This window comes from Streptomyces sp. NPDC002926 (genome assembly GCF_053591755.1).
Genome location: NZ_JBSFUK010000002.1, coordinates 1 through 114,354 on the forward strand (window position 1 = coordinate 1; position 114,354 = coordinate 114,354).

The following is a 114,354-nucleotide window of genomic DNA, read 5'->3' on the forward strand; positions in this document are numbered from 1 at the left end:
GGAACCTCGAACCTGCCGAAACAGGCCGGGGTATCAACATATCTGGCGTTGACTTTTGGCACGCTGTTGAGTTCTCAAGGAACGGACGCTTCCTTTGTACTCACCCACGGACACTGTCCGAGGCTTTCCTCCGGGCGCTTCCCTTCGGTCTTGCGTTTCCGACTCTATCAGACTCTTTCGTGTCCGATTCCCCGTCGGAGCGGGGTTTCGCTTTCCAGCCTTTCGGCTTTCCGGCGGTTCCGACTCTATCAGATCCTTTCGGGCCTGATTCCCAGTCAGCGGGATTTGTCTTTCCGGCTGTTGGGCCGTTCCGACGCCCAAACCCTAGCGGATTCCTCAGGCGACTCATAATCGAGTCTTCGAAATGAATTTCGGCATGCCAAAATTCATTCCCGGCGGGAGATCGTGCTGAGTTTGGTTGCCGCAGTTGCGGCGGGAGTGGCTGTCGCAGAACCGTTCCGGCTCCGTGACAACTCGAAAAATCTTACGCGCCGGTGAAGGGTGCGTCAACTCCGACCCACCCGCCGTTCACCTCGGTCCTAGTCCAGGTCGGTGAGGCGGCCGCCGGCGTCCGGCTGGGCATGCTCCACGCGGCGCAGGACACGGATCAGGAGCTCGCCGAGCACACCCCGCTCGTCCGCCGAGAGGTCCTGGAGCAGGTCCTCCTCGAAGTGCGTCGCCATGCGCATCGCCTCGAGCCACTTCGTACGGCCCTCGTCCGTCAGTTCCACGATGACCCGCACCCGGTTGTTCTCGTCGCGGTCGCGCGTGACCAGGCCGTCGGCCGCCATGCGGTCGATGCGGTGGGTCATCGCGGCCGGAGTGAGACCGAGCCGCTTGGCGAGCTCGCCCGGGCCCGTCCGGTACGGGGAGCCCGCGAGCACCAGGGTCTTCAGGACTTCCCACTCGGCGTTGCTGATGCCGAGCGTGGCGACCTGGCGGCCGTACGCCACGTTCATCCTGCGGTTGAGCCGGCCGAGTGCCGAGACGACCTTCTCGACCTGGGGATCCAGGTCGCCGAACTCTCGCTGGTAGGCGGCGATCTGCTCGTCGAGGCTGGGCTCCTGGAGATCGGAGCCGGACGACTCGGGGCCCTCAGGGGTCGCGGTAGGCATGGGCCGAAGTATCGCATGGAGCCCGTTGGCGTCGAAGTCCTTCCATGTGTATTGTTGACGTTCTAACTTTAGTATTGAAGTCTTCGAGCTTCAGTCCTTCGAGACCATGAGTGGGTGAGTGTGACCAGGGCGGCGGGCGCAGCGATGCGCCGGATTCAGGCGGGGAACGCGCTGAGCGCGTTCGGACTCGGCTTCACGGTTCCGTATCTGTACGTCTACGTGGCACAGGTGCGGGATCTGGGCGCGGCGACGGCCGGTGCCGTCCTCGCGGTCTTCGCGATGGCCGCGCTCGTCGCCCTGCCCTTCACCGGGCGGATCATCGACCGGCGCGGACCGCTGCCCGTACTGATGGGGGCCGCGCTGCTGGCCTCCGCCGGCTCGGCGAGCATGGGGCTGGCGAACAGCGTGCCGACCGTCGTGCTCTCCGCCGCCCTTCTGGGCGCCGGTACGGCCGTGATGCAGCCGGCGCTGGCGACGATGATCGTGTGGTGCTCGAACCCCTCGTCCCGTACGCGCGCCTTCGCCATGCAGTTCTTTCTGCAGAACCTGGGGCTCGGCATCGGCGGCTTGATCGGCGGGCACATCGTCGACGAGAGCCGGCCGGGCAGCTTCACCCTGCTGTTCGGCATCGAGGCCGTGATGTTCCTGGTGCTCGCGGGGATCGTGCTCAGTGTGCGGCTGCCGCGCTCGTTCTCGATCCAGGAGCCGCGGCCCGAGAACACCGAGGCCAAGGCCAGGGGCGGGATACGGGCGCTGCTCGGCCACCGTGCCATGGTGCAGCTGTGCGTGCTCGGGTTTGTCCTCTTCTTCGCCTGCTACGGACAGTTCGAGTCGGGCCTCGCCGCGTACGGCACCGAGGCTGCCGGGATCGAGCCCGCGACCCTGGGGACGGCGCTGGCCGCCAACACCGCGGTGATCGTGGTCGCGCAGTTCGTGGTGCTGAAGTTCGTTGAGCGGCGCAGGCGCAGCCTGGTGATCGCTGCCGTCGGACTGATCTGGGCCATCGCCTGGATCGCGGCGGGATACGCGGGGCTCGGGCAGGGCAGCCAGGCGGTGGCGACGGCCGCGTTCATCTCCGCGTACGGCCTGTTCGGGCTCGGTGAGGCGATGCTGTCGCCGACGGTCGCGCCGCTGGTCGCCGATCTGGCACCGGAGTCGATGGTCGGGCAGTACAACGCCGCTTTCGCGCTGGTCAAGCAGCTCGCTCTGGCGGTCGGTCCGGCCGTGGGCGGGCCGATGGGAGCCGCGCTGCACGGGCCGTACATCGTGACCTTCGTGCTCTTCTCACTCGGCATCACCGTGCTGGCACTGCGGCTGGGCAAGCAGCTCACGCCCGCCCAGAACCGGCCCCATCTCGCCTCGAAGTCGCGCGTGGTGGCTCAGCACAGGCCGTCCGAGCAGCTGGAGGCGGCGGCCGCCTAGCCGAACGGTCGGCCCAGGCCGTCCACCGGCTAGGCGGGAAGGGCGAACTCGCACCAGACCGCTTTGCCGCCGCCCGGAGTGCGGCGGCTTCCCCACGACGAGGCGATCGTCGCGACGATGGAAATCCCGCGGCCCGCCTCGTCCTCCGTTTCCGCGCGGCGGCGGCGCGGCAGATGGTCGTCGCCGTCCGTCACCTCGATGATCAGGCGGCGGTCGGTGCGGCGGAGTCTGAGACGCATGGGCGGGGTGCCGTGCTGGAGGGAGTTGGCGACCAGTTCGCTGGCGGCCAGTACGCCCAGATCATGGAGCTCGGACGAGAAGCGCCAGGAGGCCAGCACTCCGGAGGCGAAGGCGCGGGCGCGCGGGGCCGCCTCGACGCCGCCGAGCAGTTCGAGGGCGGCGTTGTGGAAGAGCTCGGCCGCCGGACCCGTACGCGTGGGGTGCTGGACGACCAGTACGGCCACGTCGTCGTCGTGTTCGGCGGTGACTCCCAGGGAGCGGATCAGCCGGTCGCAGACGACCTGCGGGGTGCCGGTCGCCCCTGAGAGCGCGCGCTCGAGCGCGGCGACGCCCTCGTCGATGTCCTCGCCGCGCCGCTCGATCAGACCGTCCGTATAGAGGACGGCGCTGGAGCCGGGCGGCAGGGCGATGGTGCCCGAGGTGTGCAGCCAGCCGCCGGTGCCGAGCGGGGGGCCTGTTGGATCCTCGGCGCGGCGCACCGTGCCGTCCTCGTCGCGGACCATGACCGGGAGGTGGCCCGCCGAGGCGTAGACGAGCCGTCCTTCGTTGGGGTCGTGGACGGCGTAGACGCAGGTGGCGATCTGGCTGGCGTCGATCTCGGCGGCGAGGCCGTCGAGCAGCTGGAGCACCTCGTGCGGAGGCAGGTCGAGGCGCGCGTACGCCCGTACGGCGGTGCGGAGCTGTCCCATCACGGCGGCCGCGCGCACACCGCGGCCCATGACGTCGCCGATGACGAGCGCGGTGCGGCCGGCCCCGAGGGTGATCACGTCGTACCAGTCGCCGCCGACCGCGGCGTCCGTACCGCCCGGCTGGTATGTGGCGGCGATGCACAGATCGTCGGGCTGTTCCAGCTCCTGCGGGAGCAGGGACCGTTGGAGGGTGACGGCGGTCTCGCGGTGGCGCCGCTCGCTGGCGCGCAGCCGTTCGGCGGCTTCCGCGTGGTCGGTGACGTCGGCGGCGAAGACGAGAACTCCCCCGCCGTCCTTGAGGTTCTCGGCGGGCAGGCAGCTGACGGTGTACGAGCCTCCGCCGCGGACCTTGCGGGACTTGACCGTACGGGGCGTGCCGCTGCGCAGCACCTGGTCCATGAGCGGGAGCAGGCCCAGTTCGGTGAGCTCGGGGCAGGTGTCGGCGGCGGTCGCGCCGACCGGGCGGGGGCCGAAGGCCGCGGCGTAGGCGTCGTTGACGTACGCGATGCGGTGCTCGGGCCCGTACACGAGGACGACCAGGGCGGGAAGACGGCCGAGGATCTCCTGGACGGAGAAGTCCTCGAGGGCGGGGACGTCGGGCAGGGGCTCCGGCTGCTGCTCGTACTCGCCGCGGGCCGCCGGAACCGAGCCTTCCCCTCGCTGTACCGGGGAGACCGCGTGGTCGGTCCCCCGCGCTTCGGCGCGACGCTGCGTACCGGGGAGCCGCTGGCTCCAACGCGTGAAGTTCACTGACTTTCTAGCCTCAATGGTTGTCGCCAAGGGTCACTCTGTGCAGGTGTGAGCCCACCTATGGTCACACGTCCAGTGTGACCGACCGGACTGACAGTCGTCGCTGTCCCAGCCTCGACTAGGTCCCTCCGGGGCCGCTGTGCGGCCCGTTCCTCGGTGCGCCATGGGGGCCGTGTCCCGGGCGTCTGCCGCCCGCGGCGAGTTCGAATTCGGCACGCGGGTGTTCCAGCGAGCCGAGGGAGACGATCTCGCGCTTGAAGAGCCCGGAGAGGGTCCACTCGGCGAGCACGCGGGCCTTGCGGTTGAGGGTGGGAACCCGGCTGAGGTGGTAGGCGCGGTGCATCAGCCAGGCGGGATAGCCCTTGAGCTTACGGCCGTAGACATGGGCGACGCCCCTGTGGAGGCCGAGGGAGGCGACGGATCCGACGTACTTGTGTACGTATTCCTTGAGGGGTTCGCCGCGCAGCGACGCGACGATGTTCTCGGCGAGCACCGAGGTCTGGCGCACCGCGTGCTGGGCGTTGGGCGCGCACTCCTTGCCGGGCTCGTCGGAAGTGAGGTCGGGGACGGCCGCGGCGTCACCGGCCGACCAGGCGTGCTCGACACCGGCGACGGAGAGCCGGGCGGTGCAGTTGAGGCGGCCGTGCTCATTGAGCGGCAGGTCGGTGGCGGCGAGGACGGGCGCCGGCTTGACGCCCGCCGTCCACACCACGGTGCGCGTAGGGAAGCGGCTGCCGTCGCTGAGGACGGCCACGCGGTCCTCGCAGGAGTCCAGCCGGGTCTCGAGGCGTACGTCGATATTGCGCGCACGCAGCTCGCGGATGGCGTACTTGCCCATCGCCTCGCCGACCTCGGGGAGGATGCGGTTGCTGGCCTCGACGAGGATCCATTTCAGGTCCTCGGGCTTGACGTTGTGGTAGTAGCGCGTGGCGTACCGGGCCATGTCCTCCAGCTCGCCGAGAGCTTCGACGCCGGCATAGCCGCCGCCGACGAAGACGAAGGTGAGGGCGGCGTCGCGGATCGCCGGGTCGCGGGTGGAGGACGCGATGTCCATCTGCTCGATGACGTGGTTGCGCAGGCCGATGGCTTCCTCGACGGTCTTGAAGCCGATGCCGTAGTCGGCGAGACCGGGGATCGGGAGGGTCCGGGAGATGGAGCCGGGTGCGAGGACGAGTTCGTCGTACGCGATCTGCACGGGGCCCGTGCCCTCTTCGGCGGTGGCGAGAGTGGTGACGGTCGCGGTGCGCTTGGCGTGGTCGACGGCCTTCGCCTCACCGATGAGGATCCTGCATCTGCCGAGCACGAGGCGGAGAGGGACCACCACATGGCGTGGGGAGATGGAACCGGCGGCCGCTTCCGGGAGGAAGGGCTGATACGTCATATAGGGGTCGGGCGCGACCACCAGGATCTCCGCCTCGCCACGGTCCAGCTCCTGCTTGAGTTTCTTCTGGAGGCGCAGCGCTGTATACAACCCGACGTAGCCGCCGCCGATGACGAGAATGCGCGTGCCCGGCGGGGGGCCGGGGGTCGTCCCCCGGAAATTAGCAGCCTTCACCATCCCATGACGCAACGGCCTCAGGCGTTTGTCCACAGCACCGGCAAATTGTGTGACCGGAGGCCTTCGGCGGCCCGGCGGGGGCCAACCACCTGATGTTGGGGAAGGTTCGCAGGTCAGGGGGTGCAAGGGGGGTGGCGCAGGGGGGCGTAATAGGGAATCTTCCGGCCCTTGCTCCGATCGGGGGGCGCTCCGTGCGGAACTACCCCCTTCTGAATTGACCCTGGCTCAACTATGTTCATACCTCGTCGGGGTGTCCGGTCGTGGCACGCCCGGCAGACAGGGCGGGGAAGTCTCCGGGGGGAGACACCATGACCGGGGGAACGTGTATGACCATTCAAGATTCGCATTGGCAGGCTGCTGTCTCACCGGCTTCGGTCGCGGACGGGCACAGTGGCGACGGCGGTATGACACGAGTGGGATCGGGCGGGGCCAGCCGCTCGGCGCCGCTTCGTGTGGACGCACAGCGCAATCTCGAGCATGTACTGCGGGCGGCTCGCGAGGTGTTCGGCGAGCTGGGCTACGGGGCGCCGATGGAGGACGTGGCGCGCCGGGCCAGAGTCGGAGTCGGGACTGTTTACCGGCGCTTCCCGAGCAAGGACGTACTGGTGCGCCGGATAGCCGAGGAGGAGACCTCCCGGCTGACCGAGCAGGCGCGTACGGCTCTGGGGCAGGAGGAGGAGCCGTGGTCCGCGCTCTCCCGGTTCCTGCGTACATCGGTGGCATCAGGTGCGGGCCGGCTGCTGCCGCCGCAGGTGCTGCGGGTGGGCGTGGACGCCGAGGAGCCGGTGGCCGTCGCACCGGGCGAGGCACGGGTACCGCACCAGCGGGTCGGCGCACAGGCCGAGCTGCGGGTGGTCGGGCCGCCTCCGGTGGCGGCCGAGGAGCACGACGACACGGCCGCCACGGAACTGCTGGATGTCGTGGGGCAACTGGTCGACCGGGCGCGGGCGGCGGGTGAGCTGCGTGGCGATGTAACCGTGGCGGACGTCCTGCTCGTGATAGCCACGGCCGCTCCGGCGCTGCCGGACGCGGCGCAGCAGGCGGCGGCCTCGACCCGGCTGCTGGACATTCTGCTGGAGGGGTTGCGGTCGCGGTCGGTCTGATCGGCGCCGATCTGCTTCGGCCGATACGTCATCAACTGACTCCCGCATGCTGTCAGTTGAGCCTTCATCGAACGCGTGATGGACGGTGCCCGGATTCGGAAAGTTCCCCGGATGAGTGGTTGCCGGACATAAGGGTTCGATGAACGGCCGCCCTGTGGCACTCTTGCCCGGTGTTGGGGTCCGAGGGTGCTTATGGGGGCTTCCGCGATGAGCGGTGACGGTCGGGACGAGTCACGCGGCGGTACGGGCGGTTCGGATTCGACCGGTCTGCCCTCTCGGCAGGTGCCGAGCCAGGCCGGGCCCGGTGGGTCTTCGGGGGCGCCCGGTCCTGGCAGGCCTGCCGGGACCGGAAGGCCTTCCGGTCCCGCCGGAGCGCCCGGCGTTGCCGCGGGTGGCCCGCAGGAGTGCACCGTACCGGCGCAGCGCGAGGGCGCCGGGCTCGAATCCGTACCGCGGCCTCCCCGCGAACTACCGCTGTCCGACGCCGAGTTGATCCGGCGTATGCGCGAGGGCGACGACAGCGCCTATGCGGAACTGTTCCACCGCCACTCCAGCGCCGTCCGCCGGTACGCGCGCACCTGCTGCCGGGACGCGCACACCGCCGACGATCTGACGGCCGAGGTGTTCGCGCGGACGCTGCAGGCGGTGCGCGCGGGTGCCGGGCCCGAGCAGGCCATACGGGCGTATCTGCTCACGACGGTCCGGCGGGTGGCCGCGGCCTGGACGAAAACGGCACGCCGGGAGCAACTGGTCGATGACTTCGCGGTGTTCGCCGCAGAGGCCGCCGGTGGCTCCGCCGCGCTGAGCGACGGCACCCTCGATCCCGGCGCCGATGTGCGGGCGATGCACGAGGCCGAGCAGTCGCTGGCCCTGCAGGCCTTCCGCTCGCTGCCCGAGCGCTGGCAGGCGGTGCTCTGGCACACCACCGTCGAGGAGGAGTCGCCGAGTGAGGTCGCGCCGCTCTTCGGGCTGACCGCCAATGCCACGGCGGTACTGGCCGGCCGGGCGCGCGAGGGTCTCAAGCAGGCGTATCTGCAGGCCCATGTGAGTTCCGCTCTCACCTCGGGCGGCGACTGCGCCCGGTACGCCGACCGGCTGGGGGCGTACTCCCGCGGGGGTCTGCGGACACGGGCCCAGCTCGGACTGCGCAAGCACTTGGAGGAGTGCGCCAAATGCCGGCTCGCGGCGGGCGAGCTGGCGCATGTCAACGCCGGTATTCCGGCGCTTCTTCCGGTCGCGGTCATCGGCTGGTTCGCCACCGGGTACTCGCTCAAGGCCGCCGGGATCGTGGCCGGCGGTGCCGCGGCGGGGGCGGGAGCGGGAGCTGTCACCGCCGGCACAGGCAGTGCGGGTGCCTCGGGGGGCGCGGGTGCCTCCGGGGGCGCGGGTGGTGGGGCCGCGGCGTCGGAAGGGCTCGGCGCCCCGGCGAAGGCGGGTATCGCGGCGACGGTGGCCGTAGCGGCGGTCACCGGACTGGTGTTGGCCCTTGCCGGTGGTCCGACACCCGCCCCGAAGCCCGAGGCGAAGCCCCCGGCCGCGGAGCCCGTCGTACCGCTGAGGCCCACCCCGTTACCGAAGCGGAAGCCCCCGGCCCCGGCCGTGGCCGAGCAGTCCGCGCCGCCGGACAGGCGGTCCCCGAAACCGGCACCTCCCTTGCCCACGACGAAGTCCACGACGAGGCCGAACCCGAAGCTGCCGCCGATTCCTTCCGAGCCCGGGGACCCGGAGCCGCCCGCTCCCACGCCCGCACCGAGGCCCAGGCCCACTCCGCCGCCCCCGCCCCCGCGGGTGTACCAGGTCAACCAGCTGGAGTACGGCGTATTCGGCGACCACGCCGCGCCCGAGGTGCGGCTCGGCGAGAGCAGCTGGCTCTGGCAGCGGTGGGGCATGTCGATCGGCGGCACGCGTTACGGACACGGGGTGACCGTGCATGCCGAGTCCTCCGTCACCATCGACCTCAACCGCCGGTGCAGCGCCTATGACGCGGTGGTCGGCATCGACGATCTGACCCTGGGCCGGGGGGCGGTGCGCTTCTCGGTGTACGGCGACGGCGGGCGGCTGTGGCGGTCCCCGGTGATGCGCGGCGGGGACGCGGCCGTACCGGTGCATCTGCCGATCACCGGGCAGAGGACGATCCGGCTGGTCGTGCATCCGCACACGCCGTTGGACTCGGTGGCGCTCGGGGACTGGGCCCGCTCGCAGATCAGCTGCCGCTGACCAATTCCGGCTCCCGCGGCCCCCGAACGGTCACCGCGGCACGACCGGACACCCGGGCGAGGACCCCGGGCGCGGCCGGCCGGACTGGACCGGGCACACCGAAACACCCACCCACAGACGCCCATCCGAAGCGACCACCCAACACAAGGCCAGGCACCCCGAACCCGCTCAGCCGGCGGCGGCGGCCCGTCCTCTACGACCGCAGCGTCGGCCTCGGCGGGACCCCTCCCGCCACCGCCCTCTGGCGTGGCGCCGCGGCGCCCGTCCAGCACGTGCCCCTCCGCGAGAGCAGCCTCCGCAGCCACAGCTCCGTCGAGATCAGGTCGGCCAGCCCGTCCAGCGGCACGGATTCGCCCTCCGATGCCGCGCGCAGGGCCTTGCGGACCACCCGGGCCTCGACCAGGCCCGCGTCCGCCAGCAATGGCGCGTCGAATAGGGAGATCAGGTGCGGGAGGGACACCCGCAGGCCCTTCCGCGCCGCCGCCGTCGACGAGGCGTGGGTCGTCGCGCCCCAGCCCGCCGGCAGCTCGTGGATGCCCGCGCCCGCCAGCACCGCGCGGAGGATCGCCGCGCGGGCGCCCGGCCTGACCCGCAGCGATTCGGGGAGGTCGCGGCAGGCCCGTACGACCTGATTGTCGAGGAACGGGGCGTGCAGCCGCTGGCTGCGGACCTCCGCCGCCTGCTCCAGGATCCGCTGGTCCGACGCGTGACGGGTCAGCGCCGCACGTGCCCGGGCCTCCCCGGGGCGCTGCACGGACGTCGGCCGCGTCGCCCCCTCCATCAGACGAACCGATACTTCGGCAAGCGCCTCGCCCGTCAGCCAGCGCGCCGCAGGACCCGGTCTCGACCAGGTCAGGGCGGCGAGGGACGCGCCCAGCGGACCGTTCGAGGGGGCGCGGCCGGCCCGGTTCGCCTCCAGCAGCCGGTCCGCCGCCGTCTCCAGGCCGGTGCGGTACGGCGTACGGGCGAGACGCCGCGCCGCCCGGTACACCGTCAGCGGGATGAACAGCGACTGCGGCGAACCCTCGGCCCGCGCCAACGCCGTGACCGGACGCACCAGATGACGCCGCCGCCGGTCCAGCAGCAGGTCCGCGAGGCGCGCCGGATGCGCGTCCAGCACCTGCCGCGCGCCGGCCCCCGTGAAGTGGTCCGCGCTGCCCGCGGACAGCCGGCCGCGGTGGCGTTCCGCGGCGATCAGCGACGGAGCCGGCTCGTCCGTCAAAGGCCCGGCGTCCAGGCCGGCGTACGGCAGCCCCTCCTCCTCCGCCGCGACCACCACATGGTGCAGCCGCGGGTTGGAGGCGATTGCCCGCGCCCGTTCCAGTTCTTCCTCGCGGCCGCCCGTGGCCAGGTCGTTGAAGGTGACCGCCAGCAGCCGCTCGCCCGCGCCCGTCCCATGGCCGAGGACCGTGCCCGGTACGCCGGGCAGCCCCGCGGCCAGCAGCGCCAGCGTGCCGGACGCGCTGCCGCCCGACAGGTCCGCGCCGATCCCCGGCGCCGGCCCGGACCGGCCGTTCCGCGCGGCCCGCCGCTCCGCCGGGCCCATCCCCGGCACGGGGCCGGGATCCGGCGGCAGCGTCTCGGGCGCGTGCCGTGGCGCGGTGAGTCTGGCCCGTACCGCCTCGATCAGTGCGTCGCGTACCCCGTCGATGGCACGCTCCGCCTCGATCTGCGGCCCGGCGACGGCGAGGGACGCCACCGGCTCGTACCCGGTGATCTCGCGCGAGCCCTCGCGCAGAATCAGCGCGTGCCCCGGCGGGATGCGCTTCACCCCGTCGTACGGAGTCGAGTCGCGCAGCGCCTCCGGTGTCTCCGGACAGGCGAGCAGCGCCGCCAAGTGCCCGATGTCCAGCTGTGCTTCGATGAGGTCGGCGAGCGGGAGCGCGGCGGTGGCGTACGCGGTGCCGCTCGCCCACGGCGTGTAGAAGACGGGTCTCGCCCCGGCCAGGTCTCCGGCGATCGTGATCCGGCGGCCGACCTGTACGACGGCGGTGTAGCTGCCGGCCCAGGCGGTCAGATGCCGCAGTGCCCCGCCGCGCGCCGCGAAGAGACCCACTTTCAGCTCCTCGTTACTGGCCGCGCAGCAACCGAGGACGGCGAGCTTGGTGAAGGAGTCGACAGTGACGACGCGCACCTCGTCGGGTCGCCAGTCACCGACCGCCCAGAGCGGATCCGGGTCTCCCCACAGGAGTTGGGCACCGACGGGGTGGACGGTACGGCTGTCGTCGGACGTGCCGACGGCCCCGGCCGTACCGAAGTTTGCGGCAATACTGCTCCAGCCCACCAACCACCGCATGCCGCCTCCACAGGCTGTGGACAAACCCAGACCCACCGGACCTCGGACCACCGGGCCATAACCGCTCGGGCCTCAGCCGTTCGGGAACATGCTGCCACGAAGGCGGCGCACAGGAGGGGCTCCGGGTAGCGCGCGCAAAAAGTGAACGCGCCCCTGGCATTGGCGATTTGACGACGGTCGGGAAGGGAAGCGGCGAGCGACCAGCGCTCACATGGGGACAAAACAGACAGGCGGGACCGACTGCATTCAGCCATTCTCCGTGCCGCACATGTGTGCCCCACCCGTGCATACGACAGTCCGGGAGGCGCTGTTCGCCCCCCGGACCCGTCCGCCGCCCGCGGGGATTGAGGCGGCGGTGTCCCCCAGCCCACTGGTTCCGATACGCAGTGGGCCGACCCACGCAGCACTCATGGAAGCGCTCCCCCACCAGCGGGGCCAGAGCGCACGGACGGGCGCACAGCCACACGCCCGGAGCACGACGACGAGGCGCCATCCGCCGATCGTCTGCTCCAACGCACAACAATCTCGCCATACGGAAGACCGCCTCTTAACGGTCGGGATGCGGCGAACTACGCTGTGTTTACTGATGTTCTCCCCAGGGGCGCATATTCCGAAGGGTTCGGCCAGGAGCTTTTGCAGCCGGTATCCCAGAGCTGTCGGGAGCTGCCCACCAGGGGAGGACACAGCACGAATGCCGTGCGCCCAGGCAGCGACGCGGCGGCCGTCTGTGTGTCGAGGGGTGGCGCATGTCCAGGGAGCAACGCGGGCCGAACGACAAACTCGGCACCGTTCTCGCCCTCGCGGGAATCAGCAACGCCGGCCTCGCCCGGCGGGTCAACGACCTCGGCGCGCAGCGCGGTCTGACCCTTCGCTACGACAAGACGTCCGTGGCGAGGTGGGTGTCGAAGGGCATGGTGCCGCAGGGTGCCGCGCCCCATCTCATCGCGGCCGCCATCGGCGCCAAGCTCGGGCGTCCGGTGCCGCTGCACGAGATCGGTCTTGCGGACGCCGATCCGGCCCCCGAGGTCGGGCTGGCCTTCCCGCGGGATGTGGGCGAGGCGGTGAAATCAGCCACCGAGCTCTACCGCCTCGATCTGGCGGGCCGGCGGGCGGGCAGCGGCGGCATCTGGCAGTCGCTGGCCGGTTCTTTCGCAGTGAGCGCTTACGCGACGCCCGCGTCCCGCTGGCTGATAACGCCCGCGGACTCCTCGGTGGAGCGGTCCGTATCGGTGGACACCGCCGAAGACACTCCCGCCCGCGTGGGTCACAGCGATGTGGCCAAGCTGCGGGAGGCGGCGGAGGACGCGCGGCGCTGGGACTCCAAGTACGGCGGCGGGGACTGGCGTTCGTCGATGGTGCCGGAGTGTCTGCGGGTGGACGCGGCTCCGCTGCTCCTCGGCTCGTATTCGGACGAAGTGGGCCGGGCGCTGTTCGGCGCGGCCGCCGAGCTGACCCGGCTGGCCGGGTGGATGGCCTTCGACACCGGGCAGCAGGAGGCGGCGCAGCGGTACTACATCCAGGCGCTGCGACTGGCCCGCGCGGCCGCGGATGTTCCGTTGGGCGGCTATGTGCTGGCTTCGATGTCGCTGCAGGCGACGTACCGGGGATTCGCGGACGAAGGTGTGGATCTCGCACAGGCGGCGCTCGAGCGCAATCGCGGCCTCGCCACCGCCCGCACGATGAGCTTCTTCCGGCTGGTGGAGGCGCGGGCGCACGCGAAGGCGAGCGACGCGGTGGCGGCGGGAGGTGCGCTGAAGGCGGCGGAGGGCTGGCTGGAGCGCTCACGGGCGGGCGATGCCGACCCGACGTGGCTGGGCTTCTACTCGTACGACCGGTTCGCCGCGGACGCCGCGGAGTGCTACCGCGATCTGAAGGCGCCGCGCCAGGTGCGCCGCTTCACCGAGCAGGCGCTGTCGCGGCCGACGGAGGAGTTCGTACGGTCCCACGGGCTGCGGCTCGTCGTGTCGGCGGTGGCCGAGCTGGAGTCCGGGAATCTGGACGCGGCGTGCGCGGCGGGCACGCGCGCGGTGGAGGTCGCGGGGCGGATCTCCTCGGCGCGGACCACGGAGTACGTACGCGATCTGCTGCACCGTCTCGAGCCGTACGGCGATGAGCCGCGGGTCGTGGAGCTGCGGGAGCGGGCCAGGCCGCTGCTGGTCGCTCCGGCATAGGGCACAAACCTCGTGGTTCAGCTGGTTTAAGGCCGTTGTCAGTGGGCCAGTGCACTATCGGGGTGGGAGGTGACGCGGTGACGGCGTCCGGGCAGGGCTTCGGGCAGGCACACGGGCATGATCACGGACAGGTCCACGGGCAGGGCTTCGACTGTGACGTGCTGGTGATCGGCGGCGGGATCGTCGGCCTGTCGACGGCGTATGCGCTGACGCGCGCGGCTCCCGGGACCCGGGTGACGGTCCTGGAGAAGGAACCGGGCCCGGCCAGGCACCAGACCGGGCGGAACAGCGGGGTGATCCACAGCGGGATCTACTACCGGCCTGGATCGCTGAAGGCACGGTTCGCGGTGCGCGGCGCGGCGGAGATGGTGAAGTTCTGCGCGGAGTACGGCATCGACCACAAGGTCAGCGGAAAGCTGATCGTCGCGACGGGGCGGGACGAGCTGCCGCGGCTGCACGCCCTGGTCCAGCGCGGCCGCGAGAACGGCATTCCGGTACGGGAGCTGGGCCCGGCGCAGATCACGGAGTACGAGCCCGAGGCGCGCGGTCTCGCGGCGATCCATGTCGGGACGACCGGGGTCTGCGATTTCGGGGCCGTGGCGGCACAGCTCGCGGCGGCGTCCAACGCGGACATCCGGTACGACGAGCAGGTCGTCGCCGTCGACCGCCGCGCCTGGGGCGTCGCGGTGCGCACGGCATCGGGGGCAGTGGTCCGGGCGAGGGTGCTGGTGAACTGCGCGGGGCTGCACTGCGACCGGGTGGCACTGCTGGCGGGCGACGAGCCGGGCATGCGGATCGTCCCCTTCCGGGGTGAGTACTACGAGCTGGCCCGCCCCGATCTCGTACGCGGACTGATCTACCCGGTGCCGGACCCGGCGTTTCCCTTCCTCGGGGTCCATCTGACCCGCGGCGTCGAAGGCGCCGTCCATGTCGGCCCGAACGCGGTACCGGCGCTGGCCCGCGAGGGCTACAGCTGGTCGGCGGTCCGCCCGCTGGAACTGGCGGGGACGCTCGGCTGGCCCGGTTCGTGGCGGATAGCCCGCAGGCACTGGCGGTACGGCGCGGGTGAGCTGCACCGGTCGCTGTCGAAGCGCGCGTTCGCGACGGCGGTACGGCGGCTGCTGCCGGCGGTGACGGAGGACGATCTGCGTCCGGCCGCGTCGGGCGTACGGGCGCAGGCGGTCCTGCGGGACGGGACGCTGGCCGACGACTTCCTGATCCGCGAGGCACCACGGACGGTGCATGTGCTGAACGCGCCGTCCCCGGCGGCGACGGCCTCCCTGCCCATCGGCAGAGAGGTGGCACGCAGAGCCCTGACGGCGTTGGCGGACGGCCGCCTGGTCGGATCGGGGAGGTGACGGGGGCTCCGGCCCCGCCCGCACGGGACGGAGGGCCCGCGCCCAGCCCCGGGCCCGAGCCCCGGCTCCCGGCTCCCGGCTCCCGGCTCCCGGCTCCCGGCGAAGGTCACCCCCACCCCCGCCGTAGAATCAGGCCATTGTGTCTGAGTTCCGAAACCGCGCTCCCGACGACGCCCCCCGGCCCCCCATCCGTGCCAAGGGCAGGCCCCGCTTCCCCGGTGGGCCCGCTGCCGATCCCGCCGGGTCGCATCATGAGCGGCGCATTCGCAGTTTCCAGCCGCGCCGAAGCCGCGTCACCGTCGGGCAGGCCGATGCGCTGGAAAGGCTGTGGCCGGTCTGGGGCATGGACATCGACGGGCTGCGCGTCCTCGACCTCGACGAGATGTTCGGCCATCTGCCCGTCGTCCTCGAGATCGGGTTCGGGATGGGCGAGGCCACCGCGCTGATGGCCGCCGAGGACCCCGGCACCGGGATTCTCGCCGTGGATGTGCACACCCCCGGGCAGGGCAATCTGCTCGGTCTCGCGGAGCGGCACGGACTGTCCAACATCCGGGTCGCCAACGGTGACGCGATCATCCTGCTCCGGGAGATGCTCGCGCCCCGCTCGCTCGACGGGCTGCGCGTCTACTTCCCCGACCCCTGGCCCAAGAAGCGCCACCACAAGCGGCGGCTGATCCAGCCCGAGTTCCTCACCCTCGCCGCGCGGTGCCTGAAGCCCGGCGCGGTTCTCCACTGCGCGACCGACTGGGAGCCGTACGCCGAGCAGATGCTCGAGGTGCTCTCCGCCCACCCGGACTTCGAGAACACCCAGGAGGACGGCGGCTACGCCCCCCGTCCTTCGTTCCGCCCGCTGACCCGCTTTGAGGGACAGGGCCTGGACAAGGGCCACATGGTGCACGACCTGCTGTTCCGCCGCCGCATGGGCAGTGCGGTGCGGGACGCGTAACCCTCAGTAGTGCCCCGGGCACCATCGCGAGTGTCAGTCTCTCTCGTTAGGGTCGATGGGTGTCCGACTCGTCGCCGCAGCACTTCCCACCGCATCCGGCGGTCCCGGCGTTCGATCAGCAGCCGCTGTTCGACGCCGTGCCGGAGCGTTCCCGGTGGCGTTACAAGCCGCGCCGCGTCTCCCGGCTCTGGCACAGCAAGGCGGTCAGGGCCGGAGTGCTGATCACGCTCCTCGCCCTCTCCGGCCTGGTGATCCTCGCGCTCGTACGCGAACAGACCGGAACCGAGGGCTTCCTCGTCGGCCTGGGCCTCGCCACCCTGCCCGTCCCGCTCCTGATGGCGGCCTTCCGCTGGCTGGACCGCGTCGAACCGGGTCCCTGGAAGAATCTGCTCTTCGCCTTCGCCTGGGGCGCCTTCGCCGCCGCTCTCGTCGCGATCATCGCGAACTCCTTCGCGACCCGCTGGATAGCCACCGCCACCGCGGATCCGGCGAGCGCCGACACCCTCGGCGCGACGGTGATAGCCCCGATCGTCGAGGAGAGCGCGAAAGCCGCCGCCGTCCTGCTCATCTTCATCTTCCGCAGACGGGACTTCACCGGGATAGTCGACGGCGTCGTCGTGGCCGGCTTCACCGCGACCGGCTTCGCCTTCACCGAGAACATCCTCTATCTGGGCAGCGCCTTCGGCGAGGACCAGGAAATAGGCACCTCGGGCCTCTCCTCGATGACCGCGGCGACCTTCTTCGTACGCGTCGTGATGTCGCCGTTCGCGCATCCGCTGTTCACCGTGCTGACAGGCATCGGCTTCGGGATCGCCGCGCTCGCCGCGCAGCGCCAGAGGATCCGCCGCGTCGCGCTGCCGCTGCTCGGTCTCGTCCTCGCCATGGGCATGCACGCCCTGTGGAACGGCTCGTCGTCACTGTTCGGCCCGCTGGGCTTCTACGGCGTGTACGGGGCCTTCATGGTGCCCGCCTTCGGCCTGCTGACCTGGCTGACGATCTGGACGCGGCAGCGTGAGCTGCGCACGATATCCGCCGAGCTGCCCGCGTACGCCGCGGCCGGCTGGCTGGCGGCGGACGAACCGCACGCGCTCTCCTCGATGCGGGCACGCACGATGGCGCGCGACGTCGCGCGGCGGATGCACGGACCGGCCGCGGCGCATGCCGTATCGGAGTACGAGACGTTCGCGACGTCCCTGGCCTTTCTGCGCCACCGGGCCCACCGCGGCGCGGCGGGCCCGGACTTCGTGGCGCGCGAGCAGGAGCTGCTGCACCACCTGTGGCAGCGCAAGGATCTGGCCGCGCCCGCGCTGACGTACGCGGCACGGGCGACGGGCCGGGCGTGGGTGCCGCCGCCGTACCGCGACTACGGCGGCTACAACCCGTACCGCTCCTAGGCAGCCCTAGGCGGACGCCGCCGTCAGCTCGGCCAGCTCCTCGGCCGTCAGCTCCAGGTCGGCGACGGCCAGCAGGGCGGGCAGCTGCTCGACCGTTCGGGCCGACGCGATCGGCGCGGCGACGGTCGGCTGCGCGGCCAGCCAGGCGAGCGCGACGGTCGCGATCTCGGCGCCGCGCGCCTCGGCGACCTTGTCCAGCGCGGCGAGCACGGCCACGCCCCGGTCGGTCTTCAGATGCTTGGCCGCTCCCTCGGCACGGGGGCTGAGCACCGTCGCATCCGGCCGGTACTTGCCGGTGAGGAAGCCGGACGCGAGCGCGTAGTACGGGACGGCGGCGAGACCGGCGCGGGCGGCCGTCTCCTGGCGCTCGCCCTCGTACGTCTCACGCGAGACGAGGTTGTAGTGCGGCTGCAGCACGGAATAGCGGGCCAGTCCCTCGCGCTCCGAGAAGTCCAGGGACGCCTGGAGCCGCTCGACGCTGAGGTTGGAGGTGCCGATGGCGCGGACCTTGCCCTCCTTCACCAGCTCGTCGAGGGCGGTGATGATCTCCTCGACGGGGACGGCCGGGTCGTCGAAGTGCGTGTAGTACAGGTCGATGTAGTCGGTGCGCAGCCGACGCAGCGACTCCTCGGCCGCGGCCTTGATCGTGGTGCCGGAGAGGCCCCTGTACCGGGGGTGCGCGCCGACCTTGGTGGCGACGACGATCTCGGAGCGGTTGCCGCGCCCGGCGAGCCAGTTGCCGATGACGGTCTCGGACTCGCCGCCCTCGTTGCCCGGCACCCATGCGGAGTAGGAGTCGGCGGTGTCGATGAAGTTGCCGCCCGCGGCGGCGTACGCGTCGAGCACGGCGAAGGACTGCGTCTCGTCGGCGGTCCAGCCGAAGACATTGCCGCCGAGGGACAGCGGAAAGACAGCCAGGCCCGAGGAGCCGAGGGTGCGGAGAGAAGTCATACGTAGATCAACAGCCGGACCGCGCCGCGCTATTCCGGGGTGCCGGAACCCGGGACCCCCGAACACCGAAGACCGGAACACCGAAAGCCGGAACACCGGGCCCCCGCTACGCGGAAACGCGGCCGCACGGACCGGCAGCCCTGGCGCCGGGGGGTGGGCGCCAGGGCTGCCGGGAACCGCAGCGCGTGATCAGACGGTGAGGCCCTTGCCCTGGAGCCAGGCCATCGGGTCGATGCCCGAGCCGCCGGGGGTGTGGACCTCGAGGTGCAGATGCGGGCCCGTGACATTGCCGGTCGCGCCCACGCGGCCGATCGTCTCGCCCGTCGTCACCTTCTGGCCCGCGCTGACGGACATCGACGACTGGTGGCAGTACCAGACCTCCGTACCGTCGTCGAGCTCCAGGACCGTGCGGTAGCCGTACGAGCCGGACCAGCCCGCAGACTTGACGGTGCCGCCGTGCACCGCCTTGACCGGCGTGCCCGTCGGGGCGGCGAAGTCCAGGCCGGTGTGGTAGCCCGAGGACCACATGGAGCCGGCCTCGCCGAAGGTGGAAGTGATCGTGTACGCGGAGGTGGGCAGCGCGAAGCTCTTGGCCAGGTTGGCGAGCCGCTCCTCCTCCGCCTTGGCCTTGGCGGCCTCGGCCTTGCGCTTGGCGGCCTCGGCCTTGGCCTCCGCCGCCGTCTGCTGCTGCGTCGCCTCCGCCGCGGCCTTCTCGGCGGCGACCTTCTCCGCGGCCGACTTCGCCTCGGCGTCCGCGTCGGCCTGCTGCTGCTCGGCCTGCTGGAGGATGCGGGCGCGCAGGGCCTCACCCGCGCCGCCCACGCCCGATTCCGTGTCTGCCCCGGCGCCGTCGTCCGCGGCGAGGGTCATCGTCGTGAGCGGCGAGGCGTTCACGTTCCCCGACTGCGCGTCGGCGTCGTCGGACATGAAGGAGCCCACGCCCGGCAGTGACTTGGCGTCAGGCAGTTTGTCCGCGATCGAGTCGGGAAGGTCCGGCAGCGATATGGAGACCGGCGGCTTGTCCTGCGCACTGGCCATGCCGCCCGCGCCGACCGCCGCGATCACACCGACGCCGAGCACCGTGGAGCTGCGGGCGAGTCCGCCGCGCTGCTTCATGACACGGTGCCGGCCGCGCACCGGACGGACGGAGTCCTCGGTGGGGTTCCATTCCTCCCATGCCCGCTCCGCTACTTCTTCGCCGAAGAAGTCGGATTGAAAGGGGGTTTCGGGGGCAGGGGCAGGTTTGTTGGACGCCACGGAGGCGTGCTCCTTTCCTTCCTTCTCGCCTACCGGGTTAGCTGACGGGTTCGGAGCAGGAAGGTCTCCTACGAGCGCTTCGACCGCGAAAAGAGCGGCAAAGTATGCCCGATTCACCCCAATTGGTGGTTCCCCGGTTCCCTTGCGGAATTCGGCGCGTGCGCACGGTGCCGTCTCTAGCGACGACTGGGACAACCGCGCTGCGTTATCGAACGTTAATAGACACCAGGGCCCGATTCCAAGCTGTTCCGACTGATCATTAACTTCATCGGCCAGGACTTACCGGGACACAAGCGGCCGGAATCGGGCGACTTGGCCGATGCGCGGACCACACCGCACTTCTGACGGTGCTTCACCTGTTATGCGGAGGGGTGTCCTTCGACTACACACGGTCGCGGCCCGACTCCTCCCGCTCCTCCTTGACCACAGGTACGGTCCCCCGACGCTCCGGTTGCCCGTCCGCCGGGCGGCTGACCGCCAGCAGCGCCATGTCGTCGTTGGTGCCGCCGCCCGTGTACCGGCGTACATCGTCGAGGAGCGCGTCCAGCAGCTCCTCGGGCCCGGAAAAGTGCCGGCCGCCGAGCCGCTCGCCGGGGTCGTAGAAGACATCGTCCGCGTTACGCGCCTCGGACAGCCCGTCGGTGTAGAGGAGCAGCGTGGCCCCGGCCGGGAACGGATACTCGTCCGCCAGATCCGGCAGGGTCCCCAGATCGCCCATCCCCAGCGGCAGCGCGTGCTCAGTCGGCTGCAGCCTGTCCACATCGCCGTCGGGGTACAGCACCAGCGGTTCCGGATGGCCACGGTTCACCACCCGTACCCCGGCCGCACCGCGCGGAACCTCGGCGAGTACGGCGGTGGTGAAGCCCTCGAACACGTCGAGACTGTCCCGCCGCGTGCCCTCGCGAGTGAGCGCCCGCTCCAGGCGTGCGGCGACACCCTCGAGTGATCTCTCCTGCTCGGCGGCCTCCCGGAACGCCCCGATGACCACGGCCACGGCCTCGACCGCCTCCATCCCCTTGCCCCGGACGTCGCCCACGACCAGCCGTACACCGTGCGGAGTGTCCTGTACGGCGAAGAGGTCGCCGCCGACGAGCGCGTCCTTGTGCGCCGCCTCGTACCGCGCGGCGATCCGCAGCCCACCGATCCGGTCGACGGGGGTGGGCAGCACGGCGCGCTGCGCGTTTTCCGCGATGACGCGGGCGGAGGCGAGTCGCTGCCCGCTGAGCCGTACGACCCGGTTGATGAAGAGCGCCAGGCCGGCGACGGTGATCACGGTGAACAGCTCGGTGTTCGCCGAGGTCTGGCTCAGAGTCCCGTTGTAGATGTGCAGACCCACCACACCGGCGACGGCGGCCACCCCGGTCAGCAGAGTGGCGAGCCAGGAGAAGAACGGTGCGGCGATCAGCGGAGCGGCGGCGAAGAGCGGGGACGCGGTGTACTCGGACGGGGTGAGGAGATCGAAGACCAGACCGCCGATGATCATCAGCGAGGGCAGTGCGAGGACAAGTCGATGAGCGCTGGTGCCGCCGTCCTGCTCTCGCTGCCCCACCAGTGATCTCCTTGACCAGTCCATCCACGGCTGCGGACGGTACCGCGCTCTCCCCAGGCTGGCCGTAGCCGCGCCGTGCTGCGACTCTCCGTCCGCCAACCGGGCGACGGCGACGGCGATCGGCCGGGTACGACGACGCGTGGCCCGGCGCTCTGCTGCCGGGTACGACAATGGCCCGGCACTCTGATCGAGTGCCGGGCCACTGGCTGCAGTAGCGGGGACAGGATTTGAACCTGCGACCTCTGGGTTATGAGCCCAGCGAGCTACCGAGCTGCTCCACCCCGCGTCGGTAAACACAACCCTACGCCATCCGGAGCAAGATCAACTCCATTTTCCGGGTCCGCCTGCTCAGAAGTCTCCGTGAGGCCTCTCCGGAGCCCCCGGACGGCCGCGGCCCAGGCTGCGCAGCGCCCTCGTCGCCGGCCGTTGATCCAGTCGTCGGGTCCGGTCAAGCGGGGGCAGCAGCCGGGCCGCACGCATCTGGAGGTAGCGCGTCTCCGGGACGCTGAGGGTGCGCTGGGCCGCCAACTGGTAGGCGGCCCGGGCGCCTTCGATGTCCCCTGCCTTCTCCAGCAGGTGCGCGCGTACGGCGTCGAGCCGGTGGTGGCCCGCCAACCGGTCCTCCAGCCCGGCGACTTCGGCCAGCCCCGCCTCGGGTCCGTGCACCATGGCGACGGCCACGGCACGGCCCAACTCGGCCATGGGCGCGGGCGCGTGGGGCCTTCCATGCCCAAGGCCACGGGGGAGTACGAGGAGGTCGTACAGAGCGAGAATCTGCGGCCAGTCGGTGTCCTCGGCACGAGCGGCCTCGTCGTGCAGCGCCGCGATCGCCGCCTGCAGCTGGTAGGCCCCGGCCGGCCCCTGGGACAGGGCCTTCTCCACCAGCGCGCTGCCCTCGGTGATCGCGTTCCGGTCCCAGCGGCTGCGGTCCTGCTCGTCGAGCGGAACGAGTTCGCCGTGCGGTCCGGTGCGGGCCGCGCTGCGCGCGTCGGTGAGGAGCATCAGCGCCAGCAGCCCGGTCACCGCACCCTCCTGCGGCAGGAGCCGGCGTACGGCCCGGGTCAGCCGGATCGCTTCGGCGGCGAGATCGGCGCGGTGCAGATCGCTGCCGGAGGTCGCCGTATAGCCCTCGTTGAAGATCAGGTAGAGCACCTGCAGCACAGCCTCGAGCCGCTGATCGCGGTCCTCGGGCCCCGGCTGCCGGAACGGCACTCCCTTGACCTTCTGCTTGGCCCGGCTGATGCGCTGCGCCATGGTCGCCTCCGGGACGAGATGCGCACGGGCGATCTCGGCCGTGGTCAGACCGCCGACGGCACGCAGGGTGAGCGCGACCTGCGCGGCCGGCGTGAGCTCGGGGTGACAGCACAGGAAGAGCAGGGTGAGGGTGTCGTCGTCGGACGGTGCGCGGCTCTCTCCGGGTGCGGGCGCCGTGAAGGCGTCTCGTGGCGTGAGCGCCGCGGCCGTCTCCTCACGCCGGCGCCGCGCCTCGTCGCTGCGCAGCGCTTCCGTGAGCCGGCGCGACGCGACCTTGATCAGCCAGCCTCGCGGATTGTCGGGCCGCCCGGCCTCGGGCCACTGCTGCGCGGCCGCGAGCAGCGCCTCCTGTACGGACTCCTCGGCCAGGTCGAAATGCCCGTACCGGCGCACCAGCGCACCGAGAACCTGCGGCGCGTGCAGGCGCAGCAGGTCCTCGATGTCGGTCGTACGTCTCACACATCGCCTCCGCCGTCCTGGATGGGCCGGATGACCACCGGATAGGGGGGAGCCCCCTCGGGCCCCGGGCAGGTCGCGATGCGCGCGGCGATCTCGGTGACCCGCTCCAGGCTCTCGCAGTCGAGAACCCAGTACCCGGCGAGCAGCTCCTTGGTCTCCCCGTACGGACCGTCCGTGATCACGGGTCGCCCGTCCTTGCCGGCACTGACGAAGCGGGTCTGCGCGGGCTCGGCCAGGCCGTGGCCGTCGACGAACTCACCGGACTCGGAGAGGTCGTTGTTGACCTCGCCCATGAAAGCGAACATCGCCTGCAGTTCCTTCTCGCTCCAGGCCGGGCTGTGCTCCGAAGCCTGGCCGCGCATGGCCTCGTAGTCGGCCTGCGAGCCCTGGACCATCACCAGATACTTCATGGTTTCGCTCCCTCGGATGCGTTGCCGCCCCTTGTGGGCAACTCTCACAGGGGACGTCGCGGCCGACGACGGATTCTCGACACCTCGCGGAGAAATTTTCCGGAACAACCCGTCAGGACCACTCACCGGGAACATCCTCCGGGGTGTCCGAGCGGTCCGGCCCGTGGGAGACATCCCGCGATCCGCCCATTCGGCCCGGCCGGAGGTATCCCTCGGCGGGCCCGGCGGGGGATCAGAGGCGGCAGCCCGGAGCGGCCGCCGCACCGACGCAGGATGAGCAGCCCGTCGGAACCCGCCCCGTGACGCCCGCGCGGCAACCGCGGCAGGAACGACGGGTGAACGCCGGACCACCGGAGGCGGCTCTCTCACCCGTTCCGGGTGATGTCCACTCGCCACCTCGGCCGGAACCACCAGCACCCGAAACGGGACGGCTGAACGATCGCCCGACCCGACTCCACTCACCGTCGCCCGGCTCCTCCCGCCTGGCGATCATGAACATGCGCGGTGAAGATTGACGGGTCGGTCCAAGTGCCGTCGGCACACGTGGCGGCTGAACAGGTCGGCACGTTACATACGGTTGGCAGGACAAGGCAGCCGACAGCCAGATGGTGGTCGCATGCCCCGGAGCACAACCTCCGCAGCGCCGGACAGCGGCGGAGCCCCCCGTATCGCCCGGACACCCGCAGTACACACGGCCGGACTCGGCATCACGCCGTCGCAGCCGGATGCGACCGGCGACCCGCTGCTGGCCGCGAAGTTCTCCGTGCCCTCCGTTCCGGAGTCCTTCGTGCGCCGCAGGCGCCTGCTGGACCGCCTCACCGACGGAACGGCGGGACCACTGACCCTGATCACGGGCCCGGCCGGCGCCGGTAAGACCATTCTCGCCGCCTCGTGGACGGCCCGTGCGACGGCACCCCACCCGGTCGTGTGGCTGACTCTCGAGGACGACGACAGTGCGCCGGGCGTGTTCTGGACGTACGTCCTCGAAGCCTTCCGTCACCACCGCGTGACGCTGCCGGACACTGTCGGCGCCCCCACGCACGCCGACACCGTCGACCGTTCCCTGCTGGTCAGGCTGGCTTCCGCGCTGGCCGGGCTGGACCAACCGGTGGTTCTCGTGCTCGACGGCCTTGACCGGGTGCGCGACCGCGAGGTGGCCTCGGGCCTGACATTCATCCTGAGCCACGCGGGACCGCAGCTGCGTCTGGTGCTGATCAGCCGGGTCGATCCGCTGCTCCCTCTGCACCGCTACCGCGCCGAGGACAGCATCTGCGAGATCCGCAGCGCCGACCTGGCGTTCACCCGGCACGAGACCGCGACGCTGCTGCGGCGGCACGGACTGGCCTCGCCGGCGGAGACCGTCGAGGCCCTCACCCGGCGCAGCGAGGGCTGGGCCGCCGGACTGCGGCTGTGTGCCCTGGCCATGCAGCGGACCGACGACCCGACCGGCTTCGCCAGGTCGTTCGCCCTTTCGCAGAGTGCCGTCGCCGACTATCTGCTTGCCGAAGTCGTCGAGGCCCAGCCCGCTGACACCCAGGACCTGCTGGTACGTACGAGCATCCTGAACCGGGTGCACCCACAGCTGGCGAATCTGCTGACCGGACGCGAGGACGCCGAGGGGATCCTGGCCGGGCTCACCCGCGACAACACCTTCGTCGAACCCATCGGTGACACGCCCTGGTGCCGCTTCCACCCGCTGTTCGCCGAGGTTCTCCACGCCTGTCTGCGCAGCCACCAGCCCGGCCTCGAACCGCAGCTGCACCGCCGCGCGGCACGCTGGTTCGCCGACGCCGGCCTGGTCTCGGAGGCCATGGAACACGCGGCCGCGGCGGGGGACTGGGAGTACGCCGCCGCCCTGATCGTCGATCACCTGGCCCTCGGCGGCTCACTCACCGGCCCGGACACACACCGGCTGGAGCGGCTCTTCGCCGGCATGCCGGCCGACCTCCCGGGAGCCGCCCCCTGGCTTCGCCATCTGCTCGAACAGCGGCCGGAACTCACCAGCACCCAACCGTGGGTCACCGAGCGCACGGCATCCGCCGACAGCACGCCGGCCCTGGAGGGCGGCCCGGCGGACGTCGTTCTCGTCGAGTCGCTCAGCGACCGCGAACGCGACGTACTGCGCCTTGCCGCGGAGATGATGTCGACCGAGGAGATCGCCACGGAGCTGTATGTGTCCGTCAATACGGTGAAGACACATCTGAGGAGCATCTACCGCAAGCTTGCCGTTTCCCGGCGGAGCGACGCGGTCCGCCGTGCGCGGGAGTTCCACCTGCTCTGACGGCGGCACCCGGCGTCGGGACGCATGATCGGGATGCAGTCTCGGCATGCGGGCCGGCATGCAGGCCCGGGAGCCGGGCTCACCTCATCCGGGTGATGCCGCACCGGCCGCACATCGGCCAGCATGCAAAGGAGACGATTCTCCAGGACCATGGGAAGTGCGGGCCATGCGTTACGAGTTCCGCGTCACCGGCCGCCTGTCCACGCCGGTCTCAGAGGCCTTCCCCGAACTGGCGGAAGTGCCCGCCCCACAGCAGACACTGCTCTTCGGCCCCGTCACCGACGAGGCGCATCTGTACGGACTACTCATGCGCTTCCAGGACATGGGCCTGCGCGTGGTCGAGATGCGTCGGCTGCCGGACTGACCGGTCCGGAGAGGCAAGGAGGCCTCGATGAGAGCGACGACCCCGGACGCACATCCGACCCCGCAGGAGCGGGCTGCCCGCGGCAAGGCGGCCCGCGACCGGGTGCCACGCTCCAGCCATGCCCTGTTCGAACCTCCCGCGAACCGGACAGACCCGGTCGAGATCGTCGAGCGCCAGTCCGCCGCCCGCGTGCCGGAACTCGTACCCATCCGGTACGCCCGGATGATGGAATCACCGTTCCGGTTCTACCGGGGCGCGGCCGCGATCATGGCCTCCGACCTGGGCGCCGCGCCCCACACCGGGATCGTCGCGCAGCTCTGCGGAGACGCTCACCTGCTGAACTTCCGGCTGCTCGCCTCCGCCGAACGGCATCTGGTCTTCGACATCAACGACTTCGACGAAACCCTGCCCGGCCCGTGGGAGTGGGACGTCAAACGGCTTGCGGCGAGCCTTGCGATCGCCGGCCGCGAAAACGATTTCTCGCGGAAGCAGCGCGAAACCGTCGTACGGGGCAGCGTCGGGGCCTACCGGGACGCGATGCGCGGCTTCGCCGGGATGACCAACCTGGATGTCTGGTACACCCAGGCCGACGCCGACCAGATCCGTGAACTCCTGCCGAAGGAGCTGGGCAAGGGCGCCCGCGAACGGGTCTCCCACGCGCTGTCCTCCGCACGCACCCGCGACAACGTGCAGGCGTACAAAAAGCTCACGAAGATCATCCACGGCGAACGGCGGATCGCGGCCGACCCGCCGCTGATCGTCCCACTGGGCGACCTGCTCCCCGACGTCGAGCGCCATGAGCTCGAGCAGCAGCTCCGGACACTCGTCAAGGGATACGGCCGCAGCCTCCCGTCCGACCGGCGTCATCTGCTGGAACAGTTCCGGCTGGTCGACGTCGCGCGCAAAGTGGTCGGCGTCGGCAGCGTCGGCACCCGCTGCTGGGTGCTGCTCATGCTCGGCAAGGACGACGAGGACCCGCTGCTGCTGCAGGCCAAAGAGGCCGACCAGTCCGTACTCGCCCCGTACGCCGGTGCCGGCGAGTACGAGAACCAGGGGCAGCGTGTCGTATCCGGCCAGCGGCTCATGCAGGCGGCCGGTGACATCTTCCTCGGCTGGCAGCGGGTCATGGGCATCGACGGCCTGCAGCGCGACTTCTACGTCCGCCAGCTGCACGACTGGAAGGGCATCGCGGTACCGCATCTCATGCCCCCGGACCAGCTCGAATACTTCGGCGGCATGTGCGGCACCACATTGGCCCGCGCCCACGCCCGCTCGGGCGACCGCATCGCCATCGCCTCGTACCTCGGCAGCAACGACACCTTCGACCGGGCACTCGCGGAGTTCGCCGAGCTCTACGCCGACCAGAACGAGCGCGACTTCCAGGCACTGACCGACGCCGCGCGCGCTGGACGGGTCACTGCCGAGACTGCCTGACCGGCGGCCCGGGGGCCGATCACACGATTCACCCGTGACGGGTGAGGCCGCGTGCCGGGAAACGAGGAGGCTGGAAGGGAGCGGACCCCGGAGTCCGACGGTGAGTGGCAGGAGGAGAGCGATGGATGGCGATCTGGTCCTGGCGTACGACTATCCCGTGCTGGGCGCCTTCTGGACGGTGATGTGGATTTTCCTCTGGATCATGTGGCTGATGCTGCTCTTCCGGATCATCGTCGACATCTTCCGTGACCACGAGATGAGTGGATGGGCGAAGACGGCATGGCTGATCTTCGTCCTCATCATCCCCTTCCTCGGGGTCCTGGTGTACGTGATCGTCCGGGGCAAGGAAATGGGCACCCGCGAACTCCGCCAAGCACAGGCGCAGCAAGCCGCCATGGACTCCTACATCCGGGAGACGGCCGGCGGAGCCGGCAGCGGGGTGGACCAGCTGGCCAAACTCTCCGAGCTCAAGGCCAAGGGCGACATATCCGAGGCGGAATTCCAGCAGGCCAAGGAAAAGCTCCTGCACTGAGCCCGCGCACCGCACCAGGTGCCGTGGGATTCCCGGCGGGTCGCCCTGCCGGCAGCGCGGGGATGGTGAAGAACCGGGTCGGACGTGAAACGGCCGACCCGCCGGAATCCGAAGCCGCCGCACCGGGAGGTGCGGGAGTGGGTGGATGCGCACAGACGGCCGGCCAACGCCATCGCCTGCGCGATCCTCATCCGCCTGTTCCCGTCCAGAACGGCCGTCGATGGCTCGAACGGAGAACAACAGGGAGTAGAGGAAACACCATGTCGCAGACAACTCATCCGCGGTCAACCCACGAACGCTCCGAGGCATCCCTGGCGACTGCCGGCGGGCTCGTGGTGTTCGCCGCAGTAATGCTGATCATCGGCGGTGTCCTCGACGTCTTCCGAGGCATCATGGCCATCGCCAACGACGACATCTTCGTCACGACACCGCGCTACGTCTTCAGATTCGATCTGACCGGGTGGGGCTGGCTCCATCTGATCCTCGGAGTGGTGGCCATCATCGTGGGCATCAGCCTGTTCAAGGCCCCGCTCTGGGCGCGGATCATCGGCATCGCCATTGCGGCACTGCTCATCATCACCAACTTCCTGTCCCTGCCGTACTACCCGTTCTGGTCGATCATCGCGATCGCGCTGTACGCGTTCATCATCTGGGCGCTGTGCGTGGTCCGGCAGGACACCATGACGGGGTGACGGCGCCTCCGCTCACATCCCCCCGAACGGCAAGGCGCAGGTCGCGTACCGCTCGTGGGGCACAGCAAGGTCGGCGAGGTCCGCACCTGGAAAGGCGCGGACCTCCACGATGTGCTGCTGCCCGACGATGTGACGCTGCTCGACCTGGGCGTGACGGACCCGGGCTCCTCAACTGCCGCCCTATCACGGGGCCACCGGCCTTGTGCGCGCCACCCTCGGAGGGGCCCGTCGCGCTCCATGACGTTGCCCGTATCGCACTTCCCGAGTGCGACGCGGCACCCGGGCCGAGCACCGCCGTGCGTTCCTCGTCGGCGGGGACGCTTTCATGTGCAGGGCGTACTGGCGCGGCAACAGATCCCGCCGAACCTGCCCCCGCGCAGCGAACCCACCGATACATTCACCTTCCCCCCACACCACATCAGATCCACTCGAGGGGACAGGCGCATGAGCCACCAGTACCCGGGCCCGCAGCAGCCGTATCAGGGAGGCCCTGCGCCCTACCAGCCCCCGCTGCCCCCCAAGAAGGGCATGTCCGCCTGGGCGATCGTCGGCATCACCCTCGGGAGCATCTTCGCGTTCCTCATCGTCATCGGCATCGCAGTCGGCGGCGGAAGTGACACCAGCGACAAGCCGTCCGACACCCCCGCGGCAGCGCCAGAGAAGCCGGCCGAGGAGAAGGCATCCGACCCCAAGCCCGCCGCGAAGAAGCAGGCCGCCAGGGAGCCCGCGAAAGAGCTGTCACAGGCGGACAAGTTCAAGGCGTTCATCGCCAAGAACGGCACGGCTCCAGAAAGGGCGGCCGTCAAGCACGTCACCAAGGTCCAGGGTGCGGACAAGCAGAACGACATGTTCGACTCGGCCGACATCTACACCGACTTCAGCGGCGGCTTGATGGGACCACACCAGGGCGAGGGCAAGCTGATCGCGTCCGCGTTCGCCGACTGGAAGTCCTCCGAGAACGGCCTGGTAACCGTGTACGACAAGAACGGCGAGCTGCTGTCCAACGGCAACTTCTGATCACCGTGACCGAGGCAAGCCTGCTCCGACCGTCACGCCTCACCCTGGCGCGTCCGGCCGGCCCGGTGGACAGGGGCAGCCCGGTGCCACGTTGACCGGTCCGCCCGGCCCGATGCGGCCCGAGGGTCGGGCGGACCGGCCCGGTGCAGAGTCCACCGTCCCGGACCACAGGGCGGGCAAGCAGGACAGTCGTGCGAGGACGGGGACAGCCGGCAGCCCCTTTCTGCGTCCAGGGTCAGGCGAGCGGCGTGGACAGATGCGCGGGCGGCGGTGGCGTCTATGCGGCGCCCAGGTCGAAGTCGGCGACGGTCAGCTTGTGTCCGGCGTCGTGCGTCGTGCGTCGTGACCGCGATCCGCAGGTGATCGATGCGCAGGTCGATGTCCGCGTGATGCCCGATGCGACGCTCCCGGTCCCGCGATGTGCACGATCATCGCGCCGCCCGCGTGCCAACGGATCTCCAAGGTGCATGTGATCTCGTCCCCGACGCGCGCCCACTCCGGCAACGTGACCGTTCGCGCCTCGATCTCCTGCCCGGTCAGCGGCTTCGGTGCCGCACATCCCCTCTCGGTCACAGGTGCCGGCACCTCGGCGAGGTCCCGGCCGACCGGGCATCATGCCATGGCCGCAGGGCCCGCTCGAGGGTGGCCAACTCCCCGGCCATGCCCGTGGATCGTGTCTCCACTGCGATCTCCGCAGCGGTGCGTGCGAGCTCCAGAGCTCGGTCAGGTTCCCGTGCTGCGTCAGTGGCATGGCCGGAGAGGTACACACCGCGGTCGCGGCGGCCCGTCTCCGGGGCGATCGTCAAGACCTGCGACCGGAGCGAGTCCGCCTCGCGGCCGAGACCGAGCCGGCCGTAGCAGGTGGCCCGCTGCACCTCGCGGTAACCGGGCATCCGTCGGCAGGCGTTGCCCACGGGAGCTCGTCGTCGACGCGGCCGAGGAGCGGCCGCGCGCCTGGTCGAGCAGGTGGTCCACAGTGAGACTGGCGCCGTGGACCTGCTGCTGGCCACGGACAGGGCCCTCGGTCCGATCGTGTGCCTCGTCGACGACTGGGACCGGCTCACCCGGGACGCCTCGCAGAGCGAGGTCATGCGGTACCGCGCCGGGCAGGCCGTCGGTTACTGCGTGACGGCCGAGAGTGAGAACGACGACCCCGCTGAGAAGGCACGCGGGCGACTACGTACACCCCATTGATCCCCGCCCCGACCGGAGCACCTCGCCAGGAATCCCGGCCGGAGCGGAGTGCAGGACCGAGCACATGCACGAGAGAGAGGACACCACTCATGGGCACACTCAGCAATGGTCGCGGCACGGTCTCGTTCGAGAACTCGCACGCCCCCGGGCTGGACTGGCGCAAGGCGAGCAGGACCGACCTTGACCCGATCCTGAAGGACTGCGTCATCGTCGCCGAGGCGCCGGACGCCAAGGACCACCCGCACCACAGCATCCCGGACGGCACCCGCATGGTCGCCCTCTCCGACGACAAGGACCCGGACAGCCCCGTCCTGTACTTCAGCCGCGCCGAGATCCGGAAGTTCATCGAGGGCGCGAAGGACGGCGAGTTCGACGACCTCATGGCCACCGACGAGGAGATGGAGCAGGCCGCCGCCGCGGTCGTCTGACCATGGACGCGAAGCAGGCAGGACGGCGTTCGCAGGCATCGAGCAGTTCCGCCACACCCCGTGCCGGGAATACCGGAGTCGGCAGACCGTCCCGCTGATCTGTCAGGGCGTGGTCATCGTCTCCCGCGAGAAGTGCGGAGGCGCCACCCGGAAGGGACGTCTCGAACAGAGCGCGCCGGCCACCGGCTACAGCCGGCAGGACCCCGACGCGCTCATGTGCCGCAAGGACGGGGCACCCCCGCCGAGCGACAAGCCTGGCCTGCTGTCCTCCGGCACTCTCGATCCGCAACGCCGCCAGTACCCGTAACGCAATACGTAACGCAATGCGCCCCTCTCACCTTCGGGTGGGAGGGGCGCACTCGTGCGTCCGGGGTCAGGCGTCGGGCCGCTTGTTGTACGCCGCGAGCGTCGCCTTGTTCGTCGACCCGTCCTGAAAGACCAGCTCCCACGGCCCGGTGTTCACGTCGAACTCCTTACCGAACCCGACCCACTTGCCCGTCATCCGGCGGCCGGTCGGCTCGACGAGCAGCTGAATCGCCCCGTGGTAGCGGGCGCCCCGGTAGTAGCCATCGGTCTCGGTCTGTTCGGTCCAGGTGCCAGTGGCGACGTGGCCGTCTATCTCCAGATCCATCGTCAGCGGTGAGTCGCTGGAGCCGGGCAGGCTCCGCGCGGACAGCCGGTTGCCGTGCTGCAGCAGCACCACGTAGTGCTGCCCAGTGAAAGCCGAGTCACGGCCGCTGGAGAAGTACTCGTAGCGGGACAGCCAGACGCCCGAGTAGTTGCGGTGGCTGCCATGGGGTTCGGGCTGCGGCGCGGCCGCCGCGGGCGTGATGCCGTTCATGGAGGATTCGACGTCGTGGCCGCCGTGCCCGTCGTCTGACACACGCGCGATGGGGACGGTGCCGCTGAAGCCGAGGGACTCTATGGGCAGGCCGGTGACGTACTCCAGGGCGCGGGCGTACACGGGGCGGGGCGCGGTGGTCGCGCCGGATTCCCAGCGCTGTACGAGCCGCTTGTTGGCGTCGTTGGGCTGGCCCGCGCGGGTGCCGGCATCTCGCACGGCGCGGGCAAAATCGTCTTGGGACATGAGCAGGCCCATGCGGACTGCTCGCAGTGCGCTGTTCGGTGTGGCCATGGGAGAACGGTAGACCCAACCCGCCCTGAATGACACCGAAATGACGCCCCGTATGTCGCCGCTTTGACGCCTGCACTGACGCCGCGCAACTCTCTGTGGCCGCGCCATCTTGAATGCGTGACGACTACAGGCAGCGGCAAGGATCACCCCGGTCTCGCCATCAGCGTGTACCGCGTCGACCCCAAGACGAACGCGCGAACGCCCGTCAAGACGTGCGCACTTCCGGCAGCCGAGGAGCTGCCGTTCTCCATGGCCTACCCGCCGTGCGCCTGCCCGCGCTGCAGCAACGCGAGGACCCGATGAGCCCGATGTGGGACGACCAGCCCGAGCACGGAACCGGCGTCTGCTCCGCGTGCGGCCAGCACACCGACAACGGGCTCATCCACTGGGTGCCCCGCATGTCCGGCCCCGACGTCCGCATCGTCGTACACGCCGTACCCGCCGAATGCCAGCCGCCTGCAGCTACACACCACCGACTCCCGTCCGCGCCGGTGCACCCCTGACCCGGCGCGGGCGGGGCTGCCCTCACCCGAGGGCGAGTCCCCAAAGAAGGAGTTGCTCGATGGTCACAGCAGTTGAAAGCCGGTTACGGACCCGCGATCCGCAGGTCATCCTCAACAGCGTCCAGCCGCACATCCGCCACCTCACCATCAACGTGGCCGACGGCGGCACCCTCTGGGAGCGGGAGGTCGCACTGCTGCTCCGCGACAACACGATGGTCCGGAATATGGCGGAGCGCATTCTCGGCAACGCCGTGATGTACGCAATCGCCGCCATGGAACACCCGGACGTCCACCTCGGCGTGGGCAAGCTCGTCGACATCGGCGTGCACCAGCTCATCCTCGACACTCCGGTGTACTTCGCCCTGTGCGACGTCTACAACGGCGGCGCCTACAAGCACCACGCCCCGTTCATCCAGCGCCGCAGCGACGGCCTGTGCCTGAGCACCGCCGACTTCCTTGCCGCCGACGGCTGGGACGTCGACGAAGAGCTCTGGGCCATCGACGGCGCCAACTGCTCGCCCTGCGACAACAAGGTCCCCGACAGTCACTGACCGCCCTAGTCTGGCCCCTGCCCTCTTCCCTCGAGGAGGGCAGGGGCCTCACCCGTTGAAGGGAGCTTCGTGCCCGCACGACACGACATCGCAGCCGAGACCGAACTCTGGGACACCTACGCCGGCAGCGCCTTCAAGGAGGACATGGAGCCGGTCTTCAACTGGACGCAGTACTCCGGCCATGGCCCCGGCCCCGAGCTCCTGGGCGCGCCGGAGAACGTGCTGGAACTCGGCTGCGGCACGGGCCGCGCCCTGGCCTACCTCGCCCAGCGCGGCGTCAAGGCCACGGGCGTGGATCTCTCGCCGGTCATGATGAAGAAGACGACGGAGCGATGGGGACCTTCGGGGGCGGAGTTCGTCTGCTCCGAGGTCCTCGACCACCTGCGCGAGAGCACCGAGACCTACGACGCGATCTACTCCATCTTCGGCGCCGTCTGGTTCACCGACCCGGCCAAGCTATTGCCGCTCATCGCCCCGCGCCTCAAGCCTGGCGGCGTCCTCGCCTTCTCTCACCCGCCGGCCATCCCTGGCGCCTACGGCCCGCAGGGCATGTACAAGGGCGGCTTCGCCGGGAAGGCGATGTTCACCTACCGCTACAGCTACACGCCCAAGCGTTGGACCAGCATGCTTGAGAAGGCCGGCTTCCGAGACGTCGAGGCGCGCGTGCTGGATGCTCCGGAGCCGGGCCACATCGGCACACTCCTGGTCCGCGCCCACGGATAGCGCCCGCCCCACCACCGCCCCGGTCTGCCTGCGTCCCCCGTCGCGGACAGGCCGGGGCTCTTTCATGTCTTGATCGTTTGCCGCTCGGGCCAGCAGCGGGCCAGCAATCGCCCGAAGTTGCCCCCGAAACAAGATCAGCCCCAGATCAGATGGTCTCTGACCTGGGGCTGAGGCGTAGGCCGTGTGGGACTCGAACCCACAACCAACGGATTAAAAGTCCGCTGCTCTGCCAATTGAGCTAACGGCCCTCGGCAATGCATCCCCGAGCATAGCCGGACAGGACCGGTGAGCCGATCGGGTATCGGTTCACCGGCCCCGTCAAGACCCCGCCGCAGGTCACCGACGCGACGTCTCGCGGGCGATCGTCCGGGGGTGATTGCGGTTCAGGAACCAGTGGCGGGCAGAGGCCAGCCACCAGGCCGCGGCGAAGCCCAGGACGACCAGGACCGCGACCGGGGCGTAGTTGAACGTCTCCCAGGTGACCGGGGAGACCTGCGGAAGCATGAAGAGCACGGTGATCACCGCGACCCAGATCACCGCCACGACGCCGATCGGGCGGGACCAGCGGCCCAGGTGCCAGGGGCCTGGTTCGAAGCTGTCGCCGCGGAACAGCCGCAGCAGGGTGGGGATGACGTACGCGATGTAGAGGCCGATGACCGCGATTGAGGTCACAGCGGCGTACGCGGTGACGTTGATCAGATACGGCAGACCGAGGACGAGCGCGCCGAGGGCCGCGAGCCAGACCGCGGCGACGGGCGTCCGGGTACGGGGGCTGACCGTGTGCCAGACCCGCGAGAACGGCAGGGCACCGTCCCTGGAGAAGGCGTAGATCATGCGGCTGTTCGCAGTGACCGACGCCATACCGCAGAAGAGCTGGGCGCCGACGACGACCAGGAGCAGGAGCTTCCCGGCGGTCGCACCGAGAGCGTCCAGCAGGATCTGGGCCGGCGGCGCTCCTGTCGGAGAGGCCAGGGCTCCTTCGTACGACTGGATGGCGAAGGTGAACCCGAGCAGCAGGACGAAGCCCGCGATCCACGAGGTCCAGATGGACTGGACGATGCCGCGCGGGCCGGCGGTCGCGGCGTCGTGGGTCTCCTCGGTCATATGGGCCGAGGCGTCGTAGCCGGTGAAGGTGTACTGGGCCATCAGCAGCCCGATGAGGACGACATAGAGACCGCTGCCCCAGCCGGTGTTGTTCACGAACTTCGTGAACACGAAGGACGCCGACTGGTGGGAGTCGGGTGCGAAGGTGAGCGCGCCGACGATCAACGCGACGCCCAGCACATGCCACCAGACGCTGACGTTGTTGAGGATCGCGACGATGCGTACGCCGAAGGTGTTGAGGAGGCCGTGCAGCACCAGGATCGCGGCGAACAGCAGGATCGTCCGGCCCGGCGTGACCTCGAAGCCGAACTGGAGATTGAGGTACGCGCCGAGGAAGGACGCCGCGCCGAAGTCGATGCCCGCAGTGACGGCGACCTGGCCGAGGACGTTGAACCAGCCCGTGAACCAGGCCCAGGCGGCCGCGCTGCGCGGCGGTGCCAGTCGGTGGGCCCAGAAGTACAGGCCCGCGGAGGTCGGGTACGCCGAGCAGATCTCGGCCATCGCCAGGCCGACGAACAGGGTCATCAGGCCGACGGCGACCCAGCCCCAGGTGATCACGGCCGGGCCGCCGGTGTTCATGCCGAAGAGGTAGAGGGTGAGACAGCCGGAGAGGACCGAGATGATGGTGAAGGAGACGGCGTAGTTGGAGAACGCCGACATCCGGCGGGCGAGGACCTGGGTGTAGCCGAGCTGGGCCAGGCGCTCCTCGTCGGAGCCCGCGGAGGGCGGTGCGGGGTCGGCGACGACGGTCGGTGCGGAAGAGCCGACGGAGGCCGGTGCGGAGGACAGTGCGGAGGCCGGTGCGGAGTCGGGGATGACGGTCGCGGCAGCCGGTGCGGAAGAGCCCGCGGAGGCCGGTGCGGAGTCGGCGGCGGCAGTCGGTACGGCGCCCGGCTGGGAGCCGGAGACCGCCGTGGGTGCCGCGTCGGGAACGGATGCTGGTCGCGGGGGAGGATCCCCCACAGTGGGGTTGTCTGTCATGCCCCCAGCAATTCCCTTGCCGGGGGCAGCACATGCGCCACCCGTGGCCTAAAACAGCGCCCTGTAGTTCTGCCAGCCCGTGCCGATCGTGACCGTGGCCCCGAACGAGCCCCTTCCGTCGCCCTGATTGCGCAGCAACTTGCCGTTCGTGTCACGGGAGATGAGGTCGCAGAGGCTGTCGCCCGTGACATCACCGACGGCGATGATCTCCTTGCGGCCGGCACCCCAGTCACTGAAGACCAGTTTCCGCGGCTTGAACCTGCCCGCCCCCGTACCGTCGTAGCGCCACACCTCGCCGCCCGGGTCCCGCGCGAGCAGATCGCCGTGCCCGTCCCCGGTCAGATCGTCCGCGCCGATGATCGTCCAGCCCTTCCAGCCGGAACCGACCTTCACGGCAGGCGCGAAGCCGGCGTTCGTACTGCCCCGGTAGAGGAAGAGGAAGCCCGTGGAGGCCTGCCGTACGAGCAGATCGGGGCGGCCGTCCCCGGTGAGGTCGCCTGAGGCGGCGAAGGCGTCAAATCCGTTCCAGCCCTTGCCCATCAGATGGTGCGGCACCCTCGGGTCGATGGGGTTGCTGTCACCGCCCGCACGGTAGAGGTTGCCGTCGGGCGTGCGGATCAGGAGATTGCTGCGCGGGTCGCCGGTGTTCGCTCCGTACGGGATGAGACGCGTACGCGGGTCCCAGCCGGTGGTCGCCCAGGAGCGGGCGCCGCCCCGCAGATGATGTACGGCCGCCTTGCCCGTCGTCGTCATCGAGTAGAACTCGCCGTAGCCGTCGGTGTTCGTGTCCCGGAAGGCCGAGGCTCCGTTGACCAGCCGTACGGCTCCCGGCGTCCATGACTCCCGGCCCGTGCCGTCGGCCGGCTGCGCCACCACCTCCCACTGGTACGCGCCACTGACCCTGTCCTTCGGATCCCGGTTGCGGGCATCCCAGTCGGCACGTACCAGCGCGCCGGTCCGTGCCGTGCCGGTCTCGTTCACCAGTACCCGCTTGCGCCAGTCCTTGACCGTGAAGGTCCGGCTCGCGGACGGGCGGGTCAGCAGCCACTTCGCCCTCCAGGGCCACCGCCGGTCGTCGGCAGTCGCCGGTGCGGACACGTCGAGCACATAGAACTCGCCCCGCGGCACGGTCACCGGCTTGATGTGGATACGTCCCTCCGTATCCGTGTACGCGACATGGCCGCCGTACTTGTCGACGCTCCAGGTGCCCGCCCCTGGCGCCGCCTTGTCTGCGAGCGTCGTGGTGACCGGCCTCTCACGGGCGCCGCCATGGCAGTCGGTCATCGTCAACGTCCCGGTCGCGTCGTCCTGTTGGACCAGGAATCCGTCACCCAGCTTCGCGGACCTGGAGTACGGGACCGGGATGATCTGGGGAAAGCCGGTGCCGGAGTCCCAGATCCAGGAGCTCGCGGCACCGTCACAGCGCCAGTAGAACCAGCGGCCGACTTTCTGCAGCTCGTCAGGCGTGCAGCTCAGGCCGGTGTCCTGGTCGTATGGGGCATCGGCCCCGTTGGCCAGGTCGTACCACCGGAGCCTCCCCGGATTGCTGCCGGGCGTCCACATGGTCCTGCCCCAGATGGCGACGGCACTGATCGGACGCGTGGTGAGGACCCGGGGCGCGGCGTCGTCGAAGGTGGCGATGTACTGCTTGCCCGTGCTCGGCTCGTCGACCGCGAAGAACCGCCCCTCCGCGGCCACCATCCGCTGGTCGGCGCCGAGCTGCCCGAGGGTGATGACGGTGGTCGGCGTTCCGTCGCCGGTGACGGTGTGATTGGCCGCGGTCGGATTGGTGTAGGCGAACCGGCCGTCCCCGAGCGCCCACAGCGGCGGGCGGAACTCCGGGTGGCTGTTCCACACATCGGGGTTGACCGTGCGCCGCGGCCCGGCCTGCGGTGTGCCCGTGACGGCGAGGTCGTACGCGTACAGCGCACGCTCGGCCTTCGGGTCGATCCGGGCCACCACACCGAGCTGCCCGCCGCCGAGCGCGATGCGCTCCGGGACGGCGGGCCTGCCCTGATAGGTGCCGAGGTCGATGACGACCTCTTCCGGCTCGGCCGCGGCCGCGGCACCGGGCGAGAGACCGAGGCCGCCGGCCAGGAGCGCGGCGGCGGCCCCGAGCACGAGCATGCGCCTGCGTGCGGCGCCTGCTCGTGTGGTGCGTTCTCTGGTGCGTCCAGTGGTACGGGTCATGCCCAACCCCCTGCTGCGCGGCCCATCGTCCTGGAAGCTATGACCACCCGGACTACCCACTGGTTGTATCGATGTGAACCGGCAGTTCACTGAGTAGATCCCCGGCCGTCTCCGCTGTTGCGATGGCCCGCTCAGGAAGGGAGTTGACCGGCTCGAACCGGTTCAAAGCGACAGGGCCCGCACAACACCGAAGTGTCGTACGGGCCCTGTCGGCAGGTCGGGCTCAGTGAGCCGTCAGCCGGTCAGCTGCGATCAGCCGTTGCGCTTCCAGCGCGGCTTGTCGTCACGGCGCCCGAAGGAGCCGGTGTTCGTGCCGGTGCCGGTGGTGCCGCCACGGTGGTCGTCACGACGGCCCTGCGGGCGGTCGGTGCTGCCACCGGAGCGGAAGCCGCCCGAGGGGCGGTCGTCGCGGCGGTCGCGGTTGAACGGGCGGTCGCTGCCACGGTGGCCGCCGGTGGGGCGGTCATCGCGACGGAAGCCACCCGAGGGGCGGTCGTCACGGTTGAAGCCACCCGAGGGGCGGTCGTCACGGCGCTCGCCGCCGCCGGAGCGGAAGCCAGTCGACGGACGGTCGTTGTCCCGGCGGAAACCACCGGACGGACGGTCATCGCGACGGAAACCACCCGACGGACGGTCATCGCGACGCTCGAACGAACGGCCACCACGGTCGTCACGACGGTCACCGCCACCGGAACGGAAGCCACCCGACGGACGGTCGTTGTCCCGGCGGAAACCACCGGACGGACGGTCATCGCGACGGAAACCACCCGACGGACGGTCGTCACGACGCTCGAACGAACGGCCACCACGGTCGTCACGACGGTCACCGCCACCGGAACGGAAGCCACCCGACGGACGGTCGTTGTCCCGGCGGTCGTCACGGCGGAAGCCGCCACGGTCGCCGCCACGGCGGTCGAAGTTGCCCCGGTCGTCACGACGCTCCGCCGGCTCCGGCACGGCCGCCGCAGCAACCGCGGCCTCGACCTCTGCCTCGGCGGCCTCGGTCACCTGGGCGACCGCCGTCTCCGGGTCGTCGCCGCGCTCGCGCGCCGCGCGCGCCACCAGGCGGTCGGCCTCCTCGCGGAGTTCGACTGCACGGCGCTGGATGCGCTCCAGCTGCTTGGTCAGGTCGACGACCTCGCGCTCCGCCTGCTTGGCGGCGTTGTTCGCGGAGTCGGCCTGGACCTCGGTCAGTGAACGGGCGCCGGTGATCTCGGCGACCTCCGGCTCGAACACGCCCGCTCCGGCCACGATGTGGCGCGAGGCGTCGACGCCCGCGTCCTCCATCAGACGGAAGATCTGGCGGCGCTGGTGCGGCAGGGACAGCGAGACGACAGTTCCGGACTTGCCGGCGCGGGCGGTACGGCCCGAGCGGTGCAGGTAGTCCTTGTGGTCGCCGGCCGGGTCCACGTTCAGGACCAGGTCGATGCCGTCGACGTGGATGCCGCGGGCGGCGACGTCGGTGGCGACGAGCGCGTTGACGTAGCCCTTCTTGAAGTCCTCGAGGACGCGGGTACGCGCGCCCTGGGTCATGCCGCCGTGCAGCGCGTCCGCCTTCACACCCGACTCGACGAGCTGCTCGGCGATACGGTCGGCGCCCAGCTGGGTGCGTACGAAGATGATGGTGCGGCCCTTGCGGGCGGCGATCGCCGCGGTGACCGGCGCCTTGTCCTTGGGCTTCACGACGAGCACGTGGTGCGTCATGGTCGTGACGTTGCCCTGGGCGCTGTCGACCTCGTGGCTGACCGGGTCGACGAGGTAGCGGCGGACGAGCGTGCCGATCTCGTTCTCCATGGTGGCGGAGAAGAGCATCCGCTGGCCGCCGGCCGGGATCTGGTCGAACAGCTCGGTGACCTCGGGCAGGAAGCCCAGGTCGGACATCTGGTCGGCCTCGTCGAGGACGGCGACCTGGACGTTCTCGAGCGAGCAGGCACCGCGGTTGATGATGTCGCGCAGTCGGCCCGGGGTGGCGACGAGGACGTCGACGCCGCGCTCGAGCGCGTAGATCTGGTTGCCCATCGACGTACCGCCGCAGACGACCTTCATCTTCAGGCCGAGTACGTCGCCGTACGGCTGCAGCGCGTCCGCGACCTGCATCGCGAGCTCACGGGTCGGGGTGAGGATGACCGCGCGGGGCTTCTTCTTCTCGGTGTGGCCGCCGGCCAGCGTGGCCAGGGTCGGCAGACCGAAGGAGAGGGTCTTGCCGGAGCCGGTGCGGCCGCGGCCCAGGATGTCCTTGCCGGCCAGGGCGTCCGGGATGGTCGCCGCCTGGATCGGGAAGGGGGCGGTGACACCGTTCTGCGCGAGCTTGCGGACGATGCCCTCGGGCAGTCCCAGGTCGCTGAACGTGGTCTGCGGCTCCTCGGGAGCCTCAACCGTCTCCGAGACGACCTCGAGCTCGACCTCGATCTCGGTTGCGATCTCGGTGATCTCGGTCTCGGTGGGGACGGCGGTGGCCGCTACGGCCTCCGCGGTCTCGTCGTTCTCGGGCATGACGGCGTGATCAGTACTGAAAGTGGACATGCGAAATGCGAAACCTTCCGGAGTCTCGGCACGCGCCCAAACTCCGTGATTTCGCAATTCGACCGCCTCAATGCGGTCAGCCACGGCTAGGGAGAGTACGCGCCACGCGGCGCTCTTCTTTGTCGGCGCCGGGCAATGGGATCAAACGATCTACCACCATACGCACCCTCCCCCGGGAATGGCAAACCTGACCTCCTGTGACCCCCGTTACATGGGTCCGACCTGCGGGGATGCCGCCGGTTCCGCGCACATTCCCCGCTCGTCCACCATCCTCATCGCCCCAGCACGCACCTCTGGCGCGGACGAGGGTGGCGGGGGATCGGTCGGCTCGGTGGGCTGCGGCGTGGGACTCTCCGGCGGCGGTTCCGACGGGGTCGGCTGCGGCGGCGGCTGTTCGGACGGAACCGGTCCACCGCCGGTCGGCTTGGGATCCCGCGGCGGCTGCGGCCCCTGCCCGCCCCGCGGCGGCTGAGCCGTGGGCGCCACGGAGCCGTTCGGACTCGCCGAGGTCTTGGCCCCCTTCCCGCCCTTCGCGTCCGGCCCGCCGTGCGTGCCGCGGACCTGCCGACCGCCCGGTGCCCCGCTCCCGCCGTCCGGCTCGGCCACCACCCCGTGCCGGCCTGTCGAGGAATGGGGCGCCGGCTTCCGGCCTTCGTCGTCGCTCACGCTCATACAGCCTGACGAGGCCGCGACGGCCAGCGAGGCGGCGATCCAGACTGCCAGCCGGCCGGGGAAGGACAAGTGGACGGACGAATGACGCACGGGGGAGCACCTCCGGGGCACGGGACATGCGTTTCCCTGCCCAACTCCCTCTGCCCCACAAGGACACGCCCCCGCACGCCCCTTACGCCACCAGCCCGCGCGCCAACTCCGCGCCCAGGAACACCGATCCGAGCCCGACCAGCAGTGACGCGACCACATTCGCCGCCGCCAGGAATTTCCAGCCACGCTCGGCGAGCCGGAGCGTCTCGTACGAAAACGTCGAGTACGTCGTCAGCGCGCCGCACAGCCCCGTTCCCAGGAGCGCGTACGTCCCCGAGGACACGGCCGCGCCCGAGACCGCCCCCAGCACCAGACTCCCGGCCGCGTTGACCACGAAAGTCCCCCACGGGAATACCGAGTCGTGCCGCGCCTGCACCGCACGGTCCGTCAGATACCGCAGCGGCGCGCCGATTGCCGCGCCCACCGCCACCAGCAGCCAGTTCACGGTGTGACCACCCGCCGGGTCACTGCCCATCGGGTCACCGAGGCCGCCAGCCACACCGCGCCGAGCGCCCCGATCAGCGTCCCGGCCGCGTACCCGAGCGCTGTGTCCGCCTCCTCACGCTCCAGCAGGTCCGAGAAGTCCAGGGCGTATGTGGAGAAGGTCGTGAACCCGCCGAGCACCCCCACCCCGAGGAACGGCCGCACCAGCGGATGTGCCGCCCGGCCGCCCTCGCTGACCAGCACCATGAGCACCCCGATCAGCGCGCAGCCCAGCACATTGACCCAGAAGACCGCCCACGGGAACGATCCCTCGGCGGCGGGCCACAGCACCGTGGCCGCGTACCGTGCCAGGGTCCCCGCCACGCCGCCGGCGGAGATCGCCGCGAGCACCGGCCACTTGTGCCCGCCCGCGGTCTCCGCGCGCTGGGCCGGCACATGCAGATCGACATCCGGATCGATCGCCTCCGGGACGTCCGGAGCTTCCGGGGGATCAGGCACCTCGGGGACCTCCGGAAGGCCGGGCGGACTCATCCGTACCCCAGCGCATGCAGCCGCTCGTCGTCGATCCCGAAGTGATGGGCGATCTCGTGCACCACGGTGATCTCGGTCTCCGCGACCACGTCCTCGCGGGTCTCGCACATCCGCAGCGCCGGCCCGCGGTAGATGGTGATCCGGTCCGGCAGCACGCCCGCGTACCACTCACCGCGATCGGTGAGCGGAGTCCCCTCGTAGAGCCCGAGCAGCTCGGGATCGTCGACAGCCGGTTCGTCCTCGACGAACACCGCGACGTTGTCCATCAGCCGCGTCAGCTCCGGCGGGATCCTGTCCAGCGCCTCGGCGACCAGTTCCTCGAACTCCTCGCGCGTCATCTCCAGCACGTGGCCATTGTCACGTACGCCGTGCGAGCGCACCGTGCGACCCGGCATGGCCGCCCACCATCCTGGGCATACGGGACCAATGGCCCGCGACGCCCCGGAACCGATCCGCTCGATGCACGCCGCGCTCACCCGGCTCCAGCGCCACTACCGCTCGCGCCACACCGCCCCCACCAGCACCCTGGTCCACACCCCGCACCCATGGACCCGCGCCCTCGGCCTGACCGCCGTGGTCCTGCTCGGCGCCTGGCTCGGCCTGCTGATCGTCGGCAGCGTCCGTACGCCGGTGGGCCCGATGGACACCAGCATGACCCTGCGCCCGTCCCTGTCCGGCGGCACGAAGATCAACGTCTCGCCGCTCGGCGCCCTGGAGCTCGACTCCCATGTCGCACCCATCCGCCTCGACGTCGACGTCGACCAGCTCGACCCGGCCCGTTCCCAGGCCCTGGTCGAACACCCCGAACGGATCTCCGGACTCCAGGACGAGATCGCCCTCGACGTGGCGGACGGCACCACCGAGCTGGCCATACGCTCCTGCGTCGCCGTTGTCTCCGGCGCGACCGCACTGGGCCTCGCTGTCTACCGCCGCCCGCGCCGGGCACTCGCGGCGGGCGGTCTCGCGCTCGCGCTGCTGGCCGCCTCGGGCATCTCCGCGTACGCCACCTGGAACCCGAAGTCCGTCCTTGAGCCGAAGTTCTCCGGACTGCTGTCCAGCGCCCCCTCGGTCGTCGGCAACGCCCGCTCCATCGTCACCGAATTCGACGTGTACCAGCGGGAGTTGGCGCGCCTGGTCACCAATGTCACCAAGCTGTACGACGCGACCTCGACGCTCCCCGCCTACCAGCCGGACCCCGGCACGATGCGGGTGCTGCACGTCTCCGACATTCATCTCAACCCGGCGGCCTGGCACATCATCGGCTCACTCGTCGAGCAGTACGGAATCGACGTGATCATCGACTCCGGCGACACGATGGACCACGGCACCGCCGCAGAGAACGGGTTCCTCGACCCGATTCCCGACCTCGGCGCGCCCTACGTCTGGGTCCGCGGCAACCATGACTCCCGCATCACGCAGGCCTATATCTCCCGCCTCAAGAACGTGCACGTCCTCGACGACGGCAAGGCCGTCACCCTCGGAGGCCTGCGCATCGCGGGCAGCGGCGACCCCCAGTTCACCCCCGACCGCTCGATCGTCGCCCAGGGCGACCCGGCGGAACGCATGACGGGCATCCGCCTCGCCTCGGCCTTGCGCGACCAGCAGCGCGCCGGCACCCCGGTCGACATCGCGGTCGCCCACAACCCGGTGGCCGCGCGCGAGACCGACGGCGAGGTCCCACTGGCGCTGGCCGGCCATGTCCACCACCGCGAGACGGAGGTACTCCCCCACGGCACCCGCCTCAAGATCGAGGGCTCGACGGGCGGCGGAGGCCTGCGCGCGGTGCAGAACGACAAGCCGGAGAAGGTGCGGGCGTCGGTGCTCTATCTGGACCGTACGACCAGACGGCTGCAGGCATGGGACGAGATCACACTGGGGGGTCTGGGCCTGACGACGGCCGAGGTCAGCCGCCATCTTCCGGGGGAGAACCAGCCCGGGGCGACCCCGTCCCCGAGCAGCCCCTCCACCGGTCCCTCCGGGGCCGCCTCCACCGGTCCTCCCGGCTCCCCCTCCGGCCCTCCGACGGCGCTGTCCAGGGGGCGGCCCCCGGACCCCCGTAAACCGTTTTGGCGATAGCTCCCCACATCCCATATGCTTCTCACGTCCCCGACGCGCCGAAAGGCGCCCAGGTGGGCCCTTAGCCCTCATCGTCTAGTGGCCCAGGACGCCGCCCTTTCAAGGCGGTAGCACGGGTTCGAATCCCGTTGGGGGCACGCAACACCATGTGCGAGACTCGTGCTCGCACATTGCTTGGTCCTGTGGAGCAGCTTGGAGTGCTCGCCACCCTGTCAAGGTGGAGGCCGCGGGTTCAAATCCCGTCAGGACCGCTGCAGCTCGCAAGAGCTGCGTGGCTGGGTAGCTCAGTTGGTACGAGCGATCGCCTGAAAAGCGATAGGTCGCCGGTTCGACCCCGGCCCCAGCCACAGCCCGAGAGCCCCGGTCCTTCGCGGACCGGGGCTCTCGTCGTATTCAGGGAGCGGCGGATACTCGCTCTGTCGCGTCAGTGACGCCGGCAGGGCGGGACCGGGGACGTCCACTCGGGTCCGTTCCCTCCGCCCCGAACGAAACTGGACGGATCTGCTCCACACTGCATCAGCTCCTGGGCGAAATGCGTTCGCCAGTGCTTTCCCGGGGGTGCGATCCTGGGATCCGTATGTCTACTTCCTTCGCCGACCTTCAGACCCTGCTGGCCGGGGTGTCGCTGCGCGACGCCCAGCGGCTCGGCCGTCGTCTCGAGGGCGCCCGCCGTATCCGTAAGCCCGAGGCGCGGCAGGCCGTGCTGGACGAGATCGCCACCGAGGCCGAGCGCTCCGCCGCCCGCGTCACGCGGCGCGCCGGCCGCGTGCCCGAGGTCACGTACCCCGAGCAGCTGCCGGTCAGCCAGAAGAAGGACCTGATTCTCGAGGCGATACGGGACCACCAGGTCGTGATCGTCGCGGGCGAGACCGGTTCGGGCAAGACGACCCAGATCCCGAAGATCTGTCTGGAGCTGGGCCGGGGCGTGCGCGGCATGATCGGCCATACCCAGCCGCGCAGGCTCGCCGCCCGTACCGTGGCCGAACGCGTCGCGGAGGAGCTCCGTACCCCGCTCGGCGAGGCGGTCGGCTGGAAGGTCCGCTTCACCGACCAGGTCAACCAGGACGCCACCTTCGTCAAGCTGATGACGGACGGCATCCTCCTCGCCGAGATCCAGACGGACCGCGAGCTGCGCGCGTACGACACGATCATCATCGACGAGGCCCATGAGCGGTCCCTCAACATCGACTTCCTGCTCGGCTACCTCGCCCAGCTGCTGCCGAAGCGCCCCGACCTCAAGGTGATCATCACCTCCGCGACGATCGATCCGGAGCGCTTCTCGCGGCACTTCGGCGAGGCTCCGATCGTCGAGGTCAGCGGCCGTACGTACCCCGTCGAGGTCCGCTACCGCCCGCTCCTCGAGGACGACAGCGAGGAGTCCGACCGCGACCAGATCACCGCGATCTGCGACGCCGTCGAGGAGCTCCAGTCCGAGGGGAAGGGCGACATCCTCGTCTTCCTCTCCGGCGAGCGCGAGATCCGCGACACCGCGGACGCGCTCAACAAGAAGCAGTACAGATTCACCGAGGTGCTCCCGCTGTACGCACGGCTCTCGCACGCCGAGCAGCATCGCGTCTTCCAGCCGCACACCGGCCGCCGTATCGTCCTCGCCACGAACGTCGCCGAGACCTCGCTGACCGTTCCCGGCATCAAATACGTCATCGACCCGGGCACCGCACGTATCTCCCGCTACAGCCACCGCACCAAGGTCCAGCGACTGCCCATCGAGCGGATCAGCCAGGCCAGTGCCAACCAGCGCAAGGGACGCTGCGGCCGTACGTCCGACGGCATCTGCATCCGGCTCTACTCCGAGGACGACTTCCTCTCCCGTCCCGAGTTCACGGACGCCGAGATCCTCCGTACGAATCTGGCCTCCGTCATCCTCCAGATGACCGCGGCCGGCCTCGGCGACATCGAGAAGTTCCCCTTCCTCGACCCGCCGGACCACCGCAACATCCGCGACGGCGTCCAGCTCCTGCAGGAACTGGGCGCGTTCGACCCGGTCCAGAAGGATCCGAAGAAGAAGCTGACGCAGCTCGGCCGCAAGCTGAGCCAGCTGCCCGTCGACCCGCGACTGGCCCGCATGGTCATAGAGGCCGACAAGAACGGCTGTGTACGCGAGGTCATGGTGATCGCGGCCGCGCTCTCCATCCAGGACCCACGCGAGCGGCCCGCCGACAAGCAGACGCAGGCCGACCAGCAGCACGCCCGCTTCAAGGACGAGACCTCCGACTTCCTCGCCTTCCTCAACCTCTGGCGCTACATCCGCGAGCAGCAGAAGGAGCGCGGCTCCTCCAGCTTCCGCCGGATGTGCAAGCAGGAGTATCTGAACTTCCTGCGCATCCGCGAGTGGCAGGACATCTATGCCCAGCTGCGTACGGTCGCCAAGCAGATGGGCATGCATCTCGAGGAGCCCTCGACGGAGGCGGCTGCGCCCGAGCAGTCCGTCCACACCTCGCTGCTGGCGGGCCTGCTCTCGCACATCGGCCTCAAGGACACCGACAAGAACGAGTATCTGGGCGCCCGCAGCGCCAAGTTCGCGGTCTTCCCCGGCTCGGCGCTCTTCAAGAAGCCCCCGCGCTTCATCATGTCGGCGGAGCTCGTCGAGACCTCCCGGCTGTGGGCCCGCGTCAACGCCAGGGTCGAGCCGGAGTGGATCGAGCCGCTCGCCCAGCATCTGGTCAAGCGCACCTACAGCGAGCCGCACTGGGAGAAGGACGCGGCAGCGGTGATGGCGTACGAGCGGGTCACGCTGTACGGCGTGCCGATCGTCGCGCAGCGCAAGGTGAACTACGGACGGATCGACCCGGAGACGTCCCGTGACCTGTTCATCCGCAACGCACTCGTCGAGGGCGACTGGCGTACGCACCACAAGTTCTTCGCCGACAACCGCAAGCTCCTGACCGAGGTCGAGGAGCTGGAGCACCGCGCCCGGCGCCGCGACATCCTGGTGGACGACGAGACCCTCTTCGACTTCTACGACCAGCGGGTGCCCGAGCATGTCGTGTCGGGCGCGCACTTCGACTCCTGGTGGAAGCACACGCGCCGGGACGAGCCCGAACTTCTCGATTTCGAGCGCGAGATGCTCATCAACGAGAAGGCAGGATCGGTCACCAAGGACGACTATCCGGACTCCTGGCGCCAGGGTGCGCTGAAGTTCCGGGTGACGTACCAGTTCGAGCCGGGCGCGGACGCGGACGGCGTGACCGTTCACGTGCCTCTCCAGGTGCTGAACCAGGTCACCTCCGAGGGCTTCGACTGGCAGATCCCGGGTCTGCGCGAGGACGTGGTGATGGAGCTGATCCGCTCCCTCCCCAAGCCGATCCGCCGGCACTATGTCCCCGCCCCGAACTACGCGAGAGCGTTCCTCGAACGGGCCGTGCCCCTCCAGGAGGCGCTTCCCGTGACGCTCGCGCGCGAGCTGCAGCGCATGGTCGGCGTCCCGGTCACGGCCGACGACTTCGACCTGACCCGGATTCCCGATCACCTGAAGATCACGTTCCGGATCGTCGACGAGCGCCGCAAGAAGCTCGCGGAGAACAAGGACCTGGAAGCCCTGAAGCTCCAGCTGAAGCCGAAGGCGCGCCAGGCCCTCTCCCAGGCCGCGGCGGCCGCCACGTCCGGCCCCTCGGGGGAGTCCCTGGAGCGCACGGGTCTGACGGACTGGACGATCGGCACGCTGACCCGTGTCTTCGAGACCCGCAGGGCCGGCCAGCCGGTCAGGGCGTACCCGGCCCTGGTCGACGACGGTGCGGCCGTCTCCGTGCGCCTCTTCGACACCGAGGCCGAGCAGCAGCAGGCGATGTGGCGGGGCACGCGGCGGCTGATCCTCCTCAACATTCCGGTGAACCCAGCCAAGTTCGCCTCGGACAAGCTCAACAACCAGCAGAAGCTGGCGCTGTCCCGTAACCCTCACGGCTCGATCCAGGCGCTCTTCGACGACTGCGCCATGGCCGCGGCGGACAAGCTGATCGCCGACCACGGCGGTCCGGCCTGGGACGAGGAGTCGTTCCGCAAGCTGTACGACAAGGTGCGTGCCGACCTGGTCGACGCGACGGTACGGACCGTGGACCAGGTCCAGCAGATCCTGGCCGCCTGGCAGGCCTGCGAGCGCCGTCTGAAGGCCACGAACAGTCTGACGCTCGTCAGCAACGTCCAGGACGTGCGGGAGCAGCTCGCGGCCCTCATGCCGGCCGGCTTCGTCACCGGGACGGGCCTGCGGCGGCTGCCGGACCTGATGCGCTACCTGGTCGCGGTGGACCGCCGGCTGCAGCAGATGCCGACGGGCGTGCAGCGCGACACGACACGCATGGAGAAGGTCCACGAGATGCAGGACGAATACGCCTGGCTGCTGGAACAGATGCCGCAGGGCCGCCCGGTCCCGCAGGAGGTCCTGGACATCCGCTGGATGATCGAGGAGCTGCGTGTGAGCTACTTCGCGCACGCGCTGGGCACGGCCCAACCGGTCTCCGACAAGCGCATCGTCAAGGCGATCGACGCGGCGGCGCCATGACCGGCGGGGCTGCTTGCATCGAGTTCGACCGCACCCCCTGACCTGCTGTACAGTCTCTCTCGCAGCCAACGCACAACAGAGGCTGCGAAACCTGGTCCTGTGGAGCAGCTTGGAGTGCTCGCCACCCTGTCAAGGTGGAGGCCGCGGGTTCAAATCCCGTCAGGACCGCAGTAGATCGAAGGCCCGTATCCCCCAAGGATGCGGGCCTTTGTCGTGCCCTGCCGCACGCCGTGTCGGCACGGGCATCTTGACGGCGTCATCTGCCACGGGTACCCAATCACTAGGGGACGGCACACACCCGGAGGTGACGTGCATGGCGGCGTCCGCAGCGAGGCAGCACGAGACAAGGGCGCTTCTGCGCGCCCACCTGAAGGCCGCGTCCGGCTACCGGCATCTCACAAGGCACTGCCCGATCTGCCATCGCCTCCAGCGGCTCGCCATGGAACTGCCCGCTACCGCCCCCGCGCTCACTCCCGCGGCCGACGACGAAGGTCCCGCCACTGGGTGACCTACGACTCGTTCCCCGCCGGTTCTTGGGCGACAGGCCTGTCTTTGGCAAGAGTTGTGCGGTGTGACGGGTGTCACCGGGTGGGTTTTCGAAAGTGGGGAACTTACCCCCTTCTTACAAGCAACCAATTTAATATGTGCAATTGCACCACCCCTGGAGCATCTCCCCGCCCGCCGGCCGCCCCCACCCGCAACGGTGGTCACGGATCGCCCCAAGCCCGCGCCCGGGCATAAAAAAGATCGCGCTGGACCCGGCGGAGTCCAGCGCGATCAATGACGAAGTCTGTTGGGGCAGACGGCCGCCATGTGGCGCTATAGGTGGGCTTGTCCGGGATGGGGGTCCCGGAAATGCCCGATCAATGGGGTGTTCAGGCCTCGCTACGCTGCTGCGGAATACCCGCAAGCAGTGCGCGGACCTCTGCCTCGCGGTACCGACGATGTCCACCGAGCGTGCGGATGGACGTGAGCTTGCCAGCCTTGGCCCAACGGGTGACCGTCTTCGGGTCCACGCGGAACATCGTGGCAACCTCAGCCGGGGTCAGCAGCGGCTCGGCATCAGGGGTGCGAGCGGTCATGAGCGGCCTCCTCGGGAGAACCGAACCATCTCGGTTCTTTCCTCTAAATTCTGCACCTTGACCCGCGTTGCCCGAAATGGCGGACGCGGGTCGAGTCGGTTATAGGACGAACGGCTTGTCCTCGGCACTACAACTACACCATCTGTCCAGCCACGTCGGCCAAACCGATGGAATTGCCCTCTGAGGTGTTCATCAGCGGCGGAAGCCGATGGACCATGCCATAACGGACAGTCACGCCACAGTGACGATCAGTCACAGGATGATCAGGAGTCATCAGACCCCCCATAGAGTGCAATGCCGAGAATTCCGCCCTTACTTGGACGGAAGGAGCCCTCCCGGGGCTCCTTGTCCTATTTTGACACGAGGGTGGGTGATGGACGCAAGGGGCCAGTAAGTGCCGTCCGTCACGCTTGAGACAAAGGCCCGGATAGGGACCTACGTCCTGGACCGATGGGCTCAATGATCCTCAGAAGCACTCAATTTGCGAACTGAAGGTCTCTGACAGCCCGCCAGCGCTCCACAAGACGCGCATACGCCTCGCCCGCTCCGACACCATCTCCGGCCCGCAGCGCCGCGATCCCCTCGGCCACGTCCGCAGCCGAGCGGTCCTCGGCGAGCTGCGGCCCGGGAAGGGCGTGCACCAGGCCGCCGTAGTCCAGCTCGACCAGGGAGCGCGGATGGAATTCCTCCAGCCACCGCCCCACATCTACCAGGCCTTCTGTGAGCTGTCCCTCGTCGATCGTCTCTCTCAGCGTCTTCAGCGCGCGGGCCACCCGCCGCCGGGCCTGCACCATCGGCGTCCGGTAGCGCAGCACCGGCGCGGCGGGCCCGGCGGGCCCGTACTCGCGCTCCTCGTCCGAGAAGAGCGCGAACCAGCGCACCGGGATCTGCCAGACCGACGTCCTGATCCACGGCCGCGCGTCCGGGTTGCCCTCGCGCCACTGCTCGTAGTCCGCGGCCGCCTGCCCGCGCACCACCGGCGGCAGCACCGCGTCGAGGAGAGCCGCGGGAAGCTGCTCCGCCAGCTCCTCCAGGGCCAGCCAGCCGCGCAGCCGGGTCCGCCACGGGCAGACGCACACCACCCCGTCCACCTCCGTCACAAAGGCGTCACCGCTCTCGTGGACCGGCACCGGGACCGGCGGAGTGGGCAGCAAGTCGGCCAGCGAGCGCCGCAGTTCGTCCTGGGCGGTGGGTGTGGTCTCCCGACGGGCGTAGCGGGCCCAGTGGCCCCGCTCGGGCTCGGGAAAGGCCGCCAGCGGCTCGTACACCCGCAGGTAGGCCGCGTAGGGAACGAGGACCGAGGACAGCGCTGGCATGCCGCAAATCCTTCCACGCCGGTACTCCGCAAGGGGGTGATCCTCAGCACTGCGTCGGATCTACGCGCGCGTAGGACTTACCCTCGTCCCCAACTGGGCCTTCCCCACCCACAGGAGGGCCTTCCTCCGCCGCTTCGTACTTGGGAGTCACCACCGTGACCGATGTGACCGACGGCGTCCTGCACACCCTGTTCCAGTCGGATCAGGGCGGCCACGAGCAAGTCGTGCTGTGCCAGGACCGCGCCTCCGGCCTGAAGGCCGTCATCGCCATCCACTCGACCGCTCTGGGCCCTGCCCTGGGCGGCACCCGTTTCTACCCGTACGCCACCGAGGAAGAGGCCGTCGCGGACGCGCTGAACCTCTCCCGTGGGATGTCGTACAAGAACGCCATGGCCGGGCTGGACCACGGCGGCGGCAAGGCCGTGATCATCGGTGACTCCGCGGCGATGGACGCCGGGCAGCGGACAGAGCTTCTGCTCGCCTATGGCCGGTTCGTGGACTCGCTCGGTGGCCGCTATGTGACAGCGTGCGACGTCGGCACATACGTCGCCGACATGGACGTCGTGGCCCGGGAGACCCGGTGGGCCACCGGCCGCTCCCCGGAGAACGGCGGCGCGGGCGACTCGTCCGTGCTGACCGCGTACGGCGTCTTCCAGGGCATGCGGGCCTCGGCCCAGCACCTGTGGGGAGACCCGACGCTGCGCGGCCGCAAGGTCGGCATCGCGGGCGTCGGCAAGGTCGGTCACCACCTGGTCGAGCATCTGCTGTCGGACGGCGCCGAAGTCGTGATCACGGATGTACGGGAGGAGTCCGTCCGCCGGATCCTCGACAAGCACCCGGGCAAGGTCACCGCGGTCACCGACACGGACACTCTCATCCGCACCGAGGGCCTGGACGTCTACGCTCCGTGTGCGCTCGGCGGCGCGCTGAACGACGACTCCGTGCCCGCGCTCACCGCGAAGGTGGTCTGCGGCGCCGCCAACAACCAGCTCGAGCACCCGGGCGTGGAGAAGGACCTCGCGGACCGCGGGATCCTCTACGCCCCCGACTACGTCGTGAACGCCGGCGGCGTGATCCAGGTCGCCGACGAGCTGCACGGCTTCGACTTCGACCGGTGCAAGGCGAAGGCGTCGAAGATCTTCGACACCACGCTGGCCATATTCGCACGCGCGAAGGAAGACGGGATTCCGCCGGCCGCGGCGGCCGACCGGATCGCCGAGCAGCGCATGGCGGAGGCCCGCCGGCGCTGATCCTCGCGGGGCCGGCCCGCCGACCCGGGAGACAAGACTCACCCCGGTCGGCGGGTCGACTGCCGAGAAGAGGTTAAAATCGCAGTTGACCAGCGAGGACGGGGCTCCTCGAGGGTCCTGCGAAGTGGCACGTCATGCGGGCGGCGTACCGTATGGCCGCGGAAGCAGGTACCGTTGAAGTCCTACGGACCGGTCTCTCCAAGGAGAGTCCGTTCCGAATTATGAACGCGTGTCAAGACTCTGGGGCCGTCGAGCCCCGTCACCGAGGGGGTCGAGCCATGGGGCGCGGCCGGGCCAAGGCCAAGCAGACGAAGGTCGCCCGCCAGCTGAAGTACAACAGCGGCGGGACTGACCTGTCGCGTCTGGCCAATGAGCTGGGCGCATCGCCTTCGAGTCAACCACCGAACGCTGAGCCGTTCGAGGACGACGACGAGGAAGATGACCCGTACGCACAGTACGCGGATCTGTACAACGACGACGATGACGAGGACGACGAGTCCGGTCCGTCGTCGCAGCGCCGCGGCGCTTGACGTACGAACACCTCAAAAAGCATTGCCACGTGACCCGGTCCGAGGCCCACGCCCCGGACCGGGTTTCGCGCTGCCCGTTCGGGCTCAGCCCGCGTAGTCGCCCGTGAGCGTCGCGCCCGTGGTGTGCTCGCCGCGCTCGGTGATCTCTCCCGCGACCCAGGCGTCGACGCCGCGGTCCGCGAGCGTGGTCAGCGCCACGTCCACCGACTCCTCGGGGACAACGGCGATCATGCCGACGCCCATGTTGAGGGTCTTCTCCAGCTCGAGCCGCTCTACCTGACCGGCCTTGCCGACGAGGTCGAAGACCGCGCCGGGGGTCCAGGTCGAACGGTCGACGACCGCGTGCAGGCTGTCCGGGATGACCCGGGCCAGGTTGTTGGCAAGGCCGCCGCCGGTGATGTGGCTGAAAGCGTGCACCTCGGTGGTCCGGGTGAGCGCCAGGCAGTCCAGCGAGTAGATCTTGGTGGGCTCGAGAAGCTCCTCGCCCAGCGTCCGCCCGAACTCCTCGATCTGCTGGTCCAGGGACATCCTGGCGCGGTCGAAGACGACATGGCGGACCAGCGAGTACCCGTTGGAGTGAAGGCCGGAGGACGCCATGGCGATGACCGCGTCACCCGTACGGATACGATCCGCGCCGAGCAGCCGGTCGGCCTCCACCACGCCCGTACCGGCGCCCGCGACGTCGAAGTCGTCCTCGCCCAGCAGTCCGGGGTGCTCGGCGGTCTCGCCGCCGACCAGCGCGCAGCCGGCCAGCACACAGCCCTCGGCGATGCCCTTGACGATGGCGGCGACACGCTCGGGGTGGACCTTGCCGACGCAGATGTAGTCGGTCATGAAGAGCGGCTCGGCGCCGCAGACGACCAGGTCGTCGACGACCATGCCGACGAGGTCGTGGCCGATCGTGTCGTACACGCCCATCTTGCGGGCGAGATCGACCTTCGTGCCGACGCCGTCGGTGGCCGAGGCGAGCAGCGGACGCTCGTAGCGCTTGAGGGCGGAGGCGTCGAAGAGGCCGGCGAAACCGCCGAGGCCGCCGAGGACCTCGGGGCGCTGCGTCTTCTTCACCCACTCCTTCATCAGCTCGACGGCGCGGTCGCCGGCTTCGATGTCGACGCCCGCGGCTGCGTAACTGGCACCGGCGCCCGCGTGCGGAGCACGCTCAAAAGACTCAGCTGTCATGGCGGAGAGAACTTTCGTGTCGTACTGCAGGGCTTACGGGCGACGGAGCGCGTCGGCGGCATCGGCGCCGCCCGCCAGCTCCGTCTCCAGAAGCTGCTTGCCGAGCAGCTCGGGGTCGGGAAGGTCCATCGGGTACTCGCCGTCGAAGCAGGCACGGCAGAGATTCGGCTTCGCGATGGTGGTCGCCTCGATCATCCCGTCGAGCGAGATGTACGAGAGCGAGTCCGCGCCCAGCGAAGCGCCGATCTCCTCGATGGTCATGCCGTTGGCGATGAGCTCGGCGCGGGTCGCGAAGTCGATGCCGAAGAAGCAGGGCCACTTCACCGGCGGGGACGAGATCCGGATGTGGACCTCTGCCGCGCCGGCCTCGCGGAGCATCTTCACCAGCGCGCGCTGGGTGTTGCCGCGGACGATCGAGTCGTCGACGACCACCAGGCGCTTGCCCCGGATGACTTCCTTGAGCGGGTTCAGCTTGAGGCGGATGCCCAGCTGGCGGATGGTCTGGGACGGCTGGATGAAAGTGCGGCCGACGTAGGCGTTCTTCACCAGGCCGGAGCCGTAGGGGATTCCGCTCGCCTCGGCGTAGCCGATCGCGGCGGGGGTGCCGGACTCCGGCGTCGCTATGACCAGGTCCGCGTCGGCCGGGGCTTCCTTGGCGAGCCTGCGGCCCATCTCCACACGGGAGAGATAGACGTTGCGGCCCGCGATGTCGGTGTCGGGGCGGGCCAGGTAGACGTACTCGAAAACACAGCCCTTCGGCTTCGCGTCCGCGAATCGGGAAGTGCGGAGGCCGTTCTCGTCGATGGCGATGAGCTCGCCCGGCTCGATCTCGCGAACGTAGGTTGCGCCGCAGATGTCGAGGGCGGCGGACTCGCTCGCGACGACCCAGCCGCGGTCGAGGCGGCCGAGTACGAGCGGGCGGATGCCCTGCGGGTCGCGGGCCGCGTACAGGGTGCCCTCGTCCATGAAGACGAGCGAGAAGGCTCCCCTGACGTCGGGCAGCACCTTGGCTGCGGCCGCCTCCACGGTCAGCGGCTTGCCGTCGTCGTCGACCTGGCCCGCGAGGAGTGCGGTGATCAGATCGGTGTCATTGGTCGCTGCGACCTGGGTGGCCCGGCCGTTCTCCTTGGGGAGCTCGGCGACCATCTCGGCGAGCTGGGCGGTATTGACCAGATTTCCGTTGTGGCCGAGCGCGATGGAGCCGTTGGCGGTTGCCCGGAAGGTCGGCTGCGCGTTCTCCCACACGGAAGCGCCCGTGGTCGAGTAGCGGGCGTGACCGACCGCGATATGACCCCGGAGGGAGCCGAGGGAAGTTTCGTCGAAGACCTGCGAGACCAGGCCCATGTCCTTGAATACGAGGATCTGTGAGCCGTTGCTCACCGCGATTCCCGCGGACTCCTGACCTCGATGTTGGAGGGCATAGAGCCCGAAGTAAGTGAGCTTCGCGACCTCTTCGCCCGGGGCCCAGACACCGAAGACGCCACAAGCGTCTTGGGGGCCCTTCTCACCGGGGAGCAGGTCGTGGTTGAGTCGTCCGTCACCACGTGGCACGGCACCGAGTGTAGGCGAGATCGACCACTGGTCCGAATTGGGGATGCCCGGGGGCCACGCGTGGGGGTCGTCCGGGGCGGTTCCGACCGGCGCACGGCGGCTTTACGGGTGTCCATCGAGGGGTCCACATCGCGAGACTCCATTGGCATGTACACGAGGTTTCAGGGTGGCTCGCGGCTACCCGCGTCCCGTACCCGGGCTGATCACTTCTGGGCGGCGCTCGCGGCCAGTCCCTTGCCGTCCGGCGCGGTGAGGGACAGGCCGCGGTGCCGCAGCTGGTACGTCACCGTGCCGTGGAGGACCTTGAGCAGTTCGCGCTCCAGATTCATCTCGGGACCCGGGCACATCTTCCTGGTGGTTGCGAGGCGGCCGAAGGTGATGCTGGCGCCGCTGATCTTCGCGGTGCTGTGGAAGGTGTTGCAGCCGAGGCTGCCCTGTACGGACCCGTCCTTGGTGAAGGTCAGATACGCCTTCTTGTCGGTACCGGCGGGCAGGGACGACGCGGTCCCGGCGGAGAGGAGTGAGTTCACCGACCATGTGGTGCCCACCAGCGGGGCCGGTCGCTCCGAGGTCAGGGCGATGGAGTCGCCCTTCTCGGTGGTCAGGGTGAGCTTCTCGTCGGTGATCTTCGCCTTGAGCTTGCCGGAGAAGGCGGCACGCAGTGTGTCCTCGAAGCCCTGGATGTCCTTGGCACAGGCCATCTCGGTCATCTCAGCCGGGCTCACGGTGACCGTGTCGCCCTCGACCTTGACGTCCGCCCCGAAGTGGTTGCAGCCGTAGTTGCCCTGGGCCTTGCCCTTGTCCGTGATCTCGACCTGGGCGCCGGGCGGCGCCGCGGTCTTCTTGCCACCGACGGTCACGCTGTCGACGGACCACTGGACGCCGGTGAGGGGCAGATCGGTCCTGACCGAGCCGCCGCCGGAGCCGGAACCCGGCTCCGTGCCGCAGGCGGCAAGGGCGAGGAGTGCCAGGACGGTGACAGGGATGCTCAGCTGGTTCCGCATACCGTTGGGACGGGGGACGTGTGGCTCTGGTTCCCGCCACTGGTTCTTTCCACCGGGTTGAGCCGCGGCGTTCAGCCGAACGGTTCAGTGGCTGCGTTCAGGCGAACTTTTCGGCCGCTGCGTTCAGGCGAACCGTTCAGAGGCTACGTTCAGGCGAATCGTTCAGTCGCTGGGTTCAGCCGCTGCGTTCAGCCGAGGATCGGCAGCAGCGCCGAGAGGTCGGCGCGCTCGCCACTCGCGCTGACCTTCGCCGCCCCGAGCGCCTCGGCCCATCCGGTACGCCCGGTGGCGAGCCGGATCCAGGTCAGCGGGTCGGTCTCGACGACATTGGACGGGGTACCGCGCGTGTGCCGCGGGCCTTCGACGCACTGCACGACCGCGAACGGCGGCACCCGCACCTCGGTGGATGCCCCGGGGGCCTTCACCGCGAGAGCGTCGGCGAGGAGCCGGGTGCAGGCGGCGAGCGCCTGTCGGTCGTACGGGATGCCGAGGCCTGTCGCGTCGTTCAAGTCGTCTGTGTGAACGATGAGTTCGACGGTGCGGGTGACGAGGAAGTCGCCGAGGCGCATCGCGCCGACGCGGGTGGCGAGCAGTCGGCTGTCGGACGCGCCGGGCAGCAACTCGGCGAGCCGGGCGGCAGTTCGCACATAGAGCTCTTCGGGCTCGGCGCTCGCCGCGATCTCCTTGGTGTCGTCGGAGACCTTCCCGGCGAACGCGACGGTCGCGAACGGCCAGTCCAGCAAGTCGACTTCCTGCCTGGCGGGCTCGCGCTGCCCGAGACTCCGGCCGACCGCTCCGACGGCCATGGTGATGTGCCCGGCCAGATCACGCACGGTCCAGTCGCCGAGGCGGGTGGGCAGGGCGAGCTGCTCGGGCGTGAGCGTGCCCACCGCCTGCCGTACGTTCTCGAACTGGGCGAGGACGGCGGCGCGGATCTTTGCGGGGTCGTAGCTGCGCGTGCGCTTCTTGGCCGGTGGCATGAGACCGACATTAAGGGGTGGGTACGACAGCGGGCGGGGCGTTCACTCCTTGGCGAAGTCCGCGGGCTCGGGGACCTTCACGTCCACGCAGCCGCGGCGGACGGCGACATCGTCCACGTACGCACGGAACAGGGCGCCGAGCCGCTTCCGGGCGACCTTGTTATAGTCGTCCGCCACGGTCAGGGTGTGCACCGCCGGTACGCCACGGCAGACGGACGAGGCCCACCACACACCGGCCTCCGGATGGCCGCCGGCGGTGCCGGGCGCCAGGTGGCGCTGCTCGGACCTCCGGGTGATTCCGGCGTCCGAGTAGACGATCTTCGCCTCGTCCCCGAACCACGAGTCCAGGGCGAGCCACCACGGGTCGTAGCCATGGATCCCGTCGTCGGCCTCCACACCGCTCGCCTCCGCGGCGCGCCCGGCCGCGGACGGGCTGAGCGCCAGCAGGCACCGCTCGCTCGTGGCCTGCCCGGCGGCCGGTGTGGCGAGAGCCCGGTCCGGGAGATTCCCGCGGGCCGAGGTGCGCAGCAGCCGCGGGTACCAGGCGCAGGTTCCGTCCGCCCGCCCGGCCGGGGCGAGACGGCTGCTCGGTACGTCGAGGATGGTGTGGGGCGCGTCGGGCACCTCGGCCGCGCAGCCGAGCCTGTCGGCGGCCTTGCGCGCCGCGCGCACGGCGATGTCGGCAAGGCGTGCCCGGTCGGCCTTCGACGTCCGCGTCTCCTCGTACATCGCCTTGGCATCGACGGTCAGGGACGTCAGGCCGGCCTTCGAAGTCGGCTTCGAGCAGACCGCGGTGACCGAGACCGTGTCGTCGTCGAACGAGCCGAGGCTGCCGTCATCGCCGAGGGGCTGGTCCGGTACGTAGTCCGCGGCGCTCGTGATGTCGTCCGGCCGCCGGCGGTCGAAGCGATCGCCGAACGGCTCCTCCTCGTGCGCGCCCACGATGTTCCCGTACTCCTCGTTCGGCCGCGGAGTGAAAGCCAGGGCGAAGTACCCGTAACTGGTACCGGGTTTGCCGACCCGGTATATCTCGCACGCCCCGGGCGCCGTCGGCGGATCCAGGTCGAAGCGGTCGTCGTCGGAACTGCCCGCCTTCGCACGGACGATCCCGCCGCCCAGGTCCATGACCGCGGTCGGATCGACCACGTCCCCACAGGCCTCGGCGATCGCCTTCTCGCTGGCCGCCCGGTCGCGGTGCTCGTCGTACTCCAGCCAGAACCCCCAGCAGGCGGCCCCGATCCCGGCCACCGCGACAGCGCACAGCAGCCGGTTGACCGCGTTGCGCCGACGGCTACCGCGATCCGGAAATCGCCGCGGCGCGCGGTGGGGAAACGCTATGTGCGAGCCCGGGTCGTCCGGCCAGCGTGACACGTGCGGGTGGTTCATCGACTCCGGCTCCCCGTAGGACGGCACGGCCGCCGAAGCTATCAGGCGTGGACGTCCGGCTTCCCGGCGGTGAGCGATTTCCCGTTCCCCGGAACGCCGATACCGCGCCGACGGAAACGGAATTCCCCGCACCGTATTCAGGCCGGGGCCGTCCATACCGATTTCACTGATCTCGGTGCCTTCGAGCCCGGCCGGTCCGGCTGCCGAACGACCGAGCCCCTGCCCGGGGTGGACCCGGACAGGGACTCGATCGATCGGTGATGCGTCAGACCAGCAGACCGGGGATGGTCTCCTCGTGCGCCGTACGGAGCTCGCTCAGCGGGATGCTGAACTCGCCCTGCACCTCCACGTCCTCGCCGTCCACGACACCGATACGCGTCGCGGGCAGACCCCGCGCCCCGCACATGTCGTTGAAGCGGAGCTCCTCGCTGCGCGGCACGGCCACCACCGCACGCCCCGCCGACTCGCTGAACAGCAAGGTGAAGGCGTCGAGCCCGTCCGGGACGACCAGCCGCGCGCCCGTACGGCCGCGCAGGCACGACTCGACGACGGCCTGGATCAGACCGCCGTCCGACAGGTCGTGCGCCGCGTCGATCATGCCGTCACGGGAGGCCGAGATCAGGATGTCGCCGAGCAGCTTCTCGCGGTCCAGGTCGACGGCCGGCGGCAGCCCGCCGAGATGGTCGTGGACGACCTGGGACCAGGCCGAGCCGCCGAACTCCTCACGCGTGTCGCCCAGCAGGTAGAGGAGCTGGCCCTCTTCCTTGAAGGCGATCGGCGTACGGCGGTTCACGTCGTCGATCACGCCGAGCACCGCGACCACGGGCGTCGGGTGGATGGCGACGTCGCCGGTCTGGTTGTAGAGCGAGACATTGCCGCCGGTCACCGGGGTGCCGAGCTGCAGGCAGCCGTCCGCGAGACCGCGCGTGGCCTCGGCGAACTGCCACATGACGGCCGGGTCCTCGGGCGAACCGAAGTTCAGGCAGTCCGAGATGGCGAGCGGCTTGGCGCCGGAGGCGGCGACATTGCGGTAGGCCTCGGCCAGCGCAAGCTGCGCGCCCGTGTACGGGTCGAGCTTCGCGTACCGGCCATTGCCGTCGGTCGCCATGGCCACGCCCAGGTTCGACTCCGCGTCGATCCGGATCATGCCCGCGTCCTCGGGCTGGGCCAGCACGGTGTTGCCCTGCACGAAACGGTCGTACTGGTCGGTGATCCAGGACTTCGAGGCCTGGTTCGGCGAAGCGACCAGCTTGAGCACCTGCTCGCGCAGCTCCTCGGACGTGGCCGGCCGGGGAAGCTTGTTCGCGTCGTCGGCCTGGAGCGCGTCCTGCCACTCCGGACGGGCGTACGGACGGTGGTACGTCGGGCCCTCATGGGCCACCGACCGCGGCGGTACGTCCACGATCTGCTCGCCGTGCCAGAAGATCTCGAGCCGCTCGCCCTCGGTCACCTCACCGATGACGGTGGCGATGACGTCCCACTTCTCGCAGATCTCGAGGAAGCGCCCGACCTTCTCCGGCTCCACGATCGCGCACATGCGCTCCTGCGACTCGCTCATGAGGATCTCCTCGGGCGAGAGGGTCGCATCGCGCAGCGGCACGGTGTCGAGCTCGACCCGCATACCGCCGGAGCCGGCGCTCGCGAGCTCGCTCGTCGCGCAGGACAGCCCGGCACCGCCGAGGTCCTGGATACCCGCGACCAGCTTCTCCTTGAAGATCTCGAGAGTGCACTCGATGAGGAGCTTCTCCTGGAACGGGTCGCCGACCTGGACGGCCGGGCGCTTGGCCGGGCCGGTCGACTCGAAGGTCTCGGAGGCCAGCACGGAGACCCCGCCGATACCGTCGCCGCCGGTGCGGGCGCCGTAGAGGATAACCTTGTTGCCGGGGCCGGACGCCTTCGCGAGGTGGATGTCCTCGTGCTTCATCACGCCGATACAGCCGGCGTTGACCAGCGGGTTGCCCTGGTAGCACTCGTCGAAGACGACCTCGCCGCCGATGTTCGGCAGGCCGAGGCAGTTGCCGTAGCCGCCGATGCCCGCGACGACTCCGGGCAGCACCCGCTTGGTGTCGGGGTGGTCGGCCGCGCCGAAGCGCAGCGGGTCCACGACCGCGACCGGACGGGCACCCATGGCGAGGATGTCGCGGACGATGCCGCCGACGCCGGTGGCCGCGCCCTGGTAGGGCTCGATGTAGCTCGGGTGGTTGTGCGACTCGACCTTGAAGGTGACCGCATAACCCTGGCCGACGTCGACGACGCCCGCGTTCTCGCCGATGCCGACGAGCATGGCGTCGTTCTCGGGAACCTTCTCGCCGAACTGCTTCAGATGGACCTTGCTGCTCTTGTACGAGCAGTGCTCGGACCACATGACGGAGTACATGGCGAGCTCGGCGCCGGTCGGGCGGCGCTCGAGGATCTCGCGGATACGCGCGTACTCGTCCTGCTTGAGGCCGAGTTCCTTCCAGGGCTGCTCGACGTCGGGCGTCTCGGTGGCGTGCTTGACGGTGTCGAGAGTCATGCGGAGACCAGCTTCTTCAGGATCGAGGTGAAGAATCCGAGGCCGTCGGTGCGGCCCGTACCGATCAGCGGCTCGACGGCGTGCTCGGGGTGCGGCATCAGACCGACGACATTGCCCGCGGCGTTGGTGATGCCGGCGATGTCACGGAGCGAGCCGTTCGGATTGAAGTCGAGATAACGGAAGGCGACCCGGCCCTCGGCCTCGAGCTCGTCGAGCGTGTGCTCGTCGGCGACGTACCGCCCGTCCATGTTCTTCAGCGGGATCTGGATCTCCTGACCGGCGGTGTAGTCCGCCGTCCAGGCCGTCTCGCTCGTCTCCACCCGCAGCTTCTGCTCGCGGCAGATGAAATGGAGGTGGTTGTTCTGGAGCATCGCGCCCGGCAGCAGATGCGACTCGGTGAGGATCTGGAAGCCGTTGCAGATACCGAGGACCGGCAGGCCGGCCTTGGCCTGCTCGATGATCGTCTCCATCACCGGCGAGAAGCGGGCGATGGCTCCGGCCCGCAGATAGTCGCCGTAGGAGAAGCCTCCGGCGAGGACCACGGCGTCGACCTGCTTGAGGTCCTTGTCGCGATGCCAGAGCGATACGGGTTCGGCGCCCGCGAGCCGGACGGCGCGCAGGCTGTCCTTGTCGTCGAGCGTGCCGGGGAAGGTGACGACGCCGATACGGGCGGTCACGACTCCACCTTCACGACGAAGTCCTCGATGACGGTGTTGGCGAGGAACGTTTCGGCCATCTCGTGGATGCGGGCGAGGGCGGCGTCATCGACCGGCCCCTCCACCTCCAGCTCGAAGCGCTTTCCCTGACGGACGTCCGCGATCCCCTCGAATCCGAGGCGGGGCAGTGCGCGCTGCACCGCTTGGCCCTGGGGGTCGAGGATCTCGGGCTTGAGCATGACGTCGACTACGACGCGTGCCACGGGCACTCCCGGTGGTGTGTTGCGAGGGCGGTTCCCTCAGCGTACCCGCCTGAAAATTCTACGCGGGTAGATATCGCGAGAGCGCTCAAGGAAAATCCAGAGAAAAATCCCGCTCCCATTGACGTTGGACACGCGCAGGTAATTGGCGGGGCTTCACAATGCGGCGCCTTCCGCTGTACAAAGGAATACAGAGGAAAGCAGCATTGCCCCTCACCAGCCGGAAAGCCGGTATCACCGCATGCCAGAACCGGCGATACCGCAGGAAAGGACCGATATCCGTGGCTCAGCGAGTAGTGGTCACGCTCTCCGACGACATGGACGGCGGAGAAGCGGCGGAAACGGTCGCGTTCGCCCTGGACGGGAAGTCGTACGAGATCGACCTCAATCCCTCCAATGCAAAGAAACTGCGCAAGGCCCTGGCTCCGTACATGGCGGCCGGCCGAAAGCAGACAAACGCCGGGAAGCGTGACAAGTCCCGCGTCTCCTACCGGCACACCGCACTCGCGCCCGCGCCGGCGGCCGTGCGCGCCTGGGCGCAGTCCAACAAGATGGACGTGCCCGCTCGCGGCCGGATCCCCAAGAGGGTCTACGAGGCCTTCCGCGAAGCCAGTTGAGGGGCACGCGCCGATCCGAGTTGCACTGCACCCCTGCTGTTCGGCTAGAGTCTGGAGCACGCCGAGGGGCGAGGCCGCAAGGTCTTACCTCGCGCAGCGTGCGGGTGTAGTTCAGTAGTAGAACATCCCCCTTCCAGGGGGAAGGCGCAGTGTGCAATTCCTGTCACCCGCTCTGCATCGCTTTACCGGCCATCCAGATGGATCAGGTAGAGTGATGATCGCGCCGTCCAGTGAGAGCTGAGCGGAAGCAATGCGGACGTGGCTCAGTTGGTAGAGCATCACCTTGCCAAGGTGAGGGTCGCGAGTTCGAATCTCGTCGTCCGCTCAGAGTATGAAGGCCCCGGTCGAATCGACCGGGGCCTTCGTCGTATGCGCAGTTGCGTTCTTCGGACCTCCCTCCGGCATCGACGACCGAGCCCGATGCCATTTGTCATGGGCGGTGGTGACAGCACGCACTGCGCGCGCGCCTCGTCCGGCGGAAGCCCTGAGGCATGACCAGCTACGAGTACGTGGACCGGCCGGTGGGCGAGAACGTGGACGAGGCGTACCGCCCTGCTCGACCGGGCAGGCCTGCCGGCCGCCATATGCGGGACCGTGGCGCTGCTCGGCGGAGAGATCACGGGCGTGGTGGCGTGTGCTCTGGCGCTCGGGTTCGGCACCGCTTGGGTATCGGTCACCGCCCGGCTGTCGGCCTGGACACCGCGCGTGATGTGGAATCTGCGGGAGGCCGTGACATACAGACGCGGCTGGTGGTCGCGGAGGAACGGCTCCGGTTCGGGCGGGACATGCACGATGTGCTCCGTCGGAACCTCGCCGTGATCGCGCTCAAGAGCGAGCTCGCGGTGCAGCCGGCCCAGCGCGGCAGGCCCGAGGCGGTGGACCGGATGGTCGAGGTGCAGCGAATCGCTCGCGAGTCGCAGCAGGAGATACGGGAACTGGTGCGGGGCTACCGCGACGCCGACCTCGGCATCGAACTCTCGGGCGCCCGGAGCGTGTTGAGGGCGGCCGGTATCGACTGCGGGATCGAGGACGGTGACGGCAGTGAGCTGCCGAACCGGGTCCAGTCGACGCTCGGCCGGGTGGTGCGGGAGGCGACGACCAATGTGCTGCGGCACTCGGACGCGGCACGGTGCTCGATCCGGCTGACGGGCACGGCGGATCATGTGGTCCTGGTCGTCGAGATCGACGGGATGCTCGAGCCCGACAAGGGGACGACCGGGACGAGTGGTGCTGGTGGGTCAGGTGGTGCTGGTGCTCCGGACAGTTCCGACGGGCCGGGCAGGAATGGCAGGCCTATCGGCTCGGGGCTGGCCGGTCTGCGTGACGGCTGGCCGCGCTGGACGGCTCACTGGACGCGGGCGTGGCCGGCAAGGGCCTGTTCCAGTTCACGGCGAAGGTGCCGCTCCCTCAGGAGGAGCGATGACCACACCCCCCGTACGCGTGCTGCTCGCCGATGACGAGCATCTGATTCCGGGGTACGCCGGCCGCGCTGCTCGCGCTCGAGGGCGATCTCGTGGTCGTCGCCGAGGCGGCGTCGGGCGCCGAGGCGCTCGCGATGGCACGGGCGCACCGGCCCGACGTCGCGGTCCTCGATCTTCAGATGCCCGGGCCGGACGGTGTGAGCGTGGCCACATCTCTAGGGGCTGAACTGCCCGGGTGCCGGACCATGATCGTGACAGTTCACGGGCTGCCCGGTCATCTGAAACGGGCGCTGGTAGCGGGAGTGCGCGGTTTGTCCCGAAGACCGTCAGCGCACAGCGGCTGACCGGGATCATCCGTTCCGTGCATGCCGGAAACCGCTATGTGGCCCCGGAGTTGGCGGCCGACGCGATCTCTGCCGGGGACTCTCCGCCGACCGTGCGGGAGGCGCAGGTGCTGGAGCCTGCGGCGGACGGGGCGCCCATCGCGGAGATCGCGGAGAAGGCCTCGCTGTCGCAGGGGACGGTACGGAACCACCTCTCGTCGGCCGCGTCCAAGCCGGGGCCGAGAACCGACACACGGCGGTACGTCTCGCACGCGCGCGAGGTTGGGTATAGTGGTCTCCGCGCTACAGCGCATGCGGACGTAGCTCAGTTGGTAGAGCGCAACCTTGCCAAGGTTGAGGTCGCCAGTTCGAACCTGGTCGTCCGCTCAGATTGAAGGCCCCGGTCCTGGTGACCGGGGCCTTCTTCGTGCGCCGCTACTGCCAGGGGGTGCCGGTCAGCAGTTCGTACGCCTCGATGTACTTGCCGCGGGTCGCGTCGACGATCTCCTGCGGGAGGGCCGGCGGCGGCTGTTCGCTCTTCCTGTCCCAGCCGGAGGCGGGCGAAGTCAGCCAGTCGCGGACGTACTGCTTGTCGTACGAGGGCTGGGCGCGGCCCGGCTCCCAGCCGGCGACCGGCCAGAAGCGCGAGGAGTCCGGGGTCAGCACCTCGTCGGCGATGACGAGCTCGTCGCCCTCGAATCCGAACTCGAACTTGGTGTCCGCGAGGATGATGCCGCGCTCGCGGGCGATGTCACGGGCCCGGCCGTAGACGGCGAGGGTCGTCCGGCGCAGCTCGGCCGCCGTGTCCGCGCCGACCTGGCGGGCGACTTCCTCGTAGCTGACGTTCTCGTCGTGGTCACCGACGGCCGCCTTGGTGGCGGGGGTGAAGATCGGGGCCGGGAGCTCGGAGCCGTCGCTGAGGCCCTCGGGCAGCGCGAGACCGCAGACGGTGCGGGACTCCTCGTACTCGACGAGACCGGACCCGGTGAGATAGCCGCGGGCCACACACTCGACCGGGACCATCCGCAGGGACTTGCAGACAAGGGTGCGGCCGGCCCAGTCGGCAGGGGCGCCGGCGGGCAGCTCGGTGGAGATGACGTGGTTCGGTACGAGGCTCTCGAGACGCTCGAACCACCAGAGCGAGAGCCGGGTGAGCACCCGTCCCTTGTCGGGGATCTCGGTGGGCAGCACCCAGTCGTACGCGGACATGCGGTCGCTGGCGACCATCACGAGGTCGCCCGCCTCGTTCTGATACAGATCGCGCACCTTGCCGGTGTGCAGGTGCACCAGGCCCGGCACCTGAAGCGGCTCGGGCTTTTCGACGAATCCGGACACGGTTCCTCCCCGTGGTTGAACAAAAAGGGCGCCCGAAGGGGCAACGAGCAGGGCGATGGTGGGAGACGGGCGGGACAACGGCTCCGATTCTCCCGTACGCCGGCAGCGTGGGCCTGGTCAGGGGTGCCGATCGGTCCTAATCGCGTTTGCAGATGCGGTCGAGCAGATTGGCGGTCGCCCGCTGGACGCGGGTGTCGACATGGCCGGGCCGGTCCAGCGCCGGGGACCAGGCGAAGGTGCCGGACGCGAAGACCAGGGCGCCGGAAGAGGCCCGGTAGAGGGACGTCTCCTGGTGGCGGGCGGCGCCTTCGCTGTCCTGGTACGGGGAGTGGGCGAGCAGGATACGGCCCTGGTGCTCGGGGAGCGCGGTGCGCGGGAAGTAGCGGTCGGCCTCGCCCGCGACCAGCCCGGCGAGCTCGTCGCCCTCGCCGGCGCCGGTCGCCTCCCAGAGCCAGTGGTCCGCGTTCCGTACGACCAGGGGATGCGGCTCGGGCACGCGTCCCGCGTACTGGATGCCCAGCAGCTGCTGCTCGGCCCGGTCGATCTCGCGCCAGAGTGCGGGTTTGCCGGGGCAGCGGCGCTTGCGGCAGGTGAGGAGGCGGTCGGGTACGCCGGAAGGTGCGGGCCCGAGCTCGACCTGCCAGTACATGGTGTTGGCGGAGAGAAAGACGAGCGAGGTGCCGCCGTCACGGGCGAGCTCGACGGTACGGCGCATCGGCGCCGACCAGTACTCGTCGTGACCGGGGAAGACCAGTCCGCGGTAGCGGGAGGGGTCCACGCGGCCGGCGTGCAGATCGCGGGTGTCGGCGTAGGCGAGGTCGTAGCCGTAACGCTCGGCCCAGCGGATGAAGTCGTAGGCGTGGCCCACGTGGAGGGGGAGCCCGGCACCTGCGTACGGGCGGTCGAAGGAGACCGTGGTGGCGGCGTCCTCTTCGCCGAGCAGCCGGCCCGTCCCGTCCCAGGCGTGGTAGAGGCTGGCGCCGGTACGGCCGTCCTCCGGATAGAGGTTGTACGCCTGCCAGGTGATGTCCGGGAGGAGGAGCAGCAGGTCGGCGGGGCGGTCGTCGCGGACCGTGAAGGGAATGTGGGAGCGGTAGCCGTCGGCGGTGGTGAGGACGGCGACATAGGCGCCCGTCGTCCAGTAGGAGGGGATCTGCAACCGCCAGGAGAGCCACCAGTGGTGACACGAGACGGTGCGGTCGGCAGTGAGCGGGGGCGGCTGGACGATCCCGGAGAGGCGCGGGCTGGTGATGATCTTGGAGGCGCCGTCGCCGGCGTAGTGCCCGATGCGGTAGATGTCGACGGAGAACTGCTGAGGCGGGTCCACGGTGATGTGGAAGTCGATCGCCCCACCGGGGGCTGCTGCGCCGGTGGAGGCGAAGCCCTTGATCTGACGGCGTACGTCGTCGGCGGTACGGGGCCCGCCGGAGCGGCCCCTGGCGAGGGTGGGATCGGCGTACCAGGGGACGACCTGGCCGGTGTCGTCGAGGTAGTTCTCGCTGCCGCGCAGCCATGGCAGCGGGCCTTGACCGAAGGGGTCCGTGACCGCGTGGGCCAGGGCGCCCGATTCCCATCGCCGGATCTGCTCCGCCCCCATGCCGCGCCCTCCCTCGATGCCCCGGGACAACTGTGATGCGCCGAATGTTCAGCGCCGGTCTCCAGCACATCACATAACGCACGCACTCCGTCACCGTTCGTCGCGAATTGGCGTGAACGGAACGTGCCGTTCCGTCGGGGAGGCGGTCCCGAGGGGCCGGAGGGCGGTCGGACGCCCGTCTACACCAGGCGGACAGGCTTCTCCGGGCGGATGCCCAGCGTGGTCAGCCAGCCGCGCAGCGGGCCCGCGTCGCCGTCCTCGATCAGGCTCAGGACCCGGCTGCCCAGGTCTGCGCGGCGTTTGCCGTTGATCAGGAGAGCCGGGCCGTCGAGCCAGTCGAGGCCGGGGGCGGCGCCCGCGGTGTCGACCGCCGCGCAGCAGACCATCGCCGTGACGTGCTCGGCGAGCAGCTCGCGGCCGGTCCGCGGCGGCTGCAGGGGGAACAGGGGAAGCGGGTCCGCACCCCAGCCGTTGACGGCGTCCGCCGGGCTCTGCGGGACCGGCGCCGCCTCCTCCTCGCGGGCGACCTCCGCGCTGATCCCCGCCGCCAGGGTGTCGCCGATGTCGGTGCCCCGCGCCGACAGGTGGTTCATCACCCGCGACAGAGTCGGGCCGTCGGGGCCGGCCGACGGAGGCACCCCGAGGTCGTCGAGTACCCGGTGAAGTCGGGCCGCCTCCGTACGCCACTTCCGGTCGACGACTTCTTCCGGATACTGCTGCCAGTCCACCGGGGACCAGTCGGGGCCCGCCTCGGCCGGACCGCCGTGGAAGAGGCGGGCCGCCAGCAGCGAAGCGGCCTCGTCGACCGCGCCCGGCTCCTCGAGCAGGTCGCAGGCGGGTCGCTCGCCCAGCCGGGAGGCGAAGCCCTCGGCGAGGCGGTCGCGGCGGGAGAGCTCGGTGAGGGCCGAGACGACGCCCGCGTCGAGGCGGGAGGGCCAGCGGCCCATACGCCAGGCGGGCAGCGCGACCCGGGTCAGCAGCCGGTCCCACCCTGCGTAGGCGAGGCCGACCTGCTCCTGTGCGACGATCCGCAGCCCGTAGTCCACAGCCTGTGCACGTTCGGACGCATCGGCCGCGACGCCGCGCTCCATCTCACCGACATGCAGCTGGCAGGCGCGCAGCAGCAGCCGGGCGATCCAGCCGACGAAACCGAGCGCGAGCCTCGGTATCGCCCCCCGCCCGGGGCCGGCGGCGACGGCGACCGCCGCGTCCAGTCCCCGTACGAAACGGCGCGCCGCGGCTATGTCCGGGTGCGCGGACGGGGCGGTCCCGGCCACGACCGGCGCCAGCACCGCCCGCAGCTCCGCGACCCGCATCCACCACAGGAAAGGCGAGCCGATCACCAGCACGGGCGCCTCGGTCGTCCGGCGTCTGCGCCCGCTCCGGATCGCATGGGCCGGGTGCGAACGGTCCTCGAGCCAGCTGTCGCAGTCAGGTGTGAGCGCGAGCGCGGACGGCGCGGGCACCTCGAGGCGCTCTGCCACGTCCCGCACCAGCCGGTACAGATCGGGGGCGGCCCGCTCCGAGAGCTCCACGGTCGGGCTGAGCGCCGGACTGGCCCGTACGATCACGGCCGCGACCGCCACGGCGACCAGCAGCACGACCACCGCGCAGACCGTCACGACCCAGCGCGCCGCATCCCAGTTATTGCCGTCCGTGTGGCCTGTGGCAATGCCTGCCAGCAGCACGACGGCGACGGCGGCGGGCAGCAGCGCCACGGCCAGCGCCCGGCTACGTATCCGCAGCACGGCGAGAGCCCGGGACCGCGCGGCCTGCGCGCCCATCGACTCACCGATACCGGTAACTGACACGGCCGGACTCACCCCCTCTGCCCTGCGACGGTGCTGCTCACTCCCCCACTGTGGCACCCACCACTGACATCGCAATGCCGGTGGGCCAAGTGCCGGAACGCCTGCGCCGCACCCTAGTTGGGGCTTTGGCGGGCGTCATCCGGATGGGGCATCCGTCACTCGATGGAATGGCTTTGGGTAAAGGTGATGACGGTCTCCGGGCCCTGGAGGTTCACTCCCCGGCGGCTCTGCGTGCGATGTCCGTCCGGTGCTGCGAACCGTCCAGGCGGATCCGGGCCACCGCCTTGTACGCGCGCTCACGAGCCTGCGCCAGGTCCTTGCCGGTCGCGGTGACCGAAAGTACCCGGCCGCCGGCGCTCACGACCGTGTCGCCGTCGTGCCTGGTCCCGGCGTGCAGGACGTACGCATGGGGCGCATCCTCTGCCGCGACCTCGTCCAGGCCGTGGATCGGGTCGCCGGTACGCGGGGTGTCCGGGTAGTTGTGGGAGGCGACGACCACGGTCACGGCCGCGTCCTCGCGCCACCGCAGCGGCGGCTGGAGGTCGAGGGTGCCCTGGGCGGCGTTGAGCAGGACGCTCGCGAGCGGCGTGACGAGGCGGGCCAGGACCACCTGGGTCTCCGGGTCGCCGAACCGGGCGTTGAACTCGATGACCCGGACGCCGCGCGAGGTGATCGCCAGACCCGCGTACAGCAGCCCGGAGAAGGGCGTGCCACGGCGGCGCAGCTCGTCGACGGTCGGCTGGAGGACGGTGGCCATGACCTCGTCGACCAGCTTGGGGTCGGCCCACGGCAGCGGGGAGTACGCGCCCATGCCGCCGGTGTTGGGGCCTTCGTCGCCGTCGAGGGCACGCTTGAAGTCCTGGGCGGGCGTCAGCGGGACGACGGTCTCGCCGTCGGTGATGGCGAAGAGCGACACCTCGGGGCCGTCGAGGAACTCCTCGATGACCACGCGGTCGCAGCCCAGCGCGTGCTCACGCGCGGCGGCGAGGTCATCGGTGACGACGACGCCCTTACCCGCGGCGAGGCCGTCGTCCTTGACGACGTAGGGAGCGCCGAAGGCGTCGAGGGCCTCGTCGATCTCCTCGGGGGTCGTACAGAGATAGCTGCGGGCCGTGGGCACTCCGGCCGACGCCATCACGTCCTTGGCGAAGGCCTTGGAGCCCTCCAGCTCGGCGGCCTCCCGGGAGGGGCCGAAGCAGGGGATGCCCGCGGACCGTACTGCGTCGGCGACCCCGGCGACGAGCGGCGCCTCGGGGCCGACGACGACAAGGTCGGCCGCCAGATCGGTGGCGAGTCGCGCCACGGCCGCGCCGTCCATTGCGTCGACCGGGTGCAGCTCGGCGACCTCGCCGATGCCTGCGTTTCCGGGCGCGCAGTGCAGAGCGGTGACGTCGGGGTCGAGGGAGAGAGAGCGGCACAGGGCGTGTTCGCGGGCGCCGCCGCCAATGACGAGGACCTTCACGGCAGTCAGCCTAACCGCCGGGGCGGCTGGTCCTGTACGGGCCTCCGAGGACCCACCCTCTACTCGTTCGTATATTCCTCCACGACCGTGGCACCGAGCTCGCGCACGATCAGGTCGTGGCCGGAGAGCGCGGAGTCGACAAGGTCGGGGTCGTCCTCTTCCGGTACGTCGTCCTCGGGGGCGACGGGCGGCGGGGTTACCTGGGCCGCGCGGGGGGGCTCGGGAGCGGAGGTCCGGCGGCCGGATGCGGAGTCGGCCGCGGAGTGGGGGGCCGCCGGGGCGGGGTGGGGCGCGGGGGCTGCGGGGGCCTGCGGGGCCGGGGCCGCGGGGGCACGGCCGCCGCCGAAGCCGCCGCCGGACGGTGGCTGGGCACCGCCGCCCGGGCCGCCCGCACCGCCGGAGGGATCGATGATGGCCTCGACCTTCCACTGCACATTGAACTGCTCGGAGAGCGCCTGCTTCAGCACCTCCTCGCTACCGCTGGTGGCGAAGTTGTCCCGGGCTCCGGCGTTGATGAAGCCGAGCTGGAGGGTGGTGCCGTCGAAGCCTGCGACCTGGGCGTTCTGACTGAGCAGGATCCAGGTGAAGCGGCGGCGGTTCTTCACGGCCTCCAGGATGTCCGGCCACATGTTCCGTACCTGTACGGCGCCCTGCACCATGCCGGCGCTCGGCGCGGCGGTGGCGGGTGCGGCCGATGCGGGAGCGGGGCTCGGCGCCGCGGGCTGGGGCGCTGCGGGACGGCCGCCCTGCCCGGGGCTCGATGCGGTGGGCCAGCCACCGGGACGCCGTCCCGGCTCCGTCGCGGCCGCCGCGGGCCAGGCCCCGGGGCGGGAACCGGCCGGCTGCGGTTGCTCCACCGGGGGAGCAACCGGCTCGGGAGCGGGCACGGGCGCAGGAGCCGGAGTGGGTGCCGGAGTGGGCGCGGGTCCGGCAGGAACCGGCGCGGGCGCATCTCCGCCCCGAGCCGCCGCCCGGGCCGCCGCGGGCCCGCCTCCCTGCGGCACCGGAGCATGAGCCTGGGCCTCCGGTCCCGGCACGTACCCCATCGCGGGCCCGGAGCCGCCGGTGGAGAACGTGGCACCCCGCTCCAGCCGGTCCAGCCGTGCCTGCACCGACCGTTCGTCGTCGAAGGCGGCGGGCAGCAGCACCCGCGCACAGATCAGCTCGAGCTGCAGCCGCGGCGAGGTGGCGCCGCGCATCTCCGTGAGCCCGGTGTTGACCAGATCGGCTGCGCGGCTCAGCTCGGCCGCGCCGAAGACGGCCGCCTGCGCCTGCATACGCTCGACCACATCGGCCGGCGCGTCGATCAGGCCCTTGTCCCCCGCGTCCGGCACGGCCGCCAGGATCACCAGATCCCGCAGCCGCTCCAGCAGATCGGCAACGAAGCGCCGCGGGTCGTTGCCGCCCTCGATGACCCGGTCCACGATCTCGAAGGCCGCGGCCCCGTCGCCTGCCGCGAAGGCGTCCACGATCGAGTCGAGCAACGACCCGTCCGTGTACCCGAGAAGGGCGGTGGCCATGGCGTAGGTCACACCTTCCTCGGCCGCGCCCGCCAGCAGTTGGTCCATCACGGACATCGAGTCACGCACGGACCCTCCGCCGGCCCGCACGACGAGCGGCAGAACGCCGTCAGCGACCGGGATGTCCTCCTTGCCGCACACCTCGCCGAGGTACTCCCGCAGCGTGCCCGGAGGCACCAGCCGGAACGGATAGTGGTGCGTACGCGACCGGATCGTCCCGATGACCTTCTCGGGCTCGGTGGTCGCGAAGATGAACTTGAGGTGCTCCGGCGGCTCCTCGACCACCTTCAGCAGAGCGTTGAAGCCCTGCGGGGTGACCATGTGCGCCTCGTCGATGATGTAGATCTTGTACCGGCTGCTCGCCGGCCCGAAGAAGGCTTTCTCCCGAAGATCACGCGCATCGTCGACACCACCGTGCGACGCGGCGTCGATCTCGATGACGTCGATCGACCCCGGCCCGTTCCTGGCGAGGTCCTGGCAGGACTGGCACTCGCCGCACGGTGTCGGCGTGGGCCCCTGTTCGCAATTCAGACAGCGGGCGAGGATGCGCGCACTGGTCGTCTTTCCGCATCCGCGCGGCCCGCTGAACAGGTACGCGTGATTGACCCGGTTGTTCCGCAGGGCCTGCTGCAGCGGGTCAGTGACATGCTCCTGCCCGATGACCTCGGCGAACGACTCGGGGCGGTAGCGGCGGTACAGCGCAAGGGACGACACGCCTACGAGGTTATCGGGGCCCACTGACAAGCGACGCCGCCCGACGACGCTCGGCTGCCGGCCCGCCTCGGCATCCGCGTCGACGCCCACGAACGCAAGCGCCCCTCACGCACCCGCCAGAGCCGACCTACCCTTGCTGCCTTCCGGCCCTGGGGGAGTTCAGTCAGATAGCGCCACGTGAGGGGCTCCGCACAGGGTACCTGATGGCGGGGGGTGGGAACGAGTTCGCTAGCACTCCTCAACGTCTTGTATTGTTTGCCGCGGAGGATTCGCCTAGTGGCCTAGGGCGCACGCTTGGAAAGCGTGTTGGGGGCAACCCCTCACGAGTTCGAATCTCGTATCCTCCGCCATTGCTCTCACCGGGCAATACGTCGAAGGGCCCCACCGTTCGCGGTGGGGCCCTTCGGCGTCCGTAGTCTCATCCACAGTCTCAACGCGCTTCCTCGGAGGCCGCTGGACCAGCCTCTTCGGTCGCCTTGGCCACCTCCCGGATGAGGCCCCGACCCGCTGCGTCACGCCGGCCAGGATGCCGCCCGTCACCCGCTGACAGCGGGCCGCCATCACCGTGGACGACCACTCCGTGATCTGCATCACAAACCGCTCCGGGGCGCCCAGGACGAGCAGGACCGTGGCGGCGGTGTGCCGGGCATCGTGCAGAGGGCCGTCCCGCACTTTGGCATCAGCGAACTCACCAGCATGCAGCTGGAGCCCGGGAAGAGGGCGCCCGGCCGGTAGGAACCCAACGATCACGCACTCGGACGCTCCCGGGGTGGGCTGAGTACGAAGATCCAAGGGTCCGCGGGGCATGGGCCCTCCGACCGCCGGAGGGACATGGCGGTGATTACGGCTTCCAGCGACTCGCGGTACTAGCAGCGGACCAGCGTGCCGCTCTCCCGGGTGAGGTGGTTGCTCGACATCCAGCCCTCGGTGTCCGCGCCCTCGATACGGGCGTAGATCCACTTGTTGCCAAGGGCATTGGTGACGTAGCAGTGGTACCAGATCTTCATGCCGGACTTGACCAGGGTCACGTAGGCACAATCCCGGTACGGCCCGGTGAAGAGGTGGTAGTCGTCGACCAGGTAACCGTAGCCGTTGCTCCGGTTCTGGTGGTTCCAGCCGCTGCAACCCGTCGACACCGGGGTGGGATCCTTCACCGTAGAACTGGGCTTGGTCTTCGGAGGTGCGGGCGAGTCCGCGGCCGGCTCGTGACCGTCATTGCCGGGCGTCGTCGTGGGACCTGTCTCTTTGTCCTCGTCCTTGTGAGTGTCCGTCTCCTCCGAGTCAGACGGCTGCGAGGACGCGCCAGGAGAACCGGCGGACGACGGGGCGCTGCCCCCAGTCGGCCGGTGGCTGCCCGCCGGGGAACTGACCTGCGCGCCGTCCGTGGTCGTGTCGCGCTGCTGGGCAGTCAGGGCGTAGGTGATTCCGCCGCCTGCGGCGAGAAGCAGGACGGCGGCTGCTGAGGCAGTGAGGGTGCGGCTGCGGCGCCGTGCGCGACGGGCTGCGAAGCGGCTCGTTTCGGGAGCGGGGACTCCGGCGGGGCCCGCGCCCGGCGCGGCGGGCTGAGGAAACGTCGGCGGCAGGTCGGGCTGCGGGTAGCCGGCATACGGAGGCTGAGGCTGCGAGGTGGGCTGGGGAAACAGCGGGGGGCCGAACCCGGGGGTCGGTTCGACGGTTGCCGCAGACCCGGGATCCACCGTGGGAGTGGGAGTCGGGGCGGCGGACGCGAGGTGCACCGTCTGGCCCGAGGCGACGCGCTCCAGCATGCCGCGGGCGTGGTCCGCGGTGGGCCGGTCCTCCGGTTCCTTCGCCATCAGCGCCTGGAGCACCGGCGTGAGTGGTCCCGCCCGGCGGGGCTCCGGCAGCGGCTCGGTGACGATGGCCGACAACGTGGACCACGCGGAATTGCGACGGAACGGCGGAGTGCCCTCCACTGCCGCGTACAGCGTCATGCCGAGCGACCAGATGTCCGACGCGGGACCGGGCTCCCTGCCCTGCGCGCGCTCCGGTGGCAGGTAGTCGAGGGAGCCGACGAGCTGACCGCTACGGGTCAGCTTGGCCATGGCGTCGTCGCCGGAGGCGTCCATGGTGGCGATGCCGAAATCGGTGAGAACGACCCTCCCGCCGTCCTCCAGCAGCACGTTCGCGGGCTTGACGTCCCGATGCAGTACGCCGGCCCGGTGCGCGGCGTCGAGCGCGTCCATCAGCTTGGCGCCGATCGCCGCAGCCTCGTGCGGCTCCAGAGTGCCGCGCTCCGTCAGCAGGTCGTCGAGCGAGGGCCCGTCGACGAGTTCCATGACGATGACGGGCAGGCCCTGATCCTCGGTCACGTCGTGCACGGTGACCACGCCGGTGTGCCGGATGCGCGCGGCGGCCTGCGCCTCCCGCTGCATCCGGGTCCGCAGGTCGGCCAGTTCGGCTGCGGAGGCGTCGGTGAAGGCTCGCAGGACCTTGACGGCGACCTCTCGGTTCAGCAGTTCGTCCACCGCCCGGGCGACCACCCCCATGCCGCCGCGCCCGACCATGGAGGTCACCCGGTAACGCCCCCCGAGGACCTTGCCTATCAACTCCCCGCCATTCGCTTCCCCCGTCGTCACCGCACGCTCCGTTCCATCGCTGTTCGTCATCCGTCGATCGGCGGCCTCAAGCGTAGAGGCAGGAGCGTGGGGGGAGTTCGGCGACCGGACGCAGCGACACCGGGTGCTGCGTGCGTCTTGCATCAGCCCCTCGTCGCGGGGTTCGGCCCGTGGGTCGCCTGGTTGGTTACCACGGCGAGGATCCTGCTCTTCGCCATCACGACTCCTTGTGCGCCGCGGAGTTGGCCATCGGTTCGGTGTTCAGGCCTGCTCGGTGGGGCGTACGAGCAGCTCGGCGACGGCCACGTGCCGGGGGCGGGTGACGATGTAGCCGACGGTATCGGCGATGTCCTGGCTCTGCAGCCGCTCGATGTCGCCCAGGGCGGCGACGATGTGCTGCTGGATGACGGCAGGGTTGTGCGTACGCAGCTCGGTGTCGACGCTGCCCGGCTCGATGACGGACACGCGGACGTGTTGCCGTGCCAGTTCCTGACGCAGTGCCTCGCTGAAGGCACCGACGCCGAACTTGGTGGCGCTGTACACGGCGGACATGGCGTAGGCGTTGCGGCCGGCGAGCGAGCCGATGTTGACGATGTCGGCGACCCGACGCGGCTCCTCGGCGGCGGCCTTGACCAGGTGGGGGACGGCCGCGTGGGCGGTGTACATCAGGCCCATGAGGTTGATGTCGATCATGCGCCGCCAGTCGTCCAGGTCCGCACCGGGGGCGGGCCCCAGCAGCATGAGGCCGGCGTTGTTGACCAGCGTGTCCAGACGGCCCAGGCCCTCGACGGTCCGCTCGACCGCTTCCGCGGCGGCCTGGGCGGTGGAGACGTCGGCGGGCACGGCCAGGGCCTTTCCACCGGCGCCGGTGATTTCCGCGGCGAGGTCGGTGAGCCGGTCCTCGCGCCGCCCGACCAGGGCCACGGAGGCGCCCTCGCGGGCAAGCTCCAACGCGGTGGCGTGGCCGATACCGCTGGATGCTCCGGTGACCAGGGCGACGGTTCCTTCAAGACGACGATTCATGGGTCAGGCCTTTCGATGAACGGCCACGCTGCTGCGGGCCGTACGGGATAGAGGGAGGACGGCCCTATGGGTGTGGGCCGTACGGGGGCAGAGGCCGCTCAGGGCAGGGCCGAGGGCACAATGGGGAAGTGAGCAGCACTGGGCAGAAGACCACCGACAGCACGCGTCGAGAGACCAGGACCGAGGGAGAACTACCGCCTCGCGAACGCCTGGTCCGGGCCGCGTCGCGGCTGTTCTACTACGAGGGCGTCCGCGCGATCGGCGTGGAGCGGCTGATCGCCGAGGCCGGGGTGACGAAGGCGACCTTCTACCGGCACTTCGCCTCCAAGGACGACCTGGTCGTGGCCTACCTGCTGACCAAGGACGCCTACTACCGTGAGGTGGCCGAACCACTGGCCGCCGGGCACCCGCCCGCGGAGGCGATCGACCTGATCTTCGAGGCCATCGCCGAGCACGCCCGCGAGCGCGACTTTCGCGGATCGCCGTTCATGAACGCGGCCGCCGAGTACCCGGACGCCGACCACCCTGTCCGTGGCCTGGTGACGTCCCATCGGGACTGGATCCGCACTCTCTTCCAGGATCTGCTCACCCGGCTCGGCCACGCCGACCCGGAGTCGGCCGCCGGTGCGCTGCTGATGCTGTACGACGGCGCGATGGCCGCCGGCTACCTGGACGACTCGACGGCTGCCCACAAGACCCTGCTGAACGCGGTCCGGCTCATCCGATCCGACGGCTGACCCCATCGGGGCCGTGCGAATCAGCGGCCTTCTGCGGGGTCCCGGCCGGGCCGGGGCGCGCGTTGCTTTCATAGAACTTTTGATCTCTCTTCGACGTGCACCGGGGCCCCTGGCAGGTTCTCTGCCCGGAGGCAGTCCCGCCCCAGAAGGCCAAGAGGCCATTCCCAAGAGGTAGGAAGACCGGTCGTTCTCCCTCTCGAAGATAGCCCTCTCGGCGCCCGCGCGCCACTGGTCGACCCGTGTGGGATCCCTCACCGGTCCGCCGCCGGCTCTCGCCGCCGTCCAGAGGGCCATCGGGACGAAACCCGGGGCAACGCCGGTCCTCTCACCTTGCCCCGGTCAGGGGCGTGGCGGGACCCGCAGGGCGAGCAGAGCGGTGTCGTCGTCGGCCCAGGCGCCGCTGTGTTCGGCCAGAATCTCGCCGAGTCGGGCGATGATGCCCGGAGCGCCCAGGTCGCCGGCGAACGCGGCGGCCAGGGCGTCCTCGCCGAACTGCGGGCGGTTGCTCGGTACGGCGGTCCGTCGCGCGCGGGCTTCCGTGGCGCCGTCGGTGTAGAGCAGGAGGGTGTCTCCGGGCGCCAAGACATTTGACGCACGGCAACAGTAGCCCCATCCGGCCGACGGAGACCTGCTCGTATCTCCAGGCGGCAGGGCGTCGGACCAGCCGTATCCCCTGATGGATCGACCCGCATCAAGACCCTGCCCGCGACGCCACTCCCACGGCCCGGGAAACAAACGCTCGCCGGTCCGGCGTGCGCAGACCAAAAGGGGGCAGACGAAAGACACTTGCCCCCTTTCTAAGGCGTGACCGTGACTCGAACCGTGGACGCCCCGGACGAAGCCGTCACCCTCGGAGCACACGCCCCGGCGCGGGAGACGGTGGGGGACCTGCCCTGGATCGAGGACGGCGGGAAGGTCGCTCCGAAGGACGCCCGTGAGCTGTCGAAGCTGTTCTTCGACCAGCTGCAGGTGCTGGAGGAGGGCACCGCCGAGTACCAGTACGCGCGGAACACGCTCATCGAAATGAATCTGTCACTGGTGAAGTTCTCCGCCCGCCGCTTCCGCAACCGCGGCGACGGCGCGATGGACGACATCATCCAGGTCGGCACGATCGGCCTGATCAAGGCCATCGACCGGTTCGACCTCACCCGCGAAGTCGAATTCTCCTCCTTCGCGATCCCCTACATCATCGGCGAGATCAAGCGCTTCTTCCGCGACAGCACCTGGGCCGTCCACGTCCCCCGCCGCCTGCAGGAACTGCGGGTCGAGCTGGCAAAGGCCAAGGAGACCCTGGCCGGGCGTCTGGACCGCGAGCCCACCGTCAAGGAACTCGCCGACCACCTCGCCCTCTCCGAGGAAGAGATCATCGAGGGCCTGGTCGCCGCCAACGGCTACATCGCCGGCTCCATCGACACCCCCAGCACCGACGACGACTCCCCCGACGGAGGACCGAAGTACGCGGACACGATGGGTGAACCCGACCCGTCGATGGACCTCTTCGAAGACCTCCACGCTCTCGCCCCACTGCTGAGCACTCTCGACGAACGCGAGCGGACCATCATCGGAATGCGCTTCGGCCGGGAATTGACCCAGGCCCGCATCGGCGAGGAGCTCGGCATCTCCCAGATGCACGTCTCCCGCCTCCTTTCCCGCACCCTCACCAAGCTCCGCGCAGGACTGCTCACCAGCAACTGACACCCGTGACCAGCAGAAGCCCCGGGACCCCCCGCCCGGGGCTTCTGTGATGCCGCGAAGGCGACGCAGGCGGCAGGCTGCTGGGACAGCCCGGGCTGGGGGTGCCTCGTCCGGAACATGCATGAACCCCGGAACCGGGGGGTTCCAGGGTCCTGGCCAACCTACTGGTATTCAGATGCACCGGCGGGTCGAGTAATTACTCCCGGCCATGACACATTGCCGCAGAATGTCGGTGTCAGATGCCGGTGGTCCGCACCGACACGAGACCGGCGACCTGCGAAACAGGCACGGCGGGCGCGAGGGACTGGGCAGTCCCGACGACGTCGCCGATGCTCAGGGAGGCGCCGTTGCCGGCGACATGGGCGCCTGCGCCGGCCATGCCACCGGAAATGTTGTCCAGCTCGCTGTCGGAAATCTCGCCGGTCTCGACCTGAGGGGTGAAGTCGTTACGCATGACTTTCCCTTCCTTTCAATACTCTGGGTTCCTGAACTGGGGCCGGCCGGTTACGTCAAAGTAAATTCGGCCGGTTCTGCGGTCGCCTGCTGCCCATAACCAGGCACTACTTATTACGACTCCCGCACTCGCAGGATGCAATCACGCCGACGGACCGCCCGGCAACTGACTGTCCGCTTCTTTTCGGTGCACACACTTCGTCATCACAACATGCTCTGAAGTGCAGCTTTGGCCACCAGCCGGTGACGGACCCCTGCATGGAATCTGCCGGTCAACTCTCACTTAAAGGTCCTGCACACGACCTCGGCGGGGTATATCTGCATTTACGGTCCGACGGACACCCAGCGAGACGGGATGCCATGAGATGTCTACATCTGCTGCTTATTGATGTACAGGTGAACCGAAAACGGCATTTAACGGCGAGGCCCGTCGGCGCACATGGCGTGTCGTCCCTGCCCCCCGGAAACGACAGCAGTCGCCCCGCGCGGCCCACGTTCCGGGGCGCGGCGCACAGCGGATGCGAGCACGGGCGACCTTTTCGCGCCGGAGTAGTGTGAAAGCACCGGGACCATTTTGAGCGCGCCTGCCCTTGCCCTTCTCAGTGAGAACGCAAGGATCGCGACCTTCGACGGCAGCGATTTCCTGCTGAAGCTCGGCAACCGGAGCGATGAAGGGCCGCGGACGACGCTGCGCGTTCCACAGTGGCGGCGGTGGGTGTGACGCCTTCGCTTCACACCTTTGGGCAGATCATTCGCCGGACAGCGAGGCCATCATGAAATCTGCGGTACCAGTGCCCGGGGCAGCGTTCGCCGAGGTCCGTATCGTCGCCGACTCCCCCGAATCCGCTCGCCGGGTCGCAGAAGTTCTCCGGCGCAGCTTCGCCTCGACGGAACAGCGTAGCTACCCCACCGGCCCCGAGGGCGGAACCCGGCTTCACATCACTGTGGACACCACACACTCCCCCGGGCCCGCCGAGTCGGACCCGCCTTGGCTGGTGACCAGCAAGTCAGCCGCGGGTGACCGCCCGCACGCGGACGAGGTCTGAGGAACCGTGCATCGGATGCGCGGCTCGGCAGAGTCCGCCCCCTTCGGCTCCCGCGCGACGCCCCGCAACTCCCCACCGCGTTGCGCAAGGCGCAATTCTCCCCCAGAAGGTGGCAGTCATGGCATCTCTAGCCGAGCGGAAGGCGTACCGCGAGAAGATCATGCAGGCTCTGTACGAGGCCAGTGAGGGCAACCGCCTTCTGGGTGTCACCGGAGCGCGACTGCTTCACAATCTCGGGATCCACGAAGAGGATCTGGCTGCCGCCTGCACCTATCTGGTGGGTGAGGACCTGATCACGGTCGACTGGACCCCGGGCAATACGCCCGCCATGGTCACGCTGACACACCAAGGCATTCGGCTCATGGAGGCCAAGGAAGAAGAGCACGGTTGACGCAGCGCTCGGGCCGCGTTCCAGCCCTTCTAGGCCACACGCGACAGCGCGGAAGATCCCAGGGCGCACCTGCGGGGCAGGCGCGGATCCGAGTGGGGGGTGCGTGAGCGTGGCATCAGGGGTCGGCGGGGCAGGCTGGAAGGCGGTCCGACGTGGCCTTTGTCGCCGTGCGCTGGTCCCGGGGTGCTCGGCGGCGTCCCATCCGCTGACCGCGTCAGCGGACTTGGACCACACCGGCGGTCGCCGGCCGGGAGTATCCTGGCAATACCGAGGACACTTCGTGCACGAGCTTCCACTGCTCGTGTCGTTTTCGGCGATTCACGACACCGGGCCGGTTTCTACCGGCCCGGGGCAGGGTCCGCGTCATGACCGCGACCATTTTGCATACGCCAGCGGTCGAAGACCGGACCTCTTCGCTGCCCCTCCGACTCATGCTGGCGCCGGCCGCCAACACTGCGGCACTGCTCGACGGCGCGTGGTGGCCCCGCTCCCGCGATCTGACGGCGGAACTTCCCGCGCTGACGGCTGCACTCGACCCGCTGTGGGGGCGGATCACCCGCGTCACGGTGAACCCCACGTTCTGGTCGGTCATCCCACGGAAGATGCCCGTCGCCGGGCATGTGGTGCATGTGGGTTGGTTCAAGGCCGAGCAAGACCCTCACAAACTGCTGCTGCTCTCCTACACCACCGGCCGTTGGGACCTGCTGGTGATCCCACCTGAGGTCGGTCCTGGCACCGCCGCCCGGCTGATGGCCGAAGCCACTGACCCAACGCGCAGTCTCACAGCGAGCGCCTTGATCCAGGAGGCGGAGTTCTTCCGCGTCGCAGCGGAGGCCGACTGGGATTCGACCCGGGAGATGGTCTGGGACTCCGAAGGCGGCCATGGGGCAGGCCGCCCGGTCTCAGGTTCACCTGCCAAGAAGTCATTGCTCAGGTAGCGGATCCGGCGAAAGGGATGTGAGGACCGTGGGGACCTTCGTCACCGTTCTCGTGCTCATGGCGATGATCGCTCTGGGCGCGCTCGCGATTCACATGCTCAACACACAGCACGACGAACGCATCGCGGCCTTCCCCTACGGCCGTTCCAAGTGGAACCTGCGCACTCGTCCCACGGCAGTTCCACCCAAGTCCCGCGGACACGCGGCTTCGAGTGCCACTGGTGTTCGCCGCGGCCATCACGTCGGAGACTTCGGGCGCTTCTGGCCGCGCCGCCGCGTGCGGAAGTGAGACACCATGCACAGTCGGCCCGTGCGGGAGAGTCCTCACATTGGCGGCGTCCCATGACTGGCGATTCCAGCATCCCGACTCCTCTCCTGCTTCTCGAGGACACCAGCGATCAGCCGATAGTTCCGGGCGCGGCTGTGCTGAGGATGGAGACGACCTCCAGCCGGGTGGGGTTGTTCGACGGCGCGTGGTGGCCGAGTTCCCGTGACATCGAAACCCAACTGCCCGGCCTGATCACCGCCCTGACCGCCCGGCTTGGCCCCATCGCAAGCGTCGGCCTGGACGCGAGCGCCTGGAACCACGCTCCGCGCCACCTGACCATCGACGACCGCACGATCCATATCGACTGGTCCGCCGTCGACGACAACACAATGATCATCACTCGCGGGCCTGAGGACCACTTCTCCTTCCTGATGATCCCGACACAGGCCGCCGCATCGGCCGCACGCGCCGCCATGGCCATGGCCGTACAGGACAGCAACTGCAGATCGGCAGAACAGATCCTCACCGTCACCGGCATCACCGCCGCCTAGTTCGACTCTCCGCATGCCGGCCGACAGCAGCTGTACCTCGAACTGGGCCGCGGTCACCCGCTCAACATCGCCGCGCCCATGATCCGGTCCACGCTTCCGTCCGAGAAGAAGTCCGCCGGCGACGTGACACCGGCCGCCACCCTGGCGAAGGCGTCCATCGCCGGACGGCTCTGCGACACCGCGCCGAGCAGTTGCTCCAGCTCGGGCGGTGGCGGGTCCAGCGCGGCGAGCTGGGCGGTGAACTCGTACATCGGCATGACCTGGGTGTCCCTGCTCTCCTGGTAGTCACGCATGGCCGCGTCGAACGTCCGGCTGCCGGTGAAGGTCTCGTCGAGCGCCCGCGCACACAGTTCCGCGTCCCTGAACGCGTCCTGAATGCCCTGGGCGGTGATGAAGTCCTTGAGGTAGCCGGCGTCGCCGACCAGTGCCCAGCCGGGACCGTACGGCTGCCGGAAGAAATTGGGCACCGCCATTCCGACAAGTCGTTCCACACGGGCGGCCGAGCCGGCCCGTTCGGCGAACGACGGGACCAGAGCCATGGTGGCCAGGTAACCGGCCTCGATGTCCGCACGGTTGGCCTCGAAGTCGCGGATCGGCAGCCCGCAGATGACGACGGTCCGGTCGTCGTTGGTGGGCCATGCGGCGAATGCCCGGTCGGGCCGTACGTAGGTCTCGAACCGCCCTTCCATCGGCAGGCCCGTCCAGTAGGAGTAGTAGCTGCACTGGAGCTTCGGCTTCTCGGCGTACCGGACGGCGCCGACGGCCTTCGCGACCAGCGAGTTGATGCCGTCGGCCCCGACGACGACCCGGGCGTACTCCGTGACGCTCCTCCCGCCCGCGCTGTGGCCCCTGATCCCCGTGACGGTGTCCCCCTCGATCACGAGGTTCTCGACGGTGAAGCCTTCGCGCACCTCCGCGCCGGACTCGGCCGCTGCATCGATAAGGATCTTGTCCAGGACCGTACGGCGCGGTGCGTACGCGGCCCGGAACCCATTGCCGGCCGGCGATCCCTCGATGGTGAAGTGCCCGAAGTCGAAGGAGTAGGTGTCGATCGCCGGGCAGCCGCTCGCGATCACCTGGGGCAGAAGTCCCCAGCTGTCCAGGGCGGCGAGTCCTGGCGGATGGACGAGGTGAGTGGAGACCGTGTCGCTCGGGAACGTCGCCCGGTCGACCACGAGCACCCGGTAGCCCCGGCGGGCCAGGAGCATCGCTGTGGGTGCTCCGGCGCAGCGGGCCCCGACGACGACGGCGTCGTAGACGTGTTTGGACATGACGTCACCTCTCACGGCGAGGAGGGATTCACCGACGAAAACGCTAGCGGGCAGGCAGGGTTCGGTGCTTCCCGCGAACGTCCACTCCCGGGCATGGGTATTTCTTCGCAGGCGCCGGACCGGACCGGGCCGGGCCCTCCGACCGGACCGGACCGTGCCGTCAGACCAGACCGTGCTGATGGGCGTACGCCGTGGCCGCCGAGCGTGATGAGACGCCGAGCTTGACGAAGATGTTGCTGAGGTGACGGGCGACCGTCTTCTCGCTCAGGAACAGGTCGTCCGCGATGGCCCGGTTCGACTTCCCCACCGCCAGATGACGCAGTACTTCCCGCTCGCGCGCCGTGAGCAGACTCGCCGCTCCGGTCTCCGCCCTGAGGGCCAGCTGCTCGGCACGAAGCAGGTCCGGAGCGGCGCCCAGCTCCCGGAATACCGATTTGGCGGCCTCGATCTCCAGCCGGGCGGTGACCTCGTCGCCCGTCTCCCTGCAGGACAGCCCGATCAGCAGCCGGGCCCGCGCGGCGTCGTACGGCGCGTCGAGTTCACGGAAGGTCGCCACGGCACGGCCGAGCACCGCCTGAGCACCGCGCGCCTCACCGTCGGCCAGCAGCACCGACCCCTTCGCCTGCGCGCTGATCGCGTTCAGCAGGGGAGTGTCCAGGGTCTCGGCCACACCGGCCAGTTCCTCTTCGGCGGTCCGTGCGTCCTCAGTCCTGCCCGCAGCCAGCATGATCTCGATGTAGGCCGGCAGGATCCGGCACCGCGACGCCTGGTCGCCGGCACCGTCGAGCGCCGTACGGATCGCGTGTCCGGCGGCTCGTACATCTCCCGCGGCAAGGAGCACCAGCGCCAGTCCCGGCTGCGCGGTGTGTCCGAGTCTGCTCGCCTCGCGGTAGGCCTGGTCGGCCTTCCCGTGCTCGCCGAGCAGCCGGTGGAGCTCCCCGAGCTGGTAGTAGGCGGCGTCGGCGGACCGTGCGGTCGGCATGGAGCGCAGCCAGCGGCACGCGTCACCGGCCTCGTCCAGAGCGTCCGCCCAGTCGCCGTGCAACCGCATGATCTCGATACGGTGCGCCAGGCACACACCGCGGTACGGCACCACCCTCTGCTGCGGCGCGCACCATCGGGACAGCTCGGCCGTCCACTCGCGGGCCCGGCGCAGGTCGAAGATCTCATGACAGGCCGCGATCACCGCGCAGTACGCGAGTCCGGAGACGACCGGGGACACCTCGCCGGCCGTCACCGCGACCATGGCCTCGTCCAGGAGCCGGACCCCTTCTCCCGCCTCACCGAACCGGATCAGGCTTTCGCCGACGGTGACCATGGCGAAGGTCAGCAGGTCGCGGTCCCCGAACCGCGTCGCACACGCCAGAGCCCGCTCGGATACGGCCTTGGCGTTGGCCGTATCCCCGGAGAAGTAGCTCTGCAGGCCTTCCAGGGCCAGCAGATATCCCTCCTCCACACAGCCGGGACGCTCGGCCTCGAGCAGCCGCCGTCCCCTTGCCATCCAGCCGGTACTGCGGGACCACTCACCGCTCAGCACCAGGTCGATGCCCAGCCAGAACACGCACCGGACGGCCCGTGGCACCTCGCCGCGGCTCAGCCAGGCATGGTGGGCCCTCGCCCACACCTCGTCGCTCTCGGTATCTTTGCCGGTCATGTGCGCGGCAAGCGCGAGCCGCTCGAGGTCGTCGGGATCGAGCGGATGCTGCCCGTCGGCCGCCGACAGGACCGCGTACGCATCCCCCCAGGCGTGCCGCGACAGTGCTTCGCCGGCAGACTGCCGCGCTGCGGCTGAGTGCATGTATCCACTGTCCCAGCATCCGCGGAACGAGGGAAAGCATCCTCATCCAACTGGTCCCGGCAGCTCTCGGCAGGCTTGCCCGACGCTGCCTCCGTAGCTCGCGTCGCGGACCATGGACGAAGGGGGACGAGCCGGGAGACCCCGGCACACAGCCCGGCCGGAGCCGGAGCTGTGACCCGAGCCCGCAGGACAGCCCGCCCGATCGACCCGATCGCCCGCGTGGGACTGGCGGCACGTCAGCGACCGGGTGATCATCGTGACATGAGCCCCACGATTCATCTCGCCCAGCAGCCCGAGGCCGACGAACTGCTCAGCCGCAGCCGGCTCGCCGCGCTGATCGGCATGCTGCTCGACCAGCAGGTCCCGATGGAGTGGGCGTTCTCCGGCCCTTACACCATCGCGCAGCGCATGGGCGCCGACGATCTCGACGCGGCCCAGATCGCCGCGTACGACCCGGATGCCTTCGCCGAGCTGCTGAAACAGAAGCCCGCCGTCCACCGCTATCCGGGAAGCATGGCCAAGCGGGTGCAGCAGCTGTGCCAGTACCTGGTCGACGAGTACGACGGCGACGCGAGCGCCATCTGGCGTGATGTGGAGACCGGGGAGGAACTTCTGGCGCGGCTGAAGGCGCTGCCCGGCTACGGCGAGCAGAAGGCGAAGATCTTCCTGGCGCTGCTGGGCAAGCAGTTCGGGGTACAGCCCAGGGGATGGCGCGAGGCGGCCGGAGCGTACGGCGAGAAGGGCTACCGCTCGGCGGCCGACATCACCGGTCCCGAGTCACTCGCCAAAGTGCGCGAGCACAAGCAGGAGATGAAACGCGCCGCGAAGGCGGCGAAGAAGGCCTGAAACACGGCGTGTTGAAGTGGATTGATCACCTCCTGGTGTCAATGCAGACAAATGCGCCGTGAGTTGGGGCACAACTGTTCACAGAACTCGCAGAGATCGCTAACTTCCCCTCAACCCTCGTAAACACGGGAAGGACCTCTGTGAAGGCAACCCATCGCAGAGCCGTGGCCACTCTGGCCGCAGCCGCACTCGCGACCCCGCTCCTGCTGGCATCCGCCTCCCCCTCCGCAGCCCGCCAGAACCCCGGCGAGCAGGCGGCCAAGGACGCAGCGAAGCTCGCCAGGAAACTGGTCGAGAAGTCGTCCGCAAAGGACGCGTTCCAGCACCTGAAGAAGTTCCAGCAGATAGCCGACACCACCGACGGCAACCGCGCCGCCGGGACGCTCGGGCACGACGCCTCCGCTGCGTACGTCTATCAGCAGCTGAAGAAGTACGGCTACGACGTCTCGTACCAGCAGTTCGACTTCATCTACACCGAGACGCAGGCCGAGAAGCTCTCCGTGATCTCGCCCGCGCCGCGCGCCGTCGAGATCAAGGCGATGACGTACACCAAGTCCACTCCGGTGGGCGGCATCAAGGCCCCTCTGGCTGCCGTGCCGGTGGATGCCACCACCGGCTGCGAGCCGGCCGACTACGCCTCGGGGACCTTCACCGGAAAGATCGCGCTGATCAAGCGCGGCGGCTGCACCTTCGGCGAGAAGCAGGCCGCCGCGGCCGGTGCCGGCGCGGTCGGCGCTGTCATCTACAACAACGCCGACGGCGCGCTGTCGGGCACCCTCGGCGACCCGGCCACCGGCCGGATACCGACCGGCGGAATCACCAGGGCCGAGGGCGAGCAGCTCGCCGCCGACGTCGCCAAGGGCCCGGTGGACATCTCCTTCGAGATCCGCCAGCTGCAGCAGAAGCGCTCCACCAACAACGTCATCGCGGAGACCCGCGGCGGCAACGCCGCCAACACCGTGATGCTCGGCGCGCACCTCGACTCGGTCACCGCGGGCCCCGGCATCAACGACAACGGCTCCGGCTCCGCCGGACTCCTCGAAGTCGCCCAGGAGCTGGCCAAGTCCAAGGCGAAGCCGGCCAACAAGGTCCGCTTCGCCTGGTGGTCGGCGGAGGAGAACGGCCTGCTCGGCTCGGAGGCGTACGTCGCTCAGCTGAGCTCTCTGGGCAAGAAGGAGATCAGGCTCTACCTGAACTTCGACATGATCGCCTCGCCGAACTACGGGCTCTTCGTCTACGACGGCGACGACTCCGACGGCGTGGGCTCGGGCCCCGGCCCGGCCGGCTCGGCCCAACTCGAGCGTGACATCAACGAGTTCCTCGACAAGCGGGGCAAGCCGCACGAGGGCACGGACTTCACGGGCCGCTCGGACTACGGCCCGTTCATCGAGGTCGGCATCCCGTCCGGAGGTACCTTCACGGGCGCCGAGGGCATCAAGACGGCGGCCCAGGCAACGAAGTTCGGCGGCACGGCCGGGGTGGCGTACGACTCCTGCTACCACGCCAAGTGCGACAACATCAGCAACATCGACATGAAGGCGTTCGCCGTCAACATCGGCGTCATCGCCAACGCGGTGGGCACGTACGCGCACGACCTGAGCTCGCTGCGCAAGCCGGTCGTCACGGTCCCGACGCGCGGTGAAGCGGGCAGCGGCGGCGGACTGCACGACGGTCACGACCACGACGTGAGCGAGTAGGTTCGCGCTGTCCTCGGTCGCCGGACGGGCTTGGGATCAAGCCCGTCCGGCGACCGACGACGAAGCTGCTGCCGGACCGGAGGAGACGGGGCCGCCCCTTACGGCCACCGCGCGCCCCTCGAGGGCTACCGCCTGCGGCGCGCCGTGCCGAACAGGGACCGTGAGATCTCGCGTCCCAGCTGTGTCCCCACCGATCGCGCCAGCGACCGGAAGATCCCGCTGCCCATCACCTGCTGGGCGAGCGACTCCTCGTGCTTCTGCGGGGCCCCGGGCGCCCTGGCCTCCTCGGTCGCTTTCGCCTCCTCCGCCGCCCGCACCGCCGCCGCTTCCGCCGCCTGCTGCTCGGCAGTGAGCTTCTCGTACGCCGACTCCCGGTCGACCGCCTCCGCATAGCGCGAGTACAGCGGCGAGGACTTCACCGCCTCGTCCAGGGCCGCCGCGTCGATCGGGCCCATCAGCGATTGCGGGGCGCGCAGACGGGTCGCCGCGACCGGCGTCGGAGCGCCCTTGTCGCTGAGCACGGTGATCACCGCCTCGCCCGTGCCGAGCCCCGTCAGCACCTCCTCCAAGTCGTACGGCGAGTCCGGGAAGGTCCTCACCGTCGCCTTCAGCGCCTTCGCGTCGTCCGGGGTGAAGGCGCGCACCGCGTGCTGCACCCGGCTGCCGAGCTGCGCCAGCACATCCCCCGGAACATCTTTCGGCGTCTGCGTGACAAAGAAGACGCCAACCCCTTTCGAGCGAATCAGGCGCACCGTCTGCGTGATCGACTCGAGGAACGCCTTCGAGGCCCCGTTGAAGAGCAGATGCGCCTCGTCGAAGAAGAACACCAGCTTCGGCTTCTCGACATCACCGACCTCGGGAAGGTCGTGGAAGAGGTCCGCGAGCAGCCACATCAGAAACGTCGAGAACAGCTGCGGCTTGTCCTGCACGGCGGCCAGCTCCAGGACGGACATGAGCCCGCGCCCGTCCGCAGCCGTACGCAGCAGCTCACTCGTGTCGAACTCCGGCTCGCCGAAGAAGCCACCCGCGCCCTGCTGCTCGAAGGCGGTGAGCGCGCGCAGGATGACCCCGGCGGTGACCGTGGAGAGTCCGCCGATGTTCTTGAGCTCCGCCTTCCCGGTGTCCGACACGAGGAAGGCGACCACGGCCCGCAAATCCTTGAGATCCACCAGCTCCAGGCCCTTGGAATCGGCGTAGTGGAAGATCAGCCCGAGCGACTGCTCCTGCGTCCGGTTGAGCTGGAGCACCTTGGAGAGCAGTACGGGGCCGAAGCTGGTGACCGTCGCGCGCAGCGGAATACCTGGGCCGACGCCGCCGAGGCCGTAGAACTCGCAGGGGAAACCCTTGGCCTCCCACGCCTGCCCGACCTGCCCGGCGCGCTCCTGGACTGTCGCGCCCGACTCGCCCGGGGCCGAGATGCCGGAGACATCACCCTTGATGTCGGCGAGGAAGACGGGCACGCCGTTCGCGGAGAGCCGCTCGGCGATCAGCTGGAGTGTCTTGGTCTTTCCGGTGCCGGTGGCGCCGGCGACCAGACCGTGCCGGTTGAGCATCGACAGCGGGATACGGATCTGGGCCTCGGGTCGGCACCGGCCGTCCCACAGCAGGGCTCCGAGGTCCAGTGCGGCCCGGGTGAGGGCGTATCCGGCGGCGATCTCCTGGGCGGGCTGCGGCAGCGCGGACCCGGCGTCCGCCGCGGCGGACGCGGCCTCATCCGTCCCGGACATACCGCCGGGCGTTTCCGCTTCCGGCGCCTTCGGCCGCTGTTCGCCGGCGCTCATGGCAGCCCCCAATTTCCGGTATGCATTATTTTGCCCAGCATTGCACTGGCGTCGCGTGGCTGCGCCGACGGCCGCTTGCCCGGTAGGCTTTCCGTGTGATCTTCAAGCGCATCGGTAACGGGCGGCCGTATCCCGACCACGGCCGGGAAAGCACCCGGCAGTGGGCGGATGTCGCGCCGCGCCCGGTCCGCCTCGATCAGCTCGTGACCACCAAGGGCCAGCTGGACCTGGAAACGCTGCTCGCCGAGGACTCCACGTTTTACGGCGACCTCTTCGCCCATGTCGTGAAGTGGCAGGGCGACCTCTATCTGGAGGACGGCCTGCACCGCGCCGTGCGTGCGGCGCTGCAGCAGCGCCAGGTACTGCACGCCCGCGTTCTCGAACTGGGCTGAGCCCGGGACCGGTCGGGCGGCCGGCCCGACTGAGCCTTTCGGGCCCTTTCGGGACCCTACGGACGCAATCGATTGATCATCTAGTAGGCATTGGCACCGGCCCGCATTACGCTGCGCTCATGAGCATGCTCACTCCCCCCGGCATGGGCGGAAAGTACCGCATCACGGGCGACACCTACCCGCGTATGCGTCGCCCTCGCAACCGCCGCAGGATCATCACCGCGGTCATCGCCGGGGCAGTCGCCCTCGGCCTGGCCGGCTGGGGAACGCTGCAGCTCATCGACGTCTTCGCGGGCGACTCCGAGACATCCGCGGCCGGCCGCAAGGCGGACTGCAAGCCCGCGCCGGGGCTGTCGGCCGCGCCTCCGGCGCCCAAGCCGGGCCAGATCACGGTGAACGTCTACAACGCGACCCCGCGCGGCGGCCTCGCCAAGGCGGCGGCCGACGAGCTGAAAAGACGCGGCTTCGCCATCGGCAAGGTGGGCAACGCCCCGGCGGCGTACGACAAGAAGGTCCCGGGCACGGCCATACTGCTGGGCGCTCCCAACGCGTACGAGGGCGCCTTCCGCGTGCTGGGCACCCAGCTCCGGGGCAGCCTGCTGAAGACCGACACCCGCGCGACGGCGGATGTCGACCTGATCATCGGCACGGCGTTCAAGACCCTGGATGCGAAGAAGGACGCCGACGCGGCTCTGGCCACCCTGGCCAATCCCGCTCCGGCGCCCTCCAGGAAGTGCTGAGGAATCCCTAGTCCACGGTCCCGTACATGCGGTCGCCCGCGTCGCCCAGGCCCGGCACGATGTAGCCGTGTTCGTTGAGCCGCTCGTCGACCGAGGCGGTGACCACGGTGACCGGCGTGCCCGCGAGCTCGCGCTCCATCACCTCGACGCCCTCCGGCGCCGCGAGCAGCACGACCGCGGTCACATCGTCGGCGCCGCGCTTGATCAGCTCCCGGATCGCCGCGACCAGCGTGCCGCCGGTGGCCAGCATCGGGTCCAGCACGTACACCTGGCGGCCCGAAAGGTCCTCGGGCATCCGCGTCGCGTACGTCGACGCCTCCAGGGTCTCCTCGTTACGGATCATCCCGAGGAAGCCCACTTCGGCGGTCGGCAGCAGCCGGACCATGCCCTCGAGCATGCCCAGGCCGGCTCGCAGGATCGGCACCACCAGCGGGCGCGGGTGCGAGAGCTTCACGCCCGTCGTCCCGGTCACCGGGGTCTCGATGTCGACCTGCTCGGTGCGCACGTCCCTGGTGGCCTCGTACGCGAGCAGGGTGACCAGCTCATCGGCGAGGCGCCGGAAGGTCGGGGAGTCGGTGCGCTTGTCGCGCAGCGTGGTGAGTTTGTGCGCCACCAGCGGGTGGTCGACGACATGGATCCGCATGCGCACAACAGTATCCCGCTCGCTTTAAGCCACGGTCCGGAGGGAAGGTGGAAGAGGTCCCTCCCAGGCCGCAGGGCCTAGGGGGAATACGGACCAACCGTGGGGTGGTGTGGCCGATGCAGGAGCCTGAACGGGAACGGCACGACATCGGACCCGAGAGCGACGCGGAGCGCAGGCAGCGACGCGCCCAGTTCCTCCGCGAATTGGGCGAGGCCAAGGCACTGCGCGACCGAGTCCAGCCCCGACGGGCCCGAGCGGCCCGGATGCGCCAGCAAATGCGCATGCGGACGTTCCGCTGGTAGCCCTCCTCGTAAGAACTGATGGCCGACGCAACGACGGAAGACCTCTCGCATCGGGCTCGTTTCTGCCACGATTCCGAGTGGGCGGGGCTCAAAGCCAGCACCGCCGGTCGTCACACCTCTGATCAGTGGGAGAGTCACGGTGTACTTCGCCGCACTGCTCGCGCGCACTCAAGACGGGTGGCTAGCGAGCGACACAGAGCTCGACGATGTGGAGACCCTGTCGGATCTGACCGACCTGGCCCGTGATGCCTCGGTGGACGAGGACACGGTGCTCGTCTTCATCGAGCAGGAGGACGCTTGGTTCGGTCTCGTCCGCGTCGAGGGCGAGGAAGACCCTCGTATCTACGTCTCGGACGCGGCCGCGGCCGCACGCTCCTCGTACGGGGAGATCCTGACCAAGGAACTGCTCGGCGGGGACGATGACGACCCGGCCGACGACCTCGACGCGCTGGACCTCGACGGCACGGAAGACGGAGAGCCGGACGAGGACGACAAGGACGAGGCGGACGTCGAGTCCGGCCCGGTCGGCGAGTTTGTGCCGGCGGGACCGGTCGGCGACCGCGACATCCTCATGGACCTGGGACTGCCGGAGAAGGAGCTGCTGGCGCTGGACACGGACGCACTGCTGGAGATCGCGGACGCACTGGGCGCCGCCGAGGTACTGGAGACCGTCCGCTAGTGACAGGACCGTCATCCGGTCGCGTACCGCCCGATCCCGTACGCGATCCGTGGGAGGCGCCGATGCGCCTTGCCCTGGAAGAGGCGGAACGCGCGGCGCTGTCCGGCGATGTGCCGGTCGGCGCTGTCGTGCTGGCCGCGGACGGCACGGTCCTCTCCACCGGTCACAACGAGCGTGAGGCGACGGGCGACCCGACGGCGCACGCCGAGGTGCTGGCGATCCGCCGTGCGGCCGCGCAGTTGAGCGATTCGGCGGCCGCCGGCGCATCCGGCAAGGGCGGTAGCGGGAGACGGGCGGGCGAGTGGCGGCTGACCGGCTGCACGCTCGTCGTCACGCTGGAGCCGTGCACGATGTGCGCGGGCGCGATCGTGCAGTCCCGGGTGGACCGGGTGGTTTACGGCGCACGGGACGAGAAGGCGGGCGCGGCCGGTTCGCTGTGGGACGTCGTACGGGACCGGAGGCTCAACCACCGGCCCGAAGTCATCCTCGGCGTCCTGGAGGCCGAGTGCGCCAAACAGCTGACGGACTTCTTCAGGGACCGCTGAACGACGGGATGCCGGGCGGATTTCAGAGCACGGCCCACCTTGGGCTAAGCTCTCTCCCGGTAGCGTGTCCGAGCGGCCGAAGGAGCTCGCCTCGAAAGCGAGTGTGGGGAAACTCACCGAGGGTTCAAATCCCTCCGCTACCGCTCTTGTCGAAGGGGCCCGACGCATTGCGTCGGGCCCCTTCGCTTTTCCTCGGAGGCATGGAGGGCGGCGTACGAGCCCGGCCGCAGCCGGGGGAAGCGTACGGCGCGGGACCGCGGTGAGGGCCGTGCCCGGCCCGTCGGGTTGCTGCCGGATCCACGCCGGACTCACCGTCCGGCCCACGGTCCGTCCCAGGTCACGATGACCGGCAAGGGGGCCTCGATACCCGGGCCCTTGGTCCTGAAGGGCTCGGTTAGACTCACGCGACTGCGCGACCAGGGGACAGCGGGGACCGCAGAGGCTGTAGGGACCACAGGCATCGCAGGGGAGGCAGGGGCTGATGGTGCAAACGAAGAAGATCGCTCTTTACGTCGTCGTTGTCTTCGTGCTGTACACGATCATCACCTCCCCGGACAAGGCTGCCGACCTGGTCCAGATAGGGTTCGAGGGCATATCGAGCGCCGCGCAGGGCGTCGGCCGGTTCATGACCGAGCTCGTCAATTAGGAGTGCCCCTTGATCCGCCATCTGGTCCTCTTCAAGCTCAATGAGGGGGTCGAGCGCGACGAGCCCCGCGTGGCCGCCGGCGTGAAGGCCTTCCAGGCACTCGACGGGGTCGTGCCCGAGCTGGAGTTCTGGGAGTGCGCCTGGAACATCACCGACCGGCCGATCGCCTATGACTTCGCCATCAACTCCGCGGTGTCCGACCGTGAGGCGCTGGAGCGGTACATCGGGCATCCGGCCCATCAGGCAGCCGCCGGACAGTGGCGCGAGTTCGCCACCTGGGTGATCGCCGACTACGAGTTCTGAACCCCCGGCTTTCCCAGCCCCTCGCCACTGTGGCGGGGGGCCTTTTGAGGTTTAGCCCTCAACTTGCCTTCAACACGGCGTTATCAGGTGCTTGCACACAGTGGACATGTCTTGTGATGCTATGACCGCTTTTGACGGATGAGTTGACCGTAGTTGACCGCAAAGGGGTGGCGTGACCGTGCCGGCCAGTACTGCGCCTCAGGTGCCGCCCCAGAACGAGCGGCCCGACGACACCCCGGCCCCCGGAAAACCACAGAGCCGGGGTGCGGACACCCGGGCACTGACCCAGGTGCTCTTCGGCCAGCTCAAAGGGCTGGAGCCGGGCACATCGGAACACTCCCGGGTGCGTGGGGCGCTGATCGAGGCGAATCTGCCCCTTGTGCGGTACGCCGCCGCCCGGTTCCGCTCCCGCAACGAGCCGATGGAGGACGTCGTCCAGGTCGGCACCATCGGGCTCATCAACGCGATCGACCGCTTCGACCCGGACCGCGGCGTGCAGTTCCCGACGTTCGCCATGCCCACCGTGGTCGGCGAGATCAAGCGGTACTTCCGCGACAACGTACGGACCGTCCATGTGCCGCGGCGGCTCCATGAGCTGTGGGTGCAGGTCAACGGCGCCACCGAGGATCTGACGACGGCTCATGGGCGCACCCCGACGACGGCCGAGATCGCCGAGCGGCTGAAGATCGGCGAGGACGAGGTGCTGGCCTGCATCGAGGCCGGACGCTCGTACCACGCGACCTCCCTGGAGGCGGCCCAGGAGGGCGACGGGCTGCCGGGGCTGCTCGACCGGCTCGGTTACGAGGACCCGGCGCTGGCCGGAGTCGAACACCGCGACCTCGTACGCCATCTGCTCGTACAACTGCCCGAGCGGGAACAGCGGATCCTCATGCTCCGCTACTACAACAATCTGACGCAGTCGCAGATCAGTCAGGAACTGGGCGTTTCGCAGATGCATGTGTCAAGGCTGCTTGCCCGAAGCTTTGCCCGACTCAGGTCCGCAAACAGGATCGAGGCATAGCTGAAACGGGTAGACCGTTTCGGGGCCGCTTCGAGCTGCCCAAATGCCGCACACCCCCTGCTTCCAGCGCAAATTCACCCGATACATGTCGACATGTCACTACAGCGTGTTGCCGACATGTGACATTCTGCGGGAACCGCGTTTGCCGCAGCCCCGCCTCCGGTATTCAGGTGGAGGCTGCGTTCCTCCGATGGTCGTGGCCGCCGCGACCGTCCGCGACCTCAAGGGGGTGGCATGTCCGTAGAACAGGGCAGCTCGAAGGTGCTCACGCTCACAAAGAGCGCACCCGCACCCGCCGTGCCTGACAGCTCGGAAGCCATCGACACCCGCACTCTGTCCCGCTCCCTGTTCCTGCGGCTGCGCGCGCTGGACTCCGAGGGAACGGGCGACACCCCGGAGCGCACCTATGTGCGCGACACTCTCATCGCGCTCAATCTGCCCCTCGTGCGGTACGCCGCGGCCCGGTTCCGGTCCCGCAACGAGCCGATGGAGGACATCGTCCAGGTCGGCACGATCGGCCTGATCAAGGCGATCGACCGGTTCGACTGCGAACGGGGCGTGGAATTCCCGACGTTCGCGATGCCGACGGTCGTCGGCGAGATCAAGCGCTTCTTCCGCGACACCTCGTGGTCGGTGCGGGTGCCGCGCCGGCTCCAGGAGCTGCGGCTCGCGCTCACCAAGGCCAGCGACGAGCTGGCCCAGAAGCTTGACCGCTCCCCGACCGTTCCCGAACTCGCCGCGGTGCTCGGGGTGTCGGAGGAGGACGTGGTCGACGGTCTCGCCGTCGGCAACGCCTACACCGCCTCTTCGCTGGATTCGCCCTCGCCCGAGGACGACGGCGGCGAGGGCTCCCTCGCCGACCGGCTGGGGTACGAGGACACGGCGCTGGAGGGCGTCGAGTACCGCGAGTCGCTCAAGCCCCTGCTGGCCAAACTCCCGCCCCGCGAACGGCAGATCATCATGCTGCGGTTCTTCGCCAATATGACCCAGTCGCAGATCGGCGAGGAGGTCGGCATCTCGCAGATGCATGTCTCGCGGCTGCTGACCCGTACGCTCGCGCAGCTGCGGGAGGGCCTGATCGCCGACTGATCCCGGGCCGAAGCTCAGCCGCGGGGTTCCTTATTGACGGTGCGTCAGACACACTGACGCGATGCGACGACGTCATGGAGCAGCTCTCGCAGCGGTCGCGCTCTGCCTCGGTGGGGCGCTGACCGCGTGCGGGAGCGGCGGCGGCACCGGCTACGCGGCAGTCGGCGCCGCGGGCTCCGGGTCGGATGAGGCGCCCACGGCCGCCGTGTCGCCGAAGGGCAAGGTCGTGCTGGTGCCGCTGGACGGTGCCACGCCGTCGGGTGACATGGAAACACCGGGCAGGCCCGGGAAGCCGGGCGAATCCGGGACGGCGCCGGGCGGGCAGGAGCTGCCCGACGTACCGGACAGCGGCGGTGCGAGGAATACGAGCGGCGGCACCGGCGGTCCGGACGGCGGCACGAGCGGCAATGCCGGCGGCAGCGGCACCGGCGATCCGGCGAGTTCCGGCGGTACGAGTGGCGGTGGACCCGCCACCCCGACCACGCCCGGCACCACCCGGCCGAAGCCGACTCCCGCACCCCCACGACCCGCCGTGCTCAGCCTCGGCGCCCCGGTCCGCGCGGCACTGGAGGCGCGCTGGTGCGAGAAAGTGACCGTGGAGTTCCGCAACACCGGCGGCTCACCGGTGACCTCGGGCACCGTCACCTTCGCGACGCACATCATCGGCGCGCTCGGGATCGACTGGGCGACCATCGAGTCGGCTCAGCCGCTGCCCGCGCCGATCGCCGCGGGAGCGGTGAGAAAGCAGGCGTACACCGTGTGCGTGGACGCCTGGCGGGTGCCGCTGGGCATGCATATCGAGACCCAGGACGTCACCGCCGTAGGGAAGTGAGCCGGCCCGAGGCGAGCCGGCCGAGGGCGGGCTAGCCCAGGGCGAGCCAGGCCACCGCTCCGAGGATCACGACGGCCGCGATGACGCCGACGATCAGCCCGACCCGCGAGGAGGACTGTGCGGCGGGCGCGGCCTGCCGGCCCTGCGGAGCGCCGTCGTCGACGAAGGCGCGGAACATCTGGGTGCTGCCCGCGGGGTCGTAGTTGCCCTCGGGGCCCTGACCTTGGGGAGCGTGGGGGTTGTGTGCCATGGGGCAGGACCCTAGCGAACCCGCCTGCCGCGCCCAACCCCGGGCGGGCAGCACTTGCCTCCCCCGTCGAGCCATGACCGGACCCATGCGAAGCCTTTGAGGTTCCTTTACCGCCTCGACCCCTCTTTTCGTTTGCCTGCAGCAACCAACAGCTTCTATGGTTGCCCTAAGCAACAAGATGTGGGAGGGGCGGGCTGCCATGGCCGCACAGAGTCAGTACGCGGAACTGGCCCGCCAGCTCAGCGCCATCGGTGCCGTGAAACGCGGTCTCACGCGGATACTGCCCGCTGAGTGCCCGTCCGGCTCCGCCGCCGTCCTGACCCTGCTCGAGCGGCATGGCGAGATGCGGATGAGCCGGCTCGCCGAGCTCCTCGCCGTCGACATGTCCGTGACCAGCCGCCATGTCGCCCACACCGCCGAGCGCGGCTGGATCGAACGGCTCCCCGACCCGGGCGACAGGCGCTCCCGCATCCTGCGGCTCACCCCCGCGGGCCTGGACATGCTCGGCGAGCTCGCCGAACGGACCACGGACATGTTCGCCCGCAACCTCAAGGACTGGTCCGACGACGACGTCGGACAGCTCATCGAGATGCTCGCCCGCCTGCGCGACTCCTTCGGGGACTGTCGGGTGCGCCATCCGGACGAACGACAACAACAGCACAGCACGACGACCCGTACACCCGCGTGACACGACGTAACGACGCAAGAAAAGGATGAAGATGGCTACGACCACACCAACCGGTGTGCGGGGCGGCCACGCCAAGCACGGAGGCGGCCACGCCTCCGACAGCGGCACGCCGATGACACACCGGCAGATCATGGAGGCGTTGTCCGGGCTGCTGCTCGGCATGTTCGTCGCCATCCTGTCGTCCACGATCGTCTCCAACGCCCTGCCGGAGATCATCACCGACCTCGACGGCGGCCAGAGCGCGTACACCTGGGTGGTGACGGCCTCGCTGTTGGCGATGACCGCGACCACGCCGCTCTGGGGCAAGCTCTCGGACCTCTTCTCCAAGAAGCTGCTGGTCCAGATAGCCCTCCTCATCTACGTCCTGGGGTCGGTGGTCGCCGGACTCTCGCAGAGCGCGGGCATGCTGATCGCCTGCCGTGTGGTCCAGGGCATCGGCGTCGGCGGTCTCTCCGCCCTCGCGCAGATCGTGATGGCCGCGATGATCTCCCCGCGTGAGCGCGGCCGCTACAGCGGCTACCTCGGCGCGACCTTCGCCGTCGCCACCGTCGGCGGCCCGCTGCTCGGCGGCGTCATCACCGACACCGAGTGGCTCGGCTGGCGCTGGTGCTTCTACGTCGGCGTGCCGTTCGCGATCATCGCGCTGATCGTCCTTCAGAAGACCCTGAAGCTCCCGGTCGTGAAGCGCCAGGTCAAGGTCGACTGGTCGGGCGCCTTCTTCATCAGCGCGGCGGTCTCGCTGCTGCTGGTCTGGGTCACCTTCGCCGGCGACAAGTACGACTGGATCTCCTGGCAGACGTACGCCATGGTCGGCGGCTCGATCGCGCTCGGCGCGCTCTTCCTCCTGGTGGAGTCGAGGGCGAGCGACCCGATCATCCCGCTGCGGCTGTTCCGCAACCGCACCATCACGCTGGCGTCGCTGGCTTCGCTCTTCGTCGGTGTCGCGATGTTCGCGGGCACCGTCTTCTTCAGCCAGTACTTCCAGCTGGCGCGCGACAAGTCGCCGACGATGTCCGGCGTCATGACGATCCCGATGATCGGCGGCCTGTTCATCTCCTCGACCGTCTCGGGCCAGGTCATCACCAAGACGGGCCGCTGGAAGGCGTGGCTGGTCATCGGTGGTGTGCTGGTGACGGCGGGCCTCGGACTGCTCGGCACCATGCGGTACGACACCGAGTACTGGCACATCGCGATCTTCATGGCCGTCCTGGGTCTCGGCCTCGGCATGATGATGCAGAACCTGGTGCTCTGCACGCAGAACCAGGTGGCCCCTGAGGACCTCGGCTCGGCCAGTTCGGTCGTCACCTTCTTCCGGTCCCTGGGCGGTGCGGTCGGCGTCTCGGCGCTGGGCGCGGTCATGGCCAACCGGGTCACGCACTACGTCAAGGACGGGCTCACCGAACTCGGCCCGCAGGGCGCGGCGCTGGGCCACGGCGGCACGGGCGGCGGCGGCATCCCCGACCTGGACAAGCTGCCGGGCCCGATCCGTACGGTGATGGAGACCGCGTACGGGCACGGTGTCGCCGATGTCTTCCTCTACTCGGCTCCGTTCGCGCTGCTCGCCTTCCTGGTGACGCTGTTCATCAAGGAGGTCGCGCTGAAGAGCCACGGGGCGCCCGAGACGGCGGACACGGTGGTCACCGCGGGCACTGCGGACACGGCGGAGACCGTCGCGGCTTCCGAGGCTGTGGCGGCTCCCGTCGACGCCGTCGAGACCCTTCCCGCCCCCGCGGCCGGCGGCACGGCGGTACGTGGTGTGGTGCGCGGAAACGAGGGCGCGCCGGTGCCTCGGGCAGCGGTCACACTGATCTCGCCGACCGGACGGCAGCTCGGCCGCGCGGTCGCCCAGGCGGACGGAAGCTATGCGCTGGATGCTCCCGGCGCCGGCTCGTACGTACTGATCGCCTCCGCCGACGGCTTCCAGCCGCAGGCGTCCACGGTGGTCGTCGGCGTCGAGACGCTGGCTTACGACATCCTCCTCTCCGGCACGAGCGGTCTGGCCGGGACCGTGCGGGCCGCCGAGAGCGGTGCGCCGATCGAGGGCGCGATGGTGATCGTCACCGATGTGCGTGGCGATGTACTGGCCACCGGGAAGAGCGCCGAGCAGGGCGAGTTCGCCTTCGGCGAGCTGGTGCCCGGCCCGGTGACCGTCGCGGTGAACGCCGCCGGCTACCGGCCGCTGGCGCTGCCGGTGGAGATCGGGGGCCAGGGCGTGACCCGTATCGAGGCGCCCCTGCAGGCCGGCGCCCTGGTCCAGGGCGCCGTCCGCGGCGGAGACGACCGGCGGCCGCTGGCCGACGCCCGGGTGACCCTGCTGGACGCCGCGGGGAATGTGGTCGCCACCGCCACGACCGGGGACGACGGGGCGTACGCCTTCGCCGACCTGAACGCGGGGGAGTACACGGTCATCGCGACCGGGTACCCGCCGGTGGCCGGCGCACTGACGGTGGCCGGTCGCGGGGTCGACGGCCACGACATCGAACTCGCCCACCCCGGCGAGTAACCGAGCCCCCGGCCGCGGGCTCGCTCTGTAGCGGAGGAGAGCAGCCGGCCGGTGGAAACGGGCCCCGAAGGCGGGGACGGTGGGCAGGGGACGGCCTGCCGCCCCCGCCCGGGGCCCGGTCATTTTTGGCGCAAACGCGGCAAGGAGAGAAAACGGGATGGGCGTCATGGGACTTCGCGCACAGGTAAGGACGCGGGACGGCTGGGCGGTCCAGCACGCGGTCGTGACCGTGACCGATACGACCGGCGCGCAGGTACTGCGGGCGACAGCGGACGGGGACGGTGCGGTGACCTCCGCGGATCCCCTGGCCCCGGGCCCGTACACGGTGATCGTGACGGCGCTCGGGTATGCCCCGGCCGCCTCGACCGCGCTGGTGACGGCGAGCGGCCGGGCCGAGGTCGGCACGGTGGTACTGGCCCGCCAGGGCGGCGTGGAACTCCCGCCGCCGGGCGCGTGGTCGGTGGACCCGGCGCACTCGTCGGTGGGCGCGGCGGCGCAGCATCTGGGGATCTCCAGCGTGAACGGCCGCTTCCTGGATTTCGGGGGCCGCGTCACCATCGGGTCCGATCTGTCGCGGTCCCGCGTGGACGCGGTCATCCGGGCGGCGTCCATCGACACGGGCAACGGCCTGCGCGACAAGCACCTGTGCTCCGCGGACTTCCTCGACGTCGAGCGGTACCCCGAGATCACGTACCGCGGCCACGGCCTGACCCCGGCAGGGACGGACCGCTGGACGGTGCACGGCGAACTCTCGCTGCACGGCGTCGCACGCGAAGTCGATCTGGACCTGACGTACTTGGGCACAGGACCGGACCCGTGGGGCGGGGTGCGGGCGGCATTCCGCGCGACCACGGAGCTGCACCGTGAGGACTTCGCGATGAACTACAACCAGGTGGTTCAGGCGGGCATCTCGGCGATCGGAACCACGCTGAAGGTGGAACTCGCGATCCAGGTGGTCCAGGGCGAGTCGCTTCCGGCGACCTGAGGTTTAGGCTGCGGCGCATGGCACCCAACATCGCCACCAACACCCAGGTGGAGCTCGACCAGTTGCTGGAGTTCGTACGCCCCAGGCACCGGGCGATCCTGCTGACCAGCCGCGCCTCGGACGGCACCCCACAGGGATCCCCGCTGACCTGCGGGGTGGACGACTCGGGCCGGATCGTGGTCTCGACCTACCCGGAACGCGCGAAGACACGGAACGCGAAGCGGAACCCGCGGGTGAGCGTGATCGTCCTGTCGGACGACTGGGACGGGCCGTGGGTCCAGATCGACGGCACGGCGGAGGTGATCGACTCCCCGGAGTCGGTGGAGCCGCTGGTGGAGTACTTCCGGAACATCTCGGGCGAGCACCCCGACTGGGACGAGTACCGGGCCGCGATGGTGAAGCAGGGCAAGTCGATCATCCGGGTGACGCCGGAGCGGTGGGGGCCGATCGCGAAGGGCGGCTTCCCGGCGAGGCTCAGCGGGAACTGAGTCCGGGGCGAGGAACGGGGGCGGTGCCCCCGGCCTCCGCCATGGGGTGACGACCCCCGCCCCTGCGCCGCGTGGGGCGTCACCCCCGCCGCTCGCCGCAGGGGTGACGCCCCCGGGCCCGAGCCGCACGCACCGCACAGGACGGGACGACCCGCCGGGCCCGGGCCACCCGGGCGCCGGGCAGCGAGATCCCCCGCCCGTGCCCCTACGCGCGGGCAACCATCGCTTCGATGCCGGCGACCAGCAGGTCCAGCGCGAACCCGAAGTCCCGCTCCCTCATCTCCTCCACCGTGCCTCCGCCCCTCGCCTTCATCAGTTCGGCCGACTCCTCGAACGCCTCCTGCACATCCGGCTGCTGCCCGATCGCGCCCATGACCTGGTGGAAGTAGTCGTCCTGGCTGATCCCCGCCGCCGCGCAGCGCTGCCCGAAGCGGCCCTCGACCGTGCCGAAGCCGTACACGAACTGGAACACCGCCGAGAGAGCACCGGTCTGGCCGTGCAGCGGCAGGCCCGTGTTGCGCATCACCCGCTGGACCGTCCTGGAGAAGGCCATCGAGCGCGGGCCGATGTTGAGGTACTCCCCGATGAGCGGCGACACCCAGGGGTGGGCGACCAGCAGTGAGCGGTATCCGCGGGCAAGCCGGCGCAGCTGGTCGCGCCAGTCCGCGTCCGGGTCGTCCGCCGGCGGAAGCGGGAGCTCTCCCATCACCCGGTCGAGCGCCAGCTCCAGAAGGTCGTCCTTGGTGTCCACGTACCAGTAGACCGACATCGCGGTGACGTTCAGCTCCGCGGCCAGCCGCCGCATCGAGAACTTCGCGAGGCCCTCCGAGTCGAGGAGCCGGACCGTGGCCGCGGTGATCTTGTCGCGGTCGAGGCCGGCGGGCTGCTCGGTCCTCCGTTTGGGGGTCGCCTTGCCGTCGAGCCACACACTGGTCCGCGCGGGACCCTTCGCGCGGTCGGCCGCACTCACCATCGCGCATCCTCCTCGGTTCTTCCCAGCCGGGCGGACGAGCCGGAACGGGCCGGTCCGCCCGGCCCCGATGCTATGCCGCCGTCCTGGGTGAGTCTGCCCGCTCCGCCCGCCTCAGCAGCATCGCGGCCAGCAGACCGCCGGCCAGCACCGCCACCGCGCCGACCAGCTGGCTCGTCTCCAGGCCGGAGGCGAACGCGTCGGACATACGACCACGTTCCGCGGGACTGTCCGCCGCGGCGAGTGCCGCGGGCAGCGATGCCGCGCCCACTGCCGTCGGCACGAGAGCGGTGAAGCGGGAATTCAGTACGGCGCCCAGGACGGCGACGCCGAGGCCGTTGCCGAACTCGGCGAGAGTGCCGTTCACACCCGCCCCCACCCCCGCCTTCTCCGGCGGAATCGCGCTCATGATCGCGTTTGCCATCGCCGGCATGGAGAGCGCGACACCCGCACCCATCACGATCAGCCCGAGCAGCATCCCGCCGTAGCCGTCGCCGCCGAGCACCGCGATCGTGGCGAGACCGGCTGCCACCAGGGTCATCCCGGCGGCGATGGTGCCCGGAGTACCGGCCTTCGGCAGCAGCCGTGCCCCGACGCCCGTGAGATTGAGGGCGATGACGGTCAGCGCGAGTGGAGCCGTACGCAGACCTGCGTCCAGCGGCCCGTACCCGAGGACGAACTGCAGATGCTGGGTAAGCAGAAAGAGCGAACCTCCCATGCCGAAGGCCACGAGGACCGCGCCGGCGACCGCGCCGATGAAACGCCGGTTGCGGAAGAAGTGCATGTCCAGCATCGGATACGGGATCCGGAGCTCCCAGAGCGCGAAGGCTCCGATGACCAGTACGCCGACCGCGGCCGAGCCCATGACCGGTGCGGAGGTCCAGCCGTGCCCGGGGCCGGAGATGATCGCGTACACCACCGCGGTCATGCCGATCGTGGACAGCAGCGCGCCGAGCAGATCGGGGCGGTCGCCGTGCGGGTTCTTGGACTCCGGTACGAGTGCGACGACCGCGAACAGTCCGATCGCCGCGACCGGGATGTTGACCAGGAAGATCGCGCCCCACCAGAAGTGGTCGAGCATGACCCCGCCGATCAGTGGACCGGCCGCGAAGCCCAGGGAATTGACGGTGGACCAGAGGCCGATGGCCCTGACCCGCTCGGCGTCGTCGAAGATCCGGACGACGACGGCAAGGGTCGTGGTCATCAGCAGCGCACCGCCGACGCCCATGCCCGCGCGGGCGGCGATCAGCTGCGTCGCGGACTGGGCCAGCCCCGCCGCGAGCGAGCCGAGGCCGAACAGCGCGAGGCCCGTGACCAGCATCCTCTTCCGGCCGTAGCGGTCGGCGGCATTGCCCGCGGTGAGCAGCAGGCCGGACTGGACCAGCGAATAGGCGTTGATCATCCACTGGATGTCGGCGGTCGAGGCGTCGAGTTCCCGGGTGAGAGAGGGGATCGCGACGCTGAGGACGGTGTTGTCGAGCAGCACGGTGAGCTGGGCGAGGCAGATGACGCCGAGGATGAGCCAGCGCTGCGGGTGGCCCGTGGGGGCCGGTCTGATCTCGGCAGTCGTTGCCGTCATACACGCTCCTTGTACGGTGTACGAGTTGAGTTCTCGTACACCGTACAAGGGATCCCTGTACGTCGTATAGGACTGTTTCCTGTGCGGCAGGTCGTCCTGACGGTTATGCCGTCCTGACGGGTTGTGCCGTCCTGTCGGTCAGGTCGTAGAGGGTCGTGCCGCCCACGGTGACCTTGGTGAAGGTGGACTCGATCCAGGAGGTGATCCCGGAGCTGGAGTTTCCGCCGGGGCCGCCGCCCATGCGGCCGCCGCTGCCGCTGCCGCTCGAGATGAAGTAGTGGATCTTCCCGTCAGCCACGTACTGCTTGAACCGGGCGAGGCTCGGGGAGGGGTCGCTTCCATTGAAGCCGCCGATCGCCATGACCGGCTTCTCGGTGGCGAGCTGGTAGCTCGCGGCGTTCTGCGAGCCGATGGCCGCGGCGGTCCATGTGTAGTCGTCGGCGTTCTGCTTCAGCTTGGCCTCGACGGCCGCGTCGACGTTCGCGCCATTGAGGAGGCCACCCATCCCGCCGCCTCCGCCGCCGGCGCCGCGATCGCCCTGCCCGGGGAAGCCGCCGGGCAGCCGGCCCTGGCCCTGAGCTGGGCCCTGGCCCTGGCCTTGGCCCGGCTGACCCCCGGTCGGGGGCTGAGCCCCCATACCGCCACCCGGACCACCCTGCTGAGGCCCACCCTGAGTCTGCCCCTGCTGCCCCGGCGGCTGCATCCGGCCGCCGAGCCCGCCCCCGTCACCGCCGCCCCGAGGCCCGCCACCGCCGCCGGGACCACCCCGGCCACCCGCGACCGCCGGCCCCGCCGTCACGATCGAGCCCGCGTGGCCCTCGCTCACCGTGGTGAGGGAGTACGCGAGCGGGCCCGCCAGCGAGAGAACGAGCCCCAGTCCGGCCGCACCGAGCGCCGGCCGACGCCCCGTCCGGCCCGCGAGCAGCAGCCCCGTGGCCGCCGCCAGACCGCCGATCAGCACCGTCCAGCGCAGCCACGGCAGATAGTCCGTGCTGCGCCCCAGCAGTGTGTACGACCAGTACGCCGTCACCGCGACCGTGCCGCCCAGCGCCGCCGAGCCGAGCAGTTTCGTCCGCTCCTCCCACAGCACCGTGGCGCCCATGCCGACGAGCGCGGCGATGTACGGCGCCAGCGCCACCGTGTAGTACTCGTGGAAGATCCCGGCCATGAAGCTGAAGATGCCCGCGGTCATCAGCAGCGAGCTGCCCCAGACCAGGAAGGCCGCGCGCGCCGTGTCCGTGCGCCCGGCCCGCCAGGTGACGACGATCCCCGCGACGAGCAGAAGCAGCGCCGCAGGCAGCAGCCAGGAGATCTGGCCGCCGATGCCGGAGCCGAACATCCGGTCGATCCCGGTTTCGCCCCAGCCACCGCCGCCAGGGCCGGCACCGCCTCCGACGCCGCCTCCGACGCTGCCGGTCTCGTCGCCGTTGATCCGGCCGAGGCCGTTGTAGCCGAATGTCAGTTCCAGGAAGCTGTTGTTCTGGGAGCCGCCGATGTACGGACGCGACGCCGCCGGCCACAGTTCGACGATCGCCACCCACCAGCCGCCCGCGACGACCGTCGCCAGCCCGGCCAGGGCGAGTTGGCCCAGCCGTCGCCGTACGGTCGTCGGCGCGCACACCACGTACACCAGCGCCAGCGGCGGCAGGATCAGGAACGCCTGCAGCGTCTTCGTCAGGAACGCGAAGCCGACCGCGACGCCCGCCCAGACCAGCCACTTCGTCCGCGCGTCCTCCAGCGCGCGCAGCACGCAGTACACGGTCACCGTCATCAGCAGCGCGAGCAGAGCGTCCGGGTTGTTGAAGCGGAACATCAGCGCGGCGATGGGCGTGAGCGCCAGCACGGCGCCCGCGATCAGCCCGGCGGCCGGCGTGAAACGACGTCGTACGGCGCCGTACACGACGCCCACCGTCGCGACGCCCATCAGCACCTCGGGCAGCAGGATCTGCCAGGAGCCGAGTCCGAAGAGCCGTACGGACAGGGCCATCGGCCACAGCGCCGCCGGAGGCTTGTCGACGGTGATGGAGTTCGCGGCGTCGGACGATCCGAAGAAGAAGGCCTTCCAGCTTTCGCTGCCGGCCTGCACGGCCGCGGAGTAGAAGGAGTTGGCGTAGCCGGACGCGCTCAGGTTGTAGAGGTAGAGCAGCGCGGTGGCGAGGAGGATCGCGAGGAAGGCGGGGCGCACCCATGGGGCGTCCTCGGCCCGCCCCCGCCAGATCCGGGCCACGCGCCCGCCCACCCGCCGGTGCCCGCCGAGCCCCTGCCGGCCGGCGCCGGGCGGGGCCTGGACGGCGTCGGACGCGGGCCGGCCGGCGCCGGGCGCGAGCCCGGCCGCCTGCGGCAAGAGCCCCGGCGGGCTCCCCGGTGGCGGGTACGCGTGGCTGTCGTGCGACGTGGTCATCGTGCGTTCCTCTGGTCGTTGTCCTGCGGGACGACGCGCAACTGCGTCGTCACGTCCGAAGTGCGGTCCGCGGCTTCACCGGCACGGAAGTCGGCTGTGTCGTACGCGTGTTGCGACGGGCATGCGTGCTGCGAGGGATAGGCGTGTGGGGACCGGTACGGATGTGGGGACCGGTCGGTCACGGGTCGGGCCGTCGCGGATTCGCCCGCCGCGGCCGCGTCGCGCCGGTCCGGGAAGACCCATGCCCTCAAGAGCAGGAACCGCAGCACCGTCGCCGCCAGGTTCGCTGCGATCAGAACCGCGAGTTCGGTGCCGTGGGAGGTGCCTGTGGCGGCCGCGTCCAGGGCCGCCAGCGAGCCGCTGGTCAGCGCGAGCCCGATGCCGAACACGACCAGGCCCTGCGCCTGATGGCGTACGGCGCGGTCCCGGCCGCGTACCCCGAAGGTGAGCCGGCGGTTCGCGGCCGTGTTCGCGACGGCCGAGACCAACAGCGCGCCCGCATTGGCTACTTGGGGCCCGACGCCCGCCCGGAAGAGCGAATACAGCAGCAGGTAGAGGAGCGTGGAGAGCGCGCCCACCACACAGAAACCGACCAGCTGCCGGGCCAGACCCCCCGGCACTCCGCTGAGTTGCCGGTCCCGGGGGTCGTCGCCGAAGGGCCGCGCCAGCCGGTCGAGCGGCAGCGCGCCGACCGCGAGCGCCCGCCCCACCCGCCACACGCCCCTGAGGTCTTCCGTCGCCGTACTGACGATGTGCACCGTGGAGTCCGGGTCGTCGACCCAGTCCACCGGCACTTCATGAATACGCAGCCCGGCGCGCTCCGCCAGCACCAGCAGCTCCGTGTCGAAGAACCATCCGGTGTCCTCGACCATCGGCAGCAGACGCTCGGCGACCTCTCGCCGTATCGCCTTGAATCCGCACTGGGCGTCGGAGAACCGGGCCGCGAGGGACGACTTCAGGATCAGGTTGTAGGCGCGCGAGATGAACTCCCGCTTCGGGCCGCGCACCACCCGCGACGACCGCGCGAGACGCGATCCGATCGCCAGGTCCGAGTGCCCCGAGATCAGCGGCGCGACCAGCGGCAGCAGTGCGTTGAGGTCGGTCGACAGATCCACATCCATATAGGCGAGTACGGGAGCGTCGGAGTGCGACCACACGGTGCGCAGCGCACGGCCCCGCCCCTTCTCCTCCAGCCGGTACGACCGCACCTCGGCGATCGCGGAGTCGAGCCACGCCGCCACCTCTGGCGTGCGGTCGGTGCTCGCGTTGTCGGCGATGGTGATGCGGAAGCCGTACGGGAAGGTCCGCGCGAGGTGGTCGTGCAGCCGCAGCACGCACCGCTCGAGGTCGGCCTCCTCGTTGTAGACCGGTATCACCACATCGAGTACGGGCAGATCGGCCGCGGCGGCGAGCAGATGCTCCCGGGCCGGCAGAGTCCCCCTTGGGGTGTCGGTTCGCATGGAACGACACTCGGCGGGCGCGCTGTCACATCTGTGTGATGCGCCTGTGCCCCGTCTGTGAGTCGTACAGGGCAGGCAGTTCCACCGCGAAGACGGTGTGCCCGGGCCGGGACCACACCGTCACGAAGCCGCCGTGCGCGGTGACGACCGCCTGCACGATCGCCAGTCCGAGACCGGTGCTTCCGGCATGCCGGGACCTGGACGCGTCACCGCGCGCGAACCGTTCGAAGATGTGCGGTTGCAGCTCGGACGGGATACCGGGCCCGTCGTCCTCGATCTCCAGCACGACCTTCGGCCCGCCGACGCGCACCCGTGCGGTGACCGTGGTGCCGGGTGGCGTGTGGGTCCTGGCGTTCGCCAGCAGATTGACCAGCACCTGATGGAGCCGGGCACCGTCGCCGCGTACGGTCGCGGGCTCGACCGGCAACTCGAGCCGCCACTTGTGGTCCTGGCCCGCCGCCCGCGCATCGCTGAGAGCGTCCACGACCAGCGGGGAGAGATCAGTGCTCTGGTACGAGAGCGGGCGTCCGGCATCGAGCCGTGCGAGCAGCAGCAGGTCCTCCACCAGGCCCGTCATCCGGGTCGCCTCGGCCTCGATCCGCCCCAGTGCGTGCCGGGTGTCCGCGCCGACCTCCTCCCGTCCGCGCCGGGTCAGCTCGGCGTAGCCACGGATCGACGCCAGCGGCGTACGCAGCTCATGGCTGGCGTCCGCGACGAACTGCCGCACCCGCGTCTCGCTCTCCTGCCGCACCGCGAGCGCCGAACCGACATGCCCCAGCATCCGGTTGAGCGCGGCGCCGACCTGCCCGACCTCGGTCCGAGGATCGGCCTCGGCGGCCGGGACCCGCTCGTGCAGGGCCACCTCACCGCTGTGCAGCGGCAGTTCGGAGACCCGGGTGGCGGTGGCGGCGACCCGCCGGAGCGGCCGCAGCGCGACCCCGACAAGGGCGGCCCCGGCGATCCCGGCGGCGATCAGTCCGGCGCCGGTGACACAGACCTCGACCACCACGAGGGTGCCGAGCTGGTCCTGAACATCGCTCGTGGGGAGCCCTACGAGGAAGGATCCCCGGATCCCGGTGATGTACCTGACCCGGTAGTCGCCCCGGCCCGCCAGCTCCACGGTGTGCGAACTGCGGTCGCGCGGTGCCTTCGCCAAGGCCTCGGACTGCGCCACGGTGAGCGCACTCACCTGCGGCGCGAGCCCGTCGGACGCCGGCTCGGTGCTGGCCACGCCACGGTCGATGGTGCCGTCGTCGGCGACCAGGGCGCCGACGGTGCCCACCGGCATACCGCCGCCGTTGACGAAGCCGAGCGGATCCTTGGAGAGCGTATCGATCGGCGGCCGCCCGCCGCCCGTGTCCGGCGGGCCCGCGGCCCGGGCCGCGACGTTGCGCAGCTGGATGTCCAACTGGCCGTACAGATAGGTGCGGTAGGCGATCGTCGTGACCGTCCCGATCACCGCGGCCACGACCGCGATCAACACCACCGCGGAGACCACCAGCCGGGTCCGCAGCGACCATCTGCGGCCCGTCAGGCTACTCACCGGGCTTGATCAGATATCCGGCACCGCGCCGGGTGTGGATCATCGGCGCCCGCCCCGCATCGATCTTCTTCCGCAGATACGAGACATACAGCTCGACCACATTGGCCTGGCCGCCGAAGTCGTAGGACCACACCCGGTCGAGGATCTGCGCCTTGCTCAGCACACGCCGCGGATTGCGCATCAGAAAGCGCAGCAGCTCGAACTCCGTCGCTGTCAGATGGATCGAGTCCCCGCCACGGCTGACCTCGTGGCTGTCCTCGTCGAGCGTCAGGTCGCCGACCGCCAGCATCGACTCGCTCCGTGCGGTCGCCGCGCCCGACCGCCGGATCAGCCCGCGCAGCCTGGCAACGACCTCCTCCAGCGAGAACGGCTTGGTGACATAGTCGTCGCCGCCCGCCGTGAGACCCGCGATCCGGTCCTCGACCGCGTCCCTGGCGGTAAGAAAGAGCACCGGGACCTCGGGCAGATCGCGGCGCAGCCGCCCCAGCACGGCCAGTCCGTCCATATCGGGCAGCATCACATCCAGCACCACCGCGTCGGGCCGGAAGTCGCGCGCCGTACGCACCGCGCCCGCGCCGTCGCCCGCGCTGCGCACCTCCCACCCTTCGTAGCGCAGAGCCATCGACAGCAGCTCGCTCAACGCAGCCTCGTCGTCCACGACGAGTACGCGGACGGGGCTGCCGTCCGGCCTGAGCATTTCGGTACGCCCGTGGGGCGAGGTCGCGGTCATGCTCGTACCCTGCGACCCCGCCCTGAGAGGGTCCTTTCCGCTTCCTGTGAATTTCCTGAGAATGCGCTAGGAGTGCTGAAGGCCGAGCAGCCCGGCGCCGTTCTCGTAGCAGACTGCTCGCAGCCAGTCGTCCCCGAGCCCGAGGCCTTCGAGCGCGCGGAGCTGATGGACGTACGGATACGGGATGTTGGGGAAGTCCGTACCCAGCACGATCTTGTCGCCGAGGTCCGCGAGGCGCGCCTTCTCCCGCTCCGGGAAGGGCGCGAACCGCTCGCTGAAATCCGTGAAGGCCATCGTCGTGTCCAGTCGCACCTCGCCGTACCGCTCGGCGAGATCCAGGAAGTCCGTGTATTCCGGCATCCCCATGTGCGCGACCACCAGCCGCAGCCGCGGATGCCGCGCGAGCAGTCGGCCCACCGGCTCGGGCCCGGTGTGCTTCCCGGGCGCGGGACCGGAACCGGAGTGCATCACCACCGGGACCCCGGCCTCGGCGAGCAGCCCCCAGACGGGATCGAGCAGCTCGTCATTGGGGTCGTACGCGCCGACTTGGAGATGCGACTTGAAGATCCTCGCGCCGGTCTCGACCGCCTCTCGTACGTAGCGCTCGACGCCGTCCTCCGGGAAGAGGGTCGCCGTATGCACACAGTCCGGTGTGCGCGCCGCGAACGCCGCCGCCCAGCCGTTGAGCCAGGCGGCCATTCCGGCTTTGTGCGGATAGAGCATCGAGGTGAAGGAGCGCACCCCGAACTCCCGCAGCAGAGCGACCCGTCTTTCTTCCTCGTGCCGGTAGGTGATCGGCCACTCCAGGCCGGTCAGCGGCCCGGCGGCGTCGAAGTAGGCCCACACCTTCTTGAGGACCTGCTCCGGCATGAAGTGCGTGTGCACGTCGACGAGCCCGGGCAGCCGGAGCCGCTCCCAGAACCTCCGCACATCCGCCGCCTCATGGTCGTCCGACCCCTCGGCCAGACCCCCGGTCGGACCCTCAGGCAGGCTCTCGATCCGGCCCTCGGTCAGGCTCTCGGTCGAGCCATCCGTCCGACCCTCGATCCGGCGCTCAGTCCCGCTCAAAGCAGTAACTCCGCTCCACCTTGCCCACATGGACGCTGTAGCTCTCGTACCACTCGGCCCGTCCGCGTTTCTGCGCGGCCTGGTGCTCCAGATTCCGCTGCCAGGTGGCGATGGCTTCCTCGTCCCTGAAGTACCCGACGGTGATCCCGAGCCCACCGGGCGTCCGCGCCGTCTCGTACCCGAGGAACCCAGGGACCTCTTCCACCAGTTTCTTCATGCGCTCGGCGGTCTCGCCGTACCCCTCGGGCCGCTCCGTCCGAACGGAGGTGAAAACCACGGTGTAGTACGGCGGATCATGTGCCGCGACAGGGTTGATGCTCATGACACTCACCTTCCGTTCCCGGTCGGGGAGGTGTCCAGAGCCATTACCCGAAGGGATCCCTGAGGATCCAACTTTTGACCTTCGGGCCGGACGAACCGGCGGAGCCGTCAGAAGAGCCCGTCCTGCACAGCGCCCGGACCGGCCATGTCGACGAGGGGCACCGTCACCCCCGCATCGCTGTCGGCACCGATCAAGCCCCACCCGGTCATCAGGCGCGTATCGACCACCACCAGACCGTCCCCCGCCGTCCGCAGATGCAGATCAGGCCCGGCGGCCGCCACCAGCAACCCCGCGACCACCCCGCCGTCCACCAGCTCGCGCACCACCCCGGTCGCGGCCGGCAGCCCGTCGAGCCCGAACACCTCGGCGTGATCGACCGCCTCGAGGTCCATCCGCTCCAGCGACTCCGCCCACCCCTCAAGACCGACCGCGCGCCGGTGCAGCTCTTCGATCTCCGCCGCCCGCTCGACCGCGGCCGGCAGCGCGGCCCGTACCGCCCGCTTGGCCGCGTACGGAATCCGGTCCGGCACGCCCAGCGCCGTGCGCAGCAGCTCCTCGGTCCGCCGCGCCGCCATCAGCGGTCCGCGCCCCAGCCAGCTGAAGACCACGGCCCCCTGCTCCAGCAGCCGCGCCGCGCCGCGCTCCTCGGCGGTGATCCCGACCTTGACCATGCCGGGTCCGAACCACGCGAGATACACGCGGTACGTCCGCGGGTCGTCGGCGATCGTGTCGGCGGCCACCGAGTGCGCCCGGTCCAGCCGCGCGCACTCCGCGCACCGCGCCTGCGTCGCCCGCCCGGAGACGATGGTCCGCGTGGGACAGGGATTCCCCCGCGCTCCGACACACCGCCGTTGCCCCTCGGCCCGGAAGCCCAGCTCCTTCCCGGGGGTCAGCGGACTGATCCGCCCGCCCTCCCACTCGAGCACGGGCATCCGCGTCCCGCGCGGCCAGCCGAGCCCCGCACACCGCCACGCCATACACACACCTCCGGACGAATACGCGGACGCTACCGGAGCGTACGGAGCGCGGCCGTGGTTACCTCGACCACCACCCGCAATGGGCTGAACAACTGTTCAGTTGTGGCTGGAACGCGACACCGAGGTCATGACGAACCAGGGCAAGCCTGAACAAGCCGGAACGATCACCCGTCGTCAGGCTCCGCCGTCGGTCCGCGCCTGCTCCGCGATACGCCGCTCGGCCTCGTCCCAACCGATCGGCAGCTGCTCCACCGGGACTTCCCAGAAGGTGAAGGTCGAGTCGCGCATGGTCGCGCGCAACCCGGTCATGATCCCGCGATGCGGCTCGGTCCTCGCGTACGCGTAGAGGGCGTCCCGGCTCTCCCATGCGGACAGCGTGAGGAAGACGCGCTTCGTCGGCCGGGCGACGAGGGATGCGCCAAAGGCTCCCGGCGTGGACCGCACCTGCCGCCAGGCGGCGAGCGACTTCCAGAAGAAACGCGGTACGTCCCCGAAGGAGCG

98 protein-coding genes, 11 tRNA genes, 1 other RNA gene, 3 pseudogenes and 1 riboswitch (1 of these 114 only partly in view) are annotated in these 114,354 nt (G+C 69.9%); of the genes and pseudogenes, 59 read left to right on the forward strand and 54 right to left on the reverse strand.

Annotated features, from left to right (window positions below; all coding sequences use genetic code 11):
• Window positions 1-539: 539 nt before the first annotated feature.
• The gene (locus ACWDZ6_RS03200; protein WP_366733661.1) at window positions 540-1,115 is read right to left on the reverse strand and encodes a MarR family winged helix-turn-helix transcriptional regulator; all 576 of its coding nucleotides are present in this window, start codon (window positions 1,113-1,115) and stop codon (window positions 540-542) included.
• A 144-nt stretch (window positions 1,116-1,259) separates the two neighbouring features.
• Between ACWDZ6_RS03200 and ACWDZ6_RS03205 the strand changes: the two genes are divergently transcribed.
• The gene (locus tag ACWDZ6_RS03205; protein ID WP_451501899.1) at window positions 1,260-2,537 is read left to right on the forward strand and encodes an MFS transporter; all 1,278 of its coding nucleotides are present in this window, start codon (window positions 1,260-1,262) and stop codon (window positions 2,535-2,537) included.
• 29 nt (window positions 2,538-2,566) lie between these two features.
• Here ACWDZ6_RS03205 and ACWDZ6_RS03210 read toward each other — a convergent pair whose 3' ends face one another.
• Window positions 2,567-4,216: an ATP-binding SpoIIE family protein phosphatase gene (locus ACWDZ6_RS03210; RefSeq protein WP_451501480.1), complete on the reverse strand. Its 1,650-nt coding sequence runs from the start codon at window positions 4,214-4,216 to the stop codon at window positions 2,567-2,569.
• Between the two features lie 118 nt (window positions 4,217-4,334).
• Entirely contained in the window at window positions 4,335-5,774 is a 1,440-nt protein-coding gene (locus tag ACWDZ6_RS03215; protein WP_451501481.1) for an NAD(P)/FAD-dependent oxidoreductase, read from the reverse strand.
• Window positions 5,775-6,100: 326 nt separating this feature from the next.
• On the opposite strand from ACWDZ6_RS03215, the gene ACWDZ6_RS03220 reads away from it, so the two are divergent.
• Both ACWDZ6_RS03220 and ACWDZ6_RS03225 read left to right on the forward strand, forming a co-directional pair.
• Window positions 6,101-6,877, forward strand: coding sequence for a TetR/AcrR family transcriptional regulator (locus ACWDZ6_RS03220; RefSeq protein WP_451501482.1), 777 nt, complete (start codon window positions 6,101-6,103; stop codon window positions 6,875-6,877).
• A 207-nt stretch (window positions 6,878-7,084) separates the two neighbouring features.
• Window positions 7,085-9,094, forward strand: a complete 2,010-nt coding sequence (locus ACWDZ6_RS03225; RefSeq protein WP_451501483.1) for a sigma-70 family RNA polymerase sigma factor — start codon at window positions 7,085-7,087, stop codon at window positions 9,092-9,094.
• 193 nt (window positions 9,095-9,287) lie between these two features.
• On the opposite strand, the gene ACWDZ6_RS03230 is transcribed toward ACWDZ6_RS03225, so the two are convergent.
• Window positions 9,288-11,390, reverse strand: a complete 2,103-nt coding sequence (locus ACWDZ6_RS03230) for an asparagine synthase-related protein (protein WP_451501484.1) — start codon at window positions 11,388-11,390, stop codon at window positions 9,288-9,290.
• A 746-nt stretch (window positions 11,391-12,136) separates the two neighbouring features.
• Between ACWDZ6_RS03230 and ACWDZ6_RS03235 the strand changes: the two genes are divergently transcribed.
• From ACWDZ6_RS03235 to ACWDZ6_RS03250, 4 genes are all read left to right on the forward strand, one after another.
• Window positions 12,137-13,561, forward strand: a complete 1,425-nt coding sequence (locus tag ACWDZ6_RS03235) for an MFS transporter (RefSeq protein ID WP_326650915.1) — start codon at window positions 12,137-12,139, stop codon at window positions 13,559-13,561.
• A gap of 158 nt (window positions 13,562-13,719) precedes the next feature.
• Window positions 13,720-14,919 carry an L-2-hydroxyglutarate oxidase gene (gene lhgO / locus ACWDZ6_RS03240; RefSeq protein ID WP_451501900.1) on the forward strand — a complete coding sequence of 400 codons (1,200 nt, stop codon included), beginning with the start codon at window positions 13,720-13,722 and terminating at the stop codon, window positions 14,917-14,919.
• Between the two features lie 139 nt (window positions 14,920-15,058).
• Window positions 15,059-15,865, forward strand: coding sequence for a tRNA (guanosine(46)-N7)-methyltransferase TrmB (gene trmB, locus ACWDZ6_RS03245; protein ID WP_451501485.1), 807 nt, complete (start codon window positions 15,059-15,061; stop codon window positions 15,863-15,865).
• Between the two features lie 59 nt (window positions 15,866-15,924).
• Window positions 15,925-17,259, forward strand: coding sequence for a PrsW family intramembrane metalloprotease (locus ACWDZ6_RS03250; RefSeq protein ID WP_366733654.1), 1,335 nt, complete (start codon window positions 15,925-15,927; stop codon window positions 17,257-17,259).
• Window positions 17,260-17,265: 6 nt separating this feature from the next.
• On the opposite strand, the gene ACWDZ6_RS03255 is transcribed toward ACWDZ6_RS03250, so the two are convergent.
• The 6 genes from ACWDZ6_RS03255 to ACWDZ6_RS03280 form a co-directional block, all read right to left on the reverse strand.
• A complete protein-coding gene (locus ACWDZ6_RS03255) occupies window positions 17,266-18,210 on the reverse strand; it encodes an aldo/keto reductase (protein WP_451501486.1) in 945 nt (314 codons plus the stop codon).
• A gap of 189 nt (window positions 18,211-18,399) precedes the next feature.
• A complete protein-coding gene (locus ACWDZ6_RS03260; protein WP_451501487.1) occupies window positions 18,400-19,467 on the reverse strand; it encodes a M23 family metallopeptidase in 1,068 nt (355 codons plus the stop codon).
• 11 nt (window positions 19,468-19,478) lie between these two features.
• Window positions 19,479-19,634: riboswitch (cyclic di-AMP (ydaO/yuaA leader) on the reverse strand.
• A 215-nt stretch (window positions 19,635-19,849) separates the two neighbouring features.
• Window positions 19,850-21,016, reverse strand: a complete 1,167-nt coding sequence (locus ACWDZ6_RS03265; RefSeq protein ID WP_451501488.1) for a PP2C family protein-serine/threonine phosphatase — start codon at window positions 21,014-21,016, stop codon at window positions 19,850-19,852.
• Between the two features lie 212 nt (window positions 21,017-21,228).
• Window positions 21,229-21,302 (reverse strand) — tRNA-Met (locus ACWDZ6_RS03270).
• Window positions 21,303-21,364: 62 nt separating this feature from the next.
• Window positions 21,365-22,729 (reverse strand): RNA polymerase sigma factor, encoded by a 1,365-nt coding sequence (locus ACWDZ6_RS03275; protein ID WP_451501489.1) that lies wholly within the window; start codon window positions 22,727-22,729, stop codon window positions 21,365-21,367.
• The gene (locus ACWDZ6_RS03280; protein ID WP_326650922.1) at window positions 22,726-23,139 is read right to left on the reverse strand and encodes a YciI family protein; all 414 of its coding nucleotides are present in this window, start codon (window positions 23,137-23,139) and stop codon (window positions 22,726-22,728) included. Before ACWDZ6_RS03280 ends, ACWDZ6_RS03275 begins: the two co-directional genes overlap by 4 nt.
• A 616-nt stretch (window positions 23,140-23,755) precedes the next feature.
• Between ACWDZ6_RS03280 and ACWDZ6_RS03285 the strand changes: the two genes are divergently transcribed.
• From ACWDZ6_RS03285 to ACWDZ6_RS03325, 9 genes are all read left to right on the forward strand, one after another.
• Complete coding sequence (locus tag ACWDZ6_RS03285) at window positions 23,756-25,420, forward strand: LuxR C-terminal-related transcriptional regulator (protein ID WP_451501490.1); 1,665 nt, start codon at window positions 23,756-23,758, stop codon at window positions 25,418-25,420.
• 166 nt (window positions 25,421-25,586) lie between these two features.
• The gene (locus tag ACWDZ6_RS03290; protein WP_389179667.1) at window positions 25,587-25,784 is read left to right on the forward strand and encodes a hypothetical protein; all 198 of its coding nucleotides are present in this window, start codon (window positions 25,587-25,589) and stop codon (window positions 25,782-25,784) included.
• A 27-nt stretch (window positions 25,785-25,811) separates the two neighbouring features.
• On the forward strand, window positions 25,812-27,218 hold the full coding sequence (locus ACWDZ6_RS03295; protein WP_451501491.1) for a DUF2252 domain-containing protein: 1,407 nt from the start codon (window positions 25,812-25,814) through the stop codon (window positions 27,216-27,218).
• A 121-nt stretch (window positions 27,219-27,339) separates the two neighbouring features.
• Entirely contained in the window at window positions 27,340-27,750 is a 411-nt protein-coding gene (locus ACWDZ6_RS03300; protein WP_366733645.1) for an SHOCT domain-containing protein, read from the forward strand.
• Between the two features lie 260 nt (window positions 27,751-28,010).
• Window positions 28,011-28,442 carry a DUF7144 family membrane protein gene (locus ACWDZ6_RS03305; protein WP_366733644.1) on the forward strand — a complete coding sequence of 144 codons (432 nt, stop codon included), beginning with the start codon at window positions 28,011-28,013 and terminating at the stop codon, window positions 28,440-28,442.
• 444 nt (window positions 28,443-28,886) lie between these two features.
• Window positions 28,887-29,459: a hypothetical protein gene (locus ACWDZ6_RS03310; protein ID WP_451501492.1), complete on the forward strand. Its 573-nt coding sequence runs from the start codon at window positions 28,887-28,889 to the stop codon at window positions 29,457-29,459.
• Window positions 29,460-30,449: 990 nt separating this feature from the next.
• A complete protein-coding gene (locus tag ACWDZ6_RS03315; protein WP_451501493.1) occupies window positions 30,450-30,653 on the forward strand; it encodes a hypothetical protein in 204 nt (67 codons plus the stop codon).
• A gap of 89 nt (window positions 30,654-30,742) precedes the next feature.
• Complete coding sequence (locus ACWDZ6_RS03320) at window positions 30,743-31,081, forward strand: DUF397 domain-containing protein (RefSeq protein WP_451501494.1); 339 nt, start codon at window positions 30,743-30,745, stop codon at window positions 31,079-31,081.
• A 109-nt stretch (window positions 31,082-31,190) separates the two neighbouring features.
• Complete coding sequence (locus tag ACWDZ6_RS03325) at window positions 31,191-31,388, forward strand: hypothetical protein (protein WP_451501495.1); 198 nt, start codon at window positions 31,191-31,193, stop codon at window positions 31,386-31,388.
• Between the two features lie 66 nt (window positions 31,389-31,454).
• On the opposite strand, the gene ACWDZ6_RS03330 is transcribed toward ACWDZ6_RS03325, so the two are convergent.
• Window positions 31,455-32,216, reverse strand: coding sequence for an XRE family transcriptional regulator (locus ACWDZ6_RS03330; protein WP_451501496.1), 762 nt, complete (start codon window positions 32,214-32,216; stop codon window positions 31,455-31,457).
• 117 nt (window positions 32,217-32,333) lie between these two features.
• Between ACWDZ6_RS03330 and ACWDZ6_RS03335 the strand changes: the two genes are divergently transcribed.
• From ACWDZ6_RS03335 to ACWDZ6_RS03345, 3 genes are all read left to right on the forward strand, one after another.
• On the forward strand, window positions 32,334-32,519 hold the full coding sequence (locus ACWDZ6_RS03335; RefSeq protein ID WP_451501497.1) for a hypothetical protein: 186 nt from the start codon (window positions 32,334-32,336) through the stop codon (window positions 32,517-32,519).
• A 259-nt stretch (window positions 32,520-32,778) separates the two neighbouring features.
• Window positions 32,779-33,270 carry a hypothetical protein gene (locus ACWDZ6_RS03340; RefSeq protein WP_451501498.1) on the forward strand — a complete coding sequence of 164 codons (492 nt, stop codon included), beginning with the start codon at window positions 32,779-32,781 and terminating at the stop codon, window positions 33,268-33,270.
• A 69-nt stretch (window positions 33,271-33,339) separates the two neighbouring features.
• Window positions 33,340-33,993: a class I SAM-dependent methyltransferase gene (locus ACWDZ6_RS03345; RefSeq protein WP_451501499.1), complete on the forward strand. Its 654-nt coding sequence runs from the start codon at window positions 33,340-33,342 to the stop codon at window positions 33,991-33,993.
• A 175-nt stretch (window positions 33,994-34,168) separates the two neighbouring features.
• On the opposite strand, the gene ACWDZ6_RS03350 is transcribed toward ACWDZ6_RS03345, so the two are convergent.
• From ACWDZ6_RS03350 to ACWDZ6_RS03380, 7 genes are all read right to left on the reverse strand, one after another.
• Window positions 34,169-34,241 (reverse strand) — tRNA-Lys (locus tag ACWDZ6_RS03350).
• A gap of 88 nt (window positions 34,242-34,329) precedes the next feature.
• A complete protein-coding gene (locus tag ACWDZ6_RS03355; RefSeq protein WP_451501500.1) occupies window positions 34,330-36,078 on the reverse strand; it encodes an amino acid permease in 1,749 nt (582 codons plus the stop codon).
• A gap of 48 nt (window positions 36,079-36,126) precedes the next feature.
• Window positions 36,127-38,268, reverse strand: a complete 2,142-nt coding sequence (locus tag ACWDZ6_RS03360; protein ID WP_451501501.1) for an FG-GAP repeat domain-containing protein — start codon at window positions 38,266-38,268, stop codon at window positions 36,127-36,129.
• A gap of 252 nt (window positions 38,269-38,520) precedes the next feature.
• The gene (locus ACWDZ6_RS03365) at window positions 38,521-40,791 is read right to left on the reverse strand and encodes a DEAD/DEAH box helicase (RefSeq protein WP_451501502.1); all 2,271 of its coding nucleotides are present in this window, start codon (window positions 40,789-40,791) and stop codon (window positions 38,521-38,523) included.
• An 844-nt stretch (window positions 40,792-41,635) separates the two neighbouring features.
• Window positions 41,636-41,998, reverse strand: a complete 363-nt coding sequence (locus ACWDZ6_RS03370; RefSeq protein ID WP_351460258.1) for a fluoride efflux transporter FluC — start codon at window positions 41,996-41,998, stop codon at window positions 41,636-41,638.
• Window positions 41,995-42,528: a fluoride efflux transporter FluC gene (locus tag ACWDZ6_RS03375; protein ID WP_389179684.1), complete on the reverse strand. Its 534-nt coding sequence runs from the start codon at window positions 42,526-42,528 to the stop codon at window positions 41,995-41,997. Before ACWDZ6_RS03375 ends, ACWDZ6_RS03370 begins: the two co-directional genes overlap by 4 nt.
• Entirely contained in the window at window positions 42,525-42,875 is a 351-nt protein-coding gene (locus ACWDZ6_RS03380) for a metallopeptidase family protein (RefSeq protein ID WP_326655284.1), read from the reverse strand. The genes ACWDZ6_RS03375 and ACWDZ6_RS03380 overlap by 4 nt, the downstream gene beginning before the upstream one ends.
• A gap of 79 nt (window positions 42,876-42,954) precedes the next feature.
• Here ACWDZ6_RS03380 and ACWDZ6_RS03385 point away from each other — a divergent pair, with 79 nt between their 5' ends.
• From ACWDZ6_RS03385 to ACWDZ6_RS03415, 7 genes are all read left to right on the forward strand, one after another.
• A complete protein-coding gene (locus ACWDZ6_RS03385) occupies window positions 42,955-44,604 on the forward strand; it encodes a metallophosphoesterase family protein (protein WP_451501503.1) in 1,650 nt (549 codons plus the stop codon).
• Window positions 44,605-44,668: 64 nt separating this feature from the next.
• A tRNA-Glu gene (locus ACWDZ6_RS03390) sits at window positions 44,669-44,741 on the forward strand.
• A gap of 39 nt (window positions 44,742-44,780) precedes the next feature.
• Window positions 44,781-44,855 (forward strand) — tRNA-Asp (locus tag ACWDZ6_RS03395).
• 22 nt (window positions 44,856-44,877) lie between these two features.
• Window positions 44,878-44,951, forward strand: a tRNA-Phe gene (locus ACWDZ6_RS03400).
• 230 nt (window positions 44,952-45,181) lie between these two features.
• The gene (gene hrpA, locus ACWDZ6_RS03405; RefSeq protein WP_451501504.1) at window positions 45,182-49,117 is read left to right on the forward strand and encodes an ATP-dependent RNA helicase HrpA; all 3,936 of its coding nucleotides are present in this window, start codon (window positions 45,182-45,184) and stop codon (window positions 49,115-49,117) included.
• A 93-nt stretch (window positions 49,118-49,210) separates the two neighbouring features.
• Window positions 49,211-49,285: transfer RNA gene (locus tag ACWDZ6_RS03410), tRNA-Asp, on the forward strand.
• A gap of 145 nt (window positions 49,286-49,430) precedes the next feature.
• Window positions 49,431-49,625 (forward strand): DUF6274 family protein, encoded by a 195-nt coding sequence (locus ACWDZ6_RS03415; RefSeq protein WP_366733626.1) that lies wholly within the window; start codon window positions 49,431-49,433, stop codon window positions 49,623-49,625.
• A gap of 367 nt (window positions 49,626-49,992) precedes the next feature.
• Here ACWDZ6_RS03415 and bldC read toward each other — a convergent pair whose 3' ends face one another.
• On the reverse strand, window positions 49,993-50,199 hold the full coding sequence (gene bldC / locus ACWDZ6_RS03420) for a developmental transcriptional regulator BldC (RefSeq protein WP_003949541.1): 207 nt from the start codon (window positions 50,197-50,199) through the stop codon (window positions 49,993-49,995).
• A gap of 476 nt (window positions 50,200-50,675) precedes the next feature.
• Window positions 50,676-51,515, reverse strand: a complete 840-nt coding sequence (locus ACWDZ6_RS03425) for a hypothetical protein (protein WP_451501505.1) — start codon at window positions 51,513-51,515, stop codon at window positions 50,676-50,678.
• A 155-nt stretch (window positions 51,516-51,670) separates the two neighbouring features.
• Between ACWDZ6_RS03425 and ACWDZ6_RS03430 the strand changes: the two genes are divergently transcribed.
• Both ACWDZ6_RS03430 and ACWDZ6_RS03435 read left to right on the forward strand, forming a co-directional pair.
• Complete coding sequence (locus ACWDZ6_RS03430) at window positions 51,671-52,765, forward strand: Leu/Phe/Val dehydrogenase (RefSeq protein WP_451501506.1); 1,095 nt, start codon at window positions 51,671-51,673, stop codon at window positions 52,763-52,765.
• Between the two features lie 278 nt (window positions 52,766-53,043).
• Entirely contained in the window at window positions 53,044-53,295 is a 252-nt protein-coding gene (locus ACWDZ6_RS03435; protein WP_307662491.1) for a DUF3073 domain-containing protein, read from the forward strand.
• 84 nt (window positions 53,296-53,379) lie between these two features.
• Here the strand turns inward: ACWDZ6_RS03435 and purM are convergent, their stop codons facing one another.
• From purM to purS, 8 genes are all read right to left on the reverse strand, one after another.
• Window positions 53,380-54,474: a phosphoribosylformylglycinamidine cyclo-ligase gene (gene purM, locus ACWDZ6_RS03440; protein WP_326650937.1), complete on the reverse strand. Its 1,095-nt coding sequence runs from the start codon at window positions 54,472-54,474 to the stop codon at window positions 53,380-53,382.
• Between the two features lie 33 nt (window positions 54,475-54,507).
• The gene (gene purF / locus ACWDZ6_RS03445; protein ID WP_389179701.1) at window positions 54,508-56,025 is read right to left on the reverse strand and encodes an amidophosphoribosyltransferase; all 1,518 of its coding nucleotides are present in this window, start codon (window positions 56,023-56,025) and stop codon (window positions 54,508-54,510) included.
• A 203-nt stretch (window positions 56,026-56,228) separates the two neighbouring features.
• Window positions 56,229-57,029: an META domain-containing protein gene (locus ACWDZ6_RS03450; protein WP_451501507.1), complete on the reverse strand. Its 801-nt coding sequence runs from the start codon at window positions 57,027-57,029 to the stop codon at window positions 56,229-56,231.
• A gap of 188 nt (window positions 57,030-57,217) precedes the next feature.
• The gene (locus tag ACWDZ6_RS03455; RefSeq protein WP_451501508.1) at window positions 57,218-58,009 is read right to left on the reverse strand and encodes a sterol carrier family protein; all 792 of its coding nucleotides are present in this window, start codon (window positions 58,007-58,009) and stop codon (window positions 57,218-57,220) included.
• A gap of 42 nt (window positions 58,010-58,051) precedes the next feature.
• Entirely contained in the window at window positions 58,052-59,395 is a 1,344-nt protein-coding gene (locus ACWDZ6_RS03460) for a hypothetical protein (RefSeq protein WP_451501509.1), read from the reverse strand.
• A gap of 265 nt (window positions 59,396-59,660) precedes the next feature.
• The gene (gene purL / locus ACWDZ6_RS03465) at window positions 59,661-61,910 is read right to left on the reverse strand and encodes a phosphoribosylformylglycinamidine synthase subunit PurL (RefSeq protein WP_451501510.1); all 2,250 of its coding nucleotides are present in this window, start codon (window positions 61,908-61,910) and stop codon (window positions 59,661-59,663) included.
• On the reverse strand, window positions 61,907-62,587 hold the full coding sequence (purQ, locus tag ACWDZ6_RS03470) for a phosphoribosylformylglycinamidine synthase subunit PurQ (protein ID WP_326650943.1): 681 nt from the start codon (window positions 62,585-62,587) through the stop codon (window positions 61,907-61,909). Before purQ ends, purL begins: the two co-directional genes overlap by 4 nt.
• Window positions 62,584-62,829 carry a phosphoribosylformylglycinamidine synthase subunit PurS gene (gene purS / locus ACWDZ6_RS03475; RefSeq protein ID WP_266379892.1) on the reverse strand — a complete coding sequence of 82 codons (246 nt, stop codon included), beginning with the start codon at window positions 62,827-62,829 and terminating at the stop codon, window positions 62,584-62,586. The genes purQ and purS overlap by 4 nt, the downstream gene beginning before the upstream one ends.
• Before the next feature lie 278 nt (window positions 62,830-63,107).
• Between purS and ACWDZ6_RS03480 the strand changes: the two genes are divergently transcribed.
• From ACWDZ6_RS03480 to ACWDZ6_RS03505, 6 genes and pseudogenes are all read left to right on the forward strand, one after another.
• Complete coding sequence (locus ACWDZ6_RS03480) at window positions 63,108-63,443, forward strand: histone-like nucleoid-structuring protein Lsr2 (RefSeq protein ID WP_366733616.1); 336 nt, start codon at window positions 63,108-63,110, stop codon at window positions 63,441-63,443.
• Window positions 63,444-63,543: 100 nt separating this feature from the next.
• Window positions 63,544-63,615 (forward strand) — tRNA-Gly (locus ACWDZ6_RS03485).
• An 80-nt stretch (window positions 63,616-63,695) separates the two neighbouring features.
• Window positions 63,696-63,768: transfer RNA gene (locus ACWDZ6_RS03490), tRNA-Gly, on the forward strand.
• 218 nt (window positions 63,769-63,986) lie between these two features.
• A pseudogene (locus ACWDZ6_RS03495) lies at window positions 63,987-64,866 on the forward strand (sensor histidine kinase); the annotation flags it as partial.
• Window positions 64,863-65,479: pseudogene (locus tag ACWDZ6_RS03500) on the forward strand (response regulator). The pseudogenes ACWDZ6_RS03495 and ACWDZ6_RS03500, both read left to right, overlap by 4 nt.
• 22 nt (window positions 65,480-65,501) lie before the next feature.
• Window positions 65,502-65,574 (forward strand) — tRNA-Gly (locus ACWDZ6_RS03505).
• Between the two features lie 48 nt (window positions 65,575-65,622).
• Here the strand turns inward: ACWDZ6_RS03505 and ACWDZ6_RS03510 are convergent.
• The 6 genes from ACWDZ6_RS03510 to ffs form a co-directional block, all read right to left on the reverse strand.
• A complete protein-coding gene (locus ACWDZ6_RS03510) occupies window positions 65,623-66,522 on the reverse strand; it encodes a phosphoribosylaminoimidazolesuccinocarboxamide synthase (protein WP_366733615.1) in 900 nt (299 codons plus the stop codon).
• Window positions 66,523-66,658: 136 nt separating this feature from the next.
• Window positions 66,659-68,119: a N,N-dimethylformamidase beta subunit family domain-containing protein gene (locus tag ACWDZ6_RS03515; RefSeq protein ID WP_366733614.1), complete on the reverse strand. Its 1,461-nt coding sequence runs from the start codon at window positions 68,117-68,119 to the stop codon at window positions 66,659-66,661.
• A 179-nt stretch (window positions 68,120-68,298) separates the two neighbouring features.
• Window positions 68,299-69,930, reverse strand: coding sequence for a hypothetical protein (locus ACWDZ6_RS03520; RefSeq protein WP_451501511.1), 1,632 nt, complete (start codon window positions 69,928-69,930; stop codon window positions 68,299-68,301).
• A gap of 211 nt (window positions 69,931-70,141) precedes the next feature.
• On the reverse strand, window positions 70,142-71,392 hold the full coding sequence (purD, locus tag ACWDZ6_RS03525; protein WP_451501512.1) for a phosphoribosylamine--glycine ligase: 1,251 nt from the start codon (window positions 71,390-71,392) through the stop codon (window positions 70,142-70,144).
• A 59-nt stretch (window positions 71,393-71,451) separates the two neighbouring features.
• The gene (locus ACWDZ6_RS03530) at window positions 71,452-73,626 is read right to left on the reverse strand and encodes a DNA polymerase III subunit gamma and tau (RefSeq protein WP_451501513.1); all 2,175 of its coding nucleotides are present in this window, start codon (window positions 73,624-73,626) and stop codon (window positions 71,452-71,454) included.
• Between the two features lie 91 nt (window positions 73,627-73,717).
• An RNA gene (gene ffs, locus ACWDZ6_RS03535) (signal recognition particle sRNA small type) lies at window positions 73,718-73,816 on the reverse strand.
• 72 nt (window positions 73,817-73,888) lie between these two features.
• Here ffs and ACWDZ6_RS03540 point away from each other — a divergent pair.
• Window positions 73,889-73,976, forward strand: a tRNA-Ser gene (locus tag ACWDZ6_RS03540).
• Window positions 73,977-74,056: 80 nt separating this feature from the next.
• Here the strand turns inward: ACWDZ6_RS03540 and ACWDZ6_RS03545 are convergent.
• From ACWDZ6_RS03545 to ACWDZ6_RS03555, 3 genes and pseudogenes are all read right to left on the reverse strand, one after another.
• Window positions 74,057-74,310: pseudogene (locus ACWDZ6_RS03545) on the reverse strand (site-specific integrase); the annotation flags it as partial.
• Window positions 74,311-74,492: 182 nt separating this feature from the next.
• On the reverse strand, window positions 74,493-76,223 hold the full coding sequence (locus tag ACWDZ6_RS03550) for a serine/threonine-protein kinase (RefSeq protein ID WP_451501514.1): 1,731 nt from the start codon (window positions 76,221-76,223) through the stop codon (window positions 74,493-74,495).
• 240 nt (window positions 76,224-76,463) lie between these two features.
• Window positions 76,464-77,225 (reverse strand): SDR family NAD(P)-dependent oxidoreductase, encoded by a 762-nt coding sequence (locus tag ACWDZ6_RS03555; protein ID WP_451501515.1) that lies wholly within the window; start codon window positions 77,223-77,225, stop codon window positions 76,464-76,466.
• A 128-nt stretch (window positions 77,226-77,353) separates the two neighbouring features.
• Here ACWDZ6_RS03555 and ACWDZ6_RS03560 point away from each other — a divergent pair, with 128 nt between their 5' ends.
• Window positions 77,354-77,962: a TetR/AcrR family transcriptional regulator gene (locus ACWDZ6_RS03560; RefSeq protein ID WP_451501516.1), complete on the forward strand. Its 609-nt coding sequence runs from the start codon at window positions 77,354-77,356 to the stop codon at window positions 77,960-77,962.
• Window positions 77,963-78,301: 339 nt separating this feature from the next.
• Here ACWDZ6_RS03560 and ACWDZ6_RS03565 read toward each other — a convergent pair whose 3' ends face one another.
• A complete protein-coding gene (locus tag ACWDZ6_RS03565) occupies window positions 78,302-78,544 on the reverse strand; it encodes a SpoIIE family protein phosphatase (RefSeq protein ID WP_451501517.1) in 243 nt (80 codons plus the stop codon).
• 240 nt (window positions 78,545-78,784) lie between these two features.
• On the opposite strand from ACWDZ6_RS03565, the gene ACWDZ6_RS03570 reads away from it, so the two are divergent.
• Window positions 78,785-79,657 (forward strand): RNA polymerase sigma factor SigF, encoded by an 873-nt coding sequence (locus ACWDZ6_RS03570; RefSeq protein ID WP_451501901.1) that lies wholly within the window; start codon window positions 78,785-78,787, stop codon window positions 79,655-79,657.
• 235 nt (window positions 79,658-79,892) lie between these two features.
• On the opposite strand, the gene ACWDZ6_RS03575 is transcribed toward ACWDZ6_RS03570, so the two are convergent.
• Window positions 79,893-80,111 (reverse strand): hypothetical protein, encoded by a 219-nt coding sequence (locus ACWDZ6_RS03575; RefSeq protein ID WP_326650979.1) that lies wholly within the window; start codon window positions 80,109-80,111, stop codon window positions 79,893-79,895.
• A gap of 772 nt (window positions 80,112-80,883) precedes the next feature.
• Between ACWDZ6_RS03575 and ACWDZ6_RS03580 the strand changes: the two genes are divergently transcribed.
• The 5 genes from ACWDZ6_RS03580 to ACWDZ6_RS03600 all read left to right on the forward strand — a co-directional run bounded on the left by ACWDZ6_RS03580 (window position 80,884) and on the right by ACWDZ6_RS03600 (window position 83,304).
• Window positions 80,884-81,156 carry a hypothetical protein gene (locus tag ACWDZ6_RS03580; RefSeq protein WP_451501518.1) on the forward strand — a complete coding sequence of 91 codons (273 nt, stop codon included), beginning with the start codon at window positions 80,884-80,886 and terminating at the stop codon, window positions 81,154-81,156.
• 118 nt (window positions 81,157-81,274) lie between these two features.
• Window positions 81,275-81,547 carry a hypothetical protein gene (locus ACWDZ6_RS03585; protein WP_451501519.1) on the forward strand — a complete coding sequence of 91 codons (273 nt, stop codon included), beginning with the start codon at window positions 81,275-81,277 and terminating at the stop codon, window positions 81,545-81,547.
• A 365-nt stretch (window positions 81,548-81,912) separates the two neighbouring features.
• Entirely contained in the window at window positions 81,913-82,485 is a 573-nt protein-coding gene (locus tag ACWDZ6_RS03590; protein WP_451501520.1) for a DUF5994 family protein, read from the forward strand.
• 28 nt (window positions 82,486-82,513) lie between these two features.
• Window positions 82,514-82,774: a hypothetical protein gene (locus tag ACWDZ6_RS03595; protein WP_451501521.1), complete on the forward strand. Its 261-nt coding sequence runs from the start codon at window positions 82,514-82,516 to the stop codon at window positions 82,772-82,774.
• A gap of 53 nt (window positions 82,775-82,827) precedes the next feature.
• A complete protein-coding gene (locus ACWDZ6_RS03600; protein WP_451501522.1) occupies window positions 82,828-83,304 on the forward strand; it encodes a DUF5994 family protein in 477 nt (158 codons plus the stop codon).
• A gap of 53 nt (window positions 83,305-83,357) precedes the next feature.
• Here ACWDZ6_RS03600 and ACWDZ6_RS03605 read toward each other — a convergent pair whose 3' ends face one another.
• Both ACWDZ6_RS03605 and ACWDZ6_RS03610 read right to left on the reverse strand, forming a co-directional pair.
• Window positions 83,358-84,575, reverse strand: a complete 1,218-nt coding sequence (locus ACWDZ6_RS03605; protein WP_451501523.1) for an NAD(P)/FAD-dependent oxidoreductase — start codon at window positions 84,573-84,575, stop codon at window positions 83,358-83,360.
• A 160-nt stretch (window positions 84,576-84,735) separates the two neighbouring features.
• Window positions 84,736-86,373: a LuxR C-terminal-related transcriptional regulator gene (locus ACWDZ6_RS03610; RefSeq protein ID WP_451501524.1), complete on the reverse strand. Its 1,638-nt coding sequence runs from the start codon at window positions 86,371-86,373 to the stop codon at window positions 84,736-84,738.
• A 261-nt stretch (window positions 86,374-86,634) separates the two neighbouring features.
• Here ACWDZ6_RS03610 and ACWDZ6_RS03615 point away from each other — a divergent pair, with 261 nt between their 5' ends.
• Both ACWDZ6_RS03615 and ACWDZ6_RS03620 read left to right on the forward strand, forming a co-directional pair.
• Complete coding sequence (locus ACWDZ6_RS03615) at window positions 86,635-87,219, forward strand: HhH-GPD-type base excision DNA repair protein (protein ID WP_366736187.1); 585 nt, start codon at window positions 86,635-86,637, stop codon at window positions 87,217-87,219.
• Window positions 87,220-87,383: 164 nt separating this feature from the next.
• On the forward strand, window positions 87,384-88,916 hold the full coding sequence (locus ACWDZ6_RS03620; RefSeq protein WP_451501902.1) for a M28 family metallopeptidase: 1,533 nt from the start codon (window positions 87,384-87,386) through the stop codon (window positions 88,914-88,916).
• A 125-nt stretch (window positions 88,917-89,041) separates the two neighbouring features.
• Here ACWDZ6_RS03620 and ACWDZ6_RS03625 read toward each other — a convergent pair whose 3' ends face one another.
• Window positions 89,042-90,643 (reverse strand): helicase HerA-like domain-containing protein, encoded by a 1,602-nt coding sequence (locus tag ACWDZ6_RS03625; protein WP_451501903.1) that lies wholly within the window; start codon window positions 90,641-90,643, stop codon window positions 89,042-89,044.
• A gap of 149 nt (window positions 90,644-90,792) precedes the next feature.
• On the opposite strand from ACWDZ6_RS03625, the gene ACWDZ6_RS03630 reads away from it, so the two are divergent.
• Complete coding sequence (locus ACWDZ6_RS03630; protein WP_003955420.1) at window positions 90,793-91,089, forward strand: type II toxin-antitoxin system VapB family antitoxin; 297 nt, start codon at window positions 90,793-90,795, stop codon at window positions 91,087-91,089.
• Window positions 91,090-91,208: 119 nt separating this feature from the next.
• On the forward strand, window positions 91,209-91,829 hold the full coding sequence (locus tag ACWDZ6_RS03635) for a LytR C-terminal domain-containing protein (RefSeq protein WP_389179751.1): 621 nt from the start codon (window positions 91,209-91,211) through the stop codon (window positions 91,827-91,829).
• A 7-nt stretch (window positions 91,830-91,836) separates the two neighbouring features.
• Here ACWDZ6_RS03635 and upp read toward each other — a convergent pair whose 3' ends face one another.
• The gene (gene upp / locus ACWDZ6_RS03640) at window positions 91,837-92,472 is read right to left on the reverse strand and encodes a uracil phosphoribosyltransferase (RefSeq protein WP_326650997.1); all 636 of its coding nucleotides are present in this window, start codon (window positions 92,470-92,472) and stop codon (window positions 91,837-91,839) included.
• Window positions 92,473-92,588: 116 nt separating this feature from the next.
• Here upp and ACWDZ6_RS03645 point away from each other — a divergent pair, with 116 nt between their 5' ends.
• From ACWDZ6_RS03645 to ACWDZ6_RS03685, 9 genes are all read left to right on the forward strand, one after another.
• A complete protein-coding gene (locus ACWDZ6_RS03645) occupies window positions 92,589-92,774 on the forward strand; it encodes a hypothetical protein (protein WP_451501525.1) in 186 nt (61 codons plus the stop codon).
• A 139-nt stretch (window positions 92,775-92,913) separates the two neighbouring features.
• Window positions 92,914-93,453 carry a tRNA adenosine deaminase-associated protein gene (locus ACWDZ6_RS03650; protein WP_451501526.1) on the forward strand — a complete coding sequence of 180 codons (540 nt, stop codon included), beginning with the start codon at window positions 92,914-92,916 and terminating at the stop codon, window positions 93,451-93,453.
• Window positions 93,454-93,515: 62 nt separating this feature from the next.
• Window positions 93,516-93,998 carry a nucleoside deaminase gene (locus ACWDZ6_RS03655; RefSeq protein ID WP_366736279.1) on the forward strand — a complete coding sequence of 161 codons (483 nt, stop codon included), beginning with the start codon at window positions 93,516-93,518 and terminating at the stop codon, window positions 93,996-93,998.
• Between the two features lie 58 nt (window positions 93,999-94,056).
• A tRNA-Ser gene (locus ACWDZ6_RS03660) sits at window positions 94,057-94,141 on the forward strand.
• Window positions 94,142-94,479: 338 nt separating this feature from the next.
• Window positions 94,480-94,644: a hypothetical protein gene (locus tag ACWDZ6_RS03665; RefSeq protein WP_326651000.1), complete on the forward strand. Its 165-nt coding sequence runs from the start codon at window positions 94,480-94,482 to the stop codon at window positions 94,642-94,644.
• Window positions 94,645-94,653: 9 nt separating this feature from the next.
• Entirely contained in the window at window positions 94,654-94,947 is a 294-nt protein-coding gene (locus ACWDZ6_RS03670) for a Dabb family protein (protein ID WP_326651001.1), read from the forward strand.
• A gap of 178 nt (window positions 94,948-95,125) precedes the next feature.
• Complete coding sequence (locus ACWDZ6_RS03675) at window positions 95,126-95,968, forward strand: RNA polymerase sigma factor SigF (RefSeq protein WP_326651002.1); 843 nt, start codon at window positions 95,126-95,128, stop codon at window positions 95,966-95,968.
• A gap of 234 nt (window positions 95,969-96,202) precedes the next feature.
• The gene (locus tag ACWDZ6_RS03680) at window positions 96,203-97,057 is read left to right on the forward strand and encodes an RNA polymerase sigma factor SigF (protein ID WP_366736277.1); all 855 of its coding nucleotides are present in this window, start codon (window positions 96,203-96,205) and stop codon (window positions 97,055-97,057) included.
• Between the two features lie 61 nt (window positions 97,058-97,118).
• Entirely contained in the window at window positions 97,119-97,889 is a 771-nt protein-coding gene (locus ACWDZ6_RS03685) for a hypothetical protein (protein WP_451501527.1), read from the forward strand.
• A 31-nt stretch (window positions 97,890-97,920) separates the two neighbouring features.
• Here the strand turns inward: ACWDZ6_RS03685 and ACWDZ6_RS03690 are convergent, their stop codons facing one another.
• The gene (locus ACWDZ6_RS03690) at window positions 97,921-98,139 is read right to left on the reverse strand and encodes a hypothetical protein (RefSeq protein ID WP_326651005.1); all 219 of its coding nucleotides are present in this window, start codon (window positions 98,137-98,139) and stop codon (window positions 97,921-97,923) included.
• A 199-nt stretch (window positions 98,140-98,338) separates the two neighbouring features.
• On the opposite strand from ACWDZ6_RS03690, the gene ACWDZ6_RS03695 reads away from it, so the two are divergent.
• The 4 genes from ACWDZ6_RS03695 (at window position 98,339) to ACWDZ6_RS03710 (ending at window position 102,803) form a co-directional block, all read left to right on the forward strand.
• Window positions 98,339-98,827, forward strand: coding sequence for a MarR family winged helix-turn-helix transcriptional regulator (locus tag ACWDZ6_RS03695; protein ID WP_451501528.1), 489 nt, complete (start codon window positions 98,339-98,341; stop codon window positions 98,825-98,827).
• 31 nt (window positions 98,828-98,858) lie between these two features.
• Window positions 98,859-101,330, forward strand: coding sequence for an MFS transporter (locus ACWDZ6_RS03700; protein WP_451501529.1), 2,472 nt, complete (start codon window positions 98,859-98,861; stop codon window positions 101,328-101,330).
• 166 nt (window positions 101,331-101,496) lie between these two features.
• Entirely contained in the window at window positions 101,497-102,315 is an 819-nt protein-coding gene (locus ACWDZ6_RS03705) for a YceI family protein (protein ID WP_451501530.1), read from the forward strand.
• A gap of 17 nt (window positions 102,316-102,332) precedes the next feature.
• Window positions 102,333-102,803, forward strand: a complete 471-nt coding sequence (locus tag ACWDZ6_RS03710; protein WP_389179774.1) for a PPOX class F420-dependent oxidoreductase — start codon at window positions 102,333-102,335, stop codon at window positions 102,801-102,803.
• A gap of 205 nt (window positions 102,804-103,008) precedes the next feature.
• Here the strand turns inward: ACWDZ6_RS03710 and ACWDZ6_RS03715 are convergent, their stop codons facing one another.
• The 10 genes from ACWDZ6_RS03715 to ACWDZ6_RS03760 form a co-directional block, all read right to left on the reverse strand.
• Complete coding sequence (locus ACWDZ6_RS03715; protein WP_451501531.1) at window positions 103,009-103,776, reverse strand: TetR/AcrR family transcriptional regulator; 768 nt, start codon at window positions 103,774-103,776, stop codon at window positions 103,009-103,011.
• 70 nt (window positions 103,777-103,846) lie between these two features.
• On the reverse strand, window positions 103,847-105,352 hold the full coding sequence (locus ACWDZ6_RS03720) for an MFS transporter (protein ID WP_451501532.1): 1,506 nt from the start codon (window positions 105,350-105,352) through the stop codon (window positions 103,847-103,849).
• Window positions 105,353-105,455: 103 nt separating this feature from the next.
• Window positions 105,456-107,753: an ArnT family glycosyltransferase gene (locus ACWDZ6_RS03725; protein WP_451501533.1), complete on the reverse strand. Its 2,298-nt coding sequence runs from the start codon at window positions 107,751-107,753 to the stop codon at window positions 105,456-105,458.
• Window positions 107,750-109,213: a glycosyltransferase gene (locus tag ACWDZ6_RS03730; protein WP_451501534.1), complete on the reverse strand. Its 1,464-nt coding sequence runs from the start codon at window positions 109,211-109,213 to the stop codon at window positions 107,750-107,752. Before ACWDZ6_RS03730 ends, ACWDZ6_RS03725 begins: the two co-directional genes overlap by 4 nt.
• A 25-nt stretch (window positions 109,214-109,238) precedes the next feature.
• A complete protein-coding gene (locus tag ACWDZ6_RS03735) occupies window positions 109,239-110,756 on the reverse strand; it encodes a HAMP domain-containing sensor histidine kinase (RefSeq protein WP_451501535.1) in 1,518 nt (505 codons plus the stop codon).
• The gene (locus tag ACWDZ6_RS03740; RefSeq protein WP_366735014.1) at window positions 110,749-111,486 is read right to left on the reverse strand and encodes a response regulator transcription factor; all 738 of its coding nucleotides are present in this window, start codon (window positions 111,484-111,486) and stop codon (window positions 110,749-110,751) included. Before ACWDZ6_RS03740 ends, ACWDZ6_RS03735 begins: the two co-directional genes overlap by 8 nt.
• Before the next feature lie 66 nt (window positions 111,487-111,552).
• Window positions 111,553-112,476: an amidohydrolase family protein gene (locus tag ACWDZ6_RS03745; protein WP_451501904.1), complete on the reverse strand. Its 924-nt coding sequence runs from the start codon at window positions 112,474-112,476 to the stop codon at window positions 111,553-111,555.
• 64 nt (window positions 112,477-112,540) lie between these two features.
• Entirely contained in the window at window positions 112,541-112,876 is a 336-nt protein-coding gene (locus ACWDZ6_RS03750) for an antibiotic biosynthesis monooxygenase family protein (RefSeq protein WP_451501536.1), read from the reverse strand.
• 107 nt (window positions 112,877-112,983) lie between these two features.
• The gene (locus ACWDZ6_RS03755; RefSeq protein ID WP_451501537.1) at window positions 112,984-113,853 is read right to left on the reverse strand and encodes a DUF2797 domain-containing protein; all 870 of its coding nucleotides are present in this window, start codon (window positions 113,851-113,853) and stop codon (window positions 112,984-112,986) included.
• A 174-nt stretch (window positions 113,854-114,027) separates the two neighbouring features.
• Window positions 114,028-114,354, reverse strand: partial view of a DUF3291 domain-containing protein gene (locus tag ACWDZ6_RS03760; RefSeq protein WP_451501538.1) — the 3' portion only. The gene runs 81 nt beyond the window's last position; the window shows 327 of its 408 coding nt (coding positions 82-408); its start codon lies beyond the right edge, outside the window; its stop codon occupies window positions 114,028-114,030.

Bases quoted from the DNA above. Each gene is read 5' to 3' on its own strand.
- ACWDZ6_RS03200 (WP_366733661.1), bottom strand. From the start codon at position 1,115: ATGCCTACCGCGACCCCTGAGGGCCCCGAGTCGTCCGGCTCCGATCTC.
- ACWDZ6_RS03205 (WP_451501899.1), top strand. From the start codon at position 1,260: ATGCGCCGGATTCAGGCGGGGAACGCGCTGAGCGCGTTCGGACTCGGC.
- ACWDZ6_RS03215 (WP_451501481.1), bottom strand. From the start codon at position 5,774: ATGGTGAAGGCTGCTAATTTCCGGGGGACGACCCCCGGCCCCCCGCCG.
- ACWDZ6_RS03220 (WP_451501482.1), top strand. From the start codon at position 6,101: ATGACCATTCAAGATTCGCATTGGCAGGCTGCTGTCTCACCGGCTTCG.
- ACWDZ6_RS03225 (WP_451501483.1), top strand. From the start codon at position 7,085: ATGAGCGGTGACGGTCGGGACGAGTCACGCGGCGGTACGGGCGGTTCG.
- ACWDZ6_RS03230 (WP_451501484.1), bottom strand. From the start codon at position 11,390: ATGCGGTGGTTGGTGGGCTGGAGCAGTATTGCCGCAAACTTCGGTACG.
- ACWDZ6_RS03235 (WP_326650915.1), top strand. From the start codon at position 12,137: ATGTCCAGGGAGCAACGCGGGCCGAACGACAAACTCGGCACCGTTCTC.
- ACWDZ6_RS03255 (WP_451501486.1), bottom strand. From the start codon at position 18,210: ATGACTTCTCTCCGCACCCTCGGCTCCTCGGGCCTGGCTGTCTTTCCG.
- ACWDZ6_RS03280 (WP_326650922.1), bottom strand. From the start codon at position 23,139: ATGAAGTATCTGGTGATGGTCCAGGGCTCGCAGGCCGACTACGAGGCC.
- ACWDZ6_RS03285 (WP_451501490.1), top strand. From the start codon at position 23,756: ATGCCCCGGAGCACAACCTCCGCAGCGCCGGACAGCGGCGGAGCCCCC.
- ACWDZ6_RS03290 (WP_389179667.1), top strand. From the start codon at position 25,587: ATGCGTTACGAGTTCCGCGTCACCGGCCGCCTGTCCACGCCGGTCTCA.
- ACWDZ6_RS03295 (WP_451501491.1), top strand. From the start codon at position 25,812: ATGAGAGCGACGACCCCGGACGCACATCCGACCCCGCAGGAGCGGGCT.
- ACWDZ6_RS03300 (WP_366733645.1), top strand. From the start codon at position 27,340: ATGGATGGCGATCTGGTCCTGGCGTACGACTATCCCGTGCTGGGCGCC.
- ACWDZ6_RS03305 (WP_366733644.1), top strand. From the start codon at position 28,011: ATGTCGCAGACAACTCATCCGCGGTCAACCCACGAACGCTCCGAGGCA.
- ACWDZ6_RS03310 (WP_451501492.1), top strand. From the start codon at position 28,887: ATGAGCCACCAGTACCCGGGCCCGCAGCAGCCGTATCAGGGAGGCCCT.
- ACWDZ6_RS03320 (WP_451501494.1), top strand. From the start codon at position 30,743: ATGGGCACACTCAGCAATGGTCGCGGCACGGTCTCGTTCGAGAACTCG.
- ACWDZ6_RS03330 (WP_451501496.1), bottom strand. From the start codon at position 32,216: ATGGCCACACCGAACAGCGCACTGCGAGCAGTCCGCATGGGCCTGCTC.
- ACWDZ6_RS03340 (WP_451501498.1), top strand. From the start codon at position 32,779: ATGGTCACAGCAGTTGAAAGCCGGTTACGGACCCGCGATCCGCAGGTC.
- ACWDZ6_RS03355 (WP_451501500.1), bottom strand. From the start codon at position 36,078: ATGACAGACAACCCCACTGTGGGGGATCCTCCCCCGCGACCAGCATCC.
- ACWDZ6_RS03360 (WP_451501501.1), bottom strand. From the start codon at position 38,268: ATGACCCGTACCACTGGACGCACCAGAGAACGCACCACACGAGCAGGC.
- ACWDZ6_RS03365 (WP_451501502.1), bottom strand. From the start codon at position 40,791: ATGTCCACTTTCAGTACTGATCACGCCGTCATGCCCGAGAACGACGAG.
- ACWDZ6_RS03375 (WP_389179684.1), bottom strand. From the start codon at position 42,528: ATGAGTCCGCCCGGCCTTCCGGAGGTCCCCGAGGTGCCTGATCCCCCG.
- ACWDZ6_RS03385 (WP_451501503.1), top strand. From the start codon at position 42,955: ATGGCCCGCGACGCCCCGGAACCGATCCGCTCGATGCACGCCGCGCTC.
- hrpA (WP_451501504.1), top strand. From the start codon at position 45,182: ATGTCTACTTCCTTCGCCGACCTTCAGACCCTGCTGGCCGGGGTGTCG.
- ACWDZ6_RS03415 (WP_366733626.1), top strand. From the start codon at position 49,431: ATGGCGGCGTCCGCAGCGAGGCAGCACGAGACAAGGGCGCTTCTGCGC.
- bldC (WP_003949541.1), bottom strand. From the start codon at position 50,199: ATGACCGCTCGCACCCCTGATGCCGAGCCGCTGCTGACCCCGGCTGAG.
- ACWDZ6_RS03425 (WP_451501505.1), bottom strand. From the start codon at position 51,515: ATGCCAGCGCTGTCCTCGGTCCTCGTTCCCTACGCGGCCTACCTGCGG.
- ACWDZ6_RS03435 (WP_307662491.1), top strand. From the start codon at position 53,044: ATGGGGCGCGGCCGGGCCAAGGCCAAGCAGACGAAGGTCGCCCGCCAG.
- purM (WP_326650937.1), bottom strand. From the start codon at position 54,474: ATGACAGCTGAGTCTTTTGAGCGTGCTCCGCACGCGGGCGCCGGTGCC.
- ACWDZ6_RS03450 (WP_451501507.1), bottom strand. From the start codon at position 57,029: ATGCGGAACCAGCTGAGCATCCCTGTCACCGTCCTGGCACTCCTCGCC.
- ACWDZ6_RS03455 (WP_451501508.1), bottom strand. From the start codon at position 58,009: ATGCCACCGGCCAAGAAGCGCACGCGCAGCTACGACCCCGCAAAGATC.
- ACWDZ6_RS03460 (WP_451501509.1), bottom strand. From the start codon at position 59,395: ATGAACCACCCGCACGTGTCACGCTGGCCGGACGACCCGGGCTCGCAC.
- purL (WP_451501510.1), bottom strand. From the start codon at position 61,910: ATGACTCTCGACACCGTCAAGCACGCCACCGAGACGCCCGACGTCGAG.
- ACWDZ6_RS03515 (WP_366733614.1), bottom strand. From the start codon at position 68,119: ATGGGGGCGGAGCAGATCCGGCGATGGGAATCGGGCGCCCTGGCCCAC.
- ACWDZ6_RS03555 (WP_451501515.1), bottom strand. From the start codon at position 77,225: ATGAATCGTCGTCTTGAAGGAACCGTCGCCCTGGTCACCGGAGCATCC.
- ACWDZ6_RS03575 (WP_326650979.1), bottom strand. From the start codon at position 80,111: ATGCGTAACGACTTCACCCCTCAGGTCGAGACCGGCGAGATTTCCGAC.
- ACWDZ6_RS03580 (WP_451501518.1), top strand. From the start codon at position 80,884: ATGAAATCTGCGGTACCAGTGCCCGGGGCAGCGTTCGCCGAGGTCCGT.
- ACWDZ6_RS03585 (WP_451501519.1), top strand. From the start codon at position 81,275: ATGGCATCTCTAGCCGAGCGGAAGGCGTACCGCGAGAAGATCATGCAG.
- ACWDZ6_RS03590 (WP_451501520.1), top strand. From the start codon at position 81,913: ATGACCGCGACCATTTTGCATACGCCAGCGGTCGAAGACCGGACCTCT.
- ACWDZ6_RS03600 (WP_451501522.1), top strand. From the start codon at position 82,828: ATGACTGGCGATTCCAGCATCCCGACTCCTCTCCTGCTTCTCGAGGAC.
- ACWDZ6_RS03605 (WP_451501523.1), bottom strand. From the start codon at position 84,575: ATGTCCAAACACGTCTACGACGCCGTCGTCGTCGGGGCCCGCTGCGCC.
- ACWDZ6_RS03610 (WP_451501524.1), bottom strand. From the start codon at position 86,373: ATGCACTCAGCCGCAGCGCGGCAGTCTGCCGGCGAAGCACTGTCGCGG.
- ACWDZ6_RS03615 (WP_366736187.1), top strand. From the start codon at position 86,635: ATGAGCCCCACGATTCATCTCGCCCAGCAGCCCGAGGCCGACGAACTG.
- ACWDZ6_RS03625 (WP_451501903.1), bottom strand. From the start codon at position 90,643: ATGTCCGGGACGGATGAGGCCGCGTCCGCCGCGGCGGACGCCGGGTCC.
- ACWDZ6_RS03635 (WP_389179751.1), top strand. From the start codon at position 91,209: ATGAGCATGCTCACTCCCCCCGGCATGGGCGGAAAGTACCGCATCACG.
- upp (WP_326650997.1), bottom strand. From the start codon at position 92,472: ATGCGGATCCATGTCGTCGACCACCCGCTGGTGGCGCACAAACTCACC.
- ACWDZ6_RS03645 (WP_451501525.1), top strand. From the start codon at position 92,589: ATGCAGGAGCCTGAACGGGAACGGCACGACATCGGACCCGAGAGCGAC.
- ACWDZ6_RS03655 (WP_366736279.1), top strand. From the start codon at position 93,516: ATGCGCCTTGCCCTGGAAGAGGCGGAACGCGCGGCGCTGTCCGGCGAT.
- ACWDZ6_RS03665 (WP_326651000.1), top strand. From the start codon at position 94,480: ATGGTGCAAACGAAGAAGATCGCTCTTTACGTCGTCGTTGTCTTCGTG.
- ACWDZ6_RS03680 (WP_366736277.1), top strand. From the start codon at position 96,203: ATGTCCGTAGAACAGGGCAGCTCGAAGGTGCTCACGCTCACAAAGAGC.
- ACWDZ6_RS03685 (WP_451501527.1), top strand. From the start codon at position 97,119: ATGCGACGACGTCATGGAGCAGCTCTCGCAGCGGTCGCGCTCTGCCTC.
- ACWDZ6_RS03690 (WP_326651005.1), bottom strand. From the start codon at position 98,139: ATGGCACACAACCCCCACGCTCCCCAAGGTCAGGGCCCCGAGGGCAAC.
- ACWDZ6_RS03695 (WP_451501528.1), top strand. From the start codon at position 98,339: ATGGCCGCACAGAGTCAGTACGCGGAACTGGCCCGCCAGCTCAGCGCC.
- ACWDZ6_RS03700 (WP_451501529.1), top strand. From the start codon at position 98,859: ATGGCTACGACCACACCAACCGGTGTGCGGGGCGGCCACGCCAAGCAC.
- ACWDZ6_RS03705 (WP_451501530.1), top strand. From the start codon at position 101,497: ATGGGACTTCGCGCACAGGTAAGGACGCGGGACGGCTGGGCGGTCCAG.
- ACWDZ6_RS03710 (WP_389179774.1), top strand. From the start codon at position 102,333: ATGGCACCCAACATCGCCACCAACACCCAGGTGGAGCTCGACCAGTTG.
- ACWDZ6_RS03715 (WP_451501531.1), bottom strand. From the start codon at position 103,776: ATGGTGAGTGCGGCCGACCGCGCGAAGGGTCCCGCGCGGACCAGTGTG.
- ACWDZ6_RS03720 (WP_451501532.1), bottom strand. From the start codon at position 105,352: ATGACGGCAACGACTGCCGAGATCAGACCGGCCCCCACGGGCCACCCG.
- ACWDZ6_RS03725 (WP_451501533.1), bottom strand. From the start codon at position 107,753: ATGACCACGTCGCACGACAGCCACGCGTACCCGCCACCGGGGAGCCCG.
- ACWDZ6_RS03730 (WP_451501534.1), bottom strand. From the start codon at position 109,213: ATGCGAACCGACACCCCAAGGGGGACTCTGCCGGCCCGGGAGCATCTG.
- ACWDZ6_RS03740 (WP_366735014.1), bottom strand. From the start codon at position 111,486: ATGACCGCGACCTCGCCCCACGGGCGTACCGAAATGCTCAGGCCGGAC.
- ACWDZ6_RS03750 (WP_451501536.1), bottom strand. From the start codon at position 112,876: ATGAGCATCAACCCTGTCGCGGCACATGATCCGCCGTACTACACCGTG.
- ACWDZ6_RS03755 (WP_451501537.1), bottom strand. From the start codon at position 113,853: ATGGCGTGGCGGTGTGCGGGGCTCGGCTGGCCGCGCGGGACGCGGATG.